At 59.0% G+C, this 115343-nt stretch carries 64 protein-coding genes and 1 pseudogene (1 of these 65 running past the window's edge); 20 read left to right on the top strand and 45 right to left on the bottom strand.

Annotated features, from left to right (window positions below; all coding sequences use genetic code 11):
* From EV586_RS12285 to EV586_RS12275, 3 genes are all read right to left on the bottom strand, one after another.
* Positions 1–2375, bottom strand: partial view of a non-ribosomal peptide synthetase gene (locus EV586_RS12285; RefSeq protein WP_132945411.1) — the start only. It extends 6103 nt beyond the left edge of the window; 2375 of the gene's 8478 nt are visible here — the first part of the coding sequence; its start codon is at positions 2373–2375; its stop codon lies off the left edge, out of view.
* Positions 2376–2578: 203 nt separating this feature from the next.
* Positions 2579–5053 (bottom strand): penicillin acylase family protein, encoded by a 2475-nt coding sequence (locus EV586_RS12280; protein WP_132945410.1) that lies wholly within the window; start codon positions 5051–5053, stop codon positions 2579–2581.
* Positions 5054–5071: 18 nt separating this feature from the next.
* Entirely contained in the window at positions 5072–5851 is a 780-nt protein-coding gene (locus EV586_RS12275) for a thioesterase II family protein (protein ID WP_132945409.1), read from the bottom strand.
* Positions 5852–6023: 172 nt separating this feature from the next.
* Between EV586_RS12275 and EV586_RS12270 the strand changes: the two genes are divergently transcribed.
* Positions 6024–6437, top strand: coding sequence for a DUF4362 domain-containing protein (locus EV586_RS12270; protein ID WP_165898564.1), 414 nt, complete (start codon positions 6024–6026; stop codon positions 6435–6437).
* Positions 6438–6493: 56 nt separating this feature from the next.
* Here EV586_RS12270 and EV586_RS21330 read toward each other — a convergent pair whose 3' ends face one another.
* The 4 genes from EV586_RS21330 to EV586_RS21320 form a co-directional block, all read right to left on the bottom strand.
* Positions 6494–6610 carry an FDLD family class I lanthipeptide gene (locus tag EV586_RS21330; protein ID WP_207893899.1) on the bottom strand — a complete coding sequence of 39 codons (117 nt, stop codon included), beginning with the start codon at positions 6608–6610 and terminating at the stop codon, positions 6494–6496.
* Positions 6611–6655: 45 nt separating this feature from the next.
* Entirely contained in the window at positions 6656–6769 is a 114-nt protein-coding gene (locus EV586_RS21860; protein WP_207893898.1) for an FDLD family class I lanthipeptide, read from the bottom strand.
* A 342-nt stretch (positions 6770–7111) separates the two neighbouring features.
* Positions 7112–7801, bottom strand: a complete 690-nt coding sequence (locus EV586_RS12265) for an aspartate/glutamate racemase family protein (RefSeq protein ID WP_132945669.1) — start codon at positions 7799–7801, stop codon at positions 7112–7114.
* Between the two features lie 85 nt (positions 7802–7886).
* A complete protein-coding gene (locus tag EV586_RS21320; RefSeq protein ID WP_207893897.1) occupies positions 7887–7994 on the bottom strand; it encodes an FDLD family class I lanthipeptide in 108 nt (35 codons plus the stop codon).
* 195 nt (positions 7995–8189) lie between these two features.
* Between EV586_RS21320 and EV586_RS21855 the strand changes: the two are divergent.
* Together EV586_RS21855 and EV586_RS12255 are read left to right on the top strand one after the other, a co-directional pair.
* A pseudogene (locus EV586_RS21855) lies at positions 8190–8432 on the top strand (DUF4362 domain-containing protein); the annotation flags it as partial.
* 123 nt (positions 8433–8555) lie between these two features.
* Entirely contained in the window at positions 8556–8975 is a 420-nt protein-coding gene (locus tag EV586_RS12255; RefSeq protein ID WP_132945407.1) for a DUF4362 domain-containing protein, read from the top strand.
* An 835-nt stretch (positions 8976–9810) separates the two neighbouring features.
* Here the strand turns inward: EV586_RS12255 and EV586_RS21315 are convergent.
* Positions 9811–9921, bottom strand: a complete 111-nt coding sequence (locus EV586_RS21315; RefSeq protein WP_207893896.1) for an FDLD family class I lanthipeptide — start codon at positions 9919–9921, stop codon at positions 9811–9813.
* 194 nt (positions 9922–10115) lie between these two features.
* On the opposite strand from EV586_RS21315, the gene EV586_RS12250 reads away from it, so the two are divergent.
* From EV586_RS12250 to EV586_RS12240, 3 genes are read left to right on the top strand one after another with little or no spacing between them, the layout of a single operon-like run.
* Complete coding sequence (locus EV586_RS12250) at positions 10116–13307, top strand: lantibiotic dehydratase (protein ID WP_132945406.1); 3192 nt, start codon at positions 10116–10118, stop codon at positions 13305–13307.
* The gene (locus tag EV586_RS12245) at positions 13304–15178 is read left to right on the top strand and encodes an ABC transporter ATP-binding protein (RefSeq protein ID WP_132945405.1); all 1875 of its coding nucleotides are present in this window, start codon (positions 13304–13306) and stop codon (positions 15176–15178) included. The genes EV586_RS12250 and EV586_RS12245 overlap by 4 nt, the downstream gene beginning before the upstream one ends.
* Positions 15144–16442 (top strand): lanthionine synthetase C family protein, encoded by a 1299-nt coding sequence (locus EV586_RS12240; RefSeq protein ID WP_132945404.1) that lies wholly within the window; start codon positions 15144–15146, stop codon positions 16440–16442. The genes EV586_RS12245 and EV586_RS12240 overlap by 35 nt, the downstream gene beginning before the upstream one ends.
* A gap of 20 nt (positions 16443–16462) precedes the next feature.
* Here EV586_RS12240 and EV586_RS12235 read toward each other — a convergent pair whose 3' ends face one another.
* From EV586_RS12235 to EV586_RS12215, 5 genes are read right to left on the bottom strand one after another with little or no spacing between them, the layout of a single operon-like run.
* Entirely contained in the window at positions 16463–19777 is a 3315-nt protein-coding gene (locus tag EV586_RS12235; protein WP_132945403.1) for a non-ribosomal peptide synthetase, read from the bottom strand.
* A gap of 5 nt (positions 19778–19782) precedes the next feature.
* A complete protein-coding gene (locus EV586_RS12230; RefSeq protein WP_132945402.1) occupies positions 19783–23163 on the bottom strand; it encodes a non-ribosomal peptide synthetase in 3381 nt (1126 codons plus the stop codon).
* 22 nt (positions 23164–23185) lie between these two features.
* A complete protein-coding gene (locus EV586_RS12225) occupies positions 23186–24433 on the bottom strand; it encodes a MupA/Atu3671 family FMN-dependent luciferase-like monooxygenase (protein WP_132945401.1) in 1248 nt (415 codons plus the stop codon).
* Positions 24434–29032, bottom strand: a complete 4599-nt coding sequence (locus EV586_RS12220) for a type I polyketide synthase (protein ID WP_132945400.1) — start codon at positions 29030–29032, stop codon at positions 24434–24436. It lies immediately after the preceding gene.
* Between the two features lie 5 nt (positions 29033–29037).
* Positions 29038–34428 (bottom strand): non-ribosomal peptide synthetase, encoded by a 5391-nt coding sequence (locus tag EV586_RS12215; RefSeq protein ID WP_165898562.1) that lies wholly within the window; start codon positions 34426–34428, stop codon positions 29038–29040.
* Positions 34429–34669: 241 nt separating this feature from the next.
* Here EV586_RS12215 and EV586_RS12210 point away from each other — a divergent pair, with 241 nt between their 5' ends.
* Positions 34670–34855 (top strand): hypothetical protein, encoded by a 186-nt coding sequence (locus EV586_RS12210; RefSeq protein ID WP_132945398.1) that lies wholly within the window; start codon positions 34670–34672, stop codon positions 34853–34855.
* A gap of 82 nt (positions 34856–34937) precedes the next feature.
* Here EV586_RS12210 and EV586_RS12205 read toward each other — a convergent pair whose 3' ends face one another.
* The 7 genes from EV586_RS12205 to EV586_RS12175 all read right to left on the bottom strand — a co-directional run bounded on the left by EV586_RS12205 (position 34938) and on the right by EV586_RS12175 (position 68896).
* Positions 34938–48176, bottom strand: a complete 13239-nt coding sequence (locus tag EV586_RS12205; RefSeq protein WP_132945397.1) for a non-ribosomal peptide synthetase — start codon at positions 48174–48176, stop codon at positions 34938–34940.
* A gap of 2 nt (positions 48177–48178) precedes the next feature.
* The gene (locus EV586_RS12200; RefSeq protein WP_132945396.1) at positions 48179–52903 is read right to left on the bottom strand and encodes a non-ribosomal peptide synthetase; all 4725 of its coding nucleotides are present in this window, start codon (positions 52901–52903) and stop codon (positions 48179–48181) included.
* The gene (locus EV586_RS12195; RefSeq protein WP_132945395.1) at positions 52903–54177 is read right to left on the bottom strand and encodes an LLM class flavin-dependent oxidoreductase; all 1275 of its coding nucleotides are present in this window, start codon (positions 54175–54177) and stop codon (positions 52903–52905) included. The genes EV586_RS12200 and EV586_RS12195 overlap by 1 nt, the downstream gene beginning before the upstream one ends.
* Positions 54178–54191: 14 nt before the next feature.
* Positions 54192–58814, bottom strand: a complete 4623-nt coding sequence (locus EV586_RS12190) for a type I polyketide synthase (RefSeq protein ID WP_132945394.1) — start codon at positions 58812–58814, stop codon at positions 54192–54194.
* Positions 58815–58817: 3 nt separating this feature from the next.
* On the bottom strand, positions 58818–62156 hold the full coding sequence (locus EV586_RS12185) for a non-ribosomal peptide synthetase (protein ID WP_132945393.1): 3339 nt from the start codon (positions 62154–62156) through the stop codon (positions 58818–58820).
* The gene (locus EV586_RS12180) at positions 62153–67513 is read right to left on the bottom strand and encodes a non-ribosomal peptide synthetase (RefSeq protein ID WP_243653040.1); all 5361 of its coding nucleotides are present in this window, start codon (positions 67511–67513) and stop codon (positions 62153–62155) included. Before EV586_RS12180 ends, EV586_RS12185 begins: the two co-directional genes overlap by 4 nt.
* 444 nt (positions 67514–67957) lie before the next feature.
* Positions 67958–68896 (bottom strand): GHMP family kinase ATP-binding protein, encoded by a 939-nt coding sequence (locus EV586_RS12175; protein ID WP_132945391.1) that lies wholly within the window; start codon positions 68894–68896, stop codon positions 67958–67960.
* A gap of 268 nt (positions 68897–69164) precedes the next feature.
* On the opposite strand from EV586_RS12175, the gene EV586_RS12170 reads away from it, so the two are divergent.
* On the top strand, positions 69165–70412 hold the full coding sequence (locus EV586_RS12170; protein ID WP_132945390.1) for a DUF418 domain-containing protein: 1248 nt from the start codon (positions 69165–69167) through the stop codon (positions 70410–70412).
* 75 nt (positions 70413–70487) lie between these two features.
* Here the strand turns inward: EV586_RS12170 and EV586_RS12165 are convergent, their stop codons facing one another.
* A complete protein-coding gene (locus EV586_RS12165; RefSeq protein ID WP_132945389.1) occupies positions 70488–71255 on the bottom strand; it encodes a DUF4931 domain-containing protein in 768 nt (255 codons plus the stop codon).
* Positions 71256–71362: 107 nt separating this feature from the next.
* Between EV586_RS12165 and EV586_RS12160 the strand changes: the two genes are divergently transcribed.
* Positions 71363–71554: a flagellar hook assembly protein FlgD gene (locus EV586_RS12160; RefSeq protein WP_132945388.1), complete on the top strand. Its 192-nt coding sequence runs from the start codon at positions 71363–71365 to the stop codon at positions 71552–71554.
* A gap of 50 nt (positions 71555–71604) precedes the next feature.
* Here the strand turns inward: EV586_RS12160 and EV586_RS12155 are convergent, their stop codons facing one another.
* Positions 71605–73386 carry a M3 family oligoendopeptidase gene (locus EV586_RS12155; protein ID WP_165898560.1) on the bottom strand — a complete coding sequence of 594 codons (1782 nt, stop codon included), beginning with the start codon at positions 73384–73386 and terminating at the stop codon, positions 71605–71607.
* A gap of 73 nt (positions 73387–73459) precedes the next feature.
* Between EV586_RS12155 and EV586_RS12150 the strand changes: the two genes are divergently transcribed.
* Positions 73460–73987, top strand: a complete 528-nt coding sequence (locus tag EV586_RS12150; protein ID WP_243653030.1) for a GNAT family N-acetyltransferase — start codon at positions 73460–73462, stop codon at positions 73985–73987.
* A gap of 42 nt (positions 73988–74029) precedes the next feature.
* Here EV586_RS12150 and EV586_RS12145 read toward each other — a convergent pair whose 3' ends face one another.
* Positions 74030–75046 carry an alpha/beta hydrolase gene (locus tag EV586_RS12145; RefSeq protein WP_132945386.1) on the bottom strand — a complete coding sequence of 339 codons (1017 nt, stop codon included), beginning with the start codon at positions 75044–75046 and terminating at the stop codon, positions 74030–74032.
* Positions 75047–75141: 95 nt separating this feature from the next.
* Positions 75142–75264: a hypothetical protein gene (locus EV586_RS21620; protein WP_279388295.1), complete on the bottom strand. Its 123-nt coding sequence runs from the start codon at positions 75262–75264 to the stop codon at positions 75142–75144.
* A 141-nt stretch (positions 75265–75405) separates the two neighbouring features.
* Here EV586_RS21620 and EV586_RS12140 point away from each other — a divergent pair, with 141 nt between their 5' ends.
* Positions 75406–75873 carry a hypothetical protein gene (locus EV586_RS12140; protein WP_132945385.1) on the top strand — a complete coding sequence of 156 codons (468 nt, stop codon included), beginning with the start codon at positions 75406–75408 and terminating at the stop codon, positions 75871–75873.
* A 1-nt stretch (position 75874) separates the two neighbouring features.
* Positions 75875–76201 (top strand): hypothetical protein, encoded by a 327-nt coding sequence (locus tag EV586_RS12135; RefSeq protein WP_132945384.1) that lies wholly within the window; start codon positions 75875–75877, stop codon positions 76199–76201.
* Between the two features lie 54 nt (positions 76202–76255).
* Here the strand turns inward: EV586_RS12135 and EV586_RS21615 are convergent, their stop codons facing one another.
* From EV586_RS21615 to EV586_RS12115, 5 genes are read right to left on the bottom strand one after another with little or no spacing between them, the layout of a single operon-like run.
* Positions 76256–76387 (bottom strand): hypothetical protein, encoded by a 132-nt coding sequence (locus tag EV586_RS21615; protein WP_279388294.1) that lies wholly within the window; start codon positions 76385–76387, stop codon positions 76256–76258.
* Between the two features lie 58 nt (positions 76388–76445).
* Positions 76446–79793: a non-ribosomal peptide synthetase gene (locus EV586_RS12130; RefSeq protein ID WP_132945383.1), complete on the bottom strand. Its 3348-nt coding sequence runs from the start codon at positions 79791–79793 to the stop codon at positions 76446–76448.
* Positions 79790–81268 (bottom strand): condensation domain-containing protein, encoded by a 1479-nt coding sequence (locus EV586_RS12125; RefSeq protein WP_132945382.1) that lies wholly within the window; start codon positions 81266–81268, stop codon positions 79790–79792. Before EV586_RS12125 ends, EV586_RS12130 begins: the two co-directional genes overlap by 4 nt.
* Positions 81269–81286: 18 nt before the next feature.
* Complete coding sequence (locus EV586_RS12120; RefSeq protein ID WP_207893895.1) at positions 81287–85849, bottom strand: type I polyketide synthase; 4563 nt, start codon at positions 85847–85849, stop codon at positions 81287–81289.
* Between the two features lie 3 nt (positions 85850–85852).
* Positions 85853–90736: a non-ribosomal peptide synthetase gene (locus EV586_RS12115; RefSeq protein ID WP_132945381.1), complete on the bottom strand. Its 4884-nt coding sequence runs from the start codon at positions 90734–90736 to the stop codon at positions 85853–85855.
* A 189-nt stretch (positions 90737–90925) separates the two neighbouring features.
* Here EV586_RS12115 and EV586_RS12110 point away from each other — a divergent pair, with 189 nt between their 5' ends.
* Positions 90926–92023 (top strand): C39 family peptidase, encoded by a 1098-nt coding sequence (locus EV586_RS12110; RefSeq protein WP_132945380.1) that lies wholly within the window; start codon positions 90926–90928, stop codon positions 92021–92023.
* Between the two features lie 70 nt (positions 92024–92093).
* Here the strand turns inward: EV586_RS12110 and EV586_RS12105 are convergent, their stop codons facing one another.
* Positions 92094–92291, bottom strand: a complete 198-nt coding sequence (locus tag EV586_RS12105) for a hypothetical protein (RefSeq protein WP_132945379.1) — start codon at positions 92289–92291, stop codon at positions 92094–92096.
* Positions 92292–92491: 200 nt separating this feature from the next.
* Here EV586_RS12105 and EV586_RS12100 point away from each other — a divergent pair, with 200 nt between their 5' ends.
* Together EV586_RS12100 and pdxR are read left to right on the top strand one after the other, a co-directional pair.
* Entirely contained in the window at positions 92492–93559 is a 1068-nt protein-coding gene (locus tag EV586_RS12100; protein ID WP_132945378.1) for an undecaprenyldiphospho-muramoylpentapeptide beta-N-acetylglucosaminyltransferase, read from the top strand.
* Positions 93560–93699: 140 nt separating this feature from the next.
* On the top strand, positions 93700–95103 hold the full coding sequence (pdxR, locus tag EV586_RS12095) for a MocR-like pyridoxine biosynthesis transcription factor PdxR (RefSeq protein ID WP_132945377.1): 1404 nt from the start codon (positions 93700–93702) through the stop codon (positions 95101–95103).
* Between the two features lie 38 nt (positions 95104–95141).
* On the opposite strand, the gene EV586_RS12090 is transcribed toward pdxR, so the two are convergent.
* Positions 95142–95837, bottom strand: coding sequence for an aspartate/glutamate racemase family protein (locus tag EV586_RS12090; protein WP_132945376.1), 696 nt, complete (start codon positions 95835–95837; stop codon positions 95142–95144).
* Between the two features lie 130 nt (positions 95838–95967).
* Here EV586_RS12090 and EV586_RS12085 point away from each other — a divergent pair, with 130 nt between their 5' ends.
* The gene (locus EV586_RS12085) at positions 95968–96336 is read left to right on the top strand and encodes a YybH family protein (protein WP_132945375.1); all 369 of its coding nucleotides are present in this window, start codon (positions 95968–95970) and stop codon (positions 96334–96336) included.
* 11 nt (positions 96337–96347) lie between these two features.
* Here EV586_RS12085 and EV586_RS12080 read toward each other — a convergent pair whose 3' ends face one another.
* The 3 genes from EV586_RS12080 to EV586_RS12070 form a co-directional block, all read right to left on the bottom strand.
* Entirely contained in the window at positions 96348–97133 is a 786-nt protein-coding gene (locus EV586_RS12080; protein ID WP_132945374.1) for an ABC transporter ATP-binding protein, read from the bottom strand.
* Positions 97120–98043, bottom strand: a complete 924-nt coding sequence (locus tag EV586_RS12075) for an ABC transporter permease (RefSeq protein ID WP_207893894.1) — start codon at positions 98041–98043, stop codon at positions 97120–97122. The genes EV586_RS12080 and EV586_RS12075 overlap by 14 nt, the downstream gene beginning before the upstream one ends.
* A gap of 113 nt (positions 98044–98156) precedes the next feature.
* Complete coding sequence (locus EV586_RS12070; protein WP_132945372.1) at positions 98157–99131, bottom strand: ABC transporter substrate-binding protein; 975 nt, start codon at positions 99129–99131, stop codon at positions 98157–98159.
* Between the two features lie 225 nt (positions 99132–99356).
* On the opposite strand from EV586_RS12070, the gene EV586_RS12065 reads away from it, so the two are divergent.
* Positions 99357–100544, top strand: a complete 1188-nt coding sequence (locus EV586_RS12065; protein ID WP_132945371.1) for a CynX/NimT family MFS transporter — start codon at positions 99357–99359, stop codon at positions 100542–100544.
* A gap of 130 nt (positions 100545–100674) precedes the next feature.
* On the opposite strand, the gene EV586_RS12060 is transcribed toward EV586_RS12065, so the two are convergent.
* On the bottom strand, positions 100675–100965 hold the full coding sequence (locus EV586_RS12060) for a putative quinol monooxygenase (protein ID WP_132945370.1): 291 nt from the start codon (positions 100963–100965) through the stop codon (positions 100675–100677).
* Between the two features lie 113 nt (positions 100966–101078).
* On the opposite strand from EV586_RS12060, the gene EV586_RS12055 reads away from it, so the two are divergent.
* Positions 101079–101432 carry a hypothetical protein gene (locus tag EV586_RS12055; protein ID WP_132945369.1) on the top strand — a complete coding sequence of 118 codons (354 nt, stop codon included), beginning with the start codon at positions 101079–101081 and terminating at the stop codon, positions 101430–101432.
* On the opposite strand, the gene EV586_RS12050 is transcribed toward EV586_RS12055, so the two are convergent.
* Together EV586_RS12050 and htpG are read right to left on the bottom strand one after the other, a co-directional pair.
* On the bottom strand, positions 101410–102042 hold the full coding sequence (locus tag EV586_RS12050) for a hypothetical protein (RefSeq protein ID WP_132945368.1): 633 nt from the start codon (positions 102040–102042) through the stop codon (positions 101410–101412). The two genes, EV586_RS12055 and EV586_RS12050, sit on opposite strands and share 23 nt — an antisense overlap.
* A 65-nt stretch (positions 102043–102107) precedes the next feature.
* Positions 102108–103982: a molecular chaperone HtpG gene (gene htpG / locus EV586_RS12045; protein WP_132945367.1), complete on the bottom strand. Its 1875-nt coding sequence runs from the start codon at positions 103980–103982 to the stop codon at positions 102108–102110.
* A gap of 187 nt (positions 103983–104169) precedes the next feature.
* Here htpG and EV586_RS12040 point away from each other — a divergent pair, with 187 nt between their 5' ends.
* Both EV586_RS12040 and EV586_RS12035 read left to right on the top strand, forming a co-directional pair.
* Positions 104170–104742, top strand: a complete 573-nt coding sequence (locus EV586_RS12040) for a TetR/AcrR family transcriptional regulator (protein WP_132945366.1) — start codon at positions 104170–104172, stop codon at positions 104740–104742.
* Between the two features lie 80 nt (positions 104743–104822).
* Complete coding sequence (locus tag EV586_RS12035; RefSeq protein ID WP_207893893.1) at positions 104823–106916, top strand: MMPL family transporter; 2094 nt, start codon at positions 104823–104825, stop codon at positions 106914–106916.
* Between the two features lie 214 nt (positions 106917–107130).
* Here EV586_RS12035 and EV586_RS12030 read toward each other — a convergent pair whose 3' ends face one another.
* The 8 genes from EV586_RS12030 to EV586_RS12000 form a co-directional block, all read right to left on the bottom strand.
* The gene (locus EV586_RS12030) at positions 107131–107448 is read right to left on the bottom strand and encodes a YciI family protein (RefSeq protein ID WP_132945365.1); all 318 of its coding nucleotides are present in this window, start codon (positions 107446–107448) and stop codon (positions 107131–107133) included.
* Positions 107449–107495: 47 nt separating this feature from the next.
* On the bottom strand, positions 107496–107765 hold the full coding sequence (locus EV586_RS12025) for a hypothetical protein (RefSeq protein WP_132945364.1): 270 nt from the start codon (positions 107763–107765) through the stop codon (positions 107496–107498).
* Positions 107766–108365: 600 nt separating this feature from the next.
* Positions 108366–109352: a zinc-dependent alcohol dehydrogenase family protein gene (locus EV586_RS12020; RefSeq protein WP_132945363.1), complete on the bottom strand. Its 987-nt coding sequence runs from the start codon at positions 109350–109352 to the stop codon at positions 108366–108368.
* A gap of 856 nt (positions 109353–110208) precedes the next feature.
* Positions 110209–110913, bottom strand: coding sequence for a restriction endonuclease (locus tag EV586_RS12015; protein ID WP_132945362.1), 705 nt, complete (start codon positions 110911–110913; stop codon positions 110209–110211).
* A 148-nt stretch (positions 110914–111061) separates the two neighbouring features.
* Complete coding sequence (locus tag EV586_RS21130) at positions 111062–111238, bottom strand: hypothetical protein (RefSeq protein WP_165898559.1); 177 nt, start codon at positions 111236–111238, stop codon at positions 111062–111064.
* Between the two features lie 368 nt (positions 111239–111606).
* The gene (locus EV586_RS12010) at positions 111607–113475 is read right to left on the bottom strand and encodes a DUF3732 domain-containing protein (protein ID WP_132945361.1); all 1869 of its coding nucleotides are present in this window, start codon (positions 113473–113475) and stop codon (positions 111607–111609) included.
* Entirely contained in the window at positions 113472–113924 is a 453-nt protein-coding gene (locus tag EV586_RS12005; protein ID WP_132945360.1) for a three component ABC system middle component, read from the bottom strand. The genes EV586_RS12010 and EV586_RS12005 overlap by 4 nt, the downstream gene beginning before the upstream one ends.
* A complete protein-coding gene (locus EV586_RS12000; RefSeq protein ID WP_132945359.1) occupies positions 113914–115173 on the bottom strand; it encodes a hypothetical protein in 1260 nt (419 codons plus the stop codon). Before EV586_RS12000 ends, EV586_RS12005 begins: the two co-directional genes overlap by 11 nt.
* Positions 115174–115343 lie beyond the last annotated feature (170 nt).

The following is a 115343-nucleotide window of genomic DNA, read 5'->3' as shown; positions in this document are numbered from 1 at the left end:
GACATGTCGGTCTGCACTTGCACATCGCTCCAGGCAGCCGAATCGGCGACGGTCATCGGCACCTCCAGTGCCGCGTGCACGACTTGCAGCGGTTCGCCGCCGTTGTAAGCAAACGTGGTCCGCAGGAGCGGATGGCGCAGCACGAGGGTAGCGAGCGCCGCGCGCAGTTTGGCCACATCGAGGCCAGCGCCGATCTGCACCGCGCTGGCGATGTGATACGCCGCGCTGTTCGGGTTCAGCTGCTGCAGGAAGTACAGGGCGCGCTGGCCGTGTGACAGCGGGTATTCGCCCGGCGTCATCGGCTTGCTGTCCGCCTGCACCTCGGCCGCTTCGTCCAGCTCTTGAAGCACGCCTTGCGTCAAAGTTGCCACGCTCGGGCCTTCCAGCAGGACGGCAAGCGGCAGGTCGACGCCGAGGCTTTCTTCGATCTCATGCTTCAGCTCGACCGCCGTTAGCGAGTCCATGCCGAGCGCGCCGAGCGGCTTGTCGCGTCCGACTGACGCAGGCGAGACTTTCAGCGCTTCCGCTGCCCGGGCCAGCAAAAACTGCTCCAAGCGCGCGCTGCGGGCTTCTCCTGCGACAGCGAGCAGGTCGGCGCGGCTCAGCTGCACATCGGATGCTTCCTCTCCCTCCGCGTTCGCGACGGTGCGGTCGAGCACGTCAGACTTCAGCACCTCCAGCCCGCCGTGTTGGAAGCGGTCTTTGCAGGCGTGGCGCTGGATCTTGCCCGACGAGGTCTTCGGGATGCTCGCCGGCTTGAGCAGCACGACGCCGTACACCTGCAGCTCATGCGCCTCTGCGACCGCCTGGCGGACTGTGGCGACCACTTCGTCGAGGTTGGAGCGGCGCATCGAGCGCTCGACTTCGGCGGTGATCACCAGACGCTCTTCCTCATCGATCAGCACCGAGAATGCAGCCAGGTTGCCGGTGGCGATCGCCGGGTGGCACTCCTGGACGGTGAACTCGATGTCCTGCGGGTAATGGTTGCGCCCGCGGATGATGATCAGGTCTTTCATCCGTCCGGTCACGTACAGCTCTCCGTCTTTGAGGAAGCCGAGATCACCGGTGCGCAGGAAAGGGCCTTCGCCCGTCTCCGGAATCATCGCGCCAAACGTCGCTTGCGTCTGCTCCGGGCGGTTCCAATAGCCTTGCGCCACCGACGGGCCGGAGACCCAGATCTCGCCGACCTGCTCTTCGCCGCAGACGGTAAACGTCTCATGGTCGACGACGCGCACCTTCTGCGCCTGCGGGGAACGGCCCGAGGAGACCAGCGTGCGGGTCCCTTCCAACTCCTCCGTGACGATGATGGCACGGTTGTGCTCCAGTTCCTCGCCGTCGAAGCTGTTCGCAATCGGCAGTTCCGTCTTCTTGCCCCCGGTGACAAACAGCGTGCCTTCCGCAAGCCCGTAGCACGGATAAAACGCTTCTTTCTTGAAGCCGCACGGCGCAAAATACTCAGCAAAGCGGTCCAGCGTCTCTTGGCGGATCGGCTCCGCGCCTGTAAACGCCACCGACCAGTGCGAGAGGTCGAGGAGATCGCGCTGCTCCGGCGTGATCTTGTCGAGGCAGAGCTCATAAGCGAAGTTTGGGCCGCCCGAGACTGTCGCTTTGGTGCGGGAGATCTCCTGCAGCCAGCGCAGCGGACGCTGCACGAACGCCACCGGCGCCATCAGCGTCGTGTAGAACCCGGCGTACAGCGGCTGCAAGATCCCGCCGATCAAGCCCATGTCATGATAAGGAGGCAGCCAGATGACACAGCGATCCGCCTCCGACGTTTCGAAGCTGCTTTTGATCAGCTCCAGGTTCGAAAGCAGGTTGCCGTGCGTCAGCATGACCCCTTTGGGCGCCGACGTCGAGCCGGACGTGTACTGCAGGAAGGCAAGCGTCTGCGGGCCGATCTCCGGCTGCTGCCACTTGTCCGCTTCCGCATCGAGCACCTCATCGCTGTTCACCCAAGCCAGATCGCTCAGCGTATTTGTATCGCCGAAGCGTTTTTCCACCCCGGACAAGATCGCCGATGAGGTCAACGCGTATTTCGCTTCCGAGTCTTTGACGATCGCCTGCAGGCGATCGAGGTTGCCGTTTTGGCGCGGCGGGTAGGCCGGGATGGCGAACACTCCGGCATACAGGCAGCCAAAAAATGCGATGATATAGTCAAGCCCTGGCTGGTACAACAGGAGCGCGCGCTCGCCTTCCGCACCTAAGGATTGCAAAACCGCGCCGACAGCCCGCGCCTTGCGGTCCAGTTCGGCGTACGTAATGCGTTCCTCTCCGTCATCTCCCAAAAATGCAAACGCATCCCGGTCGCCCCAGCTCTGTGCTCGAGTCTGCAACAGCTCGACCAAGGTTGCAAAATTCACGCGGTTATCCACCATGGTAGGTACCCCCCAGACTTCAAGCTTCTTCAGAACTTTCAACCAGATTTAAATCTCCCAAATTGCATAAAATATATTTCTGCGCAAATAAGTAATCCCCTTCCTAACAAAGGTAAATTTTCTAAGTAACTTTATTCCTGACTGCAAATTGAACAAGACAAAAACCTGACTTCGCAGAGTGGCGTAGTCAGGTTTAAGTTCATTTATTCGGGTTGCAAGGTCAGTGTGCGCTCACCGTTCGCTTCGACATCCGCATCTGTATAGTGCATCGTCTTGTAACGGCCTTCCAGCCAGAGGTCGGTCTGGTCTTGATAGTGGTCAGAGCCGAGCTGTCCGGACGCGCCCATGGTCAACGCGTCTTTGGCACCGTTCACATCGTTCATATCGATCACAAAACGCCACGGTGCACCGAGCACGATGCTGAACGGTTTGCCGCGCGAGAAGCCGGCCATGCCGACGGTGCCATTGGAGCCGCCGTATTCGTACGGACCGTTGTTGTAGAGCAGGTTGAGCGGCTTGATGCTGCCCAGCGGATGGGCGAGAGTGATGGTGTGGACTTTGCCCCACTGCCATTTCTCCGGGTTCTTGCCGTTTTCGTCGGCCATCCAGGCCACCGCTTGTTTGAAGGAATCGACGATCGCTTTTTCCTTCGTGTCGTCGGTGCCTTTGAACCAGATCGGGTCCGGGTCGCGCAAAATGACTTCCAGACCGTAGTTCGGCATCGCCGTGCGGTTGAAATGATAGAAAAACTCTTCGGTCAGGTGCGGTTCAAAGAAGCGGGTGTACATCTTGTTGTACATCGCGTGATAGACGACCGGACCTGCCAACTGCGGGTCGTCAATCGGGTTCTCAAACCACTTTTTCAGCACGTCAAACGCCTTTTGCTCCGTATCGTTCAGCTTGGCGCTTTCCAGCGCCTTGATGAACACCGGGCCGTGCTCTTTGGCTTGCAGGTTCAGCCAGTCGCTTTGCATGCGCTCCATGTCTTCGAGGGTCAGCTTGTCCTTCTCCTCGATCATCTGGGTGATGCGGGTCGCGCGGTACGGCAGGTCGTAGTCATAGGAGATATGGTACGGATAATCGCCGTCGACCGGCTTGTTGTTCGCCGAGGCAAAATACCCTTTTTCCGGGTTGATCGCATGCGGCAGTTCGTCCCAGGCGATGTAGCCTTTCCATTCATATTCGCTCGACCAGCCCGGCACCGGCGACAGACCGTCGCCTTTGCTGCGGATCGGGATCGAACCCATCGCATGGTAGGCGATGTTGCCTTCGACGTCGGCGTAGACGACGTTTTGGGCCGGCGCTTGGAACAGTTTCATCGCCGCTTCAAACTCGGTGTAGTTCTGCGCTTTGTCAAAGCTGAGCATCGCGGTGATCTCGTCGGTCGCATCGTGCGCCGTCCAGCGCAGCGCCAGCGGCTGCTCGACTTTTTCTGCCGTGCGGATCGTCTGCGACGGCGCCTGGTCTTTGGAGACATAGGTGTCGAGCGTGTTGGTGATGACCGGACCGTGGCGGGTGACGACGATCTCCGCTTTGACCGATTCGGCGCCTTTGACTTTGATCTCTTCTTGGATCACTTTCGCGTCGTACCATTTGCCATCATATTCGAACTGGTGCGGGTTGTTCGGATTTTGCTTCTCAATAAAGAGGTCTTGCACGTCCGGGGCGAGGTTGGTGAAGCCCCAGGCGACTTTTTCGTTGTGGCCGACGATGACGCCGGGCACACCCGGGAAGATCGCGCCGGAGACGTTGTATTTGCCAGGCATGACCAGATGGTTCTGATAGAAGGTCGACGGTGCGCCAAGACCCAAATGCATGTCATTGGCAAGCAAAGGTTTGCCCGACTCGGTCTTCTTGCCGGAGACGACCCAGTTGTTCGAGCCGAGGCCTTCGCCCGGCAGCGCTTTTTGCTCGGTCAAGTCGAGCGCGGCGAAGATGCTGTCGACCGTCTCTTTGGACAAAGCCGCTTTCGGACGCTCTTCTGCTTGGTCGACTTCGATCGCTTTTTCCATTTCGGTCTGGCGGACGATGGTCGGATTGGCGTCTTGGTATTGGAACAGCAGGGACATCAGCTTTTCATTATCCAGCTTCGGGAGCGCAACGCCCATGAACAGCTCGGTGCGCATGTTGGTGCCGAGTTCCCATGCCATGTATTTGCCGATCGACAAAGAGTCGAGCGGAGTCCACGGCTCCGGCTTGAAGCCGAGCATCGTGTATTCGACAGGCAGGTTGTCCTGGTGGTCCTCGATGTAGGCGTTGACGCCGTCGGCGAAGCTTTGCAGGGCTTTCATCGTTTCCGGATTGACTTTCGACATGCCTTCTTCGGCCGCGCGGCGGAATCCGATCGTGCGGTTGAAGTGGTCGACTTGGACCATCTTATCGCCCATCACTTCCGCGAGGCGCCCGCCGATGCTGCGGCGGGAAAGTTCCATTTGGAACATGCGGTCTTGGGCTTGCACATAGCCTTGCGCGAAGAACAGGTCTTTTTCCGTTTCCGCGTACACGTGCGGCACGCCGTATTGGTCGCGCACGATGCGCACCGGCTTCTCGACGGCGGTCAGGATCTCGCCTTCGATCGTCGGCAGCGCACGCTGCACCATGTAATAACTGCCTCCGCTGGCGGCTGCGATCAGAACGAGCAGCACCGACAGCGAGACGATCATAATTTTCTTAAGCACGCCAACCCCTCCTAAAGGTTATAACAGGTCGACAATCCGCGTCAGTTCCACGTGCAAATCACGCAGCAGTTCTTGGCGAATCGCCTGATTGTTTAAAAAGAAATGGTCGCCCTCAAACATCTTCAGTTGAAACGCTTCGGTGGTCTGTTCGCGCCAAGCCTCATGTCGCTCCTCTGAGATGTCCACATCGCCCGTGCCGCCGAAGCAGTGGATCGGGATGTGCAGCTTGGCTTCGTCTTGATACACATACGTTTCGTTGACTTCGAAATCGGCGCGGAGGATCGGGAGCAAGAGCTCCATCAGCTCTTCATTTTGCAGCACCGCTTCCGGAGTGCCGTTCAGATTGCGCAGACGCTGCACGAACTGATCGTGCGGGAGCTTGTGCACCGGATCGCGCTCGATCTTGCGCTGCGGTGCGCCGCGTCCCGAAACGAACAGGTGCATCGGTTCGAGGCCGAGCTTCTGACGGCGCAGTTCGCGCGCCAGTTCAAAAGCGATCAGCGCGCCCATCGAGTGTCCAAAAAAGGCAAACGGGCGGTCCATATGCGGCTTGAGCGCTTCGACCAGCGCTAAGGTCATCGGCTCGATGTGCCGGAACGGCTCCTCAAGCAGACGGCTTTCGCGGCCGGGCAGTTGCACCGGGCACACGTCGATCGCCGCCGGCAGCTCTTCCTGCCATCCCCGATAGATCGCCGCACTCCCCCCTGCATACGGGAAGCAGAACAAGCGCAGCCGTGCATTCGGTTTCAATTTCTGCCGGGCGATCCACTTATCTGCTGCAGGTCTCATCGTTGTCATTTTGCAAATCCCCTTCTTCAGTTCAATGATCACGTTATGCGTGTCGCTTAATTAATAATGACATCTAAATTACTATTTCGATATTGAACTTCGCAACCCTTCCAATATTTTTAGATTTCATGGAACCTTCTGCGCAAAGCATTCGTCTCTCCCAACAAAGGAGTCGATGCAAATGGTAATGCGGCTTTGGATTCTGCTTGCGGCTCTGCTGCTCGGATGGAGCGCTATTTTTCAAGGCGAGGCGCCGTTAGAGCTAAGTGATATAGTTTACAGGCCGCACAATACCCCGGCGGATGACAATCGATTTCTGCAGTTTGCGGAGCATGTGGCAGCGCGGGAAGCGGACGGGGTGCGGATCATATCTTATACGGCGGAAGGCGATCCCATATATCTGGAACTGGTCTATCGGCGGGAGGAGCTTCAAGTTCGTGTTGATCCGACGGCGGATCAATTCGGGCATGGTCAGGTCCTAGTCGTAACCTGCAGTCCCGATCTGCAGAAGATTGACGGCGGGGTCTACTATGAATATCGGCTGACCGGATGCCTGCATCCCGGCACGCATACAGCCTATGTGATGCCAAAATAAAAAGCCCTTCGGAGACTTCCGAGGGGCTGTGCTCGTATTTTTCTATCCATTTCTGCTTACGGTTCCTGACAAGCGAGAGCGAACGACGTCACTGTTACCGGAGCACTGTTTCTCAGCGTTGCTTCGGTAACAGCCGTTTCCACTTGCACATCCAGATCAAACATCATCTCCATGTCCAGTACCTCCTCTCAACCAGATTCCGCACAGGCTCTTATTCATTACTCAATGTCGCAGGTGATTCCGCAAGAAAGGTATCTTGAGGCTTTTTCAACGACTGCATCGGTAACCATCGCTTCCTCGACTTGTACATCCAGATCAAACAGGTTCGCCACTGTGTTCACCCCAATTCACGTATTGTATTATTCAGAGGATTACAATTACATACATAATATAACTTCGCTTTAAAATATTGTCAATATTATTTCGTGATTTTTCTGAAAATTATCAGAGCGAGTTAGGTTGAGTTTCACTTGGGAAAACCACCTTTTTGCGGATCCATTCGCCCACAGTCAGCTCCTGGAGATTGCCTGCAGTCCCGAGTTGAAGAAGATGACGGCGGGCTCTATTATAAATATCGGCTAACCGGGTGCATGCCTCCCGGTAGCATACGGACTATTTGATGCCGAAATAAAAAGCCCTTTGGAGTCTTCCGAGGGGCTTTCCCGTGCCTGTTTTTATTCCAATGCGCTTTGCACCGCTTTGGCCGCATGCAGAGAGGCTGTGTCAAACAGCGGCACCGAAACGTCCCCCTGCTTGATCAGCAGTCCGATTTCCGTGCAACCGAGGATGACGCCATCCGCGCCTCGGCGGGTGAGGTCATCGATGAGCTGTTTATAGAAGTGGTGCGAGCTCTCGAGGATCTGCCCTTGACAGAGCTCTTCATAAATAATGCGATTGACCTCTTGGCGCGGCTCCGCGTTGGGGATCAGCACTTCCAGGCCGTGCTGCTGCAAGCGTCCTGTGTAGAAGTCCTGCTCCATCGTGTAGATCGTGGCGAGCAGACCGACTTTTTTCAGCCCCTGCGCCTGGATCGCTTCGGCGGTGGCGTCGGCGATATGCAGAAGCGGAATGCTGACCGCCGCCTGTACGTCGTCTGCCATCTTGTGCATCGTGTTCGTGCAGATGATCAGAAGATCCGCCCCGCCGCGCTCCACGCTCTGCGCCGCTTCGACCAACACCCGTGTCGCCTGCTCCCAGTTGCCTTCGCGCTGGTACCGCTCAATCTCTGCAAAATCCACCGTGTGCATCACACTTTTGGCGTTGTGGAAGCCGCCGAGCTGCTCTTTGACCATCTTGTTGATCAGGCGGTAATATTCCAGCGAACTCTCCCAGCTCATCCCGCCCAGCATGCCGATCGTTTTCATCATCGCATCCCTCCTCCCACTTCATTTCCGCACCCATACAAAAAGTCCTTCGGTGCACCGAAGGACTCACTGTTGATCGCGATTCTTATTCTTGGCACGGCAGGAAGCAGGACGAGAAGGAGCCGGAGATGTATTCCACCGTCACATTGCTCACCATTTCAACTTGCACATCCAGTTCGAACATGTTTTCCATCAAAAATACCTCCCTTATCTGGATAATAGAAATATCATAAACAATTAGAATATAATGCTATATTTACCAACTGTCAATTATATTTCTATATATTCTAAATTTACAAACAAACTATAAACCGCTACACTAAGACGATCCATATTGAACTTCGCAACCCTTCCGATATTTTAGATTTCATGGAACCTTCTCCACAAAGTGTGCGTCTCTCCTTGCAAGGAGGGGGATCAGGTATTCCAAGATTACGGTGGGTATGACCGCCCGGAGAAGATTTACTCGTTCCTGAAGAACGTGGAGGAGAAGCATAAAGTTCAGATTCGTGTGACCGCTCTCACCATTGAAGGGGCACCAATTATCACAGAGCTGGTATTTGACGGGGAAGCAATCGAGTATAAGCGCGACACGCGGCAAGACGGGTTCGGTGCACAAAAACTTTATGAGAAGCGTTGCCGGCCGGAGTTTACGATCATGGAACGGGACGGACTGATCGAATATGCGCTGGAGAACTGTTACGGGACGAGCGGTGCGTACGGTATTTTTTATTTCCCAAAGGAGTAGTTGGTGATGAGGAACCTGCTCTGGATTCTGCTCGCCGCGCTGCTGTTTGGCGGGAACGCGGTCTACGACATGCGGACGACAACGCAGGCAATCGGCGAGGTCCATATTGGATCGTCTGCCACCGCCGCTGAGCAGCAGCGGTTTTTACAATTTGCCGAGCACCTGGCGCAGGGGCAAGAGGATGCCATTCGACTGGTGCAGCATTCGGCAGAAGGAGACCCGGTCTACCTCGACCTGCACTTCACAAACGGGGAACTCGGCGTAAAAGTGGACACGACGGCGGACTCGTTTGGCAGCGGCAGGGTGTTCAAGGTCTCCTGCAGCCCGGAGCTGATCAAAACTGATTTTGGCAGCTACTACGAATATCGGATCGGGTTTTGCCTGTATCTGGATCGTTCCCCCCGCATCTATACACTTCCGAAATAAAAAGAGCCCTTCGGATTCGTCATCCAAAGGGCTCTTTTGCTGTTCTAGTACGGCTCTTGGCAGTGGATGATGCAGGATGTGCCGGAGTGTTCCTTTTCTGCTACGCCAATCGCAACTTCGATTTGCACGTCCAGTTCGAACATGTTGTTTTCCATTTTGTACACCTCCTAACTTTGAATAAATATCATAATATTCTGAATCAATAAATTACAAATCAAATATATAATACATATAAAGTATTGTCAACTATGATTTTCACAAACTATCCAAAGCATTTTTACGACTCGTGCCGAGATCGATTCTCTTGAACTCTAGGTTTGTTTACCACCTTATCTGATCATGTTCCACAGACAGGCAACACAACAGTGCAATAATGGGCACAACGGTGCCTTGACAGGGTTCCTCATCAATATTGAATATCGAACGGATTCTGCCTGTATCGGGATCGCTCCCCGCGCATCTATACACTTCCGAAATAAAAAAAGAGCCCTTCGGATTCGTCATCCAAAGGGCTCTTTTGCTGACCTTCTACGGCTCTTGGCAGTTGATGTTGCAGGATACAGCAGAGAGTTCCTTTTCGGCTGCGTCAAACGCAACTTCGATTTGCACGTCCAGTTCGAACATGTTGTTTTCCATCTAGCACACCTCTTTACCTTAAATTAATGTCATAATGTTCTAAATCAATTAATTACATATCAAATATATAGCGCATAGAAATTACTGTCAACTATGATTTTCAAGAACTACCAAATACATTTTTTTCGCCTCGTATCGAGATCGATATCCATGCAAAAAGTCCTTCGGCTGCACCGAAGGACTTTTTGCATCGACTCAATTAAGCTTCATTGCACGGCAGGAAGCAGGACGAGAAGGAGCCGGAGATGTACTCCACCGTCACATCGCTCACCGCATTCACTTGCACATCCAGTTCGAACAAGTTTTCCACTAGTAACCCTCCCTCAAGAAAAAATAATAATAATTACAGTATGCAATTAGAATATAGTACCATCTTTACCAAATGTCAATAAAATATCTTTATATTCTGAATTAATTTGCATAAGTTGTTTCCTGAAAATTGTCAATACACAAAGCATTGAGGTATAATCTTGAATAGCACTTATTTAACGGAGGGAGATTTATATGAATACGACCCGTACCAAACAACAAACACAAGCTACAAAGGAACAATCGTTGTTTCGGCCGCTTGATTTCTTCATGCTGCGATCTCCTGTCCTGTCCTTGGAGCTGTACCAAAAACTGTTTCCATTGCAAGACACTTCTGCGGTTGACTTGAGAGCGGACGGGATCGCCAAATTGGCGGAACTGGCTTCGCAAAGCCTGATTCGCGAAGCGATCGCCGTCGCGTCGCCCTCTCTGTTACATTCGCTTTCCAATTTGACATCCTCCGATCCCCGCAAGCAAGACCAGGCGGTGAAAGGTTTTCTTCGCTACCTCTTACGCATGATGTCGCGCCCGACACCGTTTGGCCTGTTCTCCGGCGTCGCGACCGGCACGTTTGCCGAACAAGCCCAACTGTCGGTGCACGGGGCGTTGCGCCATCAAAAGCGCGCCCGCCCGGACATGGAATGGCTCTTGAAAGTCATCGAACGCATCGAAGCGGACAACCGCGTCGTCCTGCAGTTGAACGTGCGGGCCAACTCGATGATCTCCCGCGACGGTTCACGCGCCAAACTCCCCTACGTCACCCGCTATGGACAGCGCGACGAGCAGGGGCGCATCTCGATGGATACCGTCTCCGTGCGCGCCACTCCGGTGCTCGACCGGGTGCTGGAAGAGACGGCCGAGCCGGTCGTGCTCGCCGAGCTGCTGGCAAAGATCGCCGCCGAATTTCAAGCCCCGGAGGAGACGGTGCAACAATACCTGCTCACCTTGTTCCGCCAAGAATACCTGATCTCCGAACTGCGCCCGCCGACGACGATCACCTCGCCGCTCGACTATGTGCTGGCTCGCATCGACCGCCTGCAAGGCGTGGAGGAGATTCGCGCCAAGCTGCTCGCCATCGCCGACAAACTCGCCGTCTATGACGAGCTGCCGATCGGCGAAGGCGACACGCTGTTCCTCGAATTGGTCGAGGAGATGAAAGAGCTCGGCGATGTGAAAAGCCCGCTCCAAGTCGACCTCGCGCTCGCCGCCGATCCCCTCGCGCTGCCCGCTTCAGCTGCCGAGGAAGCGGCAACCGCGGCGTCCGTTCTGTTCAAGCTCACCTCTCCCCGCATCGGCTATCCGAATTGGGAGAGCTACCGGCACGAATTTATGGAAAAATACGGTCCGTACCGCGAGATCCCGCTCCTGGAGCTGCTCGATGAAGATCGCGGCCTCGGTGCCCCGGCCGGCTATGAAAATCCGCCGTCCCGCCGCCGGGCCGAAGCGCAAAAGCGCAGCGATGAAACGAAAAAGCGCCACGCCCTGCAAACGAACTGGCTGGCCCAAGCGCTGGCCCAAGGGGCGATGGAAGTCGAGCTGACCGACGAGATGATCGCCGAGCTGGCAGGCGATGTGCAGACCAACACGCTGCCCCCGTCGATGGAGATGTATTTTACCGTCGCCGCCAAATCGCAGGCGGCGCTCGATGCAGGGGACTTCCGCCTGCACGTCGGGCCGATGCCCGGTTCGGACGGTGCCGGGCGCACGTTTGGCCGCTTTGTCGATCTCCTGCCCGCCGAATTCCGCAGCCAGCTCGCCACGGTGCAGGAAGCGGAGCAACGGCTGGAACCGGATGCCCTGTTGGTGGAAGTGGCGTTTCTGCCGTCGGCCGGGCGCGCAACCAACGTCGTGCTGACCGACCACTGCCGCCCCTATGAGATGGCGATGGGCACCAACTCGTCCAAAGACGCCGCCCACACCTTGCCCTTGTCCGACTTGCTCGTCGGCTGCAACGATGACGGACTGTACCTGAAGTCGCGCTCGCTTTGCAAACAGGTGATCCCGAAGGTCGGACACATGCTCAACCCGCGCGCCACGCCGAACCTCTACCGCTTCCTGCGCGAGCTCGGTTCGGAGCGCCAGAGCATCTGGCTGCCGTTCCGCTGGGAAGTGATGGAGCAGGCGCCGTTCCTGCCCCGCGTGCGCTACGGGCGGACGGTGCTGCTGCCTGCCGCCTGGCAACTGAACGAAAACACCTCCGAGCTGCGCGCCGCGATGAACGACGATGCGTGGCAGGCCGGTTTTCAAGTCTGGCGTAAGACGTGGAAGGTGCCGCGCTACGTGTATCTGTTGGAAGCGGACAACCGTATCCTGCTCGACCTCGACCATCCCTTGCACCTGGAAATTGTGCAGAAGGAGTCCAGCAAAGGCGAAGTCAAGCTGATCGAGATGGGCGCCGCGTTTGACGACCTCTGCATCGCCAGCCCGGACGGCCTGCTCTTGAACGAAGTGGTCATCCCGCTGGTCAAGCGGGACGAGTCGCCCGGCAAGCGCCTCAAACTGCAGAACCTGCAGGTGATCCCCGCCCGGGAGCGCTTGTCGCTGCCCGGCAGCGAATGGCTGTTCGTCAAACTCTACGGGGTCAGCAGCCGTCAGGAAGAGCTGATCGGCGGGCAGCTGCGCGAGTTTTGCCGCGATGTGCAAGCGCAAGGGCTGGCGCAAAAGTCCTACTTTATGCGCTATGTCGATGACGGCCCGCACATCCGCCTGCGCTTTCATGGCGCACCGGAGACGATCAGCGCCGGTCTGCTCCCCCGCCTGCACCACTGGGGGCTGGACTTGCAAAAAGAAGGCTTGATCTCGCACTACACCCTCGACGCGTACGATCCGGAGATCGAGCGCTACGGCGGTCCGCAGCTGATGAAGACGGTCGAAGAGCTGTTCGCGAAAGACAGCATCGCCGTCGCACAATGGCTGTTCGGCAAACGGTTCCAAAAGATGAGCCTGACGCTCGACCAGATCGGCGCGGTGTCGGTGATCGACTATCTGGAACAATTCGGCCTGTCATTCGCCGAAGCGTTCCGCTGGCTGGACTTGCGCGTCTCGCACAAAGAGCAGCAGGACGCGTTCCGCCAAGACCGCAAGCTGTTCCTTCGCATCGCCAACTCGGCGGACGACTGGGCAGGGCTGCGCGCCCATCCGGAAGGTGAAGCGGTCTACGCCGGACTGAAGCTGCGCCGTGACGAGGTGCGCCGCTATGCGGAAGACGTGCGTGCGACCGGCGAGCGCGGTGAGCTGTTTAATGACCGCCACAACATCATCGGCAGCGTAATCCACCTGCACCTGAACCGTCTGCTTGGCACCGACCGCGTGCGGGAAAAAGCGGTGATGACGCTGGCCCGCCACGCGCTGAACGCTTTGCGCCACTTCCGGGAGGACACGCGATGAGCACGAACCAGCCGCAAGATGTCGTCTCCTTGCGCAATGTGTTCCAGGCGTTCATCTTCTGGCCGCGCATCTTCCGCCTGCTGTGGAGCGTCGACCGCTTCACCTTGCTCTCGCTGCTCACCTTGCAGCTGCTGCAAGGCATCGCTCCCGTCGCCGCTCTGCTCGTGACCACGCAGCTGATCAACTCGGTCGGGCTGTCATGGCAGGAAGGGGTCGAGGTGCTCTACACTTCGTTCGCCCTGTTCATCGGCGTCGTGGTCGCCCGTCAGCTGATCGGCCTTGTGCAGACCTATCAGGAAGGCTTGTTTCAGACCCGGCTTTCCAACAAGATCAACCAGACGATCATCGAAAAAGCGGTGGCGCTGGGCCTCGCCGATTTTGAAAACGCAGACGTGCAGGACCAGTTGAAACGCGCCCAGCAGGAAGCGTCGTTCCGCCCCTATCAGATCATGAAGCAGATGTTTGGCGTGATCACCGGCGTCGTGACGATGGTCTCTGCCGCCGGCGTGCTGATCGCTTGGAAATGGTGGATCGCGTTCGCCTTGATCCTGATGCCGGTCGCGTCGTTTGTCTCGTTTATGCGACTGTCCCAGCAGCAGTTCGAATACGAGTACCACCGTGCGCCTTTGCGCCGCGAATCGTGGTATTGGAGCTACCTGCTCACCCACGACAAAGCGGTGAAAGAGGTGCGCCTGTACCAGCTCGGCGAGCATCTGCTCAGCCGCTACATGGAGATCTTAAAGACGTTTTTTGCGCAGGACAAGCTCCTCGCCCGCAAGCGGCTCTTGATCTCGCTGCTCTTCGAATCGGTGACGTTGATCTTGACCTCATCGATGGTGTTTCTCGTCCTGCTCGCCGCCTATGCGCGAGAGATCGCGATCGGCAACCTGTTTGGCTATGTGCAGGCGATCACGCTGACGCAAAGCACGTCGCAGGCGGTCGTGCAGGGGCTGATCCAGCTCTGCCAAAACAACCTGTACATCAAACAGCTGTTTCAGTTCCTAGACCTCGACTCGGCGATGCACAAGCCGGCCGCAGACTCGCTGCCGGAAGCCCCGCCGATCGAGACGGTGGAGTTCCGCAATGTGACGTTCCGCTATCAGGGGCGCAAGGAGGCGGCCTTGAAGAACGTCTCCTTTACCTTGCAGCGCGGCGAGACGCTGGCGATCGTCGGCAAAAACGGATCGGGCAAATCGACCCTCGTCAAAGTGCTGACCGGGCTGTATCCGGACTTCGAAGGCGAGATTTTGTTAAACGGCGAGCCGATCCAAACGTACGACCTCGACTCGCTGCAGCAGCGCGTCGGCGTGGTCTTTCAGGACTTCATGCAGTATGAGTCGGATGTGCGGCACAACATCGGCTTTGGCAACCTGCCGTTTCTGCAGGAGGACGGCAAGATCTACGGCGCTGCGGAGCGGGCCGGCATCCACGGGCTGCTCGACACGATGCCGCAGGGTCTGGACACCAAGCTTGGACGCTGGCTGGCCCAAGGCTACCAGCTGTCGGGCGGGCAATGGCAGCGCGTGGCGATCGCGCGTGCCTTCCTGCGGGAAGCCGACCTGTATTTGCTCGATGAGCCGAGCTCCTTTTTGGACCCGGTGGCCGAAGCGGACGTGTTCCACAAGTTTCAGCAGCTGATGGACAACCGGCTTGGCATTTTTATCTCGCACCGCTATTCGTCGGTGCGATTCGCCGACAAGATCATGGTGCTCGATCAAGGACAGATCGTCGAACTGGGCCCGCATGACGAGCTGATGGCACAGGGCGGCATGTACGCCGAACTGTACAACCTGCAGGTCAGCGCCTACCTCGACGACAACAAAGGAGGAACAGAAGATGGCAGTGCAAAAGTTGCAGTGGCAGCCGACTGAGTCGGAGGAGCTGCGCGCGGAGATTCTCCATGCGGTGCGCTTCGCGGCGGAGCGGTTGAAAGCTGCCGATCCGGGCGACAACCCCAACACGTTTCTCGGCTCAGGCGTGGCCGGTCCGTGCCTGTTGTTCGGCCAGCTCGACCGGATGTTCCCGGAAGAAGGCTGGGATCTCGTCGGCCACAAATACCTCGTCACCATCCAGCAGCGCCTGCAGACGCATGGCGCGCCGAACCTCTCGCTGTGGAGCGGGCTCGGCGGCACGCTGCTGGCGGTCAAAGCCCTTTCGCGGGGCGGACAGCGCTACCAGAACATGTTGCAAAGCCTGCTTGGCTCGCTGATCGGCACGCTGCAGAAGCAAATGCCGGAAAAGCGCCAGGCGATGGCGAACGACCTCGTGATGACCGACTATGACACGATCGGCGGCATGGCCGGCGTCGGGCGCATCTTGCTCGCTTTTGCCGACCGTGATGATGCTCAACAGGCGCTCCGTGACGTGCTGGACTACCTGATCGAGCTCTGCGGCGACAAAGAAGCGCACGGGCTGCTCGTCCCGACGTGGCTCATCCACTCGCACAACCATTATCGCGAAGATGAACAAGAGATGTTCGCCAACGGAAGCCTCAACCTCGGCCTGTCGCACGGCATCACCGGCCCGTTGGCGCTGATGAGCCTCGCCCTGCTGCAAGGCATCGAAGTGCCGGGCCAGCGCGAAGCGATGCGGCGGGCGGCCGACTTCGTGCGGCGCTTTCAGGGCCTGCATGACGAGGAGCCGTTGTGGCCTGGGCGCATCTCGTTTGAAACATGGCAAACCGGCGAGTTGCCGCCGCTCAGCCCCCGGGACTCCTGGTGCTACGGAGCTCCGGGCATCGGGCGGGCACTGTGGCTGGCCGGAGCGGCGCTCGAAGATGCCGCGCTGACCGAAGCGGGCATCGCCGCCTACCGGGGCATCGCCAAGCGGGAAGACAGCAAGCGCAGCATGAACACCCCGACGATCTGCCACGGCTGGGGCGGACTGATGCACATCGTGCAGCGCATGCATGCCGATACTGCGCTGCCCGAGCTGCTCCCCTGCCGCGACGAACTCGCCCGCCTCGTGCTGAGCACCTTCTCGGAGGCGCATCCTTACGGCTTCGAAGAGTTCGAAGCCCGACAGCCGATCACCGATCCTGGCCTGCTCGAAGGCGCATCCGGCGTGATCTTGACCCTGCTCAGCCTCGTCACCGAGGAGGCGCCCGATTGGGATGCCGTGCTGATGATTTCCTAGTCCAAACAAAAAGCCATCCTCTATTGAGGATGGCTTTTGCGTTTCCGGGCTTGGCGGGAGAGCGCGACGATCTCCGGTTTGGCTGTTTGCGTCTCCGTTTCGTCGATCATCCGGGCGAGGCCGCCGAGGGACGGGTCGTCGAACAGGCTGCGCACTTCCAGCGCCACGTGGAAATCGCTTTGCACCTGGGCGATCATCTGCATCGCCAGCAGCGAATGGCCGCCCAGTTCGAAGAAGTTGTCCGACACCCCGACCGCTTCGACGCCGAGCAATTGCGACCAGAGCGCTGCCAGTTGCTGCTCGGTCGGCGTCGACGGCGCGATGTAGGCGCGCTCGCTGCGGTTCGCCGCGAAGTCGGGCACCGGCAATGCTTTGCGGTCGATCTTGCCGTTTGGCGTCAACGGCAGCGCGTCCAAGAGCACAAACGCCGACGGCATCATGTAGCCCGGCAGTTGCTCGCCGATGCGGGCGCGCAGCTCCGCTTCGACCTGCTCCGCCCCTGCGCTCGGCACGATGTAGGCGACGAGGCGCTTGTCGCCCGGCACCGCTTCGCGCACGGTGACGACCGCCTCCCTGACCGCTTCGTGGGCGATCAGCTGCGCTTCGATCTCGCCGAGCTCGATGCGGAAGCCGCGGATCTTCACCTGCTGGTCGATCCGTCCGAGGAAGAGCAGGTTCCCATCGGGCAGACGGCGCGCCAAGTCGCCCGTCTTGTACATCCGCCCGTCCGGCTGCCCGCAGTACGGGTCGGGCAGGAAGCGTTGCTCCGTCTCCTCCGGGCGGTTCAGGTAGCCGCGCACCACCATGTCGCCGCCGATGTACACCTCGCCGGCGATGCCGTTTGGCACCGGCTGCAAGTTGTGGTCGAGCAGGTAGAGCCTGGTGTTGGCGACCGCTTTGCCGATCGGCGTCTGGCGCTCCGGGGCCTGTGCGTCCACCACGTAGAACGTCGGCGAGATCGTCGTCTCCGTCGGCCCGTAGCCGTTGAAGATCAGCAGGCCCGGCACCTGCTGCATGATCGTGCCGAGCAGCCGTTCGGACAACGGTTCGACGCCTGCCATCAGGAGCTGCAGAGCCAGTCCGCCATTGCCTGCGCTAAGCCAGTTCGCCAGGTCTTTGAACATAAACGGAGGCAGGTAGGCGGACGTGATGCCCTCGTCCCGCAGCCAGTGGAAGAACGTGCGGCTGTCATAGCGCACCGCTTCCGGCGCCGGATAGACGGCCGCGCCGTAGAACAGCGCCGAGAACAGCTCGTAGACGGACACGTCAAAGCCAAAGCTCGTCCACACGCTGCTGCGGTCGCCTGTGCCCAGCGGCTTGAGGCGGTGCATGTCGGCCATCAGGTTGACCACGCCGCGGTGCGGCACCAAGACGCCTTTTGGCTTGCCGGTCGTGCCGGAGGTGTAGATGATGTAAGCCAGCCCTTCCGCCCCCGTCGCCGCGGGCAGATTCTCGCTCGGCGCTTCCTGCCACGGCACGCTCCCGGCATCGAGCGCCAGCACCTGCAGCCCTGCGCGGGTCAGATCATGCTGCATCGAGGACTGGGTGAGCAGCACTGGTGCCGCCGTGTCTTCCAGCATGAAGAGCAGCCGCTCCTGCGGATAGCTCGGATCGAGCGGCAGGTATGCCCCGCCCGTCTTCAGCACGGCGAGGATCGCGACGACGATCTCCAGCGACCGCTCCAGATAGATCCCGACCGGCACGTCCGGCCCGGCGCCCAGCGTCAGCAGGTGGTGCGCCAGACGATTGGCCGCTTCGTTCAACTCGCGGTAGGTCAGTGACCGCTCGCCATCGACGACCGCCGGCGCATCGGGCGTGAGCGCCGCCTGGCGCTCAAACAGGCCGTGCATCGTCGCATCGCGGTCGTATGCCAGCTCGCGATAGCCTTCCGCCAGCACGTCGCGGCGCTCCGCTGCCGAGAGGAAGACCAGCTCGTCGATCCGCGTGTCCGGGCTGTGCAAAACGGCAGCCAGCAAGTTGCAGTAGTGTGTGCCCATCCGCTCGATCGTCTCTGCGTCGAACAGGTCGGTGTTGTATTCGAACACCCCTTCCAGTCCGTCTTGGTCTTCAGTCAGGAACAGCGAGACGTCGAACTTGGCCGTCTTGCTTTCGATCCCCATCATCGACACCGTCAGGCCGTTGAACGTCGCCGAAGGCTTCGGCGCGTTTTGCAGGACGAACATCGCCTGGATCAGCGGCGAGACGTTCACGTCGCGGTTCGGCTGCACCTCTTCGACCAGCTTCACAAACGGCATGTCCTGATGCTCATACCCCTCCAGCGCCATCGTGCGCACCCGCTGCAGCAGCTCGCGGAACGTCGGGCGTCCCGACAGGTCGGTGCGCAACACCAAGGTGTTGGCGAGGAAGCCGATCAGCCCTTCCAGCTCGGGACGGCTGCGGTTGGCGATCGGGGTGCCGAGGATCAGGTCCTCCTGCCCGGAGTAGCGGTGGAGCAGCGCTTTGTAAGCGGCCAGCAGCGTCATGTACAGCGACGCTTCTTCCTGCTGCCCGAGCGCGGTGATCCCTTTGGCCACATCTTTTGGAATGCGGAACTTGTGCATCTGTCCGCGCATCGTCTTCTCCGCCGGATGCGGACGGTCGGCCGGCAGCTGCAGCACCGGAAGCTCGCCGTGAAGCTGTCGGGTCCAATAGCTGCGCAGCTTCTCGTAGGTCTCGCCTTGCATCACCTCGCGCTGCCAGGCGGCGAAGTCGGCATACTGCACCTGCAGCGGCGGCAGCGGGGACGCTTTGTCATCCAGATACGCTTCGTAGAGCGCGGCAACTTCCGCCGTGAACACGCCCATCGACCAGCCGTCCGACACGATGTGGTGGATGGTCAGGCACAGCGTGTGCTCCGTCTCGCCAGTCCGCATCAGCACGGCGCGGATCAGCGCTTCCTGATCGAGCTTGAACGGCTTGGCCGACTCAACGGTGAGCAGGCGGTCGACTTCTGCCGCCTGCTCCTCCCCGTCAAGGCCGGTCAGATCGACCACTGTGATGGCAAAATCGACTTGGGCGTCGATCGCCTGCTTCGGCTGCCCGTTCACCGTTAAAAAGCGGGTGCGGAGCGCTTCGTGGCGTTCGATGATCTCCACAAAGCACGTTTCCAGCACTGGCACGTTCAGCTCGCCTTGAAAATGCACCGCCGCCGAGATGTTGTAGGACGGATCGTTTGGATCGAGCTGGTACAGAAACCACAAGCGCGCTTGCGCAAACGACAGCTGGGGCTCTGCGGCCGGATCGCGCGGCTGGATCGTCTCCGTCGCTTCCAAACCGAATCCTTCTTCCTCCAGCAACAAGGCTAACAGCTCATCCGCTTCGTTTTGAAAACCCATCCGGTTTACCCCCTGACCTTTTTCTTCGCTTCGAGCATCGCCCGTTTTTCTTCTTCTGTCATGTTCATCAGCTTTTTGCGCAGGCGGGCGATCGCTTCAGCCTGGCCCGGTTTTTGCTCATATTCGGTGAGCAGTTCGGCAAGTCCGGCGATCGTCGTCACGGAGAACAGCTTGGTGACCGGCACTTCGATCTGGAACGTCTCGCGGACGCGCCCGATCATCTGCATCGCGTTGAGCGACTGACCGCCCAGCTCAAAGAAGTTGCTCTGCACGCCGACTTTCGGCAGCGCAAGGATCTCGCGCCAGATGCCGGCCAGCAGATCTTCCAAGTCGGTTCGCGGCGCCACGTAGTCGCGCTCGTAGACTTTTTCGTCCACTTCCGGCTTCGGCAGCGCGCTTCTGTCGAGCTTGCCGTTCGGGGACAGCGGGAACTCGTCGACGAACAGGAACGCCGTCGGGATCATCGCGTCCGGCAGGCGCGTCTTGAGGAACTCGCGCAGTTCGTTCGACGCGGTGACTTCGCCGATCAGATAGGCGACGAGGCGCTTCTGGCCCGGCTGGTCTTCGCGGACGAGCACCGCCGCATGCTGAACGGACGGATGCTGGAGCAGCGCCCCTTCCACTTCGCCCGCTTCGATGCGCACGCCGCTGATCTTGACCTGGTTGTCGATGCGGCCCTGATATTCCAAGGTGCCGTCCGGCAGCCAGCGCACGATGTCGCCCGTCTTGTACAGGCGGCCGCCGTCCGGCAAGAACGGATGCGGCACAAATCGCTCCGCATCAAGCTCCGGGCGGTTCAGATAGCCGCGCATGACGCCGATGCCGCCGATGTGCAGCTCGCCATAGACGCCGACCGGCACCGGGTTCAGGTGTGTATCGAGCACGTAGACATTGATGTTGGCGATCGGACGCCCGATCGGGATCACCGCCCGGTCATCGCTGTGCACAAACGTATAGTCGGTCGAGAAGACGGTCGTCTCCGCCGGGCCGTAGATGTTGTGCAACATCACGTGCGGCAGGCGCTCGTGGATGCGCTGCTTGAGCGACGGCGAGATCGCTTCCCCCCCGAGGAAGAGGTGCTTGAGCGAGGTGACCTCTTCGATGCCTTGCGTTTCGATCAGCAGGTTCATCACCGACGGGATCATCTGCATCGCGGTGACCGCTTGCTTTTTCATCTCACGGATCAGGTAGACCACGTCATGGTGACCGCCCTCTTCGGCGATGACGATCGCCGCTCCGGAGAGCAGCGGGGCGTAGAACTCCAGCACGGTGCCGTCAAAGCCGACCAGCGACTTCAGGAACAGGCGGTCGTTCGCCGTGATGCCAAAGCGCTCGATCAGATGCAGCATCGTGTTGACGACCGAGCGGTGCTCGATCATCGCGCCTTTCGGGCGGCCGGTGGAACCGGATGTGTACATGATGTAGGCGAGGCTCCGTTCGCCGACCTCCACGTACGGCTTGGCTGCGCTTTCCGCTGCGATCTGCGGCCACGCTGCATCGACGGCGATCTCTTGCGCGGCGTGGGCGGGCAGTCGGCCGAGCATCGCTTGCTGGGTCAGCACGAGGTGCATCCCGGCGTCGGCGATCATCGCGGCGAGGCGCTCCTGCGGGTAGCTCGGCTCCAGCATGATGTGCGCGCCTCCCGCTTTCAGCACGGCGAGCATCGAGACGATCATCTCAAACGAACGTTCCATGTAGACGCCGACGAGCGTCTCATGTTCGACGCCGCGCGCCTGCAGGTAATTCGCGAGGCGGTTGGCGCGCTCGTTCAGCTCGCCGTAGGTCAGCGTCTCTTCGCCCAAGATCAGCGCGGTCGCTTCCGGCGTTTTCGCCGCCTGCGCTTCGAACAGCTCATGCAGGAGCGGACGCTCCGGCAGCGGGCGGGCCGTGTCGTTCCACTCGACGAGGAGCTGCTGCTCTTCATCCGGCGAGAACAGCGGCATGTCGTTCACTTTCAGCTCCGGATTCTCGATCACCGCTTCGATCAGCTTCAGCCAATGGCGGTTGATCTGCTCGATCGTCTCTTTGCGGAACATCGCCGGCGCGTACTCGAAGAAGCCGGTGATGCCTTCTTCGACTTCCATCAGGCCGATCGTCAGGTCGTATTTCGCCGTCTCCGCGTCGGTCAGCTCGTATTTCAGCTCCAGCTGCGGCAGTTCCAACTTGTCTTCCATCACGTCGACGTAGACGAAGCACGCTTGGAAGATCGGGTTGCGCGAGCCGTCGCGCGGCGGCTTCAGCTCATCGAGCAAGAGGCCGAACGGGATGTCGTTGTTCGCATACGCCGTCAGCGACACGTCTTTGACGCGGCGGAGCAGCTCTTTGAACGTCAGATCCGGCTGAACTTGCGTGCGCAGCACGACCGAGGTCAGGAAGTAGCCGATGACCCCTTCCATCTCGCCGCGGTTGCGGTTGGCAAACGGCGTGCCGACCAGCAGGTCTTCCTGCCCGGTGTAGCGGAATAGCAAGGCGTAATAGACGGCGAGCAGTGTCATGAAGGCGGACGCGCCTTCTTTTTTCCCGATCTCTTTCAAGCGGTTCGCCGTGTCCAGCGGGATGTCGAGAAACACACGCGCGCCTTTGAAATCCTGCACGGCCGGGCGCGGATAGTCGGTCGGGATGTTCAGGACGAAGTCCGACCCGTCAAGCGTCTGTTTCCAGAAGTTGATCAGGTTGTCTTTCACAGCTCCGGTCAGGTACTGGCGCTGCCATTCCGAGAAGTCGGCATAGGAGATCTGCGGCTCGGGCAGCAAGGACGGCTGGCCGTTCAGGAACGCTTTGTAGTGCGCCATCATCTCGTGGAAGAAGATCGAGAACGTCACGCGGTCGGTGACGATGTGATGCACCGTCAGCACAAACAGCCATTCGTCTTCCTGCTTGCGGATCAGGTTGGTGCGCACCAAGGGCGGCTGTTCCAGATCGAACGGAATCTGGATCACGTCCGACATCGCCTTCTTCGCCGCTTCTTCTCGCTCGTCGCCGGGCAGGTGTGTCAGGTCGAGCAGTTCCATCGGCACGAACAGCTCCTTGTGCACGAGCTGCATCGGCTGGCCGTCGATCATCTCGAACGTCGTCCGCCACGCTTCATGGCGTCGGACGATCTCATTGAAGCTTTTTTCAAAGACGGGCGCGTTCAGCGTCCCTTTCATGTTGATCGCGCCGTACACGTTGTAGGTCGGCTCGTCGGGGTTCATCATGTGGAAGAACCAGAGGCGCTCCTGGTCGATCGCCAGCGGGCTCGGGTTGTTGTGGCCGCGGTTGGGGATCCGGTCTTTTTTCAGCATCAGTTTTTCGGCGGCGAGGTTTTTCGCCTTGGCGCGTTTTTCGAAGATGGCGCGCTGCTCCGGGGTGAGCGCCGCCAAGCGGTCGGACAGACTGTTTTTCATAAGGTGTGACCTCCTCCAAGCCCTACAGCGTGTATTTAGCTTTCAACTTGCCCAGATAGTTCATCGAGCTCATCACATCGTCGACCGAGATCCCAAAGTCGACCAGGCAAGCCACTTCATTTACGCCGATGTCGATCAGATCTTCGATCAGTCCGGAGCATTTGTCCACGGTGCCGAACAGGGAGCTTTCCGCAAAATATTTGTCGAACGCGTAGGACACGATCGCATCCTGATCCGCTTCAGAAAAATCGTCGTAGTTGCCCATCACGTTTTTCTGCTGCTTGATGAACGTTTTCAGATAGTCTTTCAGCGGATCGCGCACTTTGTTTTTGATCTCTTCGTTCGTTTCGCCGACACAGGTGTGCACCATGACGGTGACCTTGCCCGCTTCCGGATCGTAGCCGTGCTGGGCCAACGTCTCGCGGTAGAGCTTGATCTTCGCTTCGAACTCGTCGAGCGTCTGGTTGGTCAGCCCGGTCAGAATATGCGAGCCGGTCTCGGCCGCTTTGATGTAGGTGTCGGGCGAGCCGTTGGTGGCGACCCAGATCTCCAGCTCGTCCTGCAAGGGGCGCGGCAGCACTTTTACCGCCTGCTCCTGCCCGTCGATGCCGGTCATCATCACCGTTTCGCCGGCCCAGAGCTTTTTGATCGTCTTGATGTTGTCGATCATGATCTCTTTGCGCTGGTTGTAGTAGTCGCGCGTCGGCACCGGCGCGATCAAAAAGTCGGACGGGTGCCAGCCCGAAGCGAAGGAGACGGCGGTGCGTCCGCCCGACAGGTTATCGACCACCGCCCACTCTTCGACAAAGCGGATCGGGTGGTGCAGCGGAAGAGCGACCGAACCGGCGCGGATCTGGATGTTTTGGGTGATCATCGCCAGCGCCGCCGAGAGGACGGACGGGTTGGGGTACAACCCGCCAAAATCCTCAAAATGGCGCTCCGGCGTCCAGACGGCGGAGAAGCCGTGCTGATCGGCGTATTGGACCGAGTCGATCAACATGCGGTATTTGTCCGTGTCTTCGGTCGACCCGTCGCCGGAGAAGAAGAAGATCGAGAAGTCCATCCCTTTGTCGGTGCGGCGCGGGCGCTGTTTTTTCGCAGCGGCCGCCTGGCCGCCGCCCATCGCCGCCAGCACGCTTTCCGGCAGTGCGGACGGTTCTTTGGACGCGGTGACAACGGCGGTGTTCATGCCTTTTGCTTTCATGCGCTTCTCGAGGACGGCGCGCTGCTCAGGCGTCAGATTTTTCAAGCGGTCGTTCAGCGAGCTCATCTATTCCATGCCCTCCCCGGCGAAAAGTTCTGCTTCGATGTCATCTTCCGACAGACCTTCGATCTCGGCGAGCAGGGCTTCGAGCTCGTCGAGCTCTTCCGGCTTGAGCTGATGGTCGGCGATGTATTGCGACAGCTCGGCGACGTTGGCCGACTCGAACAGAGCGCTCATCGGCAGGTCGATCTCAAACGTGTTGCGGATGCGCGTCACCAGTTGCACGCCGAGCAGCGAGTTGCCGCCGAGGTCGAAGAAGTTGTCGTGGATCGAGACGAGATCGACGCCAAACAGATCCTGCCAGATCACGGCGACCTGTTCTTCCACATCGTTGCGCGGCGCGACGTACGGGCGGTTAGCGTCGATGGTGCGGCTGCCCTTCAAGCTGTCGAAGTAGGTGGCGGCGTTCATGCCGTTCGTGTCGTCGATCACCGTCTGCAGGTGTTGGGTGGAGACGATGACCTGGTTCAGGCCGCTGGCCAAAATGCGGGTGAAGGCGTCCATGCCGTCTGCGGCGGAGATGCCGAACTGCTTTTGCATCTGCTGCAGTTGCGCGACCATCTCCGGCAGGATCGGCTGGCCTTGGAGCAGATTGTCAAACTGCCACATCCCCCAGTCGATCGCCAGCGTGTGCGTGCCGGTCGCCGTGCTGTGCGCGCGGGCGAACGTGCCGAGGAACGCGTTGGCCGCCGTGTTGTCGACCTGGCCGAAGCCGCCGGTGACCGACAGCATGCGCGAGAACAAGGCGAAGAAGTCGAGCTCCATCCCGCGGGTCGCTGCGGCGAGCGCCAGCGTCCCTGTGACTTTCGGCGCGAACACCGTCTCCATCGCTTCCTGCGTCTTCAGCTGGATCAGGCCGGAGCCCATCAGCTCTGCGGTGTGGAACACACCGTGCACGACGCCAAAGCGCTCGCGTGCTTCGGCAAGCACCGCGCCAAGGGCAGCAGCGTCGGTGAGATCGACGCTTTGGTAGATCAGTTCGGCCGATTTGCCCAGTTCGAGCAGGCGAGCGATCGCTTGTCCGGTCAGATCGGAGCTGTCCGCGTCTGCCTGTGCCGCGATGTAGTCTTGCCAGTTCTCGCTGGCCGGGAAGTCTTGGCTGCCAAGCAGAACGAGTTTTGCCGCATATTCTTGGGCGAGGTGTTCTGCGACGTGCAGACCGATCTCGCCAGTTGCGCCCGTGATCAGGTAGACTCCGTTTTGACGGAGGGTGACCTCCGCTGCTTCCACTTCTGCGAGCTGCACATCGTCAAATCCTTGCACGAAGCGGTGCGCGCCACGGTAAGCGACGAGCGTATCGCCGGACGGAGCCTGAGCGAGCTCGGCAGCCAGGCGGTCGGTCAGCTTGCCCGCCTTGGCCAGTTCGATGTCGATCGCGCGGGCTGTGATGTTGGCGAATTCTTGCGGGATGACTTTGACGGCGCCAAGCACCGTTGCGCGCTCCGGCGCGAGGATCGGCTCGCTGGTCACTTGCTGCAGGGAGTTGGTGATCACCGTCACTTGGAACGACTCGGTGCGATTCTGCTCGCCGAGTGCCTGCACGAAGTGGATCAGGGCATAGAAACCGCGCTCCTTGGCATCCGCTTCGCTTTGTTCCCCGTCGGTCAGCGACCAGAGATGTACGAGGCGCGTCGGGACTTGCTCCGACTCGGCCAGCTCTTTCCAGAGCTGGCTGTACTCGCCGCGCACCGCCGGGTTCAGCGTGTAGACCCCGTCGTCCCCTTTGGCGAATTCTTGTCCGCAGCGGACAAGCGTCACGTCATGCCCCTGCTGCTTCAGGCGATCCGCAAGCGCTGCGCCGACACCCGTCTCATCCTGCAGGAGCAGGAAATGAGCCGCTTCCCCTTGCTTCGCTTGCAACGGCGCCGTCTGCTGCCACGCCGGGATGTGGAACCAGTCAGCGACGTTGTGCAGACGCCCGGCCGGACGCGGGGCGTGGAAGGCGTTTTTGTTGAATTCTACAAAATAGCGCTGCTTCTCAAACGGATAGGTCGGCAGATGCAGACGGCGGCGGGATGCCCCTTCATGCAACGACGACAGATCGGCTTCCACCCCGTGCAGCCACAGCTGCCCGAGCGCGGTCAGGAAGAACGCTTCATCCGTCTGCGCTTCGTCGCGATGGCGCGTCGTTGACAGCACGGCCGCTTCCGCCTCTGTGCCTTGCAGCGACTGCTTGACCACCGTGCCCAGGGAGCGTCCCGGCCCCACTTCCAGCAAAATGCGGCCCGGCTGCTTGACCAGCTCGGCCACGTTGTCGCCAAAGCGCACCGCTTGGCGCAGGTGGCGCACGTAGTAGCCCGGATCGGTCGCCTCTTCCGCCGTGATCCACGTCCCGGACACGTTGGAGAGGTAGGGCAGCACAGGCGCGTGCAGTTCAACTTTTGCCACTTCTGCCGCATACTGCTTAAGCATCGGCTCCATCATCGCCGAGTGGAAGGCGTGCGACGTGTCGAGTCGTTTGAAGTGCAGCTCTTGCTGCTGCAGTTCGCCTTCCAGCTTTTCAATCGCCGCCGTCGGGCCGGCCACCACCGTCGCTTTCGGGCCGTTGACACCGGCGATCGACAGCTCGGACGGCAGCAGTTCCGCCACTTCCGCTTCCGGCAGCGGAATCGCCAGCATCGAGCCCGGCTCCATCGCCTGCATCAGGCGTCCGCGCGCGGCGACGAGCGGCAAAGCTTCGTCCACGCTCATCACGCCGGCGAGAACGGCCGCCACATATTCGCCGATCGAATGCCCGATCATCGCTTCCGGCTGCACGCCGCGCGACAGCCACAGCTGGGCCAGCGCGTATTCGAACACAAACAGGGACGGCTGCGTGTACTGCGTCTGGTTCAGCAGTGCTTGGGCTTCTTCTTCCATGCCTGCGACCGGGAAGAACAGGTCGCGCAGGTCGAGGCCGAGGTGCGGTTTCAAGATCTGCGCTCCGCGGTCGATCTCCGCTTTGAACACCGCCTCCGTCTCATACAGACCGCGCCCCATGTTCGCATACTGCGAGCCTTGGCCGGAGAACAGGAACGCCACCGAAGGGGTGTGAGAAGTTGGCAAGCTGTGGCTCTGCACCTGTTTCGGATCGAGCGCCCGCAGCGCTTGTACGGCGTCTGCCGAATGAGTTGCCACCACGATGCGGCGGTGGTTATACGCTGCGCGGCCGGTCTGCAGCGTGTACGCCACGTCCGACAGGTTCAGCTCCGCGTTCGCTTCCAGATGCGCGGCCAGATTCTCGGTCATCGCCTCCAGCGCCGTGACCGTTTTCGCCGACAGGACGAGCAGGTTGCGCTCGGTCGCTTTGTCGGACGCTGCCAACGCCGGAGCTTCTTCCAAGATCACGTGCGCGTTGGTGCCGCCGATGCCAAACGATGAGACGCCCGCACGGCGCGGGGTGTCGCCCGGCACGTTCCAGTCGCGCAGTTTGGCGTTGACGTAGAACGGGGAGTTGGCAAAGTCGATCTTCGGGTTCGGATTCTCAAAATGCAGACTCGGCGGCAACTGCTTATGCTGCAGGGACAGCACCGTTTTGATCAGGCCAGTCACGCCAGCCGCCGCGTCGAGATGCCCGACGTTCGTTTTGACCGAACCGAGCGCGCAGTAGCCTTTTTCCTCGGTGCTCATGCGGAAGGCCTGCGTCAGCGCGGAGACTTCGATCGGGTCGCCCAGCGCCGTGCCCGTGCCGTGCGCTTCGACGTAGGTGATCGTCGCCGGATCGATGTCGGCGATGGCGATGGCCTGGGAGATGACCGCTTCCTGGCGGTCGACGCTCGGCGCGGTGTAACCGACTTTGTTCGAGCCGTCGTTGTTGATCGCCGAAGCGCGGATCACCGCGTAGATCTCGTCACCGTCTTCGATCGCATCTTCGAGACGCTTGAGCAGCACCACGCCGCCGCCGTTGCCAACGACCATGCCGGCCGAGTTTTCATCAAACGCTCGGCAATGGCCGTCCGGGGAGAAGATGCCCCCTTCCTGCCACAGATAGCCCGCCTTTTGCGGGAACTTCACCGCCACACCGCCGGCCAGCGCCATGTCCGACTCGTAGGTAAGCAGGCTTTGGCAGGCCATGTGCACCGCCACAAGCGACGTCGAACAGGCGGTCTGCACCGTCACCGCCGGACCTTGCAGGTTCAGCTTGTACGAGATGCGGGTCGCCAAAAAGTCGTGGTCGTTGCCGATGCCCGCCTGGTAAGAGCCGACCGCCCCGACGATGTCCGGGTTGGAGAGCAGGTTCTGCATATAGGTGTTGCGGCCTACGCCGCCAAACACCGCGATGCGCCCATCGTAGGAGCGACCTTCGTAGCCGCTGTCTTCCAGCGCTTCGTACGCGCACTCGAGGAACAGGCGGTGCTGCGGATCGGTCGTCTCCGCCTCCCGCTTGATCATGTCAAAAAACGCCGCGTCAAACTCCTCCGCGCCTTCAAGCGGCGCGCCGGCCTGCACGTAGTTGGGATCTTCGCGGTCGATGCTGCCCGCTTCCACTTCTTCATCGGAGAAGGGGCGGATCGACTCCACCCCATTTTTCAAGTTCTCCCAGAATTCACGTGTATTTTTCGCGCCCGGAAAGCGGCCGGACATCCCGATAATGGCAATTCCTTGCAAATCCAACATCTCACTCATCGCTCTTACTTCCTCCGATCTTTGAGCAGCTGTTTGCGCTTGTTCAGCGCTTCCCGCTGCTTGCTGGCTTGATCACGGATTTCCTGTATTGATGGCTTGGCGGCAGCATCTTGCTGCATAAATTTGACCAGCGCCGAGACGGTCGGGTATTTGAACATCTCGACGACGGAGAACTCGCGCTTCATCTCCTGCTGCAGTCGCTCATGGACTTTGACCATCAGCAGCGAATGCCCGCCGAGGTCAAAAAAGTTGTCGTGCACGCCGATCTTGTCAAGGCCGAGCACTGCCTGCCAGATCGCCGTCACCTGCTGCTCCAGCTCGGAGCCCGGCGCGACATAGGCGCTTTCCACCGCTCGTTCGCCGTCCGGCGCAGGCAGAGCTTTACGGTCGATCTTGCCGTTTGGCGTGAGCGGAAATGCCGTGAGCAGGACGAACGCTGACGGCACCATGTAGTCGGGCAGGGACGCTTTCAGCGCCTGGCGCAGGTCGGGCACGGTGAGCGCCGCCTGTTCTTGGGTCGTGACATAGGCGACGAGGCGCTTTTGCCCCGGCTGGTCTTCGCGGGCGATCACAACGCTGCTCTCCACACCGTCCTGACGGATCAACTGCGCTTCGATCTCGTCGAGCTCGATGCGGAAGCCGCGCACTTTCACCTGATGGTCGAGGCGGCCGAGGTATTCGATCGTGCCGTCCGGCCGCCAGCGCACGAGGTCGCCGGAGCGGTAGAGCTTCGCGCCTCCGTCGCTTGGGAAGAGATGCGGGACGAATTTTTCTGCGGTCAGTTCCGGGCGGTTCAAGTAGCCGCGGGCCAGCATCGCGCCGCCGATGTACAGTTCGCCCGGCACGCCGAGCGGCACAGGCTGGCCATGGCTGTCGAGGATGTAGACTTCGACATTGGGGTTCGGCCGGCCGATATGGACGGCAGAGCCTGTGCTCAGCAGGGCATGCGTGGTGCAGACTGTGTTTTCCGTCGGACCGTAGCCGTTGACGAAGCGGCGGCCGCTGGTCGACCAGCGTTCGACGATCTCTTTCGTGCAGGCTTCCCCGGCGGAGATCACCGTGCGCAGGTGCGGCAGATCATCGCCGGACAGCATCGCCAACACCGACGGCGGCAAGGTGACGTTGTGCACCTGTTTGTCGTTCAGCAGCTTGAGCAGCGCCGGGCCGGGCAGCAGGTCGTTTTTGTCGGCGAGGACGAGCGTGCCGCCTGCGCTGAGCACGGTGAACACTTCGGCGACCGAGGCGTCAAACGAGAACGACGCGAACTGCAGGACGCGGGTGCTGCCATCGATCTGGAAGGCGTCATGCAGGACGTGCACAAGGTTAAACAGGCCGGCATGTTCGAGCAGCACGCCTTTGGGCTTTCCGGTTGAGCCGGACGTGTAGATGACGTAGGCGAGGCTGTGCGGCCCGGCCGCCGGAGCCGGGTTGGCAGCACTCTCCACGGCGATCTGCGCCCAGTCGGCGTCGAGCAGGATCTGCCGGACGGAATGCTTCGGCAATTGCTCCGCGAGATGCGCTTGGGTGAGCAGGATCTTCGCGCCGGAGTCTTCGAGCATGAAGGACAGGCGCTCGCCCGGATAGGCCGGATCGAGCGGCAGGTAGGCACCGCCCGCCTTGAGAATGCCGAACATGGCGACAACCATCTCCACCGACCGCTCCATTGAGACGGCGACGAGCGATTCCTGCGTCACACCCGCTTTTCGCAAATGATGGGCGAGCCGGTTGGCGCGCTCGTTCAGTTCGGCGTAGGTCAGCTTGATATCGCCCAGTTCGAGCGCCGTCTTGTGCGGCAGCTCTTCCGCTGTCCGCTCGAACAGCTCATGGGCGCAGACCGGCTCCCCATAATCGGCCCGCCTCGCATGCCAGTCGCCCAGCAGATGCCGTTCTTCCGCTGCTGTCAACAGCGGGGCGTGGGCGAGCGGCCGGTGCGGCGCGGAGATCAGTCCGTGCAGGAGCGTCGTGAAGTGGCCGCTCATGCGCGCGACGGTCGACGGGTCGAACATGTCGGCGTTGTAGTCGAAGGACGCGGAAAGTTCACCTTCCACTTCGGCCAAGGTGAGAATCAGATCATATTGGACGTGCGTCTGGGCGAGGCGCATCGACTCCAGCGGCAGGTCGCCGCCGAGCTGCGCACCCGCTTCGTTCAGCGCAAAGGCGGTCAGGCCGTCGCGGTCGAGCAGGTGCGATTTCTGCAGGACGAAAAACGCCTGGAACAGCGGCGAGACGCTGGGGTCGCGCTGCGGATGGAGCTTCTCGACGAGCAGGGAGAACGGATACTCCTGATGATCGAGCGCGCCCAGCACCGTGCGGCGCATCGCTTCGGTAAACGCAGCGAACGTTTCCGCGCCTTGGAACCGTCCGCGCAGGACGATCGGGTTGACGAAATAGCCGAGCGTGCCCGCATCTTTCGCCGAAGTGCGGCCCGCTGCCGGCGAGCCGACGAGGATGTCGTCCTGGCCGGTGTAGCGGTGCAGCAGCACGTGGTACGCGGCGAGCAGAGCGGTATACAGCGTTGTGTTCTGCGCTTTGGCAAATTCTTTGACCTCTTCCGTCAATCTGGCTCCCAGACGGAACTCATGCGACGCGCCGCGGAACGTCTGCACCGGCGGGCGAGGACGGTCGGTCGGCAGGTTGAGCACGGGCAGTTGGCCGGACAGCTGCTGCTGCCAGTAGCGGTAGAGCTGTTCGCCTTTGGCCCCGTTCAGCATCTCCGTCTGCTGGCAGACGTACGCGCCGTAGCTCTGCCCGGCGGTGCGAATCGCCGCTTGAGTGCCCGTTGCCGCCGCGTGGTAGAGGTCGCGCAGTTCGGCGGTGAACAGGCCGAGCGACCAGAAGTCGGTGATGATGTGGTGCATCGACAAGAGCAGCACGTGCTCTTCTGCCGACCGCGAGAAGACTAGGACGCGCCACAGCGGACCTTGCGCCAGATCGAACGGTCGGTCGGCTTCCACGCTCAGGCGCTGTTGCAACTGCTCCTCGCTCCACCCGGCCGCCTGTTCCACGGCAAAATGGAAGTTGGGCTGCTCCTGCACGAGCTGAAGCGGTTCGCCGTCCTGGAGTTCCATGCGGGTGCGCAGCTGCGGGTGGCGTGCACAGAGCTGGGTGAGCGCCGTTTGCAAAGCTTGCGTATTCAAGGCGGCCGGCACTTTCACGGCACGCGAAACGTTATAGGCGGAGCTGTCCGGAGCGAGGCGCTGCATGAACCAGAGCGAGCGCTGACCGTAGGACAGCGGGAAGGTGGAGGGAGCAGCGCATTCGGTTGCTGTCGAGCCGGTTCCGGCCGTGTCTCCGGTTGCATCTTGCTGCTGCGCTGCGCCTGCTGCGTTCTCACCGATCTTGACCAGCACTTCGGTCGCCAGCTCGGTGATGCTCGGACCGTCGAGCAGCGTGGTGAGCGAAAGGTCCGTCTGAAACGTCTCTTCCACTTCGTTTTTCAGCTCGACCGCCATCAGCGAGTCGAGGCCGAGCACGTTCAGCGACTGGCTGCGGTCGATCTGCGCCGGGTGCACGTTTAACACCTGAGCCGACTTGGCCAGCAGGTAGCTCTCCAGCGCGATCAGGCGCTCGCTTTCGGTCAGCGCGAGCAGGCCGTCCCGGTCGAGGCTGCCGAAGTCAAAGCCGGTTTGCAAACCTTTCGTTGGCGCGTCAGGCCCAGCTGTTGCCCCTTGGCCCAGCACGTCGGCGTGCAGCACATCGAGCGTACCGTCGAGAAAGCGCTGGCGGCAGGCGTGACGCTGAATCTTGCCGCTGGACGTCTTCGGGATGCTCGCCGGTTTGATCAGGACGATGCCATACGCCTGCAGCTCATGCTGCTCGGCGATCTTTTGGCGGATCGCCGCGGCGACTTCGGCGAGGTTGCCTTTGCGGTGAGCGCGCTCGACTTCGCTGACGATGACCAGCCGCTCTTCCCCATCCGCTTCCACCGAAAATGCCGCCCCCGCTCCGGCCGGCACGGCGATGTGCGCTTCGGAGACGGTGAACTCAAGGTCTTGCGGGTAGTGGTTGCGCCCGCGGATGATGATCAGGTCTTTGAGGCGGCCGGTGACGAACAGCTCGCCTTCCAATAGGAAGCCGAGGTCGCCGGTGCGCAGGAACGGCCCTTCGCCCGTCGCCAGGCGGGCAGCAAACGTCTCCTGCGTCTTGTCCGGCGCTTCCCAGTAACCTTGGGCGACGCTGCGTCCGCCGACCCAGATCTCGCCGACTTCCTCTTCCGCACAGACGGTGAACGTGTCCGGGTGGACGATGTGCACGCGCTGGTCGGTGCGCTCCGGGCTGCCGCAGCCGACGAGACGGCGCGTCTGCTCAGTGACGGCGGCTGCCGGGCGGACTTTGTTTTGCTCCAGCGCCTCACCGTCTAAGGCGAGCGTGAGCGGAGCGGTCTGTTTGACGCCGCCGGTGACAAACAAGGTGCCTTCGGCGAGGCCGTAGCAGGGATAAAACGCCTCCTTGCGGAATCCGCAAGGGGCAAAGCAATCGGAGAAGCGCTCCAACGTCTCCGGGCGAATCGGTTCTGCGCCCGTAAACGCCGTCTCCCAGTGGGAGAGGTCGAGAGTATCGCGCACCTCCGGGGCTATTTTTTGCACGCAAAGATCGTAGGCGAAGTTCGGCCCGCCGCCAAGCGTGGCGCCGAGGCGGGAGATCGTCTCCAGCCAGCGCAGCGGCTTTTGAATGAAGGACACGGGCGGCATCAGGGTCATCTCATACCCGCCGTACAACGGCTGCAACACGCCGCCGATCAGTCCCATGTCATGGAACGGAGGCAGCCAGAGCACGCCTTTGGTGCCGTCGGCGATGCCGAAGTTCTGATGGATCAGGCCGAGGTTGTGCAGCAGGTTGCCATGGGTGAGCATGACGCCTTTGGGCGCGGAGGTCGAGCCGGATGTGTATTGCAAGAACGCAAGCGACGACGCGTCGGCACCGGGGTGCTGCCAGGCGAGGGCGAGCGACCCGTCGAGATGATCGGTCGCGAGCAGGCGCATCGTCTGCAGGCCCGGCGTGTCGGCAAAGCGGCGTTCGATCGTATTGTGAATCTCATCGGTGGTCAAAGCAAAAGCTGCGCGGGCGTCAGAAGCGACCGCGACGAGGCGGGACAAGTTGCCGTTTTGGCGCGGCGGATAGGCAGGCACCGCGACCACGCCTGCGTACAGGCAGCCAAAAAAGGCGACCACATACTCCGGCCCCGGCGGATACAACAGCAGTGCCCGCTCCCCGGACGCCCCCATGCTTTGCAAAAGGGCGCCCAGCGCGCGGGCCTTTTGATCGAGCAGAGCATAGGAATACTCCACTGCCTCATCTTCAACCAGAAAGCGATACGCAAGTTGGCTTGGCTGCTCCTGCGCTCTGTAGCGCAGCAGATCCACGAGCGTGGCAGACAATACCTGCGTTTCGTGCATGAGTAGTTCCTCCAGTCTTGAGGTTTCCATAATTTTCTGCATTTATAAGTTTCTGAAATTGCTACAATAAGTTACAATCTATAATCCCTATTCGATAGTAATAGTAACAATCCTGCCTAAACTTTAGAATTGCAGATCGTGTGATTTATTGTGATTGTTACTGTGATCAAATTTATTGCAATGTTTAATGAGGAGGGATGTGTGGGAGCTTGAAGAAGTATGAAACTGAGGTGATCTCTTGATGAATCGGTTTCATTGCTGCGCGACCTGCCAGCACTATTCGATCGTGGAGGAAGCGGGGAAGCGAAAGAGCAAATGCGCCCGCTTGGGCTTCGATACGCAGCCGAAGTATCAGTTCGACTGCTGGAATCCGAAGGAAAATGTGCAGAAGTTGATGGAGAAGGAAAAGGACTCCTCGAGCAGATGAGGAGTCCTTTTCTTGTTGGCCGCGCAAGCCCGCCCGGATACAAAAAAGAGCTGTTGGCCTGAAAGCCAACAGCTCTTTCCCATTAAATATGCTGCAAATTCCGCAACACCGTAAAGTGATCGCCTTGCACCGCCTTCACTTCCACGCGTTCCACCAGCTCTTCCCAACCCAGCGTCGGAGCCAAAGGATGGCCCGCGCTCGTTTCGCTTAGGAACAGGGTGGCCGGCACGGAGAGCGTGCCCTGCGGCATGTAGGTGGCCAGCGCGTTCACGTTGGCTTTGAAGACGGCAAACAGACGGGTCAGCCGCTCCAGGCTCAAGTCGGTCGCGAGGTGGCGGTGCAGGTACGAAAGAGCCTCCTCCGCTTCCAGACGCGCCAACTCTTCCGCTGCTCCCGGCAACAGGGCAACGCCCAACTGCCCGGCGAGATCGGCTGCGAAAGACGGCAGCACCTCCCGCTCCGCTTCGACAAACAACGTCGGCGCGTAGCTGTCGATCAGCACCAGCGATGCCACCTCCCGGCCTTGCGCTTGCAGTTGGCGCACCATCTCATAGGCAACAGATCCGCCAAATGACCAGCCGCCGAGGTGGATCGGACCCGCCGGCTGGACGTTGACCAGCTCCGCCACATAGCACGCCGCCATCGTCTCAATGTCTGCAAAAGGCGATTCGGCGCCTTCCAAACCTCGCGCCTGGAAGGCGTAGAACGGCTGCTCACCACCGAGCGCATTCGCCAGCTCCAGATACGACAGCGCACTGCCTCCGACCGCATGCACACAGAAGAACGGACTGCCTTCGCCTTTCGCCAGCTCCACAAGCGGCGTGTACGGAGCCTGCCCGCCTTGGCGGAGCAGGTTGGCGATGCCTTCGACCGTCGCCTGCTGGAACAGTTGGGCCAGCGGCAGTTCCTGGCCGAATTTTTGCTGAAGCTGCGCGGTCAGGCGCACCGCCAAGAGCGAGTGTCCGCCGAGGATGAAGAAGTGATCCTTTGCCCCCACTTGCGGAAGCCCGAGCAGCTCCGCAAAAATCTGGCCGACCTGCAGCTCCACCGCATCGCGCGGCGCCACGTACTCGCTTTCGTTGATCAGGACCGGCTCCGGCAGCGCCCGGCGGTCCACTTTGCCGTTCGGGGTCAGCGGGAACGCCTCCAGCACGATCAGCAAGGACGGCACCATGTACTCCGGCAGCCGTGCCGCCAGATGATCGCGAAGCTCCGCCCCGCTCACGCCTTCTGCCACCACATAGCCGAGCAGCGCCTCGTCGCGCACGATGACCGCCGCGTCCTTCACCGCCGGATGCTTGCGCAGTTGCGTTTCGATCTCGCCCAGCTCCACGCGGAACCCGCGCAGTTTGACCTGGTCGTCGATTCGCCCGCCGTACTCCAGACTTCCGTCCGGCAGCCAGCGCGCCAAGTCGCCCGTCTTGTACAGGCGCTCGCCGTTCACTTCGATAAACTTCTCTGCCGTCAGATCGGGACGGTTGAGATAGCCGCGCGCAACCATCGGGCCGGAAACGTGCAGTTCACCGAGCACGCCGATCGCCACCGGCTGCTGATGCGCATCCAGCACGTGCAGGCGGACATTGGGCAGCGGATAGCCCAGCAGAGCGCTGCGATTGCCCGGTGCCGCCTTCATCGCCGTCACGGCAACTGTCGTTTCGGTCGGGCCGTATTCGACATAGAAGTCCCGTCCGTCCGCAAAGCGGCCGATCAGCGCTGCCGATACCACTTCCCCGCCCGCCATGATCACGCGCAGGTCAGGCAGGTCTTCCTCCGGCAGCATCGCGAGCGCAGACGGCGAGATGCAGATGCCGGTGATTTTCTCCGTGCGGAGCAGACGGCTCAATTCCGGACCTGGCAACAGGTGGCCGGCAAAGACGACCGTCGCCCCAAAAGCAAGCGGCACTAACAGGTCACAGGCGGATGCATCAAACGCGAACGACGTAAACTTCAGCACGCGGTCGCCCGGCTGCCACGCGTTGCGCTTGCCTTGCGCTTCCACAAAATTGACGAGGCCGCGGTGGTTGACGAGCACGCCTTTCGGTTGTCCCGTCGAGCCGGACGTGTAGATGACATAGGCAAGATGATCGGGCGTGGCGGCACTTGTGACAGGCGCAGCGCTTTGCGACGACCAATCCGCATCCAGCAGCACGATCTCCGCTTGGGAAACGGGCAACTCCGTCACCAGCTGCTGTTCGGTCAGCAGCCACTTCACCTGCGAATCGGCCAGCAGATAGGCCAGACGCTCACTCGGATACGTCGGGTCGAGCGGCAGATAAGCCCCGCCCGCCTTCAGCACCGCCAGCACCGCGACCGCCATCTGCGGGGTGCGGGTCACGGCGATCGCCACCAGCTGATCCGGCCCGACGCCACGCTCCTGCAGGGTGCGGGCGATGCGGTTCGCCTGCTCGTTCAGCTCGCGAAAGGTCAGCGTCTGCTCTGCACTTTCCGCTGCGATCGCATCCGGCGTGCGTGCCGCCTGCGCCTCGATCAGCTGATGCAGGCACGCTTGCTCCGAATAAGGCGCCTCCGTCTCCTGCCACTTGGCCAGAAGCCCGCGCTCATCAGGTGTCAGCACCGGCAGTTCGGCAATCGCGCGGTCCGGCGCCTCTGCGATCCCGGCCAGCAGCACCTCGAAGCGCCCGATGATACGCTGGATCGTCTCCTCTTCATAGAGGTCGGTGTTGTACTGCACCGATCCGGCCAGACCGTCTTCACGTTCGTACAGCGCGAAGGTCAGGTCGAACATCGAAGTCGCTTTTGCCACCGGGAAGTTGGACAGCGTCAGCCCCGGCAGCTCCAAGTCGCCCTGCGGCGCGTTTTGCAAGACGAACATCACTTGGAACAGCGCCGAGTAGCTCAAGTCGCGCTCCGGCTGCACTTCCCGCACGAGGCGCTCAAAGGGCAGGTCTTGATGCGCATAAGCATCCAGCGTCGTCTCCCGCACCCGCGCGAGCAGCTCGCGGAAGCTCGGGTTGCCCGACAGGTCGGTGCGCAGCGCCAAGGTGTTGACGAAGAAGCCGATCAGCCCTTCCGTCTCTTGGCGCGTCCGCCCGGCGATCGGAGAGCCGACCACGATGTCCTCCTGCCCCGACAATCGGGACAGCAACGTGTTGAACGCCGCCAGCAAGGTCATGAACAAGGTCACGCCTTCCTGTTGGCTCAACGCTTTCAAACGCGGCAGCAAGCCTTGCGCCAACGAGATCTCTTGAAGCACACCGTTGAACGTCTGCACCGCCGGGCGCTGCTTGTCGGTCGGCAGCTCCAGCACGAACGAAGCATCTTGCAGCTGCCGTTTCCAGTACCCGAGCTGCTCTTCCAGCACCCCGCCCGCGAACCATTCGCGCTGCCAGTTGGCATAGTCGGCATACTGCACCGGCAAGGGTGCGAGCGGCGACGGCTGCCCGCTGGCAAACGCTTCGTACAGCACCGACAGCTCTCGGGTCAGCACGCTCATCGACCAGCCATCCGACGCGATGTGGTGCATCGTGACAAGCAGCACATGCTCCGCTTCGTCCAACTGCAGCAACACGGCACGCAGCATCGGCCCTTCGGTCATCGCAAACGGCAGCTCACCTTCCTCGATCGCCGTCAGCGCCGCCTGCATCTCGCGCTGCCAGTCGGGCAGCTCGCGCAGGTCGACCACCGCAAACGGTGTTGGCACCTCGTCCCCGATCACCTGCACCGCTTCGCCGTCCCGCGACACAAAGGATGTGCGCAAGACTTCGTGGCGGCGCAGGATCTCATCGAACGTCCGTCGCAGCGCCGTTTGATCCAATTGCCCTTTCAAACGCAGAGCAAACGGCATGTTATAGGTGGACGTCCCTTGATGAAACTGTTCATAGAACCACAGGCGCTCCTGCGCAAACGACAGAGGCAGCGCTTGGCTGCGCGGCACCGGGAGGATCGGCAGGGTCTTCGACGCGCCTTTTTCGCGCAGCATCCGTTCGATGCCCGCAGCCAACGCTGCAACTGTCGGCGCTTCGAACAGCGTCCGCAGCGGCACCTGCAAGTGGAGCTCAGACGCCAGAGACGCCATCACCTGGGTGGCCAGCAGCGAATGTCCGCCCAGCTCGAAGAAGTTTTGCTCCACGCCGACCAGCGGCAGGCCCAACACTTTGCGCCAGACGCCGGCCACCGTGTTTTCCAGCGGCGTGCGCGGCAAGATCACCTCGGTGTTCTGCACCATCATCGCGCGGTCGGGTGCCGGCAGCGCGGCGCGGTCGATCTTGCGGTTGACCGTCAGCGGCAAAGCTTCCAACTGCACGAACAGTCCCGGCACCATGAATTCCGGCAAATGGGCTTTCAGATACCCGCGCAGGTCTGCTGTTGCCAGCGCCGATTCCGCGCCGACAGCCACATAGCCGACCAACTGGTTCTCGCCTGACCGGTCAGGCAGTGCGACCACCGCCGCGTCCTGCACGGCCGGATGCTGGCGCAGCAGCGCTTCGATCTCGCCGAGCTCGATGCGATAGCCGCGCACCTTCACCTGCAAGTCGATCCGGCCGATGTACTCCAGCTTCCCATCCTTCGTCCAGCGCACCGCGTCGCCCGTCTTGTAGAGTCGGCCGACCGGTGTCTCGACGAATTTTTCCGCCGTCAGTTCGGCGCGGTTCAGATACCCGCGCGCTACGCCCGCGCCGCCGATGTGCAGTTCGCCGGCCACGCCGACCGGCACTGGCTGCAAATAGGCGTCGAGCACGTGCACCGTCGAGTTTTGCAGCGGAGAGCCGATCGACGGCGCGCGTTCGCCGTCACAGACTTCGGCGGTGACAAAAACGGTCGTCTCGGTCGGGCCGTACACGTTGATCACGCGGCGCCCTTCCGTCTTCCAGCGCTGCACCACTTCCAGCGGCAGGACCGTGCCGCCGCAGATCACCGTGTTCAAGGCAGGCAGATCGTCGCTCGGCAGTTGGGCCAGCATCGCCGGTGTCGTCGAGATGCGCTCGACCCGCTTTTCACGGAGCAATTGCTGCAGCTCCGGCCCCGGCAGCAGCTGCTCGCGGGTGAACAGCACCAGCGTCGCGCCGACCGCCAGCGGCGGATAGAGGTCTTTGACAGACGAGTCGAACGAGAACGACGGGAACATCGAGCAGCGCATGCCGGCCTGCAGATCGAAGTCTTTCAGGAACATTTCGATAAAGTTTACCAAGTTGCGATGCTCGATCAAAACGCCCTTCGGCTTCCCAGTCGAGCCGGACGTGTGGATCACATAGGCCAGATTGGACGGCTGCACCGCACTTTGCGGGTTGGAGACGGGCTCGTGTTCGAACGTCTCGACGTCGAGCAAGATCATGTCCGCTCCGCCGCTCGGCAGTTCGGCCGCCAGATGCGACTGTGTCAGCAGCACCTGCACCCCGCCGTCTTCGAGCTGGTAGGCGATTCGCTCCGCCGGATACGCCGGGTCGATCGGCAGGTACGCGCCGCCCGCCTTCAGCACGCCGAGCAGACCGATGAGCATCTCCGGCCCTTTCTCGACGGCGATGGCGACCAGACGGTCCGGTCCCACGCCGCGCGCCTGCAGATGGTGCGCCAAACGGTTGGCCCGCTCGTTCAGCTCGCGGTAGGTCAGCATCGTCTCGCCAAACTCGACCGCGATCCGCTCCGGCTCCCGCTCCGCCTGCTGTTCAAAGAAGTGATGCGCGCACACATCTTGCGAGAACGGGGCTGCCGTCTCGTTCCACTCCGCGATCTCCTTGCGCTCCGCTTCCGTTACGATCGGCAGTTCGGCGATGCGCCGGTCCGGCGCGCTGACGATGCCTTCGAGCAGCAGCTCAAAGCGCTCGATCAGCCGCGCCATCGTCTCCTCTTCGAACAGGTCGGTGTTGTATTTGAGGTTCCCTTCCAGCCCCGTCTCGCCTTCGTACAAAGACAAGGTCAGGTCGAACATCGAAGTCGATTTGTCCACCGGGAAGTCAGACAGGGTCAGCCCCGGCAGCTCCAAATCGCCGAGCCGCATGTTTTGCAGCGCGAACATCACTTGGAACAGCGGCGCGTAGCTCATGTTGCGCTCCGGCTGCAGTTCCCGCACGAGGCGTTCGAACGGGACTTCCTGATGGGCAAATGCGCCCAAGGTCGTCTCCTTCACGCGGGCCAGCAGCTCGCGGAAGCTCAGCTCGCCCGACAGTTCGGTGCGCAGTGCCAAGGTGTTGACGAAAAAGCCGATCAAGCCTTCCGTCTCCTTGTTCGTGCGGCCCGCGATCGGCGAGCCGACCACGATGTCTTCCTGCCCGGACAGACGGGCGAGCAGGATGTTAAACGCGGAGAGCAGCGTCATGAACAGCGTGGCGCCTTCCTGCTGGCTCAGCTCTTTCAAGCGCGGCAGGAGGCTCGGCTGCAGCGAGAGCTCTCTCATCGCCCCGTTGAAGGTCTGCATCGCCGGACGCGGCTTATCGGTCGGCAGCTGCAGCACAAACGATGCGTCCCGCATCTGCTCCTTCCAATAGCTCATCTGCTCTTCCAGCACGCCGCCTTCCATCCGCTTGCGCTGCCAGTGCGCATAATCGGCATACTGCACCGGCAGCGGCGTGAGCGGCGATGTTGCACCGGCGACGTACGCCTGGTAGAACGCCGACAGCTCTTCGATCAAAATGCCCATCGACCAGCCGTCCGACGCGATGTGATGGAACGTCATCAAGAGAACGTGCTCCTCGGCATCCAGCTTCAACAGCACGGTGCGCAGCATCGGTCCCTGCGCCAGATCGAACGGTAAGTCGCCTTCTTCGATCGCCGTCAGCACCGCCTGCATCTCACGCTCCCATGCGGGCAGCTCCGAAAGATCATGCACCGTAAACGGCACCTGCACATCCGGCACCACCATCTGCTTCGGCGCGCCGTCCAGCATCACATACACGGTGCGCAGCACTTCATGGCGGCGCAGAATCTCATCGAATGCCGCCTGCAGAGCTGCGGTGTTCAAGCTGCCTGTCAAGCGCAGCGCAAACGGCATGTTGTACGTCGATGTGCCCGGTTCGAACTGTTCAAACAGCCACAGCCGCTCCTGTGCAAACGACAGCTCCGCCGCCGCTTCCCGCGCCACCGGCAGGAGCGGCATCGCTTTTGCCGCTCCCGCTGTGCCGAGCAGCTGCTCGACGCGGGCCGACAGACCTTCGACGGTCGGCGCCTCGAACAAGGCCCGCAGCGGCAGTTCCACGCCCAGAGCGGCAGTCAAATGCGACATCACCTGTGTCGCGAGCAGCGAGTGCCCGCCCAGCTCAAAGAAGTTTTCCTGCACGCCGACTTGCGGCAGGCGCAGCACCGTTTGCCACACATTGGCAACCGCCGCTTCGACCGGTGTGCGCGGCGAGATCTGATCCGCTTCTGCCGATTGCGTCCGGTCGGGAGCAGGCAGTGCGGCGCGGTCGACTTTGCGGTTGACCGTCAGCGGCAGTGCCTCGAGCATCACATACAGCCCCGGCACCATAAACTCCGGCAAAACGGACTTCAGATGCGCCCGGAGTTCTGAGGCAGCAGGCGGCTCCTGCTCCCCGACCGCCACATAGCCGACCAGTTGCTTGTCGCCCGCTTCCATCTCCACAGCCAAGACGGCAGCATCCTGCACAGCCGGATGTTGGCGCAGCACCGCTTCGATCTCGCCAAGCTCGATGCGGAACCCGCGGATCTTCACCTGTTGGTCGATGCGGCCGAAATACTCCAGCGACCCGTCGGCCAGCCAGCGCACCGCGTCGCCCGTCTTGTACAGGCGTCCGTACGGCGTCTCGATAAATTTTTCGGCGGTGAGATCGGCTCGGTTCAAATAGCCGCGCGCCACGCCTACGCCTCCGATATGCAGTTCGCCCGGCACGCCGACCGGCACCGGCTGCAGCTTGGCATCCAGCACGTACAGCTCAGCATTGGCGATCGGCTGGCCGATCGGCGGCACGCTTTCGCCGTCACAAGGGCCGACCGTGGCCAAGACGGTGGTTTCCGTCGGACCGTACGCGTTATACACAATGCGCCCAGCGCCTTGCCACAGTTGAACGACTTCGCGCGACAACGCTTCGCCGCCGATGATCACCGTGTGCAAGTCGGGCAGCTCGCCGCTCGGCAGCTGCATCATCATCGACGGAGTGGCAAACATGCGGTTGACGCGCTTCTCCTGCATCAGCTGCTGCAGCTGCGGCCCCGGAAGCAGCTCTTCGCGCTTGAACAGCACGAGCGTCGCTCCGACTGCCAGCGTCGGGTAGATATCCATCACCGACGCGTCAAACGAGAACGAGGAAAACTGGAACGAGCGCGACCCGGCCTGCACGTCAAAATAGCGGACGTACCATTCGGTGAAGTTGACCAGGCTGCGATGCTCGATCAGAACGCCTTTCGGTTTGCCGGTCGAGCCGGAAGTATAGATCACATACGCCAGGTTGTCTGGCCGCACGCAGCTCTCCGGGTTGGCAGCCGATTCCTCCGGAAACAGCTCCACATCGAGGCAGATCACGTGCGCAGCGGCCGCAGGCAGCCCGGCGGCCAGATGCGACTGGGTCAGCAGCACCGACACCGCTCCGTCTTCGAGCTGGAAGGCGATCCGGTCGGCCGGGTACGCCGGGTCGATCGGCACGTACGCGCCGCCCGCTTTCAGCACGCCAAGCGCCCCGACGATCATCTCCGGCCCGCGCTCGACGACGATGGCGACCAGCTGCTCCGGCCCGACGCCGCGCGCTTGCAGATGGTGCGCCAAGCGGTTGGCCCGCTCGTTCAGCTCGCGATAGGTCAGCGTCACATCGCCGTACTCCACCGCAATCAGATCGGGCGTCCGTTCCGCCTGCCGCTCGAACAGGTGATGTCCGCACGCCGCTTCGTCAAACGGCACGGTATTTCCTTTCCAGTCTTCCAAAAGCAGGCGCTGCTCCTCCGGCGTGATCATCGCAGCGGCAAAGACCGATTCGTTAGGCGACCCGGTCAGATGTTCCAAAAGCACGGCAAAGCTGTCGATCATCCGCACGATCGTCGTTTCGGCAAACAGATCGGTGTTGTACTCGACGATCCCGGCCAGCCCGCCGTTTTCTTCCTGCACGAGCAGGCTGAGGTCAAACTTCGACGTGCCGCGCTCGACAGGGAAATCGCGCCAGGTCAGGCCCGACAGGTTGAGATCGTCCATCGGCGCGTTTTGCAGGGCAAACATCACTTGGAACATTGGCGGATGGCTCATGTCGCGCTCCGGGCGCACTTCCTGCACCAGACGTTCAAACGGCAGATCTTGATGCGCGTACGCGCCGAGCGTTACTTCGCGCACGCGCTGCAACAGCTCGCGGAAGCTCGGATCTTCCGACAGATCGGTGCGCAGCGCCAACGTGTTGACAAAAAAGCCGATCAGTCCGTGCGTCTCCGGACGGGTGCGCCCGGCGATCGGCGAGCCGACCACGATGTCTTCTTGACCTGAATAGCGCGCCAGCAGGACGTTAAACGCCGCCAGCAGCGTCATGAACAGCGTGGCGCCTTCCTGTTGGCTCAACGCTTTCAGCCGCTCGGTCAGCGCGGCCGAAAGCACGATCTCCCGCGTCGCGCCGACGAACGTCTGCACCGCCGGACGCGGCTTGTCGGTCGGCAGCTGCAGGACGGCAGGAGCGCCTTGAAGCGTCTGTTTCCAGTAGGCGAGCTGCTGCTCCTCCACGTCGCCACGGAACCACTGGCGCTGCCAGTGGGCAAAATCGGCATACTGGATCGGCAGCGGAGCGAGCGGCGAAGCAGCCCCTTGCCGGAATGCGTCATAGAGCTTCGAAAGCTCGTCGATCAGGACGCCCATCGACCAGCCGTCCGAAATGATGTGATGCATCGTGAGCAGCAGCACATGGTCTGCTTCGGCGATGCGGAACAGCTTGGCACGCACCAGGGCGCCTGCGGTCAGCGTGAACGGCGTCTCGCCCTCTTCGACCGCTCCCAACGCGGCTTGCACCATCGCCAGCTCCGGCGGCAGCGCGGAGTAGTCGACCAGCTCAAACGGCAGTTCCTGCTCCGCAAGGATCACCTGCTCCGGCTGTCCGTCGACGACGGCAAACGTGGTGCGCAACGCTTCATGGCGGGACATGATTTCGTTAAAACTCGCCTGCAGCGCCGCCACGTCGAGCTGCCCGGTCATGCGCAGCGCCATCGGAATGTTGTACGCTGCCGAATGGGTGTTGAACTGTTCGAGGAACCACAGGCGCTCCTGTGCAAACGACAGCGGCAGACGCTGGCTGCGTTCCACACGTTCCATGGCGGACGGTTCGGTCGCCTTCCCCGCCTCCTCGCCGTCGATCAGTTTCGCCAGCGCTTCGATCGTCGGCGCTTCGAACAGCGTCCGAAGCGGAAGTTCCACGCCGCACGCCGACGCGACCTGCCCCATCACCTGGGTCGCCAGAAGTGAATGTCCGCCCAGCGCGAAGAAATTGTCGGTCACGCCGATGCCATCGAGCTTCAGCACTTTTTGCCAGACATCGACCAGGCGGCGCTCCGTCTCCGTCCGCGCCCGCACCGTCTCTTCCGCCCCGGCCGCATGCTCGCGACCCGGCGCCGGGAGAGCCCGGCGGTTGACTTTCCCGTTCGCCGTCAGCGGCAGCGCCGCCAGCGCAACGAAATAGGCAGGCAGCATAAATTCCGGCATATCCTGTGCGAGATACTGGCGCAGCTCCTGTGGCGACGGCACAGCAGAGCCGGCCACATAGGCGAGAATCTGCTGCTCCTGCACCAGCACAGCCGCTTCTTTGACCTGCGGATGCTTTAAAAGAGCCGCTTCGATCTCGCCGAGCTCAATGCGAAAGCCCCGTATCTTCACCAGCTGGTCCAGACGGCCGAAGTACTCCAGATTTCCGTCCGGCAACCAGCGCACTTTGTCACCCGTCTTATACAGGCGTCCAAACTCGGTGTCCAGAAATTTTTCGGCGGTCAATTCCGGGCGGCGCAGATAGCCGCGCCCGAGGCCGATGCCACCGGCGTACAGTTCGCCGGGCATGCCGACCGGCAGTGGACGGAGCGACTCATCGAGCACGTAGACCGACATGTTGGCCAAAGGGCGCCCGATCGAAGGCAACCGCCCTGCATCTGGCGTTGACGGCACCTCATAGGCCGTGGTGTAGACGGTCGCCTCTGTAGGACCGTAGCCGTTGATCACTCGAAACGGCAGATCGGGGCGCGGATAGATGTGCAACGCTTCCCCCCCGGTAAACTGCATCCGCAGCGGAGTGTTTTCCGGCCACTCGAGCAACATCAAGGCTTCAGTCAGCGCAGTCGTCGCATAGGCGACGGTCACCTCCTGCTCTATCATCCAGGCCTGTAACTTCTGAGGTGCATAACGCGTTTCTTCATCCGGTTGCACGATCGAACACCCGCTCAGCAAGGCCGGGATCAGATCCATCAGCGTTCCGTCAAACCCGGTGCCAGCGATGTGCGTCACACAGTCTGCCGCTGTCAGATCGGCACGGCGGGCATACCAATGGGCAAAGTTGAGGATGCTTGCGTGCTCCAGCTCTACTCCTTTTGGCGTCCCCGTCGAACCTGATGTATACAACACGCTGGCCAGATGGCTCAGTTCGGACACTGTTTGCAGATTTTCCTTACTTTCCCGGGCAAAAACAGGAGCATCCGCGTCGAGGCACACACTTTTTCCGCCTTCCCAAGCCACTATCTCCTGCAGGCTCTCTTGAGTCAGCAACAGCCCAGCCCCGGCGTCTTGCAGCATGAACCGAATCCGCTCTCCCGGATACTTCGGATCGATCATCAAGAAAGCAGCTCCGGTCTTCCAGGCTGCCAGATAGGCCGCGACAAGCTCCGGCGACCGCTCCAGGCAGACCCCGACCAACCGCTCGGGCCCCATGCCCTCTGCTTTCAGGAAATGCGCGAGGCGATTGGCATACGAGTTCAGCTCTCCATAAGTCCACGCCTTTCCAGGCGAGCGGACGGCGAGTGCGTCAGGTTGGTTCGCCGCATGCGCTTCCACATATTGATGCACCAATAGGTCGCTGGGAAAAGGGACTGCGGTTGCATTCCAGGAGACGAGCACCGCTTCATGCTCCGCTGCACTCATCAGCGGGATGTCTTTGAGCTGCACGTCCGGCCGGTCCGCCACAGCGTTCAGCATCACCTCCAGATGCTCCAGCAGGCTTTTTACCGTCTGTTCCGCATAGCGCGTTGCATCATACTGCACACGCAGAATCAACTCGCCTGCCGGAATGACAGTCAAAGTCAACGGGAATGAAGTCTGTTCCGCAGAAGAGCCGTCGGTGATTTTTAAAGATCCGATGTGTTCCTCTTCCCCGGCTTCGTCGTCCAGAAAGTTTTCAAAGACAAACAAGGACTCAAACAACTTGAGATCGCCCGGCACTTCGCTCCACATCTGAATCTTGGTCAGCGGAGTATGCTCGTATTGGCGCGCCTCCAATTGCGACGCCTGCAGCGCTTTGAGCCAAAGGCCAAGCTCAGCGTCCAACTCAACTCCGACCCGAACGGGAAGCGTGTTGATGAACAGGCCGGCCATCCGTTCCACGCCGGGCAGTTCACCGGGACGTCCGGATACGGTGCTGCCGAAAAGAACATCGTTTTCCCCGGATGCCCGGCTGAGATATAAGGCCCAGATCCCTTGCAAAAGCGTATTCATTGTGACCTGCAGAGACCTGGAGACGCCTTTCAAACGAGCATACAGGTCGCTGGACAAACGATGGTCGATGACAGGGTTGCGAACTTCACTGTCCTCGATCACGCGCTTTCCATAGTCGAGCGGCAAAGGGGTCGGTTTTGCAAACCCTTGCAGCGCCTTCCGCCAATATGCTTCCGCTTCCCCAAGATTCTGCCGCTGCAGCCAGCTCAAGTAATTGCGAAACGGCATACTCGCCGGCAATTGGGGTTCCCTTCCGCACTGGTACGCTTCATACAGCGCCCACAGCTCTTTTAAAATCAGCTGAATGGACCAGCCGTCAAGCAAAATGTGGTGAAATGTCCAGACCAGACTGTGCGTCTGCTCGTCGAAGCGAATCAACGTGACCCGCATGACAGGCGCTTCGGTAAATGTGAACGGCTCCAAACGATCTTTCCGGGAAAAGTCTGCCGCTCTCGCATGTTGTACGTCTGTCTGCATACCGCTCCAGTCCAGCACGCGCAGGGGCAACTCCACTTCTTTGCCCACCACTTGCAGCGGTTTTTCTAAATCCTCCCAGAAGAACGCGGTACGCAGGATTGGATGCCGTTCCATCACCATACGAAAAGCGCGGGAAAATGCGTCTTGGTTCAGCTGTCCTTCCAGCGTCATCGTGAGCTGTACCGCGTACACCCCCGAATCGGGGGCATACAGCGTATGGAACAGCATCCCGTGCTGCAGGGGTGTCAGTTCGTACAGCGACTCAATGTTTTCGCGTTTCATGGTTATTCTCCCACCTTGCCAAAAGAGCTCAGGAATCTGTCGAGATCATGCTGATTGAGATTGGCTTCCGGGAAGTCGGACGGCGTAAACCCACCGGCATTCGGGTCGAGGCAATGCTCGATCAGCGCGCAAAGCTCTGTGATAAAGTCATTTGCGATGCGCTCGACAGTCGCCCGGTCATGGATGTTTTGCGAGTATTCCCAGCATACTTCCAGCTCACCGTCGATCACCGTCGCCGACAGCTGCAGGCTGTGCGCGCGGCTGCCGCTGGCTGCGCGCGGCGAACCGATCGACTCCTGTGCCAGCCCAAACAGGGCGTCTTCCGCGGTCTGCTGATCAAACTGGCCGAGATAGTTGAACGAGATGTCCGCCTGCGGCAGCGCGCGCAGGCGTTCCGCCACGCCGTCCGCTGTGCTCAATCGGCGCAGAATGCCATAGCCGACCCCTTTGTTTGGCACGGCGCGGAGCAGTTCTTTGACCGCTTTCAACTGTTCGCCCGGATGTTTGTCGAAGCCGAGATCGATCAGCACCGGGTAGATCGAAGTGAAAAAGCCGACGGTGCGGGAGTGGTCGATGTCTTCCATCAGATCTTCACGTCCGTGCGCTTCCAGATTGACGAGCAGTTTGCGGTCATGCGTCCAGTTGGCGCACGCTTTGGCCAGCGCTGTGAGCAGCACATCGTTGATCTGAGTCTGGTAGGCTTTCGGCACCTCCTGCAGCAGTTGGCGCGTCTGTGCCTGAGACAGCTTGACATAGATGTTGTCAACAGACGCTTCGAGATTCGCACCGCTGCGGTCAGTCGGGAGCCCTTTTGCCGTCTGCCAGCGGGCATCCAGCCAATACTCCGCTTCCAAATGCGCCTGCGTTGTCGCCGCGTACTCGTTCAAGCGGTTTGCCCAATAGAGGAAGGAAGTGGTCTTGTTGGGCAAAACGACCGTTTGACCTTGTGCAAGTTGTGCATAGGCAGTGCCTGTATCTTCAATCAAGATTCGCCAAGAGACGCCATCGACGATCAGATGGTGCAAGACGAACAAGAGGCGTCCGTTTTGTTCCGGACCAAAATGGAAGTATGCAAAGCGCACCAGCGGACCTTCCGTCAGATTCAGGCTGCCTTGCAGTTCAGCAGCCGCCTCCTCCAGCGCCGTCGCTTGACGCTCTACGGGAATTCCGCTCAGATCAACCATTTCAAACGGCACTTCCTCGCTGATGTCGTCATTGCACTGGGTCCAGCCTTCCTCACTTTGCACAAAGCGCATCCGCAAAGCATCATGGTGCTTCATCAAGGCACCGAGCGCTTGTTTCAACAACTCCGGATCGATCTCCCGGCGAACTTCAAGCAAGAACGGCATGTTGTAATAATGCGGCTCGGGTAGTTCTTGTTCAAACACCCAGTGCTGCATCGGCGTGAGCAAAGCTTGGCCGGTGACAATCCCCTGTTCGCATTGCACCGCTGCCGTTGTTCCGGCGATGGCTGCCAGCTCTGCGATCGTCGGGTACTTGAACATATCTTTCGGCAGCAAGCGCAGTCCTTGCTGCGCGGCACGGGTGATGATCTGAATCGAGAGAATCGAATCGCCGCCCAAATCGAAGAAATTATCGTAAATGCCGACCCGCTCCATGCGCAGCACTTCCGCAAAGATCACAGCCAAAACCTCTTCTGCCTGATTGGTCGGCATCGTATCGCTTGCGGTCAGCGACTTCATCTCCGGGGCGGGCAGCTTTTTGCGGTCGATCTTGCCGCTCGGGTTGAGCGGAATGGTGTCGACCGCAACGAAGACGGCAGGCACCATGTACTCCGGCAGGCGCTCCTTCAAAAAGCGCCGCAATTCTTGCGAGGTCACCTCATGAGCCGCGTGGGGCACGAAATACCCGACCAGGCGCTTTTGACCTGGCACGTCTTCACGGTCGATCACAACGATAGACGCCACGGCGGGATGTTTGGCGGCCACCGTTTCGATTTCACCAAGCTCAATCCGGTAGCCGCGCAGTTTGACCTGATGGTCAAAGCGCCCGAGGAACTTGACGGCGCCGTTCGGGAGATAGGAGCAGCGGTCTCCCGTCTTGTACAGTTTTCCTTCGCCAAACGGGTTCGGCAGGAAGCGCTCAGCAGTCAACTCCGGGCGTCTCAGATAACCCCGGGTGACACCCGCTCCGCCGATGTACAGTTCGCCGATCACACCGATCGGCACGGGCAGCATATGTTCATCCAAGATATGCACCGTGTAGTTGGTGAGCGGGTACCCGATCGGGACGTTGGTCAAATTCGCAGCGTCCGTCACCTCGTAGGTAGTGGAATAAATCGTCGCTTCTGTCGGACCGTAGAGGTTGAACAGGCGAGCCGCACTCTCCGCTTTGAGCTGACGCGCCAAGGCAGGAGGCATCGCCTCCCCTGCCAAAAAGATCTTGCGCAGGCCTCGCAGCGAGGCTGCTCCTTGCGCGTCTGCCAGTATCATGCTCATCAACGAAGGGGTGCATTGCAAGATTGTCGCCCCATGCCGGGCGATCTGGCTGGGCAGCGAATAGTTGCTGCCAGATACCCCGGCGCCAACGATATCCTGTTCGGAGAGGACGATCACTTTGTTGCCTAGGGTCAGCGACCAGAGCAGTTCAACGACGGAGACGTCAAAGCCCATCGAAGAGACGGCAAGCAACGCATCGTCCGCCTCACTGCCGACCGCCTCCTCCATGCCGCGAAAGAACTGGCACACGCTCTGATGCTCGACCATCACACCTTTCGGCTGGCCGGTCGAGCCGGAGGTGTAGATGACGTATGCCAAGGAATTGCCGTCGATTGCGTCCTGCAGATTGTCAACGCTTGCTCCTGCCAGCTCTTCCTCTGCACCGCCAAGCAGCACGGTCGGCCCCTGATGAGCGGGCAGCAGCTCCAGGACCGCCTCCTCGGTGACGAGCACTTGTGCCTGCGAATCCTGCAGCATATAAGCGATGCGTTCCTGCGGATAGGTCGGGTCGAGTGGAACATAAGCTCCCCCCGCCTTCAAGATCCCCAAGATGCCGACGATCATCTCGGCCGAACGCTTCACGCAAAGCCCCACCGGCACTTCCGGACCGACACCCAGCTGTTTCAGCCGTCGAGCCAAGCGGTTTGCCCGAGCGTTCAGTTCGGAGTAGGTCAGTGACACATCTTCAAAAATCACGGCCTCCGCATCTGGCGTCCGCTCTACCTGCGCTTCAAACAGACGGTGAATCGCAGGCAGCGCCGACGTATCCGGCAGCCGGGTCCAGCTTGCGAGCTGCAGGCTTTTTTCACTCTCGGTCAGCATCGCCAGGTCGGCGATGCGCTGTTCCGGGTTATCGACGATCGCATAGAGCAGGTTCATGTAGTGTTCGGCCATGCGCTCGATCGTTGCAGGATCGTACAGATCGGCACAATACTCAAACAGACTCAAGCCATCGTCGTTTTCCACGATCGCCAGCGAGAGATCATATTTAGCCGTCTCATTGTCGATCCACTCACCTTCCACCTCAAGACCCGGCAGCGTGAATTTTTCTTCAGGCACGTCGACGTAAATGAACAAAGCCTGATAGATCGGGCTGCGGGTGGCATCGCGATCCGGTTTGATATCGTCGAGAATCAGCCCAAACGGCGTAGCTTTGTAGTCATATGCACCGTACGAGGTGTTTTTCACGCGACGCAAAACTTCGCGGAACGACAGGTCGCCGGCAAGGTCGGTGCGCAGCGGGATCGTGGTCAGGAAATAGCCGAAGACATTTTCCAATTCGACTTTGTCCCGGTTGGCGAGCGGGGTGCCGATGATGATGTCCGGCTGGCCGGTATAACGGTGAAGCAACACTTTATAAGCGGCCATCGTGATCATGTTCGCCGTTGCGTTTTCCTGGCGGGCCAGCGCTTTCAAGTCTTGGAACAGCTCCTGCGGGATCTTGAAATAGTGACGAGCCCCTTTATACTCCTGGTCGGCCGTTCTGGGATGGTCGGTCGGCAGGTCGAGGACGAGCGACGCCCCTTCCAAGTGTTTGCGCCAATAGGCGAGCTGCTTTTCCAACTCTGCACCTTGCAGCGTCTTGCGCTGATGTTCGGCAAAATCCGCATAGTGCACCGCCAGGGGCGAAAAGACCGGCTCTGCGCCGTTCAGGAACGCCGTGTAATTCACTTTCAGCTCTTGGAAAAACATCGAGAAAGTTACGCGGTCCATCACGATATGGTGAACGGCGAAGACCAAGACCGTATCTTCGTCGGTCAGCCGAATCACCCCGAGGCGCAGCAGCGGCCCTTTTTCCAGATCGAACAGATAGTTCGACTCGCGGAGCTTCTCGGCTTCCAGAGCCACCTCACGCTGATCGGCCGGCAGATGGCGTAAGTCGGTGACCTGCAGTTTGATCTCCACTTGCGGGTGCACAATTTGGACGATCGATCCGTCCTCCTGCATGTGGAACGTGGTGCGCCATGCTTCATGGCGCGCGACGATCGCATTGACGGCGCGCTCCATCAGGTCGATGCGCAAGGTCCCGGTCATGCGCAGTGCGGTATAGACGTTGTACGTGGTTTTATCAGGCTCCATCTGCTGAAAAAACCAGATGCGCTCCTGGTCATACGACAGCGGACTCGGGTTGTTGTGGCCGCGCGGGGGGATCGTCTCCTCTTCCTTTTGCTCCTGCGGGATCTCGATGCCCATCTTTTTCAACTGGGCTTCGAAGACTTTGCGCTGTTCCGGCGACAGTGATTTGATGCGTTCCTGCAAGTCCTTCATTACGATTGCACCCCCTGCACGCTAAGTTTGATGCGGTAACGCTCTTGCAGTTCATTCAGGTGCTGCAGCCCTTCGAGCACCGTCTCCGGCGCGAGGCCGAAGTCGACGAGGCAGGCCACTTCGGTGACGCCGATGTCGATCAGGTTGTTGATCAGCGTCTCACATTTGTCGACCGTGCCGAGCAGCGTGCTCTCTTCGAAATAGCGCTCATAAGCAAACGCAACCAGTGCGTCTTTGTCCGCTTCGGTGGCGAGGTCGAAGTCGCTTTTGAAATTGTCCTGTTGGCGCAGGAAGGTGCGCAGGTAGCTGGTGAGCGGCTGGCGGGCCTGCTCTTTGACGGTGTTGTTGTCGGTGCCAAGGAAGGTGTGCAGCATCACCGCCACCTTGCCTTTCTCCGGGTCGTGTCCCGCTTTGGCGCGGGCGTCGCGATAGAGCTTGATCTTTTGCTCCAGCTCATGGAGCGGCTGGTTGACGAGGCCGGTCAGGATATGGCCACCCATCTCACCCGCTTTGATCAGCGTCTCCGGAGCGCCTTGGGAGGCGAACCAGAACTCGAGGTGCTGCTGGATCGGGCGCGGCAAGATGCGCGTCGAGACTTCCTCGCCGTCGATGCCGGTCATCGTCACCGTCTCGCCCTGCCAGAGCCGCTGGATCGTATCCAGCGCGTCGATCATCTCGTTGCGGCGGTTTTTGTAATACTCCAGGTTCGGCTTGGGTGACAGGATGAAGTCGTTCGGATGCCAGCCGGATGCGGCGCAGATCGCGATGCGGCCGCCGGACAGGTTGTCGACGACCGACCACTCTTCTGCCACGCGGATCGGGTGATGCAGCGGGATGGCGACAGATCCGGCGCGCAGCTCGATGTTTTTCGTGACCATGGCGAGGGCGGCGGAGAGCACCGCCGGGTTGGGATAGAGACCGCCAAAGTCTTGAAAATGGCGCTCCGGCGTCCAGACCGCCGCATAGCCGTGTTCATCCCCGTGCTTGGCGCAGTCGAGGAGCAGTTGGTATTTGTCACGGGACGCGGTGCTGCCGTCGCCGGAGAAGAAGTAGAGAGAGAAGTCCATCCCTTTGTTCGGGTCGCGCTCTTTCTTTTGCAGGCCCGTGCCTTTGAAGCCGGGCTGAGAGCTGGCGGCGCCGGGGAGGGTGACGGCGATGGTGCCGCTCTCCTCTTTTTTGACGAGAGTGTCGAGGCCTTGTTTTTTCAGCTGTTTTTCGAGCAGGGCACGCTGTTCGGGCGACAGGGCGGCAAGTCGTTTGTTCAGATCGTTCATCGGGGCTTCACTCCTTACTTCGTCTCTTCTTCGAGCATTTTCGCGAGCAGATCTTCATCGCTCATGCCTTCGATCTGCTTGAGCAGATCCTCGAGGGCATCGATCTTTTCCTGGCCGAGCTGGTTGCTTTCGACCATCTGGGCGAGCGCTTCGATGGTCGGGGATTCGAAAATCGTGTTGATCGGGAAGTCCATGCCAAACTGTTTGCGCATCCGCGTGACCAGTTGAATCGCCACCAGCGAGTTGCCGCCGAGGTCGAAGAAATCTGCCTGCACTGACGGCTGCTGGACGCCGAATAGTTCGGCCCAGAACCCGGCGATCGTCGTTTCGAGGTCATTGCGCGGGGCGACATAGTTGGAATTGGACTGTGCACCTGCCAAAGCGGCTTGGCGGGACTCTTCCAGCGCTTCGAGGAAGCCCGCAGCGGTGAAGCTTTGCGACGCTTGCAGCACGTCGTGGAAATCTTGGGTCGAGACGACCGTCTGCGGCAGGCCGAAGCTGAGAACGCGAGTCAAAGCTTCCCATCCTTCCGCTTCGGTGATGCCAAACGTCTCGCGCGTTTCGCGCAGCTGCTGGGCGAGTTCGGCGACGCCTTGGAGCTGCTGCTCCTGCCAGTCATCCCATTTCCAGATGCCCCAGTTGATCGCGTGCGTGCGCGCTCTGGCGGCGGCAAAAGCGTCCAAAAACGCGCCCGCCGCACAGTTATCAGACTGGCCAAAGCCGCCGGTAGCGGCGACGGTGGAGTTGTAGAGCAGGAAGAAGTCCAGCTTCGCGTCGGCTAATGCCTGCTCCAGCACCAGAGCGCCTTTTACTTTCGGATCGAGGACGGCGGCGGTCATCTCTTGCGTTTTCAGCTGCAGCATCCCCGTGCCGCGCGGGTCTTCCGCGTGGATCACGCCGGTGATCTCGCCGAACTGCTCCGCCGCTTTCTGCACAATCGATTGGATCTGCGCCAGGTCGGTGATGTTGGCGGTGAAGTATAATCGGTCTGCCTTATTCGTTTGCGAGCTTGCCCCCGTTGCCAGCTGCGGCTGCACGGTGATCTCAATCGAGTTCGACGTTGGCGATTGCACCGAAACGGCTGCCGCGTCGGAGGACTGCACGTGCACGCTGACAGCGTGAGCGTCAGTTGCTTCCGCGTCGTGCGTGATGAGCACCAGCTTCGCATTCTGGTGCTGTTCGAAATACGCTGCTGCCGCCTGACCGTTTGGCGTGTTGGCGCCGGTGATCAGTACCACCGCATTCTCGTGGACGGCTGCGCTGCGCTGCGGCAGGCGAACGGCTTCGTACGTCTGCACGAAGCGCAGGCTGCGGCGATAGGCCACCACCGTGTCCGCGCTGTCTGCGGAGAGCTCCGCGATCAGCAGAGCGGCATCGGTCGCGCTGTCGATGTCGATCGCGCGGGCGGTGACGCCGGTCAGCTCTTGCGGGATGACTTTGCACAGGCCGAGCGCGGTGGCGCGGGCCGGGACAGTGACGGTGTCGCTCAGCACTTCTTGGAGGTTGTTGGTGATCACACCGATCTCCACGCCGCCGGCCAAGGTCTGCTCGCCGAGCGCCTGCGCCAGGCCGAGCAGCGAGTAGAAGCCTTTGGCTTGCGTCTCCTCATACTCGCCCGCCGTGTCGGTCACGCCGAACAGATGAACGATCTTCTGCGGCAGACGCTCAGCAGCCGCCAAGTCATCGAACAAACGGCTGTAATCTTCGCGCTCCGCCGGATGCACGGTGTAGGCGTCCGCCTCCGTTTTGGCAAAAGACGCCCCGGCTGCGACCGTCACCACGCGGTGTCCGGCTTCAGTCAGGCGCTCGGCCAGCTTGGCGCCCGTTCCCGTCTCGTCGAGGAACAAAAGCCACCGTTGCGCGTCTGTCGCTTCGTCTGCGATCAGGAGCGATTTCTTCCACGTTGGCACATAGAACCAGTCGGCGATGTCCGCCTTCTTGCGCTGGATTTTGGCGGCGGCGCCCGCCTTGCGCTCCAGCCAGTAGCGCTTGCGCTCAAACGGGTAGGTCGGCAGCGCCAGACGATGGCGCGTCTCGCCCGGGTAGAGCAGCGTCCAGTCGATCTTCAGCCCGGACAGCCAGAGCTTGCCGAGCGCGGTGAGCAGGAACGCCGCATCGGACAACTGCTCGTCGCGGTGGCGCAGCGAGGAGAGCAAGACTTCCTGCGCCCCTTCTGCCGCCACCTGCTGGCGGGTCAGGCCGATCAGCGAACGCCCCGGGCCGACTTCGAGGAACAGGCGTCCCGGCTCTTGCAGCAGTTCGCGCACGTTGTCGGCAAAGCGCACCGTACCGCGCAGATGCTTGACCCAGTACGCCGGGTCGGTCGCTTCCTCCGCCGTGATCCAGGTGCCCGACACGTTGGAGAGGTAGGCCAGTTGCGGCGCGTGCAGTTCCACCTCTTGCACCGCTTCCGCAAACGCCGCGAGAATCGGGTCCATCATCTCCGAGTGGAACGCATGCGAAGTCACCAAACGTCTGCACTCCACTTCCTGCGCTTGCAGTTGCGCCTCCAGTTGTTGCACCGCTTCCGTGGTTCCGGCGACCACGCAGGCGCGCGGCCCGTTCACCGCCGCCAGCGACAATCCGGCGCCGAGCAGCGGCAGCACTTCCGCTTCGGTAAGCGGTACGGCCAGCATCGTGCCCTCCGGCAAGGACTGCATCAGCTTGCCGCGCATCGCGACCAGCTGCAGCGCGTCCTCCAGCGACATCACACCGGCGAAGACGGCCGCCACATACTCCCCGATCGAATGTCCGAGCATCGCGTCCGGCTGCACGCCAAGCTCCATCCACAACTTCGCCAGCGCATATTCGATCACGAACAGAGCCGGCTGTGTGAGATAGGTCTGGCGGAGCAGTTCGCCCGCTTGCTCCACGCGGTCGGCAGACGGGTAAAGCACGTCGCGCAAATCAACGCCAAGCGTCGGCTGCAGCGCTTCTGCGCAAGCATCGACCTGCTCGCGGAACACCGGCTCCTCCCGGTACAGATCCAGCCCCATGTTCACATACTGCGCGCCTTGCCCGGGGAAAAGGAACACGACCGAGCGGTCGCGCGTCTGCGCTTCGCCCGTCAGCACGCGCTTGCTGTCCATCGCTTCCAGCGCTGCCACCGCGTCGGCGTGGCTTTCCACCGCTACCACGCGGCGGTGATCGAACGCCCGGCGTCCCGTCTGCAGCGTGAACGCCACGTCCGCCAGCTCCGCCTGCGGATTGGCCTGCAGATGCGCTGCCAGGTTCTCCGTTGCCGCGTTCAGGGCAGACCCCGTTTTGGCCGACAAGACGAGCAGTTTCCACTTGCGCGACGATTCGGAGGAAGCGGTTGCGTGCGGTGCTTCCTCCAGCACCACATGCGCGTTCGTCCCGCCCATGCCAAACGACGAGACCCCGGCGCGACGCGGTTCAACGCCGCGCGTCCAGCTTTTCAGCTCCGTGTTCACATAGAACGGAGAAGACTCAATGCCCAGCTTCGGATTCGCTTTTTCAAAATGCAGGCTCGGCACCAGCTGCCCGTGCTGCAGCATCAGCGCCGCTTTGATCAGCCCGGTCACGCCGGCCGCTGCATCGAGGTGGCCGATGTTCGTCTTCAGCGAGCCCAGCGCGCAATATCCCACGCGGTCGGTGCTCTCGCGGTAGGCGTTGGTCAGCGCCGCGATCTCAATCGGATCGCCGAGCGGCGTGCCGGTGCCATGCGTCTCGATGTAAGCGATCGAGTCCGCTTCCACCCCGGCCACCGCCAGCGCGTCGAGGATGACTTGCGCCTGCCCGTCGACGCTGGGAGCGGTAAAGCCGATTTTGCCCGCGCCGTCGTTGTTGACCGCCGACCCGCGGATCACAGCATAGATGCTGTCGCCGTCTTCGAGCGCATCCTCCAGACGCTTTAACACCACCACGCCGACCCCGTCGCCGCCGATCGTGCCTTGCGCCTGTTCGTCAAACGCCCGGCAATGCCCGTCAGGCGACAAAATGCTGCCTTCCTGATACAGATACCCTTCCGCTTCGAGCAGCTTGATCGCCACGCCGCCGGCCAGCGCCATGTCACACTCATGCATCAACAGCTGCTGGCAGGCTTGGTGCACCGCCACCAGCGACGTGGAGCAGGCGGTCTGCAAGGTGATCGCCGGACCGGTCAGATTGAGTTTGTAGGCGACGCGCGTCGCGAGGAAATCATACGAAGTCGCAAGCGTCGCCTGCAGCGCCCCGATCTGCCCAAACACGCCGGGGTTGCCGTACAGATGATAGGAAAAGCTGTTCTGGCCCACGCCGCCGTACACGCCGATCCGCCCCGGATACTGCTCGGCGTCATAGCCGGCCGTCTCCAGCGCTTCCCACGCCGTCTCCAAAAACAGGCGGTGCGACGGGTCGGTCACTTCCGCTTCTTTCGCGGTATAGTCGAAAAAGTTGGCGTCGAACAGGTCGCGGTCTTGCAGCAAGCCCCCGCGCTTCACATACTGCGGGTCTTGCATGAGGTCAGGATCGACACCTGCCGCCTTCAGCTCTTCCTCGGTAAAGTCGGAGATCGTCTCGTTGCCGTTTTGCAGATGCGACCAGAATTCGGCGATGTTTTTGCTGCCCGGAAAGCGGCCGGCCATGCCGACGATGGCGATTCCTTCGAGCATCTGGTTCTCCTTCTCATGGCTCATGTCTTACTTCCCCCTGCCTTTGGATAATTGCTTGCGGCGGCTCAGCACGTCTTTTTTCGACTGCGCCCGCGCCTGCGATTCTTCCGCACGGCCAGCCGTCTTGGCCGGCTCCTGCGCTTGCTGCTGCGACAAAAATTTGGTCAGCGTATACACCGTCGTATGGCGGAACAGTTCCACGATCGAAAACTGCGTCTGCAGCTTTTCCTGTACGCCTTCATGCACTTGGATCAACAAGAGCGAATGTCCGCCCAGGTCAAAGAAATTGTCATGAATGCCGATGCACTCCACGCCCAGCACCTGCTGCCAGACGGACAGGACGATCTCTTCCATCTCGGTGCGCGGTGCCGCATACTCGGCCGACTGGCTCTGCAGCCCTTGCGGATGCGGCAGGGCATGGCGATCCACTTTGCCGTTCACCGTAAGCGGCAGCGCCTCGAGCGCCAGGATCGCGGACGGCAGCATATATTCGGGCAGCTTTTCCTTGAGCAGCCCGCGCAGTTCCTGGGCGGAAAAGCCTTCCGTCCGCTCCGGCACCACATAGGCGACGACGCGCTTGTCGCCCGGCTCATCTTCGCGCACGACAGCGATCACGTCGCGGATGTTGCCCAGCGCTCCCAGCGCCTGCTCGATCTCGCCGAGCTCGATGCGGAACCCGCGGACTTTCACCTGATGGTCGAGGCGGGAGATGTACTCGATCGCCCCGTTCGGCAAGCGGCACACGAGGTCGCCCGTCTTGTAGAGCAGGCCGGCTGCGAACGGATTCTGCAAGAAGCGCTCCGCCGTCAGTTCCTGGCGGTTCAGGTAGCCCCGCGCCACGCCGTCGCCGCCGAGGTACAGCTCGCCCGGCACGCCGACCGGCACCGGCTGCAGATAAGCATCCAGCACGTAGGCGGACGTGTTGGCGATCGGCTTGCCGATCGGGATGGAGAGCGCATCGAATGCCATTTCATAAACATCCTGCCAGGTCGCAAACGTCGTGCTTTCTGTCGGGCCGTACGCATTGAGCAGCCGTTTGGGGGCGCCGTGTTTAATCACTTCGCGCATAAAGCGCGCATCGACCGCCTCCCCGCCGACCAGCAGGTGGCGCATCTGGGAAAACGCGTCAGGTACTACGCCTGCAAGCTGGTTGAACAGCGCGGAGGTAAGAAACATCGCCGTGATGCCTTGCGATTTAATCTCCTCCGCGAACTCCTTCGGCATCAGCGCAATCTCTTTCCCCACGCCGACGATCCTGCCACCGTTGGCCAGCGCCCCCCAGATCTCGAACGTCACCGCGTCAAACGACGAGTTCGACACCTGCCCGATCACATCGGTGGCGTCGAGCTGCGCAAAATCGGTGTTGCAGACCAGCCGGTTGATCGCGCGATGCGGCACGAGCACGCCTTTGGGAACGCCGGTCGAGCCGGACGTGTAGAGCACGTAGGCGAGGTGTTCCACACCGGTGAGCGGCTCGGGGTTCTCCGTGCTCTCCGCGGCGATCTGAGCCGCGTCGCGGTCGAGACAGATCATCGTCAAGCCGCTCTGCGGCAGGTTCCCGACGAGTTGCTCCTGCGCCACGACCACCCGAATCCCGGTGTCCTCCTGCATGAACGACAAGCGCTCCTGCGGATAGGCCGGGTCGAGCGGCACATACGCCCCGCCCGCTTTCAGAATGCCGAGCATCCCGATCACCATGTCGTGCGAGCGCTCCACCGACAGCCCGACCAGCGCATCCGGCCCGATGCCGTTTCGGCGCAGGTGATGGGCCAGTTGGTTCGCCCGCACGTTCAGCTCGGCATAGGTCAGCGCCGTGCCGCCGTAGACGGTCGCCACCGCGTCCGGCTGCCGCTGTGCCTGCGCTTCGAACAGCTGATGAATGCAGCGGTCTTGCGGATACGGGGTCTTGGTGTCGTTCCAACCGTGCACCGCCTGCTCCCACTCCGCATCGGTCAGCAGCGGCAATTCGCTCACCGGCAGCTCGGGACGGCTGGCGATGCCTTCCAACAGCGTGCGGAAATGCCCGGCCATCCGCTCGACCGTCGCCTGCTCGAACAGGTCGGCGTTGTATTCAAAATTGCCCCGGATGCCGTCCGACCCGTCTTCCACGTAGAGCGTCAGGTCAAATTTGGCCGTGCCGTTCAGCACTTCTCCATGCGTCAGCGCCAGCCCGCCAAAGCGCAGCTCTTCATGCGGCGCGTCGAGGAAGTTGAACATCGCTTGGAACAACGGGCTGCGCGACGCATCGCGCGCCGGCTGCAGCTCTTCGACCAGTCGGTCAAAGGGCAGTTCCTGATGGGACAAGGCCCCGGTCACCGTATCCTTGACACGGCGCACCAGTTCGGCCGGTGCAGGGTTCCCGGTCAGGTCGGCGCGCAGCACGAGCGTGTTGACGAAAAAGCCGATCAGCCCTTCCGCCTCGCGCTGGCTGCGTCCGGCAAACGGCGCCCCGATCAGCAGGTCTTCCTGTCCGCTGTACCGGGACAAAAGCACGGAAAATGCGGAGAACAGCGTCATGAACAGCGTCACGTCCTCCTGCCGGCTCCACGCTTTCAGCTGCTCTGCCAACTCTTTCGACAGCGCGAAGCCTACGTTGCCGCCGCGGTGCGTCTGCACCACAGGGCGCGGACGATCGGTCGGCAGATCGAGCACGACCGGCGCGCCGGACAGCGTTGCTTTCCAATAGTCCAGTTGCTTTTGGCAGCCTTCGCCGTTCAGCCATTCCTGCTGCCACTCCGCGTAATCCCCGTATTGCAGCGGGAGATCGGCGAGCGGAGAGGGAGCTCCTTTGGCAAACGCCGCGTACAGGGCGGACAGCTCTTGGAGCAGCAGGTTCATCGACCAGCCGTCAAACACGATGTGGTGCAGGGTGAGCAGCAGCGTGTGCGCCCGCTCCCCCGTCTGCACCAACTTCGCCCGCAACAACGGCCCGGCGGTCAGCGAAAACGGCTTCTGCGCCTCCGCCAGCGCCAGACGCGGCAGTTCCGCCCGATCGGCCTGCACGAGCGGCATCGCCACCGGCTGCATGCTGTGCACGACTTGTGCCGTCTTGCCGTCTTGCGCTGCAAACGTGGTGCGCAGGATCTCATGGCGCTCGATGATCTCGTTCAGCGCACTCTCCAGCACCTGCACATCGAGCGCCCCTTGCAGTTCGATCTGGTACGGCATGTTGTAGGATGTGCTGTTCGGCTCCATCTTGTCGAGGAACCACAGGCGCTGCTGGCTGGACGAAAGGCGCACCGGCCGCTCTCCCGAACGCTTTTCGATGCGGGAGACGCCCGAGGAAACCAGCCCTTCGTCTTGCAGCATCTTGTCGAGCAGCGCGCGCTTCTCTTTGGACATCGCGATCTTCGAAAACCTGCTCATCTCTCCGCCTCCATCATTTTTTGTACCTCTTCTTCCGACATCTCAGACAGTTGCAGCAACAGCTCCGCCGTCTTTTCAACTCTTGCCCGCTGTGCCGGGTCTTGGAGCAGGTGGCCGGCCAGGCCGGCGACGGTCGGCGCGTCGAACAGCGCCTTGACCGCGATTTCCACCTCGAGCGCCTCGCGGACCTCCGCGATCACCTGCATGCCGAGCAGGGAATGCCCGCCGAGCGCAAAAAAGTTGCTCGTCACGCTCACCTGCTCAAGGCCGAGCAGATCGGCCCAGATGACGGCGAGCACCTCTTCCACCGCATTGCGCGGCAACACGAGCTCCGCATTCTCCGCATTCTCCGCTTCGCTCTCGGGAGCGGGCAATGCTTTGCGGTCAACTTTGCCGTTTGCGGTGAGCGGCAGCCGTTCCAGCTGCACGAACTGTGACGGCACCATGTACTCCGGCAGCCGTTCTCGCAAAAAGGACTGCAGCGCGCTCCGCCCGACCTCTTCTTGAACGGCGACATACGCAATGATGCGGTTTTCCTGCACGGTCGCCGCCGCTTCGGTCACCAGCGGATGCTGCAGCAGCTCCGCTTCAATCTCACCAAGTTCGATGCGGAAGCCCCGCACTTTCACCTGCTGGTCGATCCGGCCGAGATACTGGATCGTCCCGTCCGGCAGAAAGCGCGCCAGGTCGCCCGTCTTGTAGAGACATCCCCGCTCCGTTGTGACAAATCGCTCAGCGGTCAACTCCGGGCGGTACAGGTAGCCGCGGGCCAATCCGGCGCCGCCGATGTACAGCTCGCCCGGCACCAGCAACGGCACCGGCTGCTGCCTCGCGTCCAGCACGTACGCCTGCACGTTGGCGATCGGACGTCCGATCGGGACGAGTCCTCCCTCGCGCGGACAGACGTGGAAAGTCGCGTCGATGCACGCTTCGGTCGGGCCGTAGAGGTTGATCAGGTCGGCCTGCATCACAGCATTGAAGCGGTTGACCAGCTCAGGCGTCAGCGCTTCACCACCGCAAAACACCCGCTTCAGCGAGCGGCAGGCGGCAAACTGCTCGTCGTTCAGCAGCATCACAAGCATCGTCGGCACCACTTGCAGCACCGTCACGCCTTGCTCCTGCATCACCCGCGCCATGTAGCGGGCGTCAAGGTGCCCGCCCGGCTCTGCCAGCACAAGGCGACCGCCCGCCAAGAGCGGCGCGTAGAACTCCCAGACGGAAGCGTCAAAGGAGAAGGACGTCTTTTGCAAAACGGCGTCCGCTGTGCTGAGCGGAAATTCTTCCTGCATCCATAACATGTGATTGCAGATCGCGTGGTGCGGGACGACCACGCCTTTCGGTGCGCCGGTCGAGCCGGACGTGTAAATCACGTAGGCCGGATCGGACGGGTCGAGCGCCAGGTTGGGCGCGTGCGGCAGTTCCCGGGCCATGAGCTCCCAGCCTTCATCGAGCGAGACGACCTGAACGTTGGCGTCGTGGAAACGCGTTTGCAGATGAGCCTGAGTGAGCAGGACGGCGGCGCGGGAATCATCGAGCATGAAGCGCAGGCGTTCCTGCGGATACTCGGGATCGAGCGGCAGGTAGGCCCCACCCGCCTTCAGCACGGCGAGCAGCGCGACCACCATCTCCGGCGAGCGCTCCATGCACACCGCGACGATGCTGCAGGGCTCCGTGTGCAGCCGCTGCAGGTAGCGGGCGGTGCGGTTGGCGCGCTCGTTCAGCTCGCGGTAGGTCAGCTCCGTCGCCCCGGCGACCAGCGCGACGGCGTCAGGCGTGCGCTCCGCCTGAAACTCGAACAGGTGATGCAGGCGGAGGTTCGCAAGGTCATAGTCACGGGGGACGCCCGCCGCTTGGCGGAGCAGATCTTCACGCTCCGCCGCGGCCAGCATCGGCAGTTCGCCGACAGTCTGGCCCGGCGCGTGCACGATGCTTTCCAGCAAGGTCACGAAGTGGCCCATCATGCGCAGGACGGTCGCTTCGTCGAACAGGTCGGCACTGTATTCGAAAGTCGCCGACAAGCCTTCCTCCTCCTGGATCAAGAGCAGGGAGAGGTCAAATTTCGCCGTGCCGTTGTCGATGTCAGCCTGTTCCAGCGTCAGACCCGGCAACTGCAACGTTTGCTTGGGCGAGTTTTCAAAGACGAACATCACTTGGAAGAACGGCGAGTGCGAGCCGTCGCGTTCCGGCCGCAGTGCTGCGACAAGCTCATCAAACGGCACATCCTGATGGGCAAACGCGCCCAGCGCCGTCTCGCGCACGCGCTCGATCAGGCGGTGGAACGGAAGCGAGCTGTCCAGCTCTGTGCGCAGCACCAGCGTGTTGACGAAAAAGCCGATCAGCGTTTCTGTTTCCGCCCGGTTGCGGCCGGAGATCGGCGTGCCGACGAGGATGTCTCGCAGGTCGGTGTAGCGGTGGAGCAGTGTCTTGAACGCGGCCAGCATCGTCATGTACAAGGTGGCGCCTGCTTGTTGGCTCAAGCTTTGCAAAGCTGCGACCAGTTCCTGCGGCAGCATCATCCGCTTGGCGCCGCCGCGGTACGACGGCACTGCCGGGCGCGGACGGTTGGCGGGCAACTGCAGCACAGGCAGTTCGCCGCTAAGTTGTTCCTTCCAATAACTTAGTTGTCCATCCAGCACGCCGTCGGCGAGCCAATTGCGGTGCCATTCCGCAAAATCGCTGTACTGCACCGGCAGCTCGGGAAGCGGCGCAGGAGCACCGGAAGAGAACGCCGCATACAGAGCGGCCACTTCGCGCCGCAACAGCTCCAGCGACCAGCCGTCCGAAACGATGTGGTGCATGTTGAGCAGCAGCACGTGCTCCGCTTCTGCCGCCTGCCAGAGTGCGGCACGAAACAACGGGCCCTGCTCCAGATCGAACGGCAGCGCGGCGTCCGCCTGCAACGCTTCCCACGAAGCGCATCGTTGCAACGTCACAGCGCCGGGCGGCTGCACCACTTGCACAGTCCCCTCGTCCCGTTCTGCAAACACTGTGCGGAGCGCTTCATGCCTGCGCACCACTTCCACCAGCGCCTGCTCCAGCGCATCGAGATCTAACTTCCCGGTCAGGCGCAGCGCCAAAGGCAGATTGTACAGCGCACTTCCCGCTTCCAGCCGATCTAAAAACCATAGCCGCTGCTGGGCAATAGACAAACGGGCAGGCACTGTGCGCTCTTTCGCCGACATCTGCTCGAACAGATTGCCGACCGCCTTGCTTTCCTTGCCTGGCCTGTCAGGATCGGATACAAGAGACTCGCATACCCGCATCCCATCTGCCAACTGGACAAGACTCACAGTTTCTGCCAGCCGCGCGACCGTCCGCGCTTCCAGCACATCCCGCAGCGACAGTTCCACGCCCAACTGCTCACGGATGCGGGAGACGATCTGCGTCGCCAGCAGGGAATGCCCGCCGAGTTCGTAAAAGTCGTCCTGCACGCCGATCCGCTCCAGACAGAACAATCGGCTCCAGATCTCCGCGATCACGTGCTCCGTTGCACTGCCCGGTGCAGCATACTCGGCATGCAGTGCCGGACGGCTCACCTCCGGCACCGGCAAGGCCCGCTTGTCGACTTTGCCGTTGGGCGTCAAAGGCAGCGCCTCCAGCGTGACAAACACCGCCGGAATCATATACTCCGGCAGTTTCTCCGCCAAAAACGTCCGCCACGCGGAGACGCTTTCCGCTGCCGTCGGGTCGAGCACCAGATACGCCGCCAAGCGCTTCTCGCCCGGCACATCTTCGCGCACGATCACCGCGCAACTGCGCACCGCCGGATGCTGAGACAGCGCCGCTTCGATCTCGCCAGTTTCGATTCGGAACCCGCGGATCTTCACCTGTCCGTCGAGCCGTCCCAGAAATTCAATCTGGCCGTCAGCCAGATAGCGCACCAGATCGCCCGTCTTGTACAGTCGTTCGCCAGGCGCAAACGGGCTGTCGACAAACGCTGCGGCCGTCAGCTCTTCACGCCGCCAGTACCCTCTGGCCAGCCCGTCGCCGCCCGTATACAATTCGCCGGGCATGCCGACCGGAACCGGCTCCATCTGTCCGTCCAACACGTACACTTTCGTATTGCTGACCGGTCGCCCGATCGGCACCGACGTGAGCGCGTCATCCGCCTCCCACATCGGATAGCAGCAGGTAAATGTTGTATTCTCCGTCGGCCCGTAGCCGTTGATCAGGCAGATGCCGTCCAGTTCGCGCAGCACTTTCCGGACATGCGGCCCAGACAGCACATCGCCTCCGGCGAGCAGATAGCGCACGCTGCGCAAGTCTTCCAGCCGATGCTCGACCATCTGCGTGAACAGGCCGGCCGTCAGCCACAGCACCGTCACGCCCGATTCGCGCACTGCGCGGCCGAGCTTCTCTAATGAAAACGCCCCGCCCGGTAGCAGCGCCACACGCGCCCCATTCAACAGCGCGCCCCAGATCTCCAGCGTCGCCGCATCGAACGTCACCGCCGCCGCCTGCAGAAAGACCTGCTCCGGCCCAAACGGCAGATAGTTCGTATCGCGCACCAGACGCACCACGCCGCGCTGCGGCACGGCGACCCCTTTGGGCTGTCCGGTCGATCCTGACGTGTACATCACATAGGCCAGCGACTCTGCCGTCGTCCTGCAGGGCGGATTTTCTTCTCTTCCGCCCGTCAGCTCCTCAAGCAGGATCACCCTCGCCCCATGCTCCGGGAACAGCTGCAGGAGCGCTCGCTGCGTCACCAGCACCCGAAGTTCCGTGTCGGCCAGCAAAAAGGCCAGCCGCTCCTGCGGCATGCCCGGATCGAGCGGCACATACGCCCCGCCCGCCTTCAAGATCCCAAGCATCCCGACGAGCATCCCGATCGACCGCTCCACGCAGATCCCGACCGGCACATCCGGTCCGACGCCTGCGCCAATCAGCTCAGCAGCCACGCGGTTCGCCCGCAGGTTTAGTTCCCGATAGGTCACCGCTTCCCCGGCACAGACCGCCGCCACCCGGTCGGGCGCCAAAGCTGCCTGCTCTTCGAACAGCTCCTGCATCGTCTTCTCACGCGGATAGCCGGTCGCCGTGTCATTCCAGCCTGTCAGCACCTGTTCGCGCTCCGCAGCGGTCAGCCAGCCCCCGGATAACACGTTTTTCCAAGCCTGCGCCATGCCGGCGCAAGCGCCTCCGAGCTCCCGCTCGTACGCTTCTGCCGTCTCGATCAACAGACCTTGCAGCTCCTCGTGCGACGCCAAAGGCAACAACAAACACAACACGTGCTCGTCAGCACCTGCCACACATACAAAAGCCTGCAACCGCTCCGGCCGCCCGGCGAGCTTCGCGGCAGATTCGGCAATTCGGGCAAAGCGTTCACTTTCCGGCACATCCGCAAGGCGCAGGACCGGCATCACCCATGGTTCCTCCTGCATCAACTGACGGCGCACCGCCGCCTTGTGCAGGCAGTTCTGTAAGCATTCGACATGAAGGGCCCCTTTGAGGAGCATCGTCACAGGAAGGAGCAAGCGAGGCACAGGAGAAAAAGCGGAGAAGGACAATTGAGAGAGTTCAACTGTAGAAAACATCTTTAAGATCAACCCTCTTTCAATTTAAATAAGCACCGCCCAAACGGCTATTTTCGCAGCGGTTCACCCCATCATCAATACACTGTGTGAAAACCCATTATCCGATCATTTTCCAGACTTTATCGTTGTATAGTCACTTGTTAAATAACAGAATTGTAACACACAGACAGACGCTTTACAATTAACTTTCCCTTGAAATTTGAACACTTCAAACCTGTCTAAAATCAACAAAGCGGGTGCAGTCTTAAGACTGCACCCGCTTTCTTTTTGCTAGAAGCCGACCTGAAACCGGCACGTGATTTCGAATCCCCATTCGACGAGTTTCGCCGTCGCTTCCGCCATACGCTCGTCGAGGCAGGCGGCGCCCGGTTCAAACATAAAACCGCCGACCGTGCCGCTGTGCGCCATCTGCAAGCCCACCGAACCGATCTGCAGGCCCAGCTTCTGCAGATCGTCAAAGCGGAGCTTGGGCAGATAGTTCTGATTGATCTCCGAGCTCTCCGTCGCCACCTGTCCAATCAGTTTGGCGTCCTGCAGTTGCACCGCGCGGCGCATGATATCTCGCAGTTTCACAAACCGGTCGATCTCCTGCACGTTGTAATTGGCCGGTTCGAATGCCAGCGTGTCGACGCCGTTGCTGTTCGGCTCCGTGTTGAAACCGAGCACCTCGAAAGCCGGAAACTGCCCGCCGAAGTCTTCGATCACCAGCCCGTCGCGCTGTGCGAACAGCACGCAGCGGTCGATAAACATGATCGAATCGGCTGCTGTCTCCGATTCGACCGCCAGCGCTCCGATGCGCTCTTCGGACAGCTCGATCTCCAGCGCGTTCGCCACCGCCATGATCGTCGCCACCACATCACCTGTCGAAGAGCCCAAGCCCCAGCCTTCCGGAATGTCGCTGTCCACGACCAGCCGCCCGCCGACTTTCCGCTCCTTCAGATTCTCCAAAGTGACGAGCGCCGCCCGCAGCGCTTTTTTCTTAAAGGAAGGCTCGACCGTCAAAATCCCGCTCGCATCCGGCACAAAATGCGCCCCTGCCTGATACTGGTCGCAAGGTAAAGTCACCAGCCCGCGGCGCAGCGTGCCGTCTGCGTCGTAAAACTTCCCCTGCAAGATCTCGCCGTGATGACAGATTGCCAGTCCATAGCCTGCTTTCGAATACGCCTTCACATTCGCTTTCGTCGAGTCGATCGATCTCGTATCCTGCATACTCTACCTCCGTTAGCAGACTTCACTTACAAGCGGAATTTCTTTTATTACATTACCCCCACACAACATTCCTATTTAATCACTCAGTCTTATGAGTTGATTATTCCATGACAAACAATTATCTTTACTCATATATATTACACTACAATTGTATCTGTAAAGTGAAATCTCGAAAATTCTGTCTAAAATATTTTTCCTTACTACTTTATCGACTGCAACGTTTCTTGCAAATTTTCCGACTATAAGGAAAGAAAGGGGGAATCTCTCCATGACACAGCAGTCAGAAGTCAAACCGATTCAACCCGAACAGCGGATGATGGAGCTTGATGTGATTCGCGGTTTTGCCATCTTGGGGATTTTGATCGTCAACATGCAGTTCTTCTCCAGCGCCTACCAGTATCTGTCCCGCGCCCGGATGACGCTGTGGACAGAAGAAGGGGACAAGCTGGCCAAACTGTTGATCGACATGCTGGTCGCCAGCAAGTTCTACACGATGTTTTCCTTTTTGTTTGGCATCGGCATGATGATCTTTCTGGAGCGCGCCCGTCGAAAAGGCAGACGGGAAGTGCCGCTGTTTTTGCGCCGGATCAGCATCTTGCTCGTCTTTGGACTCATCCATGCCATTTTGATCTGGTCGGGCGACATCTTGTTCGAATATGCGGTGCTCGCCTTTTTGCTCGTCCTGTTCTACCGCGCCAGACCGTGGTTTGTGCTCAGCTCGGCTTTTTTCTTCCTTTTCCTGACGCCGGTGCTGAATTTCCTTGGCACCTACCAGAAGGTCACCATCCCGCTCTACCAGGCATCAGGGCTCGGCGTCAAGCTGTTCAACCCGTCGCTGATGCTGCAAGAGGCGAACGAGGTCTACGAGTATGGCACGTACGGCAGCCAGGTACTGCAGCGCATCGCCGATTTCGTCTACCAATACGGCGTGTTTTGGGCGCTGTTTCCCGTCGTCTTCGCCATGTTCCTGTTCGGCGTCTACGCAGCGAAAAAACGCATCTTCCAAAACGTGGCCGAGCACCGCACGCTGATCCGCTGGATCTGGGTCGGCTCGCTCTTCACCGCTCTGTTCTCCGCCTTCTACACGAACAGCCTCGCCGTGTCATCGAATCCGCAAACGGTGCGCTACATCTTAGATCAGTGCATTCGGGCCTTGCACAATCCTGCGCTGTGCTTCTTCTATGTGACGTCGATCCTCCAGCTGATGCAGATCGACTGGATCCGGGCGAAGACGGCACCCTTCGCCGCCGTCGGGCGAATGGCGATCTCCAATTACCTGATGTCCTCGCTGATCTGCACGACGATCTTCTACTCGTACGGCTTCGGCCTGTTCAACAAAATCGGTCCGGCGAAAGGACTCTTGATCTCCTTTTTGATCTACCCGCTGCTGATGGTCTTCTCGATCGTCTGGCTGCGTTACTTCCGTTATGGCCCGGTCGAGTGGCTCTGGCGGTCGCTGACCTATGGACAATTGCAAAGCATGCGGCTGAAAAGAGACATTTCTATTTCTAGATAATTGTACTAGAATTTGGAACAAAGTAAAAGGACAACTCTTCGACAAAGAGTTGTCCTTTATTATCATATGCTTTCCTTAAAAGTAGAGTTGCTGCATCTCCTGCGCCACCTGGCCGATCCGGTCGGCGACCTGTGGAATGCCAAAGCCCACATAGATCGGCGATGCGACAAAGCGCGGCATGATCTTCACGCAGATCGTTCCGCTCAGCCGGTAGAAGAACAGATTGTACGAATTGCACGCCTTGTGGAAATGATGCATCAGATAGTGGGCGGACTTTTGAATGTATGCGGCCATGATGTCGATCTGCTCCAAGTCGGACAGGACGACATTCAGCTCATAAAAACCGATCCGCGGCTTGCTCGAGACGTTCAGTTCCACCCCGGGCTCGGCGGCGATCCTGATCCCTTCGAACTGCTCGGGGCTGACGTGCTCTAAATAGTCGACTTTCTTCAGCCCGACGATCTGCATGTGCGGATGGCGGATCGTGCCGCCCGACTGCGGGCCGTGGCTTTTGAACATCACCACCGAGCGGAACTCGCCGCTTTGTTCGAGCCGCTCCCATTCCTGCACGGCAAAGCGCATCAGGCGCCGCATATGCGCCGGGTCATACGTCGAAAGTTCCGACAAGCACTCATCCGTTTCGATCAGCACCGTCTGCAAAGTGTCCTGCAAGACCGGATACTTATTTTTGAGCAGCATCAGCGGACCATCTTCCGCCAAGATACCGGTCAGCGACGCCCGGTCGCAAAACGGGCATGCCGTCTCCCGGTTGATGATGCTCTCCGGCTTTTGCTGCCCGATGTTCATCACAAACTGCAAATGAGTCTCCGTTGAGTACGTCATCCTCGATCACCCATTTTCTCCACTTTTCTTCATCATACCGTGACAAAAGTCTGCGGACAAGCGCGTGTTTTACTGTCAACCAGTAAACATTCACGATGTTTGGACATATGAAAATAGGTCGGGGAATCGGTACAGATCACGCTGACCCTGCAGCCGGGCGAGTCGGTGCCTACAGCGAGACGTGGAACCAGACCGACAACAACGGCAACCAAGTCGCAGCCGGCACCTACACCATCGTCGGCCAGATCACGTCGAGCGACAGCCCGCAGCAAGCCAGCACCACCTTCACCATTGCCTAACCGCAACAGAAAAAGCCAACCAGTCTGTCTGGTTGGCTATTCACTGTTTTTCAATTCTCTACTGCTGTATCGGTCAATTGCAGGAACTGTTCGACATCGGCAGCCAGCAGGTCGATCGCCCCTTGCCAAAAATCGGACTTGGTCAAATCGACGCCGAGGTGCCGGCTGGCCAGTTCTTCTGCCGTCATGCTGCCCGTATCGCGAAGCAGACTGCGGTAGCTGTCCGCAAACTCGCCTGCCCCGCGCTGTTTCGCCTGCGCATAAAGTCCCATCGAAAACAGGTAGCCAAACGTGTACGGGAAGTTGTAAAAGGGATTGTCGGTCATATAGAAATGCCCCTGCAAGACCCACTGGTACGGATGGTAGCGGTCGCACACGCCGTCGTATGCATGCCGCTGCGCGTCCGCCATCAGCTCGGTAATGCGCTCGGTCGGCACGATGCCGCTTTTCCGCTCTTCGTAAAACACGCGCTCGAAGCGGTAGGCCCCATAGACGCCGAGCACCATGAGCAACCCACGGCCCAATTTGTCGGCGAGCAGCGCCGCTTTTTCCTCCTGTGCGGGAGCCTGTTCGATCGCCGCGTCCATCACGATCAGCTCGGCGAACGTCGAGGCCGTCTCCGCCAGCGACATCGGGTATTCCTGCGCGAAGTGCGGCAGGCCGCAGAGCACCTCATTATGATAGCCGTGGCCCAGTTCATGGGCGAGGACCATCATGTCGGACGCCCGGCCGCGATAGCTCATATACAGGCGGGACTCTCCCTTGCGGATGAACGGGATGCAGAAACCGCCGCCCGGCTTATCGGGACGCTCTTCCGCTTCCACCCACTCCTGTTCGAAGCTCTTCTTGGCAAAATCGGACATGTGCGGCGAGAAAGCATGGAACTGCTCGACGATCAAAGCGGCCGCCTCATCGAAGGTCAGATTGGTCGACACTTCCTGAAACGGCACGTTGCTGTCCTGCATCATCAGGCGATCCACGCCGAGCAGTTCGCCTTTACGTTTTAGGAAGGAGGTCAGGCGATGGCGATTCCGGTCTACCGCCTGGTACATCGCGTCGAGCGTAGCCTGTGACAGACGGTTGTTACTCAGCGGCTCCTGCAGCACCGAGTCCCAACCGCGCTGCTTGTACAGCGCCAACCGGAATCCGGAGATGTGGTTGAGCACCGCCGCAAACAGCTCCGCTTCCCCTTGCATTTTGCTTTCCAGCGCCTCCAGCACCGCGATGCGCACCGCACGGTCGCGATGATGGAGCATCCCGAACACCTGCCCTGCGCTCAGTTCCTGCTCTGCGCCGTCCAGCACGACCGGCACGCGCAGCTGGTGCTGCAGCGTGCGGTACAGGTTCGACCAGGCGTGGTAACCGTCTGCCGCCAAGTCGTTCACCAATAGTTCCTGCTCACCGCTCATCCGGTCGTGGACCCGCTCACGGCGTTCGTCGAGGTAGAACTTGATCGCACCGAGCTGCTCGTCCTGCAGCAGCTCCGCCCACGCCGCTTGCGGCACCTGAGCGAGCACCTGCTCCAAGCGAATCATCAGCGCCGTGTGTTTGGCGCGCAGTCCGTCCGCCGTGCCCTGCAGCTGCCGGACCTGAGCATCCCCGCGATGTTCATAGGACAAGCAGAAGATAAACATCTCGCACTCCTGCAGCCGGCTGCCCAGCTCTTGCAGCATCAAGATCAAAGCTTTCAACTGATCACAATCTTTATAGGAAACAATAAGTTCAGAAATCGCATCGGCAATCTGGGTCATCTCGGCAGCCAGCGCTTCCGATTGCTTGCCGCCTGTGAAAATGTCATCCAAATTCCAATTTTGGGACAGTTTTGTCTGCATCTGCCACATCTCCTCTCTGACTCCAGCATATACCATTCCCAAAAAATCGGGTAGAATAGGAAGAAAGAAAGGAATGACAGAAATGTTACAACTCCACGTACGCAACCTCGGGCCGGACGACGCCGCTTCCTTTCGCGCATTGCGGCTGCGCGGGCTGCAAGAGTATCCGCAGGCGTTCGGCTCTTCCTATGAAGAAGAACGGCACGTCACGCTGGAATCTGACATCGCCGCATTCGCCTCCCGCGTCGCCCCGCACAATTTTATCGCCGGCGCCTTTTTGAAAGACGGGTCGCTGGTCGGCATGATCGGCTTTGTCCAACAGCAAAAGAATAAGCTCAAACATAAAGGCATGATCTGGGGCATGTATGTCATTCCGGAGCTGCACGGCACCGGCGCCGGTTCCAAGCTGATGCAGCACTTGATCGATGAGGTCAAACGGCTGCCGGAAGTCACGCAGATCCAACTGGCGGTCGTCACGACCAACGAACCGGCCAAACGGCTGTATGAGCGCAAAGGCTTTCAGGTGTACGGCGTGGAAAAAGACGCCTTGCGCGTCGACGGCATCGTCTATGACGAGTACCTGATGGCTTTGTACTTATAGGAAAGAGAGGGCAGATCCTGCCCTCTCTTTTTATGTGCCTGATTACAATTCCTTGTCTGTGCGCGCGATGCGCTCCGTAAACGTCGCTTGCGTCGGGACTTCGTCCTCCACGCTCTTCGCTGCCGTCTGCATCCCGCCCTGCCCCTTGTCCAGATAGTAGGACAAAAAGGCGGTCGTGCGCACCAGATATTCGCTGGTCTCTTTCGAATAGGTGCCGACGTGCTTGTTGGCGTGCGATACCCAGAGTACCGTGTTCATCGAATCGGATGCGGCGGCCAGTTTCCGGCTTTCTGACGCCGGAATGATCTCATCCCCTGCCGCATGGATCAAGAAGACACCCCGATCGCGCAAGTTCTGAATCGACAGGATCGGCTGCACCGCCTCCGGCTCGATCCCGGTCAAAACGCTCGCTTCCCACAGCGCCAGTTTGGGCATAAATTCCACTTCGGCCAGCGGGTGCAGGTTGGACAGGTTGGTCTCCAGATATTGGCTCAAGTTGGTAAACGCCGAGTCGGCGATCACCGCCTGCACTTCCGGCACTTCCGGCGCCACGTTTAAAGCTGTCGAAGCCCCCATCGAGAAGCCGACCAGCCCGATCTGGTGATAGCCGAGCCCTTTGGCGTAGTCGATGGCGCCGAGCAGATCCTGTTTTTCATAATAGCCGAGTGAAGTCATCGTCCCGTCCGATTCCCCTGCGCCGCGAAAATCGAACAACAGTGAGGCGATGTTGCGGTTGTGCAGCGCTTTGGCCATGTGCAGCGCGACATTGGCGCTGGCCCGGTTTTCCGAATAGCCGTGCGCGAAGATGACGATGCGCGAGGTGGCTTCGCGGGCAGGCACCAGCCAGCCTTTGAGCGTGACGTTTTCCTGTTCGCTTGGGAAGGCGATGTCCTGGTAGTCGAGGCGAAACGCTCCTGGGGTTTCGAGGATCGGTTTTTTCGGCGGATGCAGGTATTGCCAGCCGAGATAGGCGATGCTAACGGAGGGTGCCAGAAAGACGAGCAGCAGGCACCAAAAGGACAGCCACAGCCAGATACGGTTCTTGCGTTTCCTTCTCATGCCACACCCCTCCGTTTCTTATACATCCCATTTATCTCCAAAGCTGCGCACAAAAAAACCCGCCTCCGAGTCGGAAAGCGGGTTTTTTCAAATGGTTAGCAGCCGCAGCCGCCAGCCTGGGCACCACCAACATAGTCGGGCACGAACAGGAAGAACAGGACGAAAATGATCAGGAACACTACCGCCCAGCGGGTATAACCTCCAAAAACGCCGTACATTAGGAAAACACCCCCTCTCTGCTCGTTGTTAAGATACGAAAAAGAGGGGAGATGGGACACGGACACCTGTCCCGATGACTAGAAAACGGGCACCAACACACACTATCCCTGAACTCACAAAATGAGGGAGGTAGGGGATTGATGAAACAGTTTGCGGCAGGCGTCCTCGCTGTGGCGCTCGCATCCGCGCTTCTCACCGGGTGCAGCAACAACAATGCGCAAAATGACGGCAAGCCGGACAACGGCGGCGCCAAAGCGCAAAGCCAGCAGGCACAGACCAAGCAAGGGCAGCCGAAGCTGAAGCAAAACGTGTTGAGCACACAAGACAGCCAAAAAGGCCTGTATGAAGACAAAAAGCTGGAAGCGGCGCTCAAAAACGTGCAAAACGTCAAGCACGCCACCGTGATGGTCGCGGGCACGACGGCGTACGTGCTGGTCGAGGACATGGGTTCGATGAAAAAATCGAACGTTGGCGGCCCGAACAGCGACCCCAATATTCTGAACGCTCCGGAGGCGACCAATCTGTCGCCGACGATGACGACCGCGATCCGCGACACGATCATCCGCACCAATCCGAATCTGCGCCGCGTCGTGTTCCTGAACAAGTAACATGGTATTTTTGAACGACAACCTGTGGGAAGTCACGCGTCAGCACCTCGGCGAGAACGGGGAAAATGTGGCGATTGAGCTGCAGGACCCGAACGGTTACTTTGATGCGAACGTGCGCCGGGACGGGATGATCGAGCTGCACTTGTACCACAACGTCCCCAAGGGGGAGACAAACGCCCGCGGTGACGGATACCGGGATACGCTGCATCTGGCCGACTTAGAGGATTTTATCGTCCGGCTGCAAGAGCTGAAACAGTTCGCACAGGAATTTTTTGATGGTCAGCACGTGTGGCAAGATCAGCAGGAAGATCAGCAGGATGAGATCTAAAACAAAAGGGCGAAGGCCTGGAGCCTTCGCCGTTTGTTTGCACATGCGGTACTGCTACTTGAGTTCCCCGCTGTTGTCTTCCTGGCGGTAGTCGTCGTACGCGATCAGCACGAGGCCCAGATCCGACTCCAGACGGTTGATCGCCTGATGCTGTTCGAGCGTCAGGTCGGCCAGTTGGTTTTTCATCCTGAAGATCCCCCCTTTTGGGTGTTTCAACAGGTAGTGTTGCGTTTCGGCGTCAATGTTATGTCTGCCGTCTGCGCGAAGGGCGGGCCAGCGCGCGGATTTGGTTCGGCATCTGGCGGAGGCCGTTTTGCAGATAGGCTTGGGCTTGTGTCTCCAGTAGCGCCGGGTCGCTGAGGCTGTGCAGTTCCTGTTCCAGATCGAGGATCGTCGCCCGGTCGAACACGCGGTGCAGGGTGAGGTCGAGCGAGAAAATACCTTGCAGGCTGGCCACCAGTTGGGTGGCGCGCAGCGAGTGCCCGCCGATCTCAAAGAAATTGGCCGACAGCGAGACTCGCTCCAGCCCGAGCAGTTCACAGAACAGCTGGACGAGGACTTCCTGCACTGCGTTTTGCGGCGGCGTGTCGTCGCTTGTGGCGAGCAGGTCCGGCTGCGGCAGCGCTTTGCGGTCGAGCTTGCCGTTTGGTGTCAACGGCAGACTCTCCATCGTGACAAAGGCGGCCGGCACCATGTAGTCGGGCAGCGCCGTCTGCAGAAATGCGCGCAGCGCGCTGCTGTCCGGGGCGGTCTTGCCCGGCTGCGGGACGATGTAGCCGATCAGACGCAGGTCGCCTTGCGGATCGGGCATGGCGGCTGCGGCGGCCGCATGGATATCCGGGTGAGCGTGGAGTCTGGCTTCCACTTCGCCAAGCTCGATGCGGAACCCGCGGACTTTCACCTGCTGATCGAGGCGGCCGAGGTATTCGACCGCACCGTCGGCCAGCCAGCGCGCCGCATCGCCGGTGCGGTAGATCCGCCCTTGCCCGGTGAAGGGGTTCGGCAGGAAGCGCTCTGCAGTCAGATCTGGCCGTTCGAAATAGCCGCGCGTGACCCCGGCGCCGCCGATGTACAGTTCGCCGGGCACGCCGACCGGCACCGGCTGCAGGTGCGGGTCGAGGATGTAGAATTCGGTGTTGAGGATCGGTTTGCCGATCGGCTGGATCGCCTGATCATCCGTTTGGACTTCGTGCGTGGATGACCAGACGGTGGTCTCGGTCGGTCCGTACATGTTGAACAGGCGGCAGGACAGCTTTTCGCGGATCGCTTTTGCCAGCGTGCCCGGCAGCGCTTCGCCGCCGAGCATCAGCAGCCGCAAGCCTTGCAGGGCCTGGATGGCAGCCGGGTTGCCCAGCGCCATCTTCATCAGGGACGGCGTGCCTTGCAGCAGCGTGACCCCGTGCTTCGCCGCCTGCGCGGGCAGCTCTGCCGGGTCGGCCACGATGACCGTCTTGATGCCGCGGGTCAGCGTCCACAAGAGCTCCAGCACCGAAATGTCGAACGCATAGCTGGTCGCCGCCAGCAACACCTCCCCTTCCTGGGGCTGAATCCGTTCATCCATCCCCCCGAAAAAGTTCGCCACATTCCCCTGCTCCACCATCACGCCTTTCGGTTGTCCTGTCGACCCTGACGTGTAAATCATGTACGCAAGGTCGTTGACGGAGGCGACCGTCTTGTCGGTTGCAGCCAGGGCAGGCACTTCCCCGCTGAGCGAAGGAATCGTATCAAAAGAAACGACCGGCAGATCAGACAATCCCGACAGGCTCGCCTTATTTTTCTCATGCGTCACCAACGCCTGCACGTTTGCGTCTTGCAAGACATAGGCCACGCGCTCCGCCGGGTAGGCCGGATCGAGGGGAACGTAAGCGGCACCCGTTTTTAAGATGCCGAGGAGGCCGGTGATCATGGCGAGCGAACGCTCGGCGAGGATGGCGACCCGCATCGACGGGCCAACGCCGCAAGTGGTCACCAAGTGGTGCGCAAGTGCGTTCGCGCGGCTGTCGAGCTCAGCAAAGGTCAGCTCCTCACCGCCAAACACCACAGCCACCGCATCGGGCGTGCGCGCGACCTGTGCCTGGAATTGCGCTTGGATGCTCAGGCTGCGCTGCGGCTCCAGATCTGCTTGGGTCTGGTTCCAATCTACGAGCAGTCGCTTCTGCTCCGCGTCGGTCAAGAGCGGCAACGCGCCGACTTTCCGTTCCGGCGTCTGCACCAGGCCGGCGAGCAGTTGCAGGTAATGGCCTGCCATGCGCTCGATCGTCGCCGCGTCGAACAGATCGGACGCATACTCGAACAGCACTTCCGCTCCCGCCGCCGATTCCATGACTGTCAGCGACAGGTCGCATTTTGCCGTGCCGCCGTCAAACTCCATCGGCTCAAGCGTCAATCCGGCCAGCTCCTGCACGCCGCCGGCCCCTTCGACATAGGTGAACATCGCCTGAAAGATCGGACTCCGGCTCAAGTCCCGCTTCGGCTTGATCTCTTCCAGCAGCAGTCCAAACGGCATGTCCCCATGCGAAAACGCCCCGGTGGCCGCCTCTTTCGTGCGCAGCAGCAGATCCAGTCCGCTCAACTCCGGCGACACGTCCGTCCGGATCACCATCGTGTTCAGGAAAAAGCCGATCACCCCTTGCGTCTCCTGCTGTTTGCGCAGCGACACCGGCGTGCCGACCAGCACATCCTGCTGCCCCGTATAGCGGTGCAACAGCGCCTGATACGCCGCCATCGTCACCATGAACGGCGACACCCCGTGCTTGCCGCCGAGCGCTTTCACGCCGGCCAATACACGCTCAGGCAGCGCAACTTTCACTTGCGCCCCGCGATAGGTCTGCACGGCGGGACGAGGACGGTCGGTCGGCAGATTCAGCACGAATTCGCCCCCTGCCAACCGCTCCTTCCAATAGGACACCAGCTTTTCCTCTCCATCCCCCTGCAACTGCTCCCGCTGCCACTCGGCAAAATCGGTATACCGCAGTGGCACCGCCGGCAGCTCCATCCCTTCGTAATGCCGCAGCAGCTCGCCAAAGAACAGCCCCAGCGACTGGTGATCGCTCACCAGATGATTCACGATCAGCAAAAACACGTGCTCCTGCTCGCCCGTCTGCCAGCAAAACGCCCGCAGCAGAGGCCCCTGTTCCAGATCGAACGGTACCTGCACCTCGGTGAGCAGCTGTTCCAGCACCGCCGCTTCCGCAAGGCCGCGCGCATCCCGCACCACGAGCGGCACCGTCCGTGCCTCGGCCACCACCGCCCGCGGCTCGCTGTCAATCTGCGCAAACGTTGTGCGCAGCGCTTCATGCCGCTCCACGATCTTTCCGACGCTTTGCTCCAGCCGCGACAGGTCCAAATCACCCGTGATCTTCACAACGCTGTACATGTTGTACGCCGGGTCGTTCGGCTCCATCTGCTGGAAGAACCAGATCCGCTCCTGATCGACCGACAGCGGCGCCGGCCCCTCCGACGTGCGGCGCGGAATCGCAGGCTCCGCTTTCGCGAGCTTGCTGCTGTCGATGTTTTTCTGCTGCAGCTTCTTTTCCAACAGCGCCCGTTGCTCCGGGGATAATGCAGCCAAGCGATCGCTCAAACTCTTCATCGCGCCTGCTCCTCTCTGACCCGCAGCGGCAGGTCGACCAATTTTTGCCCCGGATTCTGCAGCACCGCTTCCAGCAGCCGCTCCATATCCTGAGCGATCCGCTCGATCGTCTCCTGCTCAAACAGGTCAGCGTTAAACTCCCAGAACCCTTTTGGCTCCTCGTTCGCATCGAGCACCGCAAAAACGATGTCATACTTCGATGTCGACCCGTCGATGTCCAGATCGACGATCGACAGCGGCATGCCCTCCAGCACTTGCACAGTTGGGACATCGACGTGTACGAACATCGCCTGAAACACCGGATGGCGGCCCGGATCGTCCGGCAGCTCCATCAGATCGACGAGCATCCCGAACGGAACGTCGGCATGCTTGTGCACCGCCACGTTGACGTCTTTCACTTTGTGCAGCAGGTCGCGGAACGACATTTCGCCGTGCACATCGACGCGGAACACGATCGGTGTCAGGAAATACCCGACCGTGCTCTTCACTTCCATCCGCGAACGGTTGACGTACGGCGTGCCGACGACGATGTCCTCCTGCCCCGAATAGAGGTGCAGCAGAGCATCATACGCCGCCAGAAATACCATAAACGGTGTCACGCCTTCCGCTTTCGCCAAGCTGTTGATGCCTTGAAACAGCTCGCTCGACAGCCGGAAATGCTTGCGTCTGCCCTCGAAGCTCATCCGCTCCGGGCGGGGATGGTCGGCGGGAAAGTCCAATTGTAACGAGGCGCCCGCCAACTGCCCTTTCCAAAACGCAGTCAGCTCCTCCAAGACTTCGCCCTGCAGGTAGTTCACCTGCCACTCCGCCCAATCGGCATACTGCACCTGCGGCAGCGGGAGGTGCAGCGGCGTTCCGGTCAGCTCGCTCATGTAATACTGCAACAGCTCCTGATCGGTCACCATGTACGTGATCCGGTCGGTGATCAGATGATGCGTCACCCACAGCTTGATATGCTCCTCCTCATCGAGCTGCACGAGCAGAATCCGAAACAACGGCGGCGTCGTCACATCGAACGGAATCCGCGTCGCGTCTACCATCAGGCGGTTCGCTTCCTCGCGCCGCTTGGCGGCAGGCAGATGGCGCAGGTCGATCCGCTCCATTTCGACGGGCAGCTCCGGCAGCACGACCTGTTTCGGCGTGCCGTCGATCACCCGGAACGCCGTGCGCCACGCTTCATGGCGGCGCACGATCTCCCGGTAGGCGTTCAGCAAGGCGTCCGCATTGAGCGGACCTGTGATCAGTTGGGCGTTGTAGTTGTTGTGGCGCGGATCATCGGGCGTCCGCTGATAGCTCTCCCACAGGCGCAGCTGGTCGATCGACAGCGGGCTCGGCCCGTCATGTCCGCGCACCGGGATGCCGTCCTGCTTCGGAGCCGCTTTCGACACGTCGATGCCCTTTTGTTTCAGAGCCAGTTCCAGCAGTTTGCGCTTCTCCGGCGGCAAGGCTGCCAGACGTTTCTGCAAGTCATCCATGGTCGTTCTCCCTCCCTCTTACTGCTCGCTGAGCAGGCGAGCCTGCACTTCATCCAGATCGAGGTCTTCAATCTCGCCGAGCAAGCGCTCCAACTCGTCGAGCTCCTCCTGCGCCAGCCCCGTCTGCGCCACGCGCTCGGCGAGGCCTGCGATCGTCGGCGCTGCGAAGAACTCATCCATCGGCAGCTCGACCATAAACTCCTGACGAATCCGCGCCACCAATTGAATCGCCAACAGCGAGTTGCCGCCCAGTTCGAAGAAGTTGTCGAGCACTGAGACCGAGCCTACGCCAAACAGCTCGCCTAAGATGCCTGCGATCTTCTCTTCCGTCTCATTGCGCGGTGCGACATAATCGGCATCGCCTTCCTTGCGCAGCGATGCGTCCACGCCGCCTTGGGAGAACGCGCCCATCGTGTAGGCCTGCTGGTTCTCGATCACGGCGTGCAGATTTTGCGTCGACACGATCACCTGCGTCAAGCCGCTGCCGAGCACCGCAGTCAAGGCAGCCATGCCTTCCGCCCGCGTCATGCCGTAGTCTTCACGCATCTGCTTCATGTGCGCCTGCACCGCCGGATTGTTGCCCATCCGCTCTTCCAGCCAGGTCTCCCACTTCCAGATGCTCCAGTCGATCGCATAAGCGCGGGTGCCGTTTGCCGTCTTGACGCGGGCATACGCGTCGAGGAACAAGCTCGCCGCCGCATTTTCCAGCGCACCCAAGCCGCCGACCAAGCCGATCGTCGAAGCGAACAGCACGACAAAATCAAGCTCCGCGCCGTCGAGCGCCGCATCGAGCACGAGCGCCCCTTTCACTTTTTCATCCAGCCCCTCGGCGATCGCGTCCGGCGTCTTGAACTGCATCATGCCCATGCCTTTGTTCACCGCGGCATGGAACACCCCGTTCAGATCGCCAAAATGCGCTCGGGCCTGCGCAACCGCCGCCTGCATCTCGCCCAGTTGGGTGACATCCCCGCCGATGCAGAGCAGGTCGGCATGGTGGCTGAGCTGCTGCTCCAGCGCCGCGCGCTCCGCTTCCGGGCAGACCAGCGCCACCTTGGCGCCGACTTCCTGCAAGAGATGCTCGGTCAGCTGCTGCGCCGTGCCGTCTGCGCCGCCGGTGACCAGGTAGACCGCGCCTTGGCGCAGTTCGCGCCCTCGCTTCGCCGCCTGCTGCAACGACGTTTTTTCCAGCGTCTGCACAAAGCGGGTATGTCCGCGATAGGCGACATGCTCCTCCGTCGCCACAGACAGCAGCTCTTCCGCCGCCTGCTCCACACAATCGGCCGCCTGCGGTGCTCCTGCATAGGGCAGGTTGAGGTCGACCGTGCGAATCGACAGGGACGGATACTCCTGCGGGATGACTTTGCACGCGCCGAGCAGCGTCGCCCGCTCCGGCGCAAACACTTCACCACCCGTCACCTCCTGCAGGTTGTTGGTGATGACGATGATCTCGATCCCTTCCGCAAAGCCCTGGTCGGTGATCGCCTGCGCCAGATAGACCAGCGCATGCAGGCCACGCTCTTGCGCCGCTTCGAAGCGGTCGAGCCCGGTGTCGCTGTCCGCCAGTTCGGACAGCGCCCCCAAATGCGCGATGCGCTCCGGCATCTGCCCGGCCAGCTGCAGCTCCTTGAGCAGCTCGCCGTACTGTTCGCGGCTGCGCAGGTCGAGGCCGTACACGTTGTCTTCCAGACGGGAGAAATGATCGTCAGCGACGACCGAGACCACCTCCTGCCCTTCGGCCAGCAGCTCTTTGACCACCTCGCCGCCGAATCCGGCATCGTCGAGGAACACCAGCCAGCGCTTCGGTGCGTCCAGAGCGGCAGCGCTCAGATGGGCTTGCTTCCAGACCGGGACGTAGTACCAGTCGGCGACGTTTTTCTGCTTGGCGAGCGAGTGTTTCGACGTGCCCGGCACGCCCGGCTGCAGCATGTAAGACTTGCCTTCAAACGGGTAGGTCGGCAGCGGCACGCGCAGGCGCTGCTCGTCTGCACCATACAGCGCGTTCCAGTCGATCTCCACGCCCGCCGCCCAGAGCTTACCGACCGCGCGCAGCCACGCCTTGCCGTCATGCAAAGTTTCGCTGCGGTGGCGCAGGGTGGCGACGGTGTCCGCCTGCCCTTGCGCGGCGGTCGCCGTCTGCTTCACCATCTTGCCCAGCGCATTGCCCGGCCCGACTTCGAGGTAGACGTGCGAGGCATGGCCGAGCAGTGCCTGCACATTGTCGGCAAAGCGCACCGCCTCCCGCAGGTGTGTCACCCAGTAGGACGGGTCGGTCGCCTGCTCGCCGGTGATCCATGTGCCGCTGACATTGGAGAGGTACGGCAGTTGCGGTGCGTTCCGTTCAACTCCTTGCACTTTGGCCAAAAAGGCGTCGAGCATCGGCTCCATCATTGCGGAGTGGAACGCGTGGGAAGTCTCCAAACGGCGCGAGGAGATGTTTTGCTGCTCCAGCGCCGCTTCGAATGCGGCGACCGCCTCATGCTCGCCCGACACCACGCAGGCGTTCGGCCCGTTGACGGCGGCGAGAGACAGGTTGGCCGGGAGCAGCAGGCGCAGTTTTTCTTCAGAGAGAATCACCGCGAGCATCGAGCCGCTGGGCAGCTCCTGCATCATCGCGCCGCGCGCCGCGACCAGCTCCAACGCTGCTTCCAGCGTGAACACGCCGGCGAGGCAAGCGGCGACATATTCGCCGATCGAGTGGCCGAGCATCGCCTTCGGGGCGATGCCTTTGGACAGCCAGAGCTGGGCCAGCGCGTATTCGATCACAAACAGGGCAGGCTGGGTCAGGCGGGTCTGCGTCAGCCGTTCCTGTGCCGACGCTTCCTGCCCCGCTGCCGGATACAAGACGGTGCGCAGGTCCAGGTCGAGGTGCGGCACCAACAGCTCAGCCGCGCGGTCGACAGATTCGCGGAACACCGCTTCGGCCTGATACAAGTCGCGGCCCATGTTCACATATTGCGCCCCTTGGCCCGGGAAGAGAAACACGACGGAGCGCTCCAGCTCATCTTCGCCCGCCAGCAGCGATCCTTTGCCGGTCAATTCGTCATCGGAGGTCAGAAGCAGGTTCGCCGCTTCCTCATGGCTGCCGGCGACCGCAAAGAGGCGGTGCGGGAACGCCTTGCGCCCTTTTTGCAGCGTGTAGGCCACGTCGGCCAGCGCCTGCTCCCGGTGTGTGCCGAGATGCGCCTGCAGGTTCCGGGCCGCCGCTTCCAAGGCGGTAGGAGTCTTCGCAGAGAGGACGAGCAATTGATGCTCCGCAGCTGCTGCCGACACTTCCGCCGCCGGCGCCTCTTCCAGCACCACGTGCGCGTTCGTGCCGCCGATGCCGAAGGACGAGACCCCGGCGCGGCGCGGGCCGTCCGATTTCCACTCTTTCAGCTCATGATTGACATAGAACGGCGAAGCGGAGAACGGGATGCCCGGGTTGCCTTTTTCAAAATGCAGAGACGGCGGCAGTTGCTTGTGCTGCAGCGCCAAGACCGTCTTGATCAGACCGGCCACGCCGGCCGCCGCGTCGGCGTGCCCGATGTTCGACTTGACCGAGCCCAGCGCGCAGAATTGCTCGCGGTCGGTCTTGTTGCGGAACACCTGCGTCAGCGCCGCCACTTCGATCGGGTCGCCCAAGACGGTCGCCGTGCCGTGCGCTTCCACGTAGGAGATCGTGTCCGGCTCCACCCCGGCCAGCAATTGTGCCTGGGCGATCGCCTGCGCCTGACCGTCGGTGCTCGGCGCGGTGTAGCCGACTTTCATCGAGCCGTCGTTGTTGATCGCCGTGCCTTTGATCACCGCATGGATCGTGTCGCCGTCAGCCAGCGCGTCGTCGAGGCGCTTCAGCACGACCACGCCGACGCCTTCGCCCGGCACGGTGCCTTTGGCCGCTTCATCAAACGTGCGGCAGTGACCGTCCGGCGACATGATGCCGCCTTCCTGATAGAGGTAGCCTTGTTTTTGCGGCAAGGTCACCGCCACACCACCGGCCAGCGCCATGTCGCATTCATACATCAAGAGGCTCTGGCAAGCCTGATGCACGGCGACGAGGCCGGTCGAACAGGCGGTGAGCACCGTCGCCGCCGGGCCGGTCAGGTTGAGCTTGTAAGAGACGCGGGTCGCCAAAAAGTCGCGCGAAACGCCCATCAAAGCCTGCAGCGGCCCCATCGCCGCCACCACGTCCTGGTTCGCCGCGAGGTACATCGTCTCGTGGCGGTTGCTCGCCGCCCCGCCGAACACGCCAATCGCCCCGGCGTAGCGCTCCGCATCATAGCCGGCATGCTCCAGCGCCCCCCACGCCGCTTCCAAAAAGACGCGCTGCTGCGGGTCGGTGATCTCCGCCTCGCGCGGGGTGTAGCCGAAGAACTCGGCGTCGAAGCGGTCGGCGCCTTGCAGCACGCCGCCGCGCTTCACGTAGTTCGGGTGCTGGAGCAGCTGTTCGGAGACCAGCGCTGCTTTCAGCTCCTCGTCGGTGAAATCGGAGATCGACTCCACCCCGTTTTTCAAATTCTCCCAAAATGCTTCGAGATTCTCCGCGCCGGGAAACCGCCCCGACATGCCGATGATCGCAATTCCTTCCATCAATGCGTTGCTCATGGCTTATCCTCTCCTGCCCTTCATCATCTGTTTGCGCCGTGCCAGCATTTCTTTTTGTTTCTCAACGCGGTTCTCGACCTCTTCAAAATCGGGCTGTTCGACCGTCTCCACGGCGAGGAAAGACGCCAGCGTGTGAATCGTCGGGTGGCGGAACAGCTCGACTACGGTCAGCTCTTTGTGCGGGAATTGCGGCACGAGCTGCTTGTGCAATTGCAAGATCAGGAGCGAATCGCCGCCCAGATCGAAGAAATTATCATGAATCCCCACCCGCTCCACGCCGAGTAGCTGTGACCAGATCTCGACCAGTTGCCGCTCGATCTCATTTTGCGGAGCTTGGTCGCCCGCTTCGGCCGTGCTCGGTGCGGCGGTTGGCGCCGGCAGCGCCTTGCGGTCAACTTTGCCGCTCGGGGTCAGCGGGAACTGTTCCACCACGGCAAACGCCGACGGCACCATGTAGTCGGGCAGCTTGGCACGGAGGAATTCGCGCCACTCGGCCGGGCCGCTGGCACTGTCCGGCTGCGGCACCACGTAGGCGGCCAGTCGCTTGCCGCCGCCGGGCAAGTCGGCGCGGGCGGTGACGACCGCCTCCCGTACATCGGCATGCAAGTTGAGCGTCGCTTCGATCTCGCCGAGCTCGATGCGGTGCCCGCGGATCTTGACTTGATGATCGAGGCGGCCGAGGTATTCGATCGTGCCGTCCAGCAGCAACCGCCCGATATCGCCCGTTTTGTACAGCCGTCCATACGGCGAGTTGACAAAACGTTCCGCCGTCAGATCCTCCCGCTGCAGATACCCGTGCGCCACCGACACGCCGCCGATGCAGATCTCGCCGCGCACGCCGATCGGCACCGGCTGCAGGCGGGCGTCGAGCACCAGCGCGCTCGTGTTCGTGATCGCCTTGCCCAGCGAAGGCAGCAGCGTCCACTGTTCGGCCGGACCTTCCAGGCGATGCGACGTGACGACATGCGTTTCGGTCGGACCGTATTGGTTATACAGCAGGCACTCCCGGTGGCGTTTGAAGAATTCGCGCACGACCGGCGTGATCTGCAGCTGCTCGCCTGCCGTCATCACCTCTCGCAGCGCAGGCAGGTGCATGTTTTGCTCCACGCACAGCTCCGCCACGTGCTGCAAAGCGACAAACGGCATGTACATCCGCTCGACCCCTTGCTCTTGCACCAGCTTCGGCAGTTGGGACAGGTCTTTGCGCATCGCCTCCGGGATCAGCACCAGCGTGCCGCCCGCGCAGAGCGTGGCGAAGATCTCCTGTGACGACACGTCAAAATTCAGCGAGGTGAACTGCAGCGTTCTCGCCTGCGGAATGCGTGCGTCCCGCCGCTGCCAGACCGCCAGGTTGGCCAGCGCCCGCCCCGGCATGGCGACCCCTTTGGGGATGCCGGTCGAACCTGAGGTATAGAGGACGTAGGCGAGATGCTCCTGTGTCAGCTGATAGGCCGGATTCTCCGCGCCATACGCTGCCCACTGTGCACGATCGCGCTCCACGTCGATCACGGAGGCAACGGTGGCATCCCAGCCCGCATCGGCGCAGTTGGTCAGCAGGATCGTCAGCTGCGATCCCTGCACCATCAGCTCCAGACGCTCTCTGGGGTAGGCCGGGTCGAGCGGCACATAGCATCCGCCCGCCTTTAAGATCGCCAGCAGCCCCGTGATCATCTCCGGCGAGCGCTCCATCGAGAGCCCGACCGGCATGTTCGGCCCGGCGCCCAGCGCTTGCAAATGCCGGGCCAGACGGTTCGCTTCCTCGTTCAGCTCGCGGTAGGTCATCTCCTGCTCGCCCATCACCAGCGCCAAGCCGTCCGGCGTCTTTGCTGCCTGCTCTTCAAACAGCTCTTGCAACAGCTGCTCGGGCACCGTCTGCGTCTCCGGGGAGGGTGCAACTTCCGCGATCTCCTGCTCCGTCAGCAATCCGATCTCCCCGACCGGCAGATCCGTCCCGGCGGTAATCGCTCCGACGAGCGTCTCAAAATGGCCGATCATCCGGAGCATCGTGGCTTCGTCAAACAGGTCGGTGTTGTACTCCCAGGTGCCAACGAGCTCTCCGTCCGTTTCGGACAACGAGACGAGCAGGTCGAACTTCGCCGTACGCCCTTCCAACTCCAACGGCTCCAGCGTCAGGCCGGGCAAGGCGACTTTTTCCAGATGGGCGTTTTGCAGAACAAACATCGCCTGAAACAGCGGTGACGCGCTCATGTTGCGCGCCGGCTGCAGCTCCTTGACGAGCATCTCAAACGGCACATCCTGATGCGCATACGCGCCCAACGACGTCTGGCGCACTTGCGCGACCAGCTCGGAGAACTTCGGATTGGCCGAGAAGTCGCTGCGCAAGACCAGCGTATTGACGAAGAAGCCGATCATCTCCTCGATTTCTTCCCGGTTGCGCCCGGCGATCGGCGTCCCGACACAGATGTCCTCCTGCCCTGAATAGCGGTGCAAAAGCGCCGTGAATCCGGCGATCAAGGTCATGAACAGCGTCGCCTGCTGCTCTTGACTCCACCGCTTCAGCTCCGCCGTCAACTCCTTCCCGAAACGGAACGGCAGCATCGCCCCCGCATAGGTCTGTACCTGCGGACGCGGACGGTCGGTCGGCAATTCCAGCAGCGGCAGTTCTCCGCCAAGCTGTTTCTTCCAATATAACAACTGCTCTTCCAGCACTTCGCCGGACAGCCATTCCCGTTGCCAGGCGGCAAAGTCGGCGTACTGCAGCGCCCGCTCCGGCAACTGCTCACCGCTGTACAAAGCGGTCAGCTCGCGAATGAACACGCCGACCGACCAGCCGTCAAACACGATGTGGTGGAAGTTGAGCATCAAAATATGCTCTGCTTCGTTCAGCTTCAGCAAGGAACAGCGCACCAGCGGCCCCTTCTGCAGATCGAACGCCGTCTCCGCTTCCGCCTGCACCCGTTGCCTCCACTCCTGCTCCCGCGCCACAGCTTCCAACCCGCTCAGATCGGTCACAGCAAGCGGCATCGCCCCCTCCGGCGCGATCACCTGCACCGGGCCGAACGCCGCTTCGGCAAACGTCGTGCGCAGCGCTTCATGCCGTCTGATGATCTCCGCCAGACTCTCTTCCAGTGCGGCCACGTCGAGCGATCCGGCGAGCCGCACCGCGTATGGCATGTTATACGCCGACTTCTCCGTCAAGATCTGATGAAGCACATACAAACGCTGCTGAGCAAACGACAAGGCCAACTCCCCGTCCCGCGACACCGGCACCAGCGACGCGCTGCCGCCGTCCGCACTGCCCGCCGTCTGCAGCATCTTCTCCACCTTTGCCGCCACCTCGGCTGCCGTCGGCGTCTCAAACAGTACATCGAGCGGGACGGAAACGCCAAACGCCGTGCGAATCCGCGACATCGCCTGCGCTCCGAGCAGCGAATGCCCGCCGAGCGCAAAGAAATCGTCATGGGCGCCGACGCGCTCCACCCGCAGCACCCCGGCGAAAATCCCGGCGACCAGCTCTTCGGCCGGCGTGCGCGGCGCCACGTATTCCTGTGGAGCATTCCCGTCCCGCTTCCACTCGTGCCGCACCAGCCCGATCGGAACCGCTTCACCAGGCAGTTCCTGCCACCAGCTCTGCGGATCTTCTGCCGCGCCGTACAGCAGCGTCAACAGATGCCCGGCCATCTTTTCCACCGTCTCGCGCTTGAACAGGTCGGTGCTGTATTCCAGCATGCACAACAGTTGCTCAGGCGTCTCTGTCACGTCGAGCAGCAGGTCGAATTTGGCATAGTCGCGCGGCAGTTCCAGCTCTGTCGCCGCCACTCCCGGCAGCTCCAGCAGCGGCCCCGATGCCGTCTGCAGCGAAAACATCACCTGAAACAGCGGCGAGAGGCCCAGCGACCGCTCCGGCTGCAGCTCTTCGACGAGCTTTTCGAACGGCATTTCCTGGTGCGCGTAGGCGGCCAGCGCCGCTTTTTTCACGCCCTGCAGCAGATCGGCAAACGTTGCCGCTTCCGGCAGCACGGTGCGCAGCACGATCGAGTTGGCAAACAGCCCGACCGTCCCTTCCACCTCTTCCAAGATTCGCCCGGCGACAGGCGTTCCGACCAGCACATCGCGGACCTCCGCATAGCGGGCCAGCAGCACGTTAAACGCGGTCAGGAGCGTCATGAACAGCGTCGCCCCTTCGCTCAGCGCCACCCCGCGCAGCTTTTGCGTCAGATCGGGAGGGAGAACGAACGGCACCGTGCCGCCTCGACCGCTGCTCTTGGCCGGACGCGGATGATCGGTCGGCAGCGGCAGGACAAACGGATGCCCCGCCAGCGTCTGCTTCCAGAAGGCCAGTTGCTCCGCATAGTCCTCGCTGTCCAGCCATTCCCCTTGGTAGTGCGCGAAGTCAGCATACTGCACCTCCGGCTCCGCAAGCGGCGAGTCGACGCCAAGCGAATAGGCCGAATATAGCGCCGACAGCTCACGGGCGATCACTCCGTTCGACCAGCCGTCCGAGACGAGATGGTGCAGCACAAACAGGAGCACATGCTCCTCCGGCGCCAATCGGTACAAGGTGACGCGCAGCGGCAGGTCTTCCGCCAGCGCAAACGGGCGCACGCATTCTGCCAAGATCAGCTCTTGCACGCGAACCATGCGCTCCGGCCCGGACAGCTCCTGCACATCCTGCACGATCAGTGGCAGCTCCGCCGCTTCGCGCACGATCTGCATCGGCTGCCCGTCCGTCTCCCGAAACGTCGTGCGCAGCGTTTCATGCCGCCGCACGATCTCCTGCAGAGCGCGCTGCATGGCCCCGGCATCCAAAGCGCCTGTCAAATGCAGCGCAAACGGCATATGATACGCCGCATTCCCCGGCGAGAGTTGATCGAGGAACCAGAGCCTGCGCTGAGCGAACGATGCGGGAAATGCATAGAGAGTCATGTTTGAGATCGTCCCTTCAATATGATTTCATTAAGACAATCGATTTTATCTGTTAACTATATTCGTTATTAAGCCAGATAACCCTTGTGAGAACTCAGACGCATTTTGTGCAATGTGAAATAGAGGAATATCGACATTAAACATCTAATATATGGAAAAGTGTGTGTGAGAAAAAAGGGGAGAAGATTGATGCGGCACAAGCGATATGCCTATTTGACACTAGTCTTGGCAGCGGCGATCACCATCCTGCCTGCTCCCGCAGCGGAGGCAGCCTCCAAGCGGATCTCGGGCGTTCCGGTCTTCGGACAATATCCGGAGCTTCCGGCCGGCTGCGAAGCGGCAGCCGTCACGATGATCATGAACTGGGCGGGCGCAAACGTTACCAAATCGGACGTGGCGGCCGCCATCCCGCGCCAGCCGCTGTTGTGGCGCACCGACGGGCTGGTATACGGCGGCGATCCGCATGAAGGATTTGTCGGCAATCCGTTCGAAAAAGAGGGCAGCTTTGGCGTCTTTGCCAAACCGATGGTCAAAGTGGTCGACCGCTACCTGCCCGGCCGCGGGGTCGATCTCAGCGGCAAAAAGTTCGAAGACCTCCTGCGCGTCGTCGACAGCGGCCAGCCCGTAGCGGCGTGGGTGACGAACTACCTGGAGGAGCCGACGATCAACGCGTCTTGGCGCACCCGCTACGGCCGCACGATCACCTGGCGCTCTCCGGAGCATGTGATGACGATCATCGGTTACAACGATGCGGAGATCATCGTCAACGACCCGGCCAACGGCACGGTGCGCACCTATGCGCGCGACCGCTTCCGCTACGTCTGGGAAACGATGGGCCGCCATGCGTTGACCGTCTCCAACAAACCGCAGGCGAAATTCTCCGTCTACCAATATAAGACGTTGCTCCAAGAGTTCCCGACCTATGAAGCAGGCCTTGCGTACGCCAAAATGTGGGACCATACCAAAGTGATCGAAAAAAGCACCGGCGAGACGAAATGGGACAACTACCCGAGCTACGTTTCGCAAAACAACCGCTACGTCAACAGCTTCAAGTCCCAGACCGGCGCCATCGGCTATGCCAAAAAATATGCGAAAACGAAAGTCATCGACGTCAGCACCAGCCAAGTCGTTTGGAACAACTGGCCGAAACACGTCTACCAAGGCAACCGTCTGCTCAAAACCTACGAGTGGTACGATGTTGAAGCGGCCATCGCATACGGCAAGCTCTACGCCAACTCCCGCGTCGTCGACAGCGCGACGAATGCGGTGCTGTGGAAGTTCCAGTAAGTGCAGAGCTGCCGTCTGCCAACAGCAAGAGCCCCCGTCATCTGGCGGGGGCTTTGTGCTGTAGCTTGCGTTAACGCACGACGACAACGCCGCGGGAGACTTGCACCGTGCGGACGAAGACGAAGGAGCGGCGACGGCGACGGCGGCGGCGGGAACGGACGCGAATGATGATGACGCCGTCACGGATGATGACGACACGGCCGCGGATGCGGCGCCCGCCGAACGTTTCCAGATCCACGTCACGGCCAACGAACCGAGAGAAATTCATGCTGCTTGCACCTCACTTTCCGTCAGTCTGCTTTATCCTATGCTCGTCCCGCAGCGCCTGAAGAAGGCTCCTGCCGATTTTTCCGGCAGGGCACCGCCCGTTTACTCGAACCGGACGGCACAATAATTCTTGGGTTCGCCACCGGGATTGTTCTGCGCTATAATGGCTGATACATACATGTAGTTTGAGGTGAATGAGTCATGAAAAAGCTCGTCTTGACTGGCGGAGGCTCGGCCGGGCATGTCACCGGGAACATCGCCCTCTTGCCGAAGCTGAAGCAAGCCGGCTGGGCCATTGAATACATCGGCTCCCACGATGGGATCGAAAAGGAGATCATCGCCGAAACCGGCCTGCCCTACCACGGCATCGCCGTCGGCAAGCTCCGCCGCTACTTCGATTTAAAGAATTTCAAAGACCCGTTTCGCGTCCTGCAAGGCACCTGGCAGGCCTACCGCCTGCTGCGTCGGATCAAGCCCAAGGCCGTTTTTTCCAAAGGGGGATTCGTCGCCGTGCCGGTCGTCGTCGCGGCGTGGTTGAACCGCATTCCCGTGATCGTCCACGAGTCCGACCTGACGCCGGGGCTCGCCAACAAGCTCTCCGTGCCGTTTGCCAGCAAAGTCTGCGTCACCTTCCCGGAGACGCTCCAGCACCTCGACCCGCAAAAGGCGGTGCACACCGGCTCGCCGATCCGCCATGAGATCCTCGAAGGAAATGCCGAGCGGGGAAGATCGTTCTGCGGCTTCACACCAAGCAAGCCGGTCATCCTCGCGATGGGCGGGTCGCTCGGCTCGGTCAAGATCAACGACGCCTTGCGCGCCAATCTCGACAGTTTGCTCCAACGCTTCCAGATCGTGCACCTCTGCGGCAAAGGCAACCTCGACCCGGCGCTGGAAGGGCGCAGCGGCTACCGTCAATTCGAATACGTCAGCGGCGAGCTGCCCGACCTGTTTGCGATGACCGACCTGTGCATCTCGCGGGCCGGCTCCAACGCCATCTATGAATTCCTGGCGCTGAAGAAGCCGCATCTGCTGATCCCGCTGTCCCGTGCCGCTTCCCGCGGCGACCAGATCCTGAACGCCCGCTCCTTCGAAAAGCAAGGCTACAGCCACGTGCTGTTCGAAGAAGACTTGACGGCCGAGAGCCTGCTCTCTGCCGTCAATGAGACGTACGACAACCAAGATCAGCACATCGCCGCGATGAACCGGAGCACCACCGGCCAGGCCGTCGAGATCATTTTTAACCTGATTCAACAAACTGCAAAAAAGTAAGCAAAAGGCCCTCTGGCGCAGGTGAGGGCCTTTTCTTACATCTGGCACCACTTTTCCGGACAATTGGCTCTTTTCATTTCGCAGACAATTCTCTATAAAGGAGAGAAGAAGTGCTATCCGGATGGGGGAAGGGGATCAGTATGCCGCGCAAAACACTCTATCAAACAGTCTATCAGCGCCTGCGCTATGCAATTCTGAGCGGGGACTTTCCCCTTGGCAGCCGCTTGCCGCCGGAGCGAAAATTGGCCGAAGAGTGGTCCGTTTCACGCAACACGATCGTCCATGCCTACGCCGATCTGGAATCGGAAGGCTTGATCTATTCCCGCGTCGGCAGCGGTCGCTACGTGCAGCCGCTGCCGCCGTCCGCCTTGCCGCCGTTCAGCTGGCGCGACCGGCTGAGCGGTGTGGACAACCTCTCCGCTCCGTCCCTGATGACCGAGCTGAACTCGATGGTCGGCGCGCGCGCCCCGCTGAACTTCGCCTTTGGCGAAGGGGGCAATCACACGCGCTTGAAGGCGAAGTTTGCCCAAGGCATCGACCCGCTGCACATTTTGGAGACGAGCGATGCCGACTACCTGTTCCCGGTGCAGGGCCATCTCGAGCTGCGCAAATGGATCGCCGAGTGGATGGGCTGCGAGCAGGTCGCTTCGCCCGCACAGGTGATGATCACAAGCGGCTCGCAGGAAGCTTTGCAAATGACCACGTCGATTCTGGCCAGCCCCGGCGATTCGATCGCGGTGGAGATGCCGACCTATTTCGGCGCCTTGCACCTCTTCCAAGCGCTCGGCCTGCACCTGATCCCGATCCCGGTAGATGGCGACGGCATGCGCGTCGACGTGCTGGAAGGCATCCTGTCCCGCACCCGCCCGCGCTTCATCTACACCGTGCCCACGTTCCACAACCCGACCGGCACGATCCTGTCGATGGAGCGCCGCAGGCAGCTCTTGGCGCTCAGCGAGAAACACGGCATCCCGATCGTCGAGGATGACGCCTACCGCCACCTGCATTTCGAGCAGGAGCCGCCGCCGCCTTTGAAAGCGCTGGACCGCAGCGGCAACGTGGTCTACATCAACACCTTTTCCAAAGTGCTGTTCCCCGGCCTGCGCCTCGGCTGGGTGGCGGCGAACCGCCCGTTCATGGAGCGTCTGACCCGTTTTAAAGAACTGTCGATCTCCACGAACACGTTCGTCCAGCACGCCTTGTGGTCGTATCTGCAGCAAGGGTCGTTTCGCACGCACCTTGAAGAAGCGCGCCGCCACTATCAGCGTCAGGCGGACGTGATGGGCAGGCACCTGAGCAATCTGGTCGCCAAAGGGGTCTCCTACGCGACGCCGGGCGGCGGTTTTTACTACTGGGTCTCCCTGCCCGAGCAGGTCAGCCCCAAAGAGCTGTTGCAAAAAGCGGTGCAGCAAAATGTCGTCTTCGCGACGGGCGATCTGTTCCTGCCCCGTGAGACGGAGCAGCCGTACATCCGGCTCTGTTACAGCCACGAAACGGAAGACGGAATCGAGCAGGGCATGCAGATTCTCGCTTCGCTCCTATAACAAAGACCGATGCCTTCGGGCATCGGTCTTTTCTGATCTTAGTTGCTAAGCGCCATCTCCACCGCTTTTTTCGCATGCAGGTAGGTGGTGTCAAACAGCGGCACGCAGGCGTCCTCTTCCTGCACCAGCAGGGGGATCTCCGTACAGCCCAAAATAATGCCTTCCACCCCCTGCTCCTCGGTCAAACGCGCCATGATCTCGCAGTAGCGCCGGCGGGAATGCTCCAGCACCTGCCCTTGGCAGAGCTCATCGAAAATGATGTCATGCACGTCCTGCCGTTCCACGGTGCCCGGCACGATCACTTCCACGCCGTGCTCTTGCAGGCGCTCGCGGTAGAAGTCCTGCTCCATCGTATAGCGCGTGCCGAGCAGCGCAGCCTTCTGGACGCCTTTCGCGCGCAACGCTTCCGCCGTGACATCGGCGATGTGCACGAGCGGAATGTTCAGCCCGGACTGAATCTCCGGCGCCAGCGTGTGCATCGTGTTCGTGCAGATCAGCAAGAGCTCCGCCCCGCTCGCTTCCAACTTGCGGGCCGCATCGAGCAGCATGTCGGCCGCCTTTTGCCACTCACCCGCCTTCTGGTAAGCGACGATCTCTTCAAAATTAAAGCTGTGCAGGATCACCTTCGCCGAATGCAGTCCGCCTAACTCGTCGCGCACCAGCCGGTTGAGCAACTGATAATACACCGCTGTCGACTCCCAGCTCATTCCGCCTAACAATCCGATCGTTTTCATACTTGTACCCCCGTTTTTTCTTTCACTATACCGAGGCGGACGAGCTGACAAAAGAGCCAATCGGAGGCGTGAAAAAAGCCAGAACATCAGGTACAATAAAATAATAATTGAACCTTGGAGGTTTTATTGAATGGATTTTCATCAAGCGTTACAACACCACCTGAATACTATGACTGAAAAAGATCTGGCCGCTTTTCTGGCGACGGTGCACCCGGAGAACATCTCGCTGATCCTGCCGAACGGCAAGCTGATCGACAGCCGGGCGGAATTTGAAACGTTTCACCAGAACTGGTTCTCCGACCCGGACTGGTCGATGCACACTGAGCTGATCAAGACTTCTGTCACCGCCGAGTCGGGCGTCGCACTGCTCAAAGTGCTGTACAACGACCTCGATCCGCAAGGCCAGCCCTATGAGAAGCGCTACTACCTCTCGCTCGTCTTCGAGAAGGTGAACGGCAACTGGCTGCTGGTGCACGACCAGAACACGTTTGAGAACTGATCGCCGCCGTTTTACCCCAGCGCCACCCGGTCGCTAACGCCTTTCAGACGCTCGAATTCGGCGAGCAGATCGGGGATGGTCAGCTGCGCTTTCTGCTCCTGCGGGACGTCGAGGATGATCTGTCCGCCGTCCATCATCAGCAGCCGGTTGCCCAGATCGAGCGCCTGCTGCATGTTGTGCGTGACCATCAGCGTGGTCAGTTGGCGGCGGGCCACGATCTCCCGCGTCAGATCGGTCACCACCTGCGCCCGCGCCGGGTCGAGCGCGGCGGTGTGTTCGTCGAGCAGGAGCACTTTCGGGTCGGTGAACGACGCCATCAACAGGCTGAGCGCTTGGCGTTCACCGCCGGACAAGAGCCCCGCTTTGGCGGTCAGGCGGTGTTCCAAGCCGAGGTTGAGATCGGCGAGCAGCTCGCGAAACTGCTCTTGGCGCGCTTTGCTCACCCCGATGCGCAGCGTGCGGCGCTCGTTACGGGACCAGGCGATGGCCAGATTTTCTGCGATCGTCAGCGACGGCGAGGTGCCGGCCATCGGGTCTTGGAACACCCGCCCGATCATTTTTGCCCGGAGATGCTCCGGCAGGTGCGTCGCCGCTTGACCGTCGATTTCGATCGTCCCTTCATCCGGTGTGAGCACGCCGGAGATCATGTTCATCAGCGTCGACTTCCCCGCGCCGTTGCTGCCGATGATCGTGACAAAATCGCCGGGTGCCAAGGCGAGATCGAGGCGGTCGAGAGCGATTTTTTCATCCGGGGACCCCGGGTTGAAGACTTTGCGGATGCCGTTAAGCTTTAACATGCGGCTCACCTCCGGTGATGCGGCGCGATTTGCGCGCTTTTGCTTTCCAAGCCTGCAACGTTTTCGGCGAGACCAGCGCCGCGATGACGATCAAGGCGGTGATCAGCTTGAGGTCGGACGGATTGACGCCGGCGCGCAGCGCGAACGCGACGATCAGGCGGTAGAGAATCGCTCCGCCGATCACGGCCAGCGTGGCGCGGGCGATGGTGGAGCGGCCAAACACCGCTTCGCCGATGATCACCGAGGCCAGCCCGATCACGATCATCCCGATCCCCATCGACACGTCGGCAAACCCTTGATATTGCGCCATCCACGCCCCGGCCAGCGCGACCAGCCCGTTCGCCAAGGCCAGCCCCAGCACTTTTGCCCCGTCCGTATTGGCGCCAAAGGAGCGGATCATCCGCTCGTTGTCCCCGGTCGCCCGCAGCATCAGCCCCGTCTCGGTGCGCAAGAACCAGTCCAGCGCCGCTTTCACAACCACGACACCAACCGCCAGCACCGCAGCCAGCGCGAAATCTCCGAGCCACGTTTCCAGCGAGCCGTTGATTTTCGTGACAAGCGTTTCCTCATTCAACAGCGGCACGTTGGCCCGCCCCATGATCCGCAGGTTGACCGAGTACAGCGCGATCATCGTGAGAATGCCGGCCAGCAGCGCATTGATTTTGCCTTTCGTATGCAAGAGCCCCGTGACGCTTCCGGCCAAAGCGCCGACCAGTACCGCCGCGATGGTGGCGAGCACAGGATGGACTCCCGCCGCCAATAGCGTCGCCGCCGTAGCCCCGCCCGCCGTAAAACTGCCGTCCACCGTCAGATCGGGGAAGTCGAGGATGCGGAACGTCACATACACACCAAGCGCCAAAAATGCAAAGATAAGTCCAGATTCCATCGATCCCAGCAGTGCGAATCCCATCATCACAACCCCTTTTCTTTGTCCTTAATTTGTCATTCCGAATCCAAATTTTCCAAGTATAGTTCCCATAATCAACTTCTTACTCGACTTCTTACTCGTTTTCATCCTAGTGATTACTTCGTCTTCCCAATCAGTTCCGCATCCTTTTTCATCTCTTCCGTCAGCGTGACCCCTTGCATCGCGGCGCCCCTCTCATTGATCCCGAGCCTCAGCTCTTGAGGGAGTCCGACCGGCAGCTGGCTTGGCTGCTTGCCGTTTTTCAGCATCTCCACCGCCATCTCGCCCGTCTGGTAGCCGAGCTGGAAATAGTCCATCATCAGCCCGGCAAACGCGCCGCGCTGCAAAGACTCCGACTCCGCGACATACAACGGCAGCTTGTTTTCATTGGCGACCTTCACCACCGCTTCCAGCGCCGAGACGACCGTATTGTCCTTGGGCACATACAGCACTTCGCAGCGCCCGACCAGCGAGTCGGCCGCCTGCTTCACCTCCGACGAGTTCGAGACGCTGGCCAGCACCGCGCTCAGACCGGCGCGCTCCAGTTCCCCCTTCATGCTTTTCATCGAGACGACCGCATTCTGCTCCCCGGAGTTGTAGAGGATACCGACCTGCTTCACCTGCGGGAAGAACTGCTTCAGGTGTTGAACCAGCTTTTTCGCCGCTTCCGGATGCGTGTCCGACGTCCCGGTCACATTTTTGTGCGGCGCCTCCAGGCTTTTCACCAGCTTCGCCCCGACCGGGTCGGTGACGGCGGTGAACAGCACAGGCGTATCCTTGATCGCCATCGCAGCCGCCTGCGCGCTCGGCGTGGAGATCGCAAAGACCAGATCTTCTCCCTCCATCGCAAACTTCTGGGCGATCATCGCGTTGTTCGACAGATCGCCTTGGGCGTTCTGCACATCCAGCTCCAGATTCACGCCCTCCTCATACCCCGCATCCTTCAGCGCCGCCACAAATCCCTCGCGCGCCGCATCCAGCGACGGATGCTCCACCAACTGCGAGATTCCGATCTTCACCTCGCCATCCCCCGCGCCGCACCCGGTCAACATCGTCAACCCCAGCGCCGCCACAGCAAACTTTTTCCACACAATCGATCCCTCCTGCCACTGTCGCACTTCACCACATAAAAGCACATATGCATAAAAGCGTTGAAGTGATCGTATTGGAAAACCCCTAATCTGTCAACCGATAAATTAAATAGGCGAAATAGTTTAAGTTGTCAGAAAAACGGGCTTAGTATCTCACCATGATCTTCCCATCTGGAACAATCAGCAAGCATATGATACGTTTAGTCAAAGAAAAAGGAGGTACTCATGGATTCGAACGCTACGATACAGAAAAACAGCATGCTGCTGCTCTTCGGCATCATCCTGATCGCCTCCAACCTGCGCGGCGCGATCACGGCGGTCGGACCGCTGGTCGGGGAGATTCGCATCGATACCGGGCTGTCCAACACGTTTGCCGGGATGCTGACCACGCTGCCTCTGCTCGCCTTTGCGGCGATCTCGCCGTTGGCTCCGAAGATCGCCCGTCGCTTCGGCACGGAAAATACACTGTTTGGCGGCCTGCTCCTGCTCGCCGCCGGCATCTTGCTGCGCTCGGCTCCGTCGGCTGGCGCGTTGATCGGCGGGACGATGCTGATCGGCTTTGCGATCGCCGTCGGGAACGTGCTGCTGCCAAGCCTGATCAAGCGGGACTATGCGCACCGCGTGGGCAAGATCACCGGTCTTTATACCCTCGCCATGTGCGGGTTTGCTTCGCTTGGCTCCGGTCTTAGCGTGCCTCTGTCGGAGGGCCTCGGTCTGGGCTGGCAATTGTCCTTGATGAGTTGGGCGCTGCTCGCCGTGCTCGGCATCCTGCTCTGGTATCCACAAGTGCGCCCGCTTCCGGTCAGCACCGAACGGGAGCAAGCTGCGGAACAGGTCAACCGCTCGCTTTGGAAATCACCGCTCGCCTGGCAGGTGACCTTGTTCATGGGGCTGCAGTCGTTCGGCTTTTTCGCTGCCGTCTCCTGGCTGCCTGAACTGCTGCACAGCCGAGGTCTCTCCCCGGCAGCGGCCGGGTGGATGGTGTCCTTCATGCAGATCATCGGCCTGCCCGCCACGTTTTTCGTCCCGGTGCTGGCCGGACGCCGACCCAGCCAGCGGCGGCTCGTGCTCGCTTTGGCCTCCGTCTTTTTTATCGGCTATGCAGGGCTCTTTTGGGAATCTGCAACGTTTGTCTGGCTCTGGGTGCTGCTGCTCGGGATCGGCCAAGGCGGCTCCATCTCGCTGGCCCTGACCTTCCTCGCCCTGCGCGCCCAAACTCCGCGCGCTGCCGCCGAACTGTCCGGAATGTCGCAGTCGCTCGGCTACCTGCTCGCCGCCAGCGGCCCGTTCCTCTTTGGCTGGCTGCACGATCTGACCGGAGGCTGGACCGCCTCTCTGCTCGTGCTGGTGCTCTCCAACGTCGGCCTGCTCGCCGCCGGTCTCGGAGCCGGACGCGACAAAAAAGTCTCCTAATTCCGCACAAAAACCCGACCTTCCACAAGGAAAGTCGGGTTTCTCTCATCACATCCGCATTGCCTACCGAACCCACTCCACCACATCGTCCATCGCCTGCCACAAGAACCAGCCTCCTTGAGCAAGCTTATTATTTCTCCACAGCCTCAAACAGCTCCACCCGCGTCTGCTCGGTCAACAGCTCCGGCACGTTGGTGATGAAGTTTTGAAAATGGTCCGTCCCGTTGTGAAAATCGACAGCCGCCTGATCCTTCCACTTTTCCACGATGACAAACGAGTTCGGATTGCCCGCTTCTTCAAACAACTGGTACGCCTGGTTGCCTTCTTCCGCCTGCGAGCCGGCGACGATCCCTTTCGCCAGCTCAAGATAATCTTCGCGACGCTCCGGTTTGACTTTGACATATGCATGAATGATGATCACGTTCAGCTCCACCTTTCGTAAGTTCCCGCTTTATTATTTTGCGCCAACTGGTAAACATATGCAACCGCCCGTGGTACGATAGTAAGCATCATCACCGAAGGAGTTGACGCCTTTTGAAAAACAATCTGATCCTGCTCGTGGCAGGCATCGTCCTCTTTCTGCTCAACGAATCCCTGCTCAAGCCCGCCACCGACAATGCCTTCATCCACGGTCATCTCAACGATGTTCTGATCATCTGGGTCTTCATTCCGTTTTTAAACGTGCTGCTCTCCTTGTATCCGAAACGCAATCTGCGCTTCGAGACGTTGATTTCCTGCTTCATTTTGACCTTGCTGGTCGGCATCACCTGGGAGTACCTGATCCCGCTCTTCACGTCCAACGGCACGAGCGACCCGGTCGACATGCTGATGTACATCATCGGCGGCGTGACGTTCTGGGGGATGCTCAAGATGATGAACGATGCGTAAGATACGCCTCTTCAAAGCTCTGATACACAATCTCAAAAAATGATTCGCTCTCCGCCTTGTCGATCGCCCGCTTGAAATAAGCGGCGATCTCATGGCTGGGCACCTGTCCCGTCAGCAGGATCGGCATCGAGAACTTCCAGGCGCGCACCAGCCCCGGCTTCTGACGATGCGGGTGCCGCAAGACCCGGCGTCCCACCCGCAAAGCATGTTCATTGCCGGTCATCCTCCCCTGATGCTGCGCTTCCACATCATAGCCCCAGAGGTTGCCGAACAGCATCGCGCATTCCTCGCATGAAAGCGGTCCCCCGCCCGGTTCCTGACCGCAAGCGGTGCAGGTGACAAACGTCAGCGCCGCGTCGACGACCGTCCACGGATGCAGATCCAGTTCCGCAACAACCTTCTCGGCCAGTTGCCGCTCCTCCGCTTGCCCCGCCCGAATGCCTTCCTTGTTCAGCAGCGCTTCCCAATCTTTTAGCCAAATCGCTTCAACCGCCCGATAGCAGTCCGGACAAGCGTGATAATTCCGCCCCTGCGGCAACGAGCAGCTGGGACAGGACACGACCCGGAGCGGTCTTGGGTGCAGTCTGCCACCGATCGGCCTGTGGTTCATGAGACTCCCTCCCGATACAGGAAATGCAAACAGCACCCGCAACGGGGTGCTGTGCTTGTTGACGATTATACCATAATTTTGCAGATGCCGTTCGTGAACTCCACCGGGTCCTCCACTTGCAAGCCTTCGATCAGCAAGGCTTGGTTGTAAAGCAGGGCGGTATACAGGTTGAGCTTCTCTTTGTCGTTTTCAAACGCCGCCTGCAGCGACTGGAACACATCGTGCTGCGGGTTGATCTCCAGCACTTTGTTCGCTTTCACGCCGGAGCTGTTCGGCATCGCGTTGAGAACTTTTTCCATCTCGATCGTCACTTCGCCTTCGGTGGACAGACAGACAGGGTGCGATTTCAGGCGTTTGGAGGCGCGCACGTCAGACACCTTGCCGGACAGCTGCTCCTTCATGTAGTCGAACAGGTCTTTGTGCTCCAGCTGCTCTTCCTCCGACTGCGTCTCCTCCGCTTCGATGCCGAGGTCGCCGCTGGAGACGTTCTTGAACCACTTCTCCTTGTAGTTGCGCAGCGATTTGATCGCGAACTCGTCGATGTCGTCGGTGAAGTAGAGCAGTTCGTAGCCTTTGTCGAGCACCACTTCCGCCTGCGGCGACTTTTCGATGCGCTCGATCGATTCGCCTGTCGCGTAGTAGATGTATGTTTGTTCCTCCGGCATTCTCGACACGTATTCATCCAAGGTCACGAGCTGCTTGTCTTTCGAGGAGTAGAACAGCAGCAGGTCTTGCAGCGTGTCCTTCTGCGCCCCAAAATCGCTGTACGCGCCGAATTTCAGCTGGCGGCCGAACGACTTGAAGAACTTCTCGTAGTTCTCCCGCTCGTTGTTCAACATGCTCTGCAGGTTGCTCTTGATCTTGCTGGCGATGTTTTTCGCGATCAGCTTCAACTGGCGGTCATGCTGCAGCATTTCACGGGAAATGTTCAGCGACAGGGAGTCCGAATCGACCATCCCTTTGACAAAGCTGAAGTGGTCGGGCAGCAGGTCGGAGCATTTGTTCATGATCAGGACGCCGTTCGAATACAGCTCCAGCCCTTTTTCAAATTCCTTCGAATAGTAGTCGTACGGCACGTTTTCCGGGATGAAGAGGATCGACTGGTAGGTCACCGCGCCTTCCACGCTGAGGTGGACGTGCTTCAGCGGCTTGTCCCAGCCGTAGCGCTTCTCGTTGTAGAACGCCTCGTAATCTTCCGTCGTCAGCTCGTTTTTGTTCTTGCGCCAGATCGGCACCATCGAGTTGACCACTTGTTCCTCTGCAAAATCTTCAAACTCGGTGTCGCTGCCTTCGACGGGACGCTTGCCCGAGAAATCCATCTTGATCGGGTAGCGAATGAAGTCGGAATACTTCTTGATCAGCGCCTTCACGCGGTATTGGTCGAGGAACTCATCGTAGTTCTCGTCTTCCGTGTTGTCCTTGATCTTCAGCACGATCTCCGTGCCGACCTCGTCCTGCGCAGCCGGTTCGATCGTGTAACCTTCCGTGCCGGTTGAAACCCACTTGTACGCTTGATCGCTGCCGAGCGCGCGGCTGGTCACGATCACTTCATCGGCGACCATAAACGCGGAGTAGAAACCAACGCCAAACTGCCCGATCAGATCATGGCCGTCTTTCGCTTCGTGCTCCTGTTTGAACGCCAGCGATCCGCTTTTCGCGATGACGCCGAGGTTGTTCTCCAGATCTTCTGCCGTCATACCCACGCCGGTGTCGCGGATGGTCAGCGTGCGGTTCTCCTTATCCGGAGTGATTTTGATGAAATAGCTGTCGTTATCGAAGACCAACGACGAGTCGGTTAACGCTTTATAGTAGATCTTATCAATTGCATCGCTCGCGTTGGAGATCAACTCGCGGAGAAAGATCTCCTTTTGCGTGTAGATGGAGTTGATCATCATTTCCAGCAGTCGTTTGGATTCGGCTTGAAATTGCTTTTTTTCCATGTCCATTCTCCCCTTCGAATCGTGAACGTTCTCCACTTGTTAGCACTCTTACATGTCGAGTGCCAGTAATTTTTTTATAACATCTTACCCTTTTTATGTCAATATCGAGAACGCACAGAGATTGTTGTTAATTCCCGCAAAACTCCCTATGATACCAGTAGAGAGTTTTTTCAACGGAGGTGCGCCAGTGGCACGGGAAAGAAAGTTTACGACAGAGCAATTATTCGAAGAAGTGCGAGACCAGCTGCTCACACATGGCTACGAGAGCCTGACCTTTGGGACTTTGGCTGAAAAACTCGAAGTCTCACGCGGCACGCTGTACAAATACTATGAGAACAAGGAAGATCTCATCTCCGACTACATGACGTACGAAGTCGACAAAGTCCTCGACCAGTTCCGCCAGATTCCCGAGCAAGACGGGTTTGCGGCGCAGTTTGACTATCTGATCGATGTGATCTTCCAACATAGCATGATCCATCAAATCATGAGCCGCGTCCATCAGATGCCCCGTGAAGCCACCCCAAAAGCGACGGAGAACCAGCAAAAGATCGACGAATTCCATCGCAGCTTATATCAAATGCTGCACGGATTTCTCCAACTGGGCCGCCAAGAACGGTTGTTGAACACCAATCTGCCGGACGGTCTGATCCTCGGCATGATCTTTCAGACGATCAACATCCCCAATCATTTTGGCATTCCGCATGAGGACTGGATTCGCTCGATCAAAGAGATGCTCTGCCACGGAATGCTCACCAAATAATAATTGACACTTGTGTCACCTTTGCACATAATGAGGGTGACACAAGTGTCATTTTTATTTTTAGAAAGGTGGAACGGACCGTGAAGACCGTCCTTCGCAAGATTACCGACTATACAAGCACCCGAAAAGGCATGTGGACCACCCTCTCCCTCTGGCTGGTCATCACGATGCTCTTGGCCGTCTTTGTGCCAGGTGCCAAAGAATTTGAAGTTTCCAATGTTGATTCCCTGCCCAAAGACGCCCCTTCGGTCATCGCCCAGATGAAACTGGATGAGCAGTTCCAAGGCAGCGACGAGATCCCCGCCTTGCTCGTGTTTCAAGCGAAAGCAGGGGAACTGCAGACAGCCGACGTCTCCGCAGTGCTCGACGACATTCGCGCGAAACAGATCGCAGGCCTGCAGTCGATCATCTCCTTCGCCGAATTGCCGCCGCAAGCGGCTGCCGGCTTTTTCTCGGAAGACAAAACGACCGCCGTCGTGCCGATCACGTTCGACTCGGAGCTGGAAAACAGCGAGTTGCGCGACCGGCTCGAACAGGTGCACGCGGTGGCCGAGCAATCGACCGGCGTGACCACCTACATTACCGGCCCGGCCGGCATCGCCGTCGACACGCTGGACCTGTTCTCGCGCGCCGACATCGTGCTGCTGCTCTCGACGGTCGGACTGATCCTGGTGCTGCTGATCGTCATCTACCGCTCGCCGCTCCTCGCCCTGATTCCGCTGGTCGCTGCGGCGTTTGTGTATGAAGTCGTCAACCAGCTGCTCGGGCTGTGGGGACTGGCCGGACTGGAGATCGCCTCCCAGTCCTCCTCGATCATGTCGATCCTGCTCTTTGCGGCGATCACCGACTACTCGCTGTTCGTGTTGTCTCGTTTCCGCGAAGAACTGAAACATCACGACAGCAAATTCGACGCGATGAAGTTCGCGATGCGCGAAACCGGTCTCCCGGTCTTCTTCTCCGGCGGCACCGTGCTGATCGCCATGCTCGTGCTGTTCTTCGCCGAATTTGGCGACTACCGCAACTTCGCCCCGATCTTCGGGACGGCGATGTTCGTGATCATGATCGCCTCGGTCACCTTGGTGCCCGCCCTGTTCACCCTGTTCGGCCGCAAATCGTTCTGGCCGAAAGTCCCGAAAATGGGCGATGAGCTGATCACCCGCAACTCCTTCTGGAGCAAAGCCGGCCGCTTTGTCACGAAAAAGCCGCTGCTCTCCGCGCTGTCGATCCTGCTCCTGCTGGTGTTGTCCGCCTCCAATCTGTTCAATCTGAACTACGAGTTCGACACGATGAAATCGTTCCCGGCCGACATGCAGTCCCGCGTCGGCTACGAAATCCTCGAAGCCAAATTCGAAAAAGGCGACCTGGCGCCGACAACCGTGCTGTTCCAGTCGGACGCGAAGCTGTCGCAAGCCGATCAAGACAAACTGCGCGACCTCCTGGCCGACCAGCCCTTGGTCAACTCCGTCCGCGCAGGCGGGGTCACCGAAGACGGCCAGGCGGTGAAATACAGCCTCACCTTCGACGAAAGCCCGTATGCGGAAGAAACGATGGATGCCCTGGAGCAGATGCGCGATGATGCGTCCGCGCTGGTCGAGCAAAGCGGCTTAAACGGCTCCTTGTATTTCGCAGGTGAAACGGCAACCCAAGTCGACGACCGCACTACCAATAACCGCGACCTGATCGTGATCGTGCTGCTGGAGACCGTGCTGATCTTCGGGATGCTGATCTTTATCACCCGTTCGCTGAAAGTTCCGCTCCTGATGATGGGCACGATCCTGCTGTCCTTCCTGTCGGCGCTCGGACTTGGCATGTTCCTGACCGATCTCATCTTCGACATCGACGCGGTCAGCAACCGCGTGCCGCTCTACTCCTTCGTGTTCCTCGTGGCGCTTGGGATCGACTATAATATCATCCTGATCTCCCGCTACATGGAAGAGCGCCGCAAACATTCGGTCAAAACGGCGATCGAAATCGCCGTCTCCACCACCGGCGGCGTCATCTCCTCCGCCGGCTTCCTGCTCGCGGCGACGTTCGCCGTCCTGATGACGATGCCGATCCAACTCTTGTTCGTGTTCGGCTTTATCGTGGCGATCGGGATTCTGCTCGACACGTTCCTGATCCGCGGGATCTTGATGCCTGCTTTGCTCGTATTGTTTGAAAAAGAGAAATCGTGATGTGCCGACCACCCTGTCTTTTCAAAGGGTGGTCTTTTTATGTCAATATATAGGGTAATAGGAGGTGTTGAAGATTGGCGAACTTTTTCATTAAGGAAGAAGACATGCGCAATCTCGACGTTTCCACCGTCTTTTCGAACTGGGATTGTTGTTTATCCACAAAAAAAAGCCCCGCTCATAGCGGGGCTTTCGTGCGGCAAGCGATACCACCCGGTCAGATTCCACCGTACTCGCGCAAAATGCGTGCGAGTTCCGCGTCCGGGTGATCCGGACTGGCGCCGAGCAGCATGGCAATCTGTTTTCGTGCCACTTTCGACTCTTTACCGGGATCGCCTTTGTATTCATTACGCATGGCCAGCTCTTCTCGCAGCTCCGAGTTACGTCCGTCAGCAGCCGTCCCCTTGCCGACCATGGCAAACTCGCCATCGTCCTTTAACGCATCTTGGAACGAAAGCACACCGGCTCTGATCTTTTCCAAGGTCATGACGCTGGTGAGCGACATCGATTTGTGCCGGGCGGGTTCTACCAACATCCAGATAGCATCCTTCGTGAATCTTTACAATTTGGTTAATTGCCATTTTAGATACACTCATTAGTAGGGGTCACCCAAATCCTATAAACAGCAGATTCAGGCGTGTCAAACTCAATCTGAGTATGGACTTCAAATCTGGGTATTGGGGTGTTTGAACGTACCAGTTCAAACACCAATGTATAAGCGATTTTTTCATCGGAAGTGATATACCCGTTGTAAAGATTTCCAATTTCATTATATATGACTTGATATGCCCATTCATGCGATTCGCGAAGCGTATCGAAAGACATCCCATCTTGGTGCCATTGGATAGTCATACACACCTCCTTGTAATATTTTACAAATATCATAAATAATATAAATTTTCAAGTAACAAGGTGGACACCGTACAGATCTTCCCTACTCGTAAGTTCATATACTCTCTAAGTATGCAAACGCGGATTGTGGTAATCACAAATTGTCCGATGAGCAGCCCGCTCAGCTTGCTTCAATCAACTTAAAAACGCCACCGACGTCTGTCAACGACGTTTCTACTTCGATGCCTTACAAGGGGAGTTGCTGCAGATTATCGATCGTATCAAACAAATATATTCCAATCACCGCTAGTACAATTGTTAACACCGTAGTCCAAACAAAAATAACAACCAGCCCCGAATCACCCGTGGCTGGCTGCTGTTAATAAATAATCTTCCAAGGGTTTATCACAGGCGGGAATTGGAGGCACGAATCGAACGATCCCCTGTTCAATCCGCGACCACTGTATCGCCGGAAGCTGTGCACATCTCCAATCATTAATCGATGACTTATTTATCCCAGCTCCATTACCCCATGTTCTGCAAATCGCTTGTTTAGTTCCTCAATCAAGAAATTACGAGCCTCTAGCGTAATACAAATATGGGGTCCTCGGAAATTCCCCGTCACTTGAATAAGGAAGGTGCAAAGAGCACTTTCCCCTTCAGACCATGGTATTCAGCAGATTGGATCGCTTTTTTATACTCTGATAAACCGAAGCGTTCTCTTGCGGTCTGGATTATCAGTTTTTTCTCCTTGAGCAAGTTAGATATGTCATCAAATGTTTTATGCCACTGAAGATCGGAAGCTCCTTCGATCCATCGTCTAAGCCAATACGGTTTCACGGTGATGTTGGATTTTTTGGCCCAATCGATCTGGATGCCAGACAAGAGACCAATGCTTAATACTGTTCCGTTTACACGTATACACTCAATTAGTTCGTTCCCATCTTGCCCACCAATGCTATCAATACCTGCCGTTGCCCCCACCCCATCTGTCAATTCTTTGACCCTATTGACAAGTGATTCTTTAGACGTATTAATCACAGCCCAAGCACCTAGCGATTGCAGTTCCTGGGTATGGATATCATTTCTAACTGCTGCAATCAACTTGTATCCAAACACCTTTGAAAACTGTGCAAAAATACGTCCAATCGCAGACCCGCAAGCATTTACAATCAGCACGTCATCAGATTTCAGCCGTAATTCTTCTGTACAAATAAGCCATGCCGTTACAGGGTTAATGTACATTTGGCTTGCTGTTTCGTCATCGATTTCATCGGGAACGCGGATCGCATAATTGGCTTTCGTTTTCACGTACTGTTGCCAAGTTCCCTCACCTCGTAAAGGCAGAACCCGTTTGCCTAGGAGGGTGGTGGGGACGGATGAACCGATTCCCTCAACAACCCCAACCCCTTCGTATCCTGGTATCGCTGGCAATTGGATTCGATGTTTATAGGCACCTCGAATCGGAATTAGGTCAGAAGGATTGATTGGACTAAGCAGCATTCGAACCCTTATTTCGTCGGGATGAAGTGGCACATCCACTCGTTGCTCTAATTCCAAGACTTCAAGAGGATGTCCAAACTGCTTATACCGTAAAGAACTTAACATCTTTACACCTCACTACTCACTATATTATGTAGTCGCTCTGTTTTCACGATAGAGAAATTGAGAGGCTTTCTCATTATCATTGCTGGAGAAATTTTCGCTAGCTTGTCGTATGCTAGATGCAAACAAACAACAGAAAGCAGGAGGACATTATAGGGCCGCCACCCTCCGTCTTCCTGCTCCAAATGCATGTTCAGAATAAAAGAATCTATAGAATTTGTCCAACCTCAGTCCGCTCGGTGCAGCCCGCACGTTTTCAATCCGCGATAAAGATTTCCGATGCCTTGTCAAAGTCGCTGCCTACCCAATCCTTACGATCTCTCAAACGTGCGTCAAACGACGCCTTTGCCATATCAAAAAGTCTACCTATTAGCATGTTCGAACGCCCAGACTGTGGGCTATGCCAAAACGCGAGACTGTATGTAGAAGATGTTGATTTGGCCGGAGTGCGTGGAAATCGTACCCACCCAGCCTACACCATAGGCCGCACTCGGTTTTGAAGACCGGGAGAGACACCAGTACTCCATCTGCTTGGGAAATGCATTGATATATCAATGTTTTTGAGACTACACACACGGTCTCGGACTAAGAACACACTAGGTCTTTTCCGTAACTCACTTGTATCCAGTATAGTATAACCGATGGGAATATCAACTCATTGCTGCGACCTACCAGTACGGCGATCAACCCGAACGGATTGAAGTGCTAAAGCATCACAGTACAAAAACCGTCCCCTTCGCAGGTTCAGCTTTTGGTCACTTAGCAACGGCTGAACAGCAATATATTGAAACAGTCACATGTCAGGTTGGTAGTCACCCAAGTTTTTATTGATAACTTGAGAAAGGGGGGGAGATTTCTTTTAGATTGACGTGGTATGTCGACAATTCGGAAAACGGGAGCAGCCGTAAAATGACACGCCTTGCTTGTTTTTGCGGATCACCATCGAATGACCGCACTTACAAATGACTTCGCGCGTAGTGGCTGCCTCGTTGCGCACAGCTCTTTGCTTCTGTTTCGTCGGATTATACTTTCCCCATGTAGCCAACTTCAGTTCTAAAAGTCCACCGTGCCAGTATTCCATATGGAACTGCTCCGCCTCTTTCTTAGCAGGCTCAGTTAAATCCGATGTGGTGATAAGAAGAGTGAGTACACAATTGTGATTTCGTTTCGCTCCAACAAATTCACGCACCTTTTGTACAGGTACCTTATTATGATCAGAATGCCGTTTCGCCTGAACAGCAGTCCGCTCCCCTCTTCGATCCACCAGCACCAAATCAACTCCGCCGTCCTTCCCGCCCACTCCGGTTTCCTCAACCTTGTACCCTTGATCTCGGAAATAAAGCGCGAGCAGCCGTTCAAACTCGAATCCTGAAAGCTCCTGCAGCGATGTTTGAAGAATGACCACATCCGGGCGAATTTCAGTTGATGGCGCAGGCGGAGTTGTATTGACCCTAGGTGCAGATCGGCGTTTGCCTGACTTCGCTTTTTGTCTTCTCTTTTTTGTTGCACGTTCAAGCCAGATAGAAAGTAATATCGAACCACCGATGACAAACCAAAATGACATGACAATCCCCCTTAACTAATGATGTTATTCATTTACATTTTCGACTAATCGATTAGTTTTCCTGTTCATTTAACCTGACTAACTCATGGTCGATTCTCGAAATTAAAAACCGCATCCAATATGGACACGGCATCTTATTCTGGCGGAGCTATTCTACTATCCTAACTTCCACCTTGATTATTGTGCTTTTCTGGTCTGAATCGTTGACCACAAGGCTCGCAGCAGTCTCGGTGCGAAAAATTGTAGCCCCAATAAGTCCAGATTTTCCATCATGTGCATAGTAAGTACCGTTTTCGTACTTTACAACATATCCATAGTCGTTCATAGACTAATTTCCTCCCTTGAAACTCAATATTTTGAGAAACATCACTATATAAATTTGTCGTTAGATACCCATACGGTTTTCAAGACCGCCCCGTTATGACCACTTCGGTACCTCTCCGCGTGTGAGGCCGAGAGGTCAGTTATAGCAAGGATTTTTGGCGTTTGGGACTTGTTAGTCATGGCGTATCGTGCGTAAAGCCCTAGCGAACTCTACTACAAATTTACTATGAGTTGCGCCGTTTATCAAGGTCATTCTCCCATTTTCTATAATACTAATATCAACTGGGGAACTATGATAATGAGTGATTCGGAAAACAAAAACCGCATCCATAATGGACACGGTTAAGTATAACAAACTTCATCACCCGTTTATAAATTAATCAATTTATTTCCATTTTTTCTAAACTCTTCCACCAAGACAATATTCTCTAATTTTGCCTCGGTCCAAACATTCTCTGGAATATGCTCCAAAACTATCATTTGAAAATTAACACCATGCTTGTTGATTTCATCGATGAAATGATTCAGCAATCTGAACACAGTTGTTATTTTCTCTCTATCATCATTTTTTATATCCTCCCAAGATGCCTCACTACCTCTGATTTCCCTTTTAGCCTCTCCATAATAAGGACGACTCGGTTGATCGAGCAATAAAAACCTTGGAACGTAAGGTATTTGTTGAATAACCATTAATTCGTGCAACCCAAGAAATAGGCAAATATGCATAAACAGGTGATTGGAACTACTGCCAACATGTGAAGGAACAAGTGTGTTTGGTTTTCTAAGCTGTAATCGTTTCCCTTTATAATCAAATGAAGATCTATAGCGATTATATGTGTCTAATGCACCTTCATCTGATGCTTTATCCAAATATTTTTGAATTAGTTCATTGAGCAACAACAATACTCTACTTCGTGCTTCATCCCGATCAATATACTTTTCTTTCAATTCTTTCTGATCCTCAATTATTGACAGAATCTGCTGATCGACGCTTGTATCTAATTTTTTGGAAGTCACGGAATTCAATCTCCCGCGTACCTCTGCGATAAATAGTATTTTTTCCAAAAGCGAAGTAGATCCTGGATTGCTTTGTGGGTATCTCAAAATAATTTTTTCTAGCTCATCAAATCTTATTTGTAGTTCTTGCAGCTCGTCATCTAAATTTTGTTCAATAGGAGTCCTTTTACGCAAGGACTTCTTTAATGAACGGTACTCTTTATCAAGAGATAAAATAAATTGTCTAACATCGGGAGACTCGATTAATTCAAGAAAGTTCTCTTTCAGATATTGGATTGGCCTCAGACTATCTAAATTATCCGCTTCAGACTCCTTATATTTAGTATAATCTTGTTTGTATTTCTGTATTATTTTTATTCTTCTTGCAATCGATATCCGTTCCATTCTAATCTCTTCTAAATCATTCAATTCGGTTGTTACTTTCTGTGCATTAAAGTCCTTTGACACTAATTGAAGATCAAACAAATCCTCCTCATACGTTTTGTTATTTTCTGGAATTAGATTAAATTCCTTTGCTTTAGCGATCATATCTTCTAGATTAGAACTTTCCATATCGAGTTCTTGTGACTTCTTTCTATTTTCCAATTTATTTATTTCTCTTTGCAAGTTATCGATCTTCTCTTTAATGAGTATATTCTCGACTGACTCAATCCCTGTTGCCAGATCGAAGACCCTCTCAAGTGCTTCTCTATATTTAGGTTCAGCCATTTTATCAAAGAACTGCTCACTATGTGAAATCGTATCTCCAGATTGAGAGTTAAATAGCAAGAAATATCGAAGTGATATTTTTGAACCCGCCCTTATATGTTTACCTCCATAAGGAATTATCGTATCACTGGAAATAGAAAATTCTGATTCAATAATTTTTTTAAGTAGTTTTTCTTGAATATTCTTTTCGGGTGACTTCGGAATTACCCCACTTCCTGAAAAGTAATAATCTTGAGAAACCTTTCTAAAAGCATCAAATTTCTTCCTAGCTAGAGTTAATTCTTTGCTGCCAATAGAAAAATGCATCCCATACCAATCTACATATTCATTTATTTCCTCTTCGGAAATTTTTGTCTCACTTGAAAATAATATATAATCAATTATCTCGAAAATTGCTGTTTTACCCGTTTCACTATCCCCAGTAATTACATTCACCTTATTAGGCATAAATTCCAAGATGCGTTGTTCGCCGTTAGAAAGCCAAAGAATCAATTTGCTTATGCAAAAGTTCATAATTTCACCCTCAATTGTAAGTATAGATTTCCCGTCTCTTCTTTCATTATCATCGCCAGTTTCTCAGATGCCATAATGATATTCGTTATTCGATTTCCAATGTTTGTATTAATATCAAACTTAGACTCAGTATTATACCTAACCATTCCGTCATCCACATTGATAACTCCTATTTCAGCTAAAACCAGAAGTGAATTTAATGAGATCGGTAATAATGATCTAAATCGATCATCAAAGTTAATAAAGTACCCACCTTTTTTAACCAATAGTTCCTCTAAACTACGTACACCAGTGCTACGCTTTTTTAAAAAGTTTGTTGTTGGATTATGGAGCAATAACGGCAAAAAGAGCATCGTTTTTCCAATACTACTGCTTTTTAAATGCTTCATTACGGAAGCAATAGCTATCGCACCTATAGCTTCATTGTTATATATGTAATTACCTCCCATCTTCTTTATACCTCTTCTTCCAATCATAGACCCATCCTAATTCTAATCGGTCTGATAACATATAATATTTCCCATTGCTGAATTTAATATCAAATTCTGTGTCCTCATCCAATCTAAGTCTGACTTTCCTAACTTGATGCAAGCACTTTCTGGCATTCACAATATTAATTTTTTCAAAATCACGATCCTTGGTTCGATAGAGATCTTTAGTGTCAAAATGAGCCTCCTTATGAGCGTTTCTCCATTCTAATTTACTATTACTTATAAAGTCCTCCATTTTTTCATTAGTTATCTCATAATTTCTTTGCCACTGTTCAATATTTGTTTTTGCGTGCAACATAATTGATGTATATTCTCTCATTTCATCAATATCTGATTCATCAAGATCGTCAATATCTATCAACTGTTTAATAAAATTTTGCTCTTGTACATTTCCATCAAAAAAAGCTTCCAAGCGACGTACTGGCAACTTGTTTACCCTTCCAAGACAAAAATGTGGTGTATATTTTCTATGAAATTCATCAAAAGTAATAAGCACTTTTTTTCTTTCTTTTATGATTTTGTATATCTCCTCTCTTAATCTGCTATTTATAGAATGAAATACTGTCTCAACACCATTTTCAGGCACAAAATTTCCTTTAATTGACTTTTTGATTCTTTCAATTAAGTCATCTACTCCAAGATCAAATTCAATGCCCGCAGCGAATAACTTGATCCAGTTGTCTTGCTGGGCAAATAACTCCTCAATATATGTTTTTATATCTACTTGATCAGTTCCCTCGGACAGTTGAGTGAGATAGCTACGTAATTTATGTATGGTAATTACTCCACATTTAAAGTCATCAATCACATCAAAGAACTTGTTCCTTCTACCGATTGACTTATTGGAAACTAAAACGAATTTAGTTTTTTTCAAAAATTCTTCTTGGGCAGAAGCATCCGCTCTCCCTTCATTACTATCGTTAGTAATATTAACCCAGTTGTGAATAGTTTTCCAAATATCACTATCTCTTTCTTTTAGGCTGATAACATCTCCTTTGGTATTTGTACGAACAGAATGTTTAAGCTGAATAAGTATTAATTTATTTCCCATCTCAAGATGTACGTCATCTTTTACCTCCATCCCAATTTTTTCATCAGTATCTTTGAGTTGCAATAATTGATCAAAAAAATAGTAATATTGATACTCAAAACCAATCAATTTATCATCAGCCGCTGTAGAATCTGCAAATGATCTATTTTTTGCCAAAAGAAACACCTCCCATAGAGAACAGTATATAACATTTTCAATGTATATAATGCTCTTTCTATTATAGCAAGGAATTGACTAACCCGGTATGATGAATAAACTTAACTACATAAATTTGTCACAAATAGAAAATCATCCAGGTCGTGGAAATGCAATTGCTTATCCTATAA

It is taken from the genome of Tumebacillus sp. BK434 (genome assembly GCF_004340785.1).
Lineage (GTDB): Bacteria > Bacillota > Bacilli > Tumebacillales > Tumebacillaceae > Tumebacillus_A.
Note: the sequence above shows the minus strand (reverse complement) of the source record. Positions and strands in the feature narration are given on the sequence as shown.

Excerpts from the sequence above, each read along its gene's own strand:
- EV586_RS12275 (WP_132945409.1), bottom strand. The coding sequence starts at position 5,851 with ATGACAACGATGAGACCTGCAGCAGATAAGTGGATCGCCCGGCAGAAA.
- EV586_RS12270 (WP_165898564.1), top strand. The coding sequence starts at position 6,024 with ATGGTAATGCGGCTTTGGATTCTGCTTGCGGCTCTGCTGCTCGGATGG.
- EV586_RS21330 (WP_207893899.1), bottom strand. The coding sequence starts at position 6,610 with ATGGAGATGATGTTTGATCTGGATGTGCAAGTGGAAACGGCTGTTACC.
- EV586_RS12265 (WP_132945669.1), bottom strand. The coding sequence starts at position 7,801 with ATGAAAACGATCGGCATGCTGGGCGGGATGAGCTGGGAGAGTTCGCTG.
- EV586_RS21320 (WP_207893897.1), bottom strand. The coding sequence starts at position 7,994 with ATGGAAAACATGTTCGAACTGGATGTGCAAGTTGAAATGGTGAGCAAT.
- EV586_RS12255 (WP_132945407.1), top strand. The coding sequence starts at position 8,556 with ATGAGGAACCTGCTCTGGATTCTGCTCGCCGCGCTGCTGTTTGGCGGG.
- EV586_RS12250 (WP_132945406.1), top strand. The coding sequence starts at position 10,116 with ATGAATACGACCCGTACCAAACAACAAACACAAGCTACAAAGGAACAA.
- EV586_RS12245 (WP_132945405.1), top strand. The coding sequence starts at position 13,304 with ATGAGCACGAACCAGCCGCAAGATGTCGTCTCCTTGCGCAATGTGTTC.
- EV586_RS12240 (WP_132945404.1), top strand. The coding sequence starts at position 15,144 with ATGGCAGTGCAAAAGTTGCAGTGGCAGCCGACTGAGTCGGAGGAGCTG.
- EV586_RS12235 (WP_132945403.1), bottom strand. The coding sequence starts at position 19,777 with ATGGGTTTTCAAAACGAAGCGGATGAGCTGTTAGCCTTGTTGCTGGAG.
- EV586_RS12230 (WP_132945402.1), bottom strand. The coding sequence starts at position 23,163 with ATGAAAAACAGTCTGTCCGACCGCTTGGCGGCGCTCACCCCGGAGCAG.
- EV586_RS12225 (WP_132945401.1), bottom strand. The coding sequence starts at position 24,433 with ATGAGCTCGCTGAACGACCGCTTGAAAAATCTGACGCCTGAGCAGCGC.
- EV586_RS12220 (WP_132945400.1), bottom strand. The coding sequence starts at position 29,032 with ATGAGTGAGATGTTGGATTTGCAAGGAATTGCCATTATCGGGATGTCC.
- EV586_RS12215 (WP_165898562.1), bottom strand. The coding sequence starts at position 34,428 with ATGCACGAAACGCAGGTATTGTCTGCCACGCTCGTGGATCTGCTGCGC.
- EV586_RS12210 (WP_132945398.1), top strand. The coding sequence starts at position 34,670 with ATGAATCGGTTTCATTGCTGCGCGACCTGCCAGCACTATTCGATCGTG.
- EV586_RS12205 (WP_132945397.1), bottom strand. The coding sequence starts at position 48,176 with ATGAAACGCGAAAACATTGAGTCGCTGTACGAACTGACACCCCTGCAG.
- EV586_RS12200 (WP_132945396.1), bottom strand. The coding sequence starts at position 52,903 with ATGAAGGACTTGCAGGAACGCATCAAATCACTGTCGCCGGAACAGCGC.
- EV586_RS12195 (WP_132945395.1), bottom strand. The coding sequence starts at position 54,177 with ATGAACGATCTGAACAAACGACTTGCCGCCCTGTCGCCCGAACAGCGT.
- EV586_RS12190 (WP_132945394.1), bottom strand. The coding sequence starts at position 58,814 with ATGAGCCATGAGAAGGAGAACCAGATGCTCGAAGGAATCGCCATCGTC.
- EV586_RS12185 (WP_132945393.1), bottom strand. The coding sequence starts at position 62,156 with ATGAGCAGGTTTTCGAAGATCGCGATGTCCAAAGAGAAGCGCGCGCTG.
- EV586_RS12180 (WP_243653040.1), bottom strand. The coding sequence starts at position 67,513 with ATGCCGGTCCTGCGCCTTGCGGATGTGCCGGAAAGTGAACGCTTTGCC.
- EV586_RS12175 (WP_132945391.1), bottom strand. The coding sequence starts at position 68,896 with ATGCAGGATACGAGATCGATCGACTCGACGAAAGCGAATGTGAAGGCG.
- EV586_RS12170 (WP_132945390.1), top strand. The coding sequence starts at position 69,165 with ATGACACAGCAGTCAGAAGTCAAACCGATTCAACCCGAACAGCGGATG.
- EV586_RS12165 (WP_132945389.1), bottom strand. The coding sequence starts at position 71,255 with ATGACGTACTCAACGGAGACTCATTTGCAGTTTGTGATGAACATCGGG.
- EV586_RS12160 (WP_132945388.1), top strand. The coding sequence starts at position 71,363 with ATGAAAATAGGTCGGGGAATCGGTACAGATCACGCTGACCCTGCAGCC.
- EV586_RS12155 (WP_165898560.1), bottom strand. The coding sequence starts at position 73,386 with ATGCAGACAAAACTGTCCCAAAATTGGAATTTGGATGACATTTTCACA.
- EV586_RS12150 (WP_243653030.1), top strand. The coding sequence starts at position 73,460 with ATGACAGAAATGTTACAACTCCACGTACGCAACCTCGGGCCGGACGAC.
- EV586_RS12145 (WP_132945386.1), bottom strand. The coding sequence starts at position 75,046 with ATGAGAAGGAAACGCAAGAACCGTATCTGGCTGTGGCTGTCCTTTTGG.
- EV586_RS21620 (WP_279388295.1), bottom strand. The coding sequence starts at position 75,264 with ATGTACGGCGTTTTTGGAGGTTATACCCGCTGGGCGGTAGTGTTCCTG.
- EV586_RS12140 (WP_132945385.1), top strand. The coding sequence starts at position 75,406 with ATGAAACAGTTTGCGGCAGGCGTCCTCGCTGTGGCGCTCGCATCCGCG.
- EV586_RS12135 (WP_132945384.1), top strand. The coding sequence starts at position 75,875 with ATGGTATTTTTGAACGACAACCTGTGGGAAGTCACGCGTCAGCACCTC.
- EV586_RS21615 (WP_279388294.1), bottom strand. The coding sequence starts at position 76,387 with ATGAAAAACCAACTGGCCGACCTGACGCTCGAACAGCATCAGGCGATC.
- EV586_RS12130 (WP_132945383.1), bottom strand. The coding sequence starts at position 79,793 with ATGAAGAGTTTGAGCGATCGCTTGGCTGCATTATCCCCGGAGCAACGG.
- EV586_RS12125 (WP_132945382.1), bottom strand. The coding sequence starts at position 81,268 with ATGGATGACTTGCAGAAACGTCTGGCAGCCTTGCCGCCGGAGAAGCGC.
- EV586_RS12120 (WP_207893895.1), bottom strand. The coding sequence starts at position 85,849 with ATGAGCAACGCATTGATGGAAGGAATTGCGATCATCGGCATGTCGGGG.
- EV586_RS12115 (WP_132945381.1), bottom strand. The coding sequence starts at position 90,736 with ATGACTCTCTATGCATTTCCCGCATCGTTCGCTCAGCGCAGGCTCTGG.
- EV586_RS12110 (WP_132945380.1), top strand. The coding sequence starts at position 90,926 with ATGCGGCACAAGCGATATGCCTATTTGACACTAGTCTTGGCAGCGGCG.
- EV586_RS12105 (WP_132945379.1), bottom strand. The coding sequence starts at position 92,291 with ATGAATTTCTCTCGGTTCGTTGGCCGTGACGTGGATCTGGAAACGTTC.
- EV586_RS12100 (WP_132945378.1), top strand. The coding sequence starts at position 92,492 with ATGAAAAAGCTCGTCTTGACTGGCGGAGGCTCGGCCGGGCATGTCACC.
- pdxR (WP_132945377.1), top strand. The coding sequence starts at position 93,700 with ATGCCGCGCAAAACACTCTATCAAACAGTCTATCAGCGCCTGCGCTAT.
- EV586_RS12090 (WP_132945376.1), bottom strand. The coding sequence starts at position 95,837 with ATGAAAACGATCGGATTGTTAGGCGGAATGAGCTGGGAGTCGACAGCG.
- EV586_RS12085 (WP_132945375.1), top strand. The coding sequence starts at position 95,968 with ATGGATTTTCATCAAGCGTTACAACACCACCTGAATACTATGACTGAA.
- EV586_RS12080 (WP_132945374.1), bottom strand. The coding sequence starts at position 97,133 with ATGTTAAAGCTTAACGGCATCCGCAAAGTCTTCAACCCGGGGTCCCCG.
- EV586_RS12075 (WP_207893894.1), bottom strand. The coding sequence starts at position 98,043 with ATGGGATTCGCACTGCTGGGATCGATGGAATCTGGACTTATCTTTGCA.
- EV586_RS12065 (WP_132945371.1), top strand. The coding sequence starts at position 99,357 with ATGGATTCGAACGCTACGATACAGAAAAACAGCATGCTGCTGCTCTTC.
- EV586_RS12050 (WP_132945368.1), bottom strand. The coding sequence starts at position 102,042 with ATGAACCACAGGCCGATCGGTGGCAGACTGCACCCAAGACCGCTCCGG.
- htpG (WP_132945367.1), bottom strand. The coding sequence starts at position 103,982 with ATGGAAAAAAAGCAATTTCAAGCCGAATCCAAACGACTGCTGGAAATG.
- EV586_RS12030 (WP_132945365.1), bottom strand. The coding sequence starts at position 107,448 with ATGTTGGTAGAACCCGCCCGGCACAAATCGATGTCGCTCACCAGCGTC.
- EV586_RS12025 (WP_132945364.1), bottom strand. The coding sequence starts at position 107,765 with ATGACTATCCAATGGCACCAAGATGGGATGTCTTTCGATACGCTTCGC.
- EV586_RS12020 (WP_132945363.1), bottom strand. The coding sequence starts at position 109,352 with ATGTTAAGTTCTTTACGGTATAAGCAGTTTGGACATCCTCTTGAAGTC.
- EV586_RS12015 (WP_132945362.1), bottom strand. The coding sequence starts at position 110,913 with ATGTCATTTTGGTTTGTCATCGGTGGTTCGATATTACTTTCTATCTGG.
- EV586_RS21130 (WP_165898559.1), bottom strand. The coding sequence starts at position 111,238 with ATGAACGACTATGGATATGTTGTAAAGTACGAAAACGGTACTTACTAT.
- EV586_RS12010 (WP_132945361.1), bottom strand. The coding sequence starts at position 113,475 with ATGAACTTTTGCATAAGCAAATTGATTCTTTGGCTTTCTAACGGCGAA.
- EV586_RS12005 (WP_132945360.1), bottom strand. The coding sequence starts at position 113,924 with ATGGGAGGTAATTACATATATAACAATGAAGCTATAGGTGCGATAGCT.